Source organism: Pseudomonas sp. NFACC02 (assembly GCF_900110765.1).
Taxonomy (GTDB): Bacteria; Pseudomonadota; Gammaproteobacteria; order Pseudomonadales; family Pseudomonadaceae; genus Aquipseudomonas.
The window spans coordinates 169993-285335 of sequence record NZ_FOEO01000003.1; the positions used below are offsets into that span (position 1 = coordinate 169993).

Here is a 115343-nt window from a genome sequence, read left to right on the forward strand (position 1 = left end):
GTTGGTCCATCATCATGGACTAGCGCCGGGCCTACAGGTTCACCATGCCATGAGATGCGTTGAGATTGACCGCTTGTAAAAGGCAAGTGATAGCGGTCACTGGACCGCGAGATAGTTTGCATCCGTAGGAATGCCCCGACATCTGGCAAGCATTTATCCAGGCGTCAGAAGAGGAGCTCAGGCTGTGTGCAAGGTGCACGTTTTCAGCGCAATCCTTTGGCTTCGAACAGCCCGACGAGCCACTCAGCGAAAACCCTGACACGTGCACTGAGATGCCGATTGGGGGAGTAAACGATATAGATCGGATTTGGCTCCAGCGACCAGTCCTCCAGCAATTGAACCAGGGCGCCGGATTTGAAATGCGGTTCGGCCATGAACATCAGCGTCTGTAATACGCCCATACCGGCCAGCGCGGCGGCGATCAGGGCGTTGGAGTCGTTCACCGAGACGAAGTAGTTCGCGTCCACCGAGATGCGCTCCCCACCTCTGACAAATTCCACGGGTAAGCGCCGATGGGTTCCGGCAAAAAAGTAGCGAACCATCTGATGGTTCGTTTCCAGATCGGATGGATGAAGCGGCGTACCGTGGGCGGCAAGGTATGCAGGTGATGCGCAGGTGACGAATTCGAGGCTGCCCAGACGTCTTGCGATCAGCGAAGGATCACTCAAGGTGCCGCCGCGAATGACGCAATCGACCCGATCACCCAAAAGGTCGACAGGCCTGTCGCTCACCCCGATATCCAACTGCAGCTCAGGGTAGCGTTTCTGGAAGTCCGGCAGGGCGGGCAACACCAGCATCGTCGCCATGGTCGAACCCATGTCTACCCGCAAACGACCGTGGGGACGTGCCTGAGTGCTGACCAGATCCGACTCGGCTTCCAGCCACTGATCCACCACACGCACCATGCGCTCGTAATAGGCCGTTCCATCGTTGGTCAACGAAATGCGTCGCGTGGTTCGGTTCAGCAACTTCACCCGCAGATGACTCTCCAGCGACTGGATGTGTTTGGTGACGGTATTGCGTGGAAGGTTCAGCGTTTGCGCCGCTTTGACGAAGCTTCCGGCTTCCACCACCTGGATAAACGCTTTGACTGCCGTGAAATAGTCCACGTATGACTCGCCTCTCAAGATCAATCTTGCAGACATTAGCCCGTATTCAGGAACAGTGGTGTCCTGTTTAGCTAATTTATCCCGCGTTAGCTATCTCTTAAATTGATCTCACCGAAACGAAGCCACCCATTCCGGTTGGCAACCAGTCGAGATCAGACAGATGAATCAGCAACTGAAAGGTAAAGTAGCGTTGGTCACGGGCGGCTCTCGTGGCATTGGTGCCGCTATCGCCAAACGTCTCGCGGCAGACGGAGCCCACGTCGCATTCAGCTACGCAAAATCCCCTGAGCAGGCGCAAAACGTGGTCGCTGATATCGAGCGTCATGGCGTGCAGGCGCTGGCCATCCAGGCGGACCAGGGGGATACCGCTCAGGTGACGGCGCTGGTCAGACAGGTTCATCAACACTTTGGACGTCTGGACATCCTGATCAACAGTGCCGGTGTTTTCGTCACCGGTCCGGTTGGCGATCCCGACGCTGACATCGCTGCATTCGACCGTCAACAAGCGGTCAACGTCGGGGGCGTTGTGACCGCTGTGCGCACGGCGGTTGGCCTGATGAATGACGGTGGACGAATCATTTCTCTGGGCACGACCGGCGCTGACCATGTGCCATTCCCCGGAGCTGCCGATTATGTCGCGACCAAAGCCGCCGTGGCGGCTTACACCCGTGGCTGGGCCCGAGACCTGGGGCCTCGCAACATCACCGTAAACGTCATCCAGCCGGGTGCAATCAACACCGAGATGAACCCTGAAACCGCTGACCATGCTCCTTTTCTTGCGGGCCTGGCAGCACTCGGTCGTTACGGACAGCCAGAGGACATCGCCGCTGCCGTGTCTTTCCTGGCAGGCCCCGAGGCTTCGTATATCACCGGCGCCACACTGAACGTCGATGGCGGCCAGAGTGCCTGAGCGGCCTCACATTCAGCGATCCGGTCAGCACCGTCGCGCTCCGTTCGCGCGGCAGTGCTGACCTGCGGAATTTGGTTTTTCACCCCGTACATTTCAATCGGCGAGGCCGTCATGACTCAACGCATCCGGATTTACCAGCAAGGCGCACCCGCAGTGCTTCAACTTGAAACCTTTGAACTGGCGTCTCTCTCCCGAGAGCAGGTGTTGATCCGCCACGAAGCCATCGGCGTGAATTTCGTCGACACGATGTTCAGGGATGGCACGTTCAAAGTTCCACTGCCATTCAGCATGGGGGTGGAGGGGGCAGGCATCGTCGAGGCTGTCGGGCGCGGCGTGCAGCATGTGAAGGTGGGCGATCGTGTGGGTTATTTCTTCTCGTTCGGCGCCTACTCAGACCGTCGCGTGATCGACGCAGACACGCTGATCAGGCTCCCCGACGACATCTCCAGCGAGCAGGCTGCCGGGCTTTTGTCGAAGGGACTGACGGCTTGGGCGCTGGTCACGCGGGTTCATGAGGTTCAGGCCGGCCAGACCGTTGTTGTTCAAGGCGCATCCGGTGGCGTCGGCAGTCTGCTCGCACGTTGGGCGAAATCCCTTGGCGCCACCGTCATCGCCACGGTGGGCTCAGCCAGCAAGGCTCGCATTGTCGAGGGCTGGGGACTCGATCATGTCGTGCGTTCGGATGAGCCGGATTTGTCCGGGAGGATCAAAGCCGCAAACGGCGGGACGGGCGTTGACGTGGTGTACGAACTCGTCGGTCGGCAGACGCTGGATGCTTCAATCGGCGCGCTGCGTGACGGCGGCGATCTCATCCACGTCGGCAACGCTTCGGGAGGCGCCACTGCGGACACCGCGCTGCTGAGCGCGCGGGGCATTCGCTATGTCCAGCCCTCGACCCCGCAATACGTCAACGCGCAGAACCAGGACAGGGCAGCATCCGAGTTGTTCGAGCGCTTCCGGGAAGGCGCGCTGGGCCATCTGGAGCTCTCTCGCTATCGGCTGGAAGAGGCGGCTGTGGCGCATCAAGCCATCGCCGCGCGCAAGCATACCGGGTCTATTGTGCTGATTCCCCTGTCAACGCCACCCGAGGTGATGTCATGACTTATCCAACTGAAGCGTCGAAAGCGCTCGTCGAACCTGACTACCATGCCCTGCTGAACGCCAATCTGGAGCGGGTATTCAACGAGCGAGAGGACGGAAAGCGGCGTGCGGCGATCCATGAGCTCTTTTCTCCCGAGCCGACGATGTACGAACCGGCAGGCATCGTTACCGGTCAGGCCGCGATCTCGAACGTTGCAGGCGCATTGCTGGAACAATTCGGGGCTGATTTCTCTTTCGTGGCTGAAGGCACAGCGGTCGGGCATCATGGTATGGGCTACCTGAAATGGCGCGCTGGCCCGGCCAACGGGCCCGTCATCGTCAGCGGGGTCGATGTCGCGGAAGTCAGTGACGGCAAGATCAAACGTCTGTGGGTGTTGCTGGATGCACCGCAAGGCTAGACGACGTCGTGACCCGGATGCGTTTCCGGACGCCGGTGCGCTGGCCGCCGGGCATGACCGCTACGGTATCTCCACCGATGCGACGGGTGCCCGGATAAATGCGTGGCTGAGCTAGGTTGCCCGCCTCCATTGAGCATACAGTGCGAGTGGAGGGTTGAATCCGATAAGGCGGGGGCGTGAGGTTGAGTTCGGGGTCGTGTTCGAACGAGGTATGCCGTCTGGCTTTCCGCCAGAGTCATTCAAAAAGACTCCAGCAGAAGGCACCCCTCGATCTCTCCCGCATTGTGTCAAAGCGGGCGGTCCAGAAATAACAAGCGTGCCGCTAACGCTGCCATTACCGCAGCAAAACCATAAGTTCCCAGACGCCTGGATATCTTGCCGCTGCCCAGTTTCCCTTTTAACTGCCCGGCACACATCCCAAGTACGGTATGGAAGATGAGCGCGATCAGCGCAAGCAGCGATCCAAAGAACATTAATTGAAAGGTGACATCGCCAGCAGTTGTGACGAATTGAGGCAGGAATACCATAAAGAACAGTAACCCCTTAGGGTTCAACAGGCTGTTGAGGGTGCCTCGCGTAAAAATTTTCCACAACGAAACCAACTGAGGTTGAGCACCCTGAGGCACTGCTGGCGTTTTTAACGCTTGCCACGCGATCCATATGAGGTAAAACGCCCCGGCCAAGCGTAGTACTTCAAACGCAGGTGCCCAGCTCATTACCATTGCACCAATACCTGCGCTGACCACAGCCGTCATCAGCACGTCAGAGAAAAAAATCCCCAGAGCGGCAGCGAATCCCGCAAGCCGACCGTCGGCCAATGCATGACTCGCCACAAAAGCCATGTTCGGTCCCGGAACGATCAACAAAAGTACGGCGGCGGCAACGAACAGATAGACACTGGCTGCATCTGGCACGGTCATTACTCCCAAGGACTGAGCGACGACGGTAAGCCAACGATTGTTATTGAGGTAGTTACAGTCAGCGTTAATCTAATAGCAACAGTCGATTCCAGGAAACATTAACTGCTGCGGTCGCGGAAATGCCCAGGGTCCGTGGAAACGCCAACAGGATTCTTCGGGGTGTTCCCGAGTGAAAAGCAGCTTTGATCGTGCTTTTACCCCGTCGACAAGGCCCGGTCAGCAGGATCAAGATGTATGTCTGAAGGACGATTCCACACCCCTGCCAACGCAGGGGTCGAGGGCAGTTACAGATTCGCCACCGCATAACTGAGGGACGTCGCGCAACCTGTGATGCCCAGCCGCCAAGACGTCATTTCCAATAAAACATTACCGATTAGTCAGTTTCGGCTAATGCTGTACGAGCTCACTACCCCGTTTTTGAAGTAAAAGTTGCTGTACCCTAATCGCTTATTACTCTTGCCTGTTAAAGCGTTAGCCGCAGTTACAGAGTTTGGGTTTCCATCATTGGCTTTCGAGAATTCGCTGCCCACCTGGCTGGCAACACTGCTCGAACCCATTGCGCTCTGAACCCTGTCAAAACCTTTGACCAGCATTGAGTTAATGGGATCATACCCGCTATTTTGGTCACTTTCCCGATAGGTCCATGCTTCGCTACCGTCCGATGATACGGACTTGTATTTTGTGTCTCCGCACATTGAAATCACGTCGGCCGAAGAAGTCTTCCCAACGATGATGTGAGATTTGGCATATTGGGAGTCATAGCAATTACTGTTGGTGGAAGCGCCTCCAAATAACGAAGGTGACGTTCCGTTGCACCCTGCAAGAAAAATCGCAAAACCAATAACTACACTGATATTGTTGTGCTTCATTTAACCAGTCCTTTAATTTTTTCATAACAATGCAGCAGGCTGAGTGTTACACCTTTATGGCGGCCTCACTCAACAACTTTGGGGGCGGGTATTGAACGGTTTGCAGCACGTTGAGCCAGTCTAGCCCTCTCCGAGCAGTGAGTGATCACACTGTGCCGATTATAAAGCGGGTCGTGAGTGTCTAGAAAAATTCGCTTGCCCAGGCGTCTCAATGTTTTGCCTGTGCGTCTCAGTTCGAGTTGATCTGATCAAGTATTTTCTTGAGAGAGAACCCGGTGTGCATATCACCCGCTTTGATTTCACCCTGAGGTTGATCCACCGCGCGGTCGCGTGCTTCGCTGGGTGAATAACCGAATCTGGCCTTGAACACCCGGCTGAAATGCGCATCACTTTTGAACCCGAGCTGAAATGCCAGACTGGAAATACGCTGTCGGTTTCCTGTTTCGCTTTGAAGCTGTTCATTGGCCCTGATGAGCCGTCGAGACTGAATGTAACCCGCCACCCCTGATTCATGTGCAAAGAGCCGATACAGCCGGGCACGCGACAAGCCCAATTGATGAGCCAACGAGGCCGCAGAAAGATCAGGTGACGTCAATTGCTGTTCAATCAAATGTCGGGCGCGATTAAGCAAAGATTGATCGATGTGTGGCTCGGCGCTTTGAAGAGTTGACGCGCCGGGTGCCAACGCAGCGGCAACCATCGCTAGCGTCGCCTGATAGACATGAGGAACTTCATCAATACCCAGATTGGATATCTGGCGTTTCAATGCGCGCATATGGTCGGCCAGTAAGCCGCCCAGCGCACCTCTGACCACATGCCCATGCAAGTCTTTGTGACCTAGCCGAGCACTCAAAACATCGCGAGGAATCGTAAGAATTATCGTATCGCCTGCGACGATCACACTTTCAAGTTCACGTGCCAGGTCGAGCACGTAGATATCGGAACTCTCGGTCGCCAGATGTGCTCGGCCGGCGGTGCCATGGATGGAATGGGAAATGCCCAGGCAAATGTAGTAATGGTCCAGATGATCGCTGCGAATCATCTGTCGGGATCGTTTCACTTCATATTGCACGGGGGCGCCTTGGCCCTCCCATGTACCACAGCCCATCAACAGATCACCGATATAGCAGGTGGCTAAACGGTAGTTGAACGCCAGGGCGGCAGATTTGCTGATGTTTATGTCAAAGAGAGCGCTCACCTCATCCCGCCAGGCTTCAAAACGCGACCTTTGTGGAAACGCTTGAGTACTGAACGAAAAAATCGGGTTCCTCATGATTTAACGACCTCATGGAAAGCGGCACCCCAGTTTCGCGGACTTCTAAAAATAGTTCCACTGCGCGTGCTTCAGGAAGAACGACGGTGCCGTGCCGAGCGGCGGGCAACATGGGTGCCCCGGTCTGGACGTCTCAAGGTCAAGCAATGCCGGAATGAATCGGCAGGGCTGCCCGTGAGTCGCACCGGGCGATGACGCTTTCTGCGACAAGCCAAAAACCCCCGGCAGTCACCTGCCGGGGGAATCCAGTGAAGCACCGATCAGTGCAGTGCGCTGGAGCGACTTTTATCGATGTCTTCCGGTTTGACCTGTCCTTGGGACTGGCCGAACCGTCGCAGCACGAACGTGCTCACCGCAGCCAGTTCCTCGTTGGAGTAGCTGCCGGCAAAGTCGGGCATTCGCTGGTCCACCCGCATCGCCTTCGGTGTGTGGCCTTCCAGCAGGGTGGCGATGAGGTTTTTGCCCGTAGGATCGTTGACGGTCTTCAGGCCCGCCAAACCACCTGCCGGTGATTGCCGTCCGCTGCCATCGAGCTGGTGACAGGCGACGCAGCTGTCATTGAACAGCTTCAGACCGAGACCTTTTTGCAGCGCCGCATCGTTCATGACCATCGATGGCCGTGTGATCCCTTCCGCTTGGGCAGGCGTGCTCTTGAGGTAAACCGCGATGGCCTTGAGGTCTTCCGGGGTCAGATAACGCAGGCTGTGCTCCACCGCGTCGGCCATCGGTCCGCCAGCGCCACCGAAGCCCGGCGCGTAGCCGTTGGAGAGGTAGCTGACAAGGGCGTCTTCCGGCCATGCGCCAATGCCGTGCTGCACATCGGAACTGATGTTGTAGGCCTGCCAGTTCCCCAGCTCGGCGCCCGCCAGCGGCCGTCCCGAGCTCATCGCCTGAAAGAGGTTGCGGGGGGTGTGACACTCGCCGCAGTGGCCCGGCCCCTGAACCAGGTAGGCGCCCCGGTTCCATTCAGCGGTTTGCTTGCTGTCGGGCGTGAAGCGCTCATTGGAAGCAAAGACCGCGTTCCAGAACATCATTCCCCACCGCTGGTTGAACGGAAAGGACACGGTGTTCTCGGGCGGAACTTGCTTCACTGGCTCAAGGCTGAAGAGGTAGCCCTTGATCGCCAGAATGTCATCGCGCGACATCAGGGTGTAGGAGGTGTACGGGAATGCCGGGTAGTAGTGTTTGCCATCCTTGCCGACACCTTTTTGCAAAGCACTGACGAACTCGTCGTCGGTCCAGTTACCGATGCCGGTTTCTTTGTCCGGCGTGATGTTGGGTGAATAGATGCTGCCGAACGGCAACTTGAACTCAAGCCCCCCGGCAAAAGGTTTACCGCCGGGGGTGACATGGCAGGCCATGCAATCGGCCGCCCGTGTCAGGTATTCGCCCTTGCTCAGGGTTGCCGTTTCACTCGCATAAACGCTCAGGGTCAAGCAACCGGCCACAAGCCCGAGTGCATGATGGAAAAATTTCATGGTGCACTCCTTAAACAGTGAAATAGCCCGAGCGGCTCAATGGCAGGCGGCGTTCGCGTACGCCTGTCGCGGCGTAAAGCGCATTGACCAGCGCTGCCGCCGCCGGAACTGCTCCCGTTTCACCTACGCCACCGGGGCTCTCGACGCTGTCGATGATATGCACTTCGACCGGGGGCGCGTCGCTCATGCGGATTTGTCGGTACTGGTGGAAGTTGGTCTGCTGAACCTGGCCGTTCTCAATCAGAATTTCATTGAATAACGCAGCCGACAGGCCGAACAGGGTGCCGCCCTCCATCTGCGAAGCCACGGAGGTCGGGTTGTTGGCAAACCCGCAGTCGATCACCGTCACCAGGCGTTTGATGCGCAGGCCTTTCTCGCCGTGTTTCTCAAGCTCGACCACGGTGGCGACAGCGCTGCCAAACACTGAGGACACCGCCACGCCACGACCAGAGCCGGCAGGCAGGGACGTGTCCCAGCCGGAGATTTGCGCCGCTTTGCGCAACACGGCCTGGGCTCGGGGCTGCGATTGCATCAGGCCAAGTCGATAATCCACAGGGTCGGCTTTGGCATTGTGGGCCAATTCGTCGATAAAGCATTCCACCGCATACGTACTGCGAAGGGGGCCTACGCCGCGCCACCAGGAGACCGGGATGACCTCGGGGTCGTGCCGTATGTAGCGAACCTGCAGATCCTTCAGCGTGTAGATCGGGTCTTTGGCGACTTCGACAGCGTCAAAGTCGACGCCATCGGCGGGCAGAGCACCGAGGTAGGCCGCCACGACCGACGCGCCCGCGATGCGATGTTCCCATCCGACGGGGCGCAGGTCCTTGTCCAGGGCGGCATTCAGGCGATCGACATAGTGCGGGCGATAGCGGTCGTGGGTCATGTCCTCTTCGCGGCTCCAGACCAGTTTGATCGGGTAGCTGAGCTGGCGGGCGATATCCACCGCTTGAAAAATGAAGTCGGACTCCAGGCGCCGGCCAAAGCCCCCGCCGATCAACTGGTTGTGGATCACGACCTTTTCAACGGGCAGTCCGCAGACTTTCGCGGCGCCCATCTGGGCCAGGCCGGGTGCCTGGCAGCCGACCCACAGTTCGCATTCATCGGGTCTGACATGGGCGACGCAGGTCATCGGCTCAAGCGGGGAATGCGAGAGGAAGGGCTGCTCGTAGATCGCTTCAAAACGGCTGGGCGCATTTTTCAGCGCGCTGGCGATGTCGCCTGCCTGGTGCGCAAAAACACCGTCCCCCGCGCTGGCGTCGAACAGGGATTTATCCAGTTGCGCCGAATCGAGACCTGCGTGAGGGCCCATGTCCCATTCGATGTCCAGGGCGTTGAGCGCTTGCTGGCAGGCCCAGAAGTTCGTGGCGGTGACCGCGACGGCGTTGTTCAGGCGCACGATGTCTCGAACGCCGGCGACGGCCTTGGCGGCGGCTTTGTTTTTGAGACCGCGCAGCGTGCCGCCCGAGACAGGGCATGTCCGGGTGGAGGCGATCAGCATGCCGGGCACTTGCAGATCAATCGTGAATTTCGCGCTTCCGTTGACCTTGTGCGGCGTGTCCAGACGCTGCACGGGTTTGCCCAGCAGCGTAAAGGCACTGACGGGCTTGAGGGGAATGTCGGTCGGCAGCGGAAGGGACGCCGCGGCATCGACCAGCTCACCGTAGCCAGCGCTTTGATTATTCGGGCCCAAGACCCGGCCGTTTTCAGCACGGCACTGACTCGGGGCCACTTTCCAGCGCAACGCAGCGGCCTGAATCAGCACCATGCGCGCGCCAGCCCCGGCCTTGCGCAACGGCTCCCAGGTGTAACGCGTCGAGGTTGAACCCCCGGTGGCCTGGAACGTCAGGAGCGGGTCGGTATACAACGCCGCATTCGGCGGCGCTTCGGCGATGGTGACCTGGCTCAGAGGGACTTCGAGCTCTTCGGCCACCATCATGGCGATGCCGGTCTGAACCCCTTGCCCCATTTCAATCTTCGGCGAGATAACAGTGACCGCGCCGGAGTGGTCGATGCGAACGAACGCACCGTAGCCTTTTTCCGCGTTGTCGCCCAGGTTCGCGCCCTTGACGACGTCCGCCGCGAAGCTGCGCGATACCATCGGGGGCAAATAGGCGCTGATGATCAGACCGCTCAAGGCAGCACCGCCTTTGAGCAGGCCACGGCGTGAGAGCAGGGTAGGGGACGTTTGATGGTCGGACATGGTCATTCCCTCATGCCTGGCTGACGCTTTTAATGGCAGCGCGGATACGCGTATACGTCGCGCAACGGCACAGGTTGCCAGACATGGCATCGACGATTTGCTCATCGCTGGCCTTGGGATGTTCGGTCAACAGGGCCACGGCGGACATGATCTGTCCCGACTGGCAGTAACCGCATTGCACCACCTCGTGCTCCAGCCAGGCTTTCTGTACGGCCTGGCCGACCGGCTGTTCGCCTACGCCTTCGATGGTGGTGATCTGTCGACCGGCCACCGCGCTGACGGGCAAGACGCAGGACCGCGTCGCATGGCCGTCCAGATGCACGGTACACACGCCGCATTGGGCGATGCCACAGCCGTATTTGGTTCCGGTCAGTCCCATGACATCTCGCAAGACCCAGAGCAGTGGCATGTCATCGGGGACATCCAGCTGATGCTCTACGCCATTAATCATCAGTTTTTGCATTGCAACCTCTGAGGTTCATCACGGTGGACGCTCATGCCGGAATGCTGATTCCGGCATGGGCTCAAAGCTCGGTTTATTCGACGTCGCCCTGTGTCATCGACCAGGGCGCTCTTTTATGATGGTGCGTGTGGAAACCCGCGACCGAGAGCGTTCGATTGCGGCAACGCGGGCAATGTGAAGGCTACCCTTGCGCCCCCCTTGCCGTCATCCCTATTTGCAAGTTGAATCACCCCACCTGCGGCCTCGATGATCGACCGACAGATAGGCAGCCCCATGCCCATGCCTGTTGCCTTGGTGGTGAAAAAGCTGTCAAACAGTTTCCCCTCAAGCCCGGGTGCAATGCCGGGTCCGCTGTCCAGCACTTCAAGCCGGACTTCGCGGGCATCCAGAAGCGCGCTTCTGACCGTCAGCTCACGCGTCGATGAGTTTGCGCAGGCCATGGCTTGCGCGGCGTTCATCACCAGATTGACGATCACTTGCTGCATCAATACGCGGTCAGCGCGTACCGGCGGTAACGATGTCGCCAGATCCGTCGTCAGCCGCACCGAGTTCTTTCGCAGTTCATGGTCCGTGAACTTAAGCGAATCCTGAATCACTTCGTTCAAGGCCAGATCTCGCTCCTGAGCAGGCCGACGCAGCGCCATGCTGCGAATCCGCGTGATCACGTCGTCGGTGCGCTGAGCTTCGTCAACGATCTGCACCAACGCGTTCTCGACCTCTCGCAGATCAGGCTCCGGGCGTTGCAGCCAGCGTAATCCGGCCTGCGCATAGGTCGAAATCGAGGTCAGTGGCTGATTGATCTCGTGTGTGATGGACGCGCTCAATTCGCCGAGTATAGAAACGCGTGCCACATGCGCCAGTTCTGTCTGCATGATCTCAAGCGCGTGGCGCGCCTCCACCAGCTCGGACAGGTCAATGATGCCGATCAGAATCACGCCGCGAGCAATGTTTTCTTTGGAAAAACAGGCCGTGAACAGGCACTCGAACTCTTTTCCCTCGAGCGTCCTCATGCGCGTGACTTCTATGTTGTCGGGCTGTCCGGCCAGCGATTTCACGACGCAGCGAGCGTAGACCTGGATGCTCTCGTCGGGCCAGTAGCGATCAATGTTCCCCAACATCTCGGTGCGATCGCCGCGGCCAAACAGCCGGACGCTGTGATCGTTCAAGTCGACGACCTGGGTGCTTTGCATGAAGTCGCGAACGACTTCCGGGTGCGCAAGGAAGTGCGCTTCCAGATCGTGAACACCGGCGTCGAGTAATGCCCGGATCTTGGGGCCGACTGCTGTGAAATCGAGCTCCCAGAACGACGCGGCCATGGCCTGGAACAGATTGCGGTAACGGTATTCGCTGGCTTTCAGATGCCGTTCGGTCTCTTTTGCCGAGGAAATGTCATAGCCGGTTTCCAGAACACCGATGGGCTGACCCGACGCGTCCCTGCGCAGGGACCAGCGCGCATTCACTAGACGGCGGATGCCCGTTCCGGTCAGCCGGGAAAGTTCCCCTTCCCAATAGCCGTCAGCCAGCAGCCGGGCATGAACGGCGTCGTAATGTTCTTTTTCATGTCTGCATTGAAGCAGCGTGCGAGCGTGAGCGCCTAACGCTGTGCAGGAGGGCCATCCATATAGCTTGGCGGATGCGCAATTCCAGAAACGGATGTTTCCTTCCATGTCGCGCACGAAAACGGCGTCGTGAAAACGCTCGAAGACCTCGGCCTCGGCGGGTGTGATCGGTGGACTCATTCGGGCGCCCTCGATTGGCTGTCAGGTTGACGGAGGGCCACTTTCTGCAAAGTGGATACAAGGTTAACGCTCAATTACAGGAAACCGGCAATGGCGGTGAGGGTCTGGGGAGCGTTGAGTATTCTGCGGTGCCCGAACCCGTCGGTAATGACCAGCGTTGAGCTCGTCCATGCGCCATGCAGCGCTTGGGACTGTGAGAGGTTCACGATGCGGTCGCCCGCGTCATGAACGATCAGTCCCTGATGACCAAGGCCTGAGGTCAGGGCCTGTAGATCTGCAGAATCAAGCTGGATGCTTGTAAACCCTTCCACCCAGCGTTCGAACGCTTGGGCTTCGTTGGGACCAAGGCCGTGCGCATGGGCGCTGTCGATCACGACCTGCTTCACCGAGGACGGACCGGCAATGTGCACACTTTTTTCCACCGACAAACCATTCGCCAATGCCCATAGAGCAGCCGTAGACCCGCCTGAGTGGCTAATGAGCGCGTGGACGTCGCCCAGCGTCCGGGCAAGCGCCAGAACGGCCTGCCCCGCATGAATCATGCTCGATACCACGCCCCCGGAGTCACCGTGAGCGGGCGCATCGAACAAGACCACAGAGAACCCTTTCCCCACCAAGGGTTCTACAAAACCCATGAGATGAGAACCCCGGCTGCACCAGCCATGCACGAGCAGGACGCAGGGGCCCGTTCCAAAGGTCCAGTAGACGATGTCTTGCGCATCGACACTGAGCCGGGAACGTGCCGCGTTGGCGAGAAACGTCACTTCCTGTGCAGTGGCCGGGACGCGGTCCGGGATGGCGAATGCCCTGCATGCCGCTTCGAGGGCGGGATCCTTCAACACAGGGGGCTGGAACGTTCGCATGGGCTGAGTCCTTGAGGCGTGATACCGCTCAGGCGGTTACTCGGGCTTGGGAAAATCGACTGTGGTGTCGTTGACGCGATTGAACACGTTGGTGAAGGTGATCACGGCGATCGCCAGCCCAATATGAACGATGTCCTCCCCGCTGTAGCCAGCGTCCTGCAGCGTCTGCACCTGGGCGTCGGGTAGTGTGCCGGGGTTGAGCGCCAGATGGCGTACGAACGCCACGAGGGCATCCCGTTTGGCGTTCCCGGTCGCATGGCCCTCACGAATGTGGTGCATGGTCTCGACGTTGAGTCCCACCATTTTGCCGACCATGCTGTGGGCGGCCACGCAGTAGTCACAGCCCGCCAGTTCGCTGATCACCAGCTTGATGGTTTCCTGGTCGGGCTTGCTCAAAGGACCACCGGAGAGCACTTTATCGGCGGCGAGCATCGCCTGGAGCGCGGCAGGGGCCAGGGTCGCGAGGGTGGCGTAAGCGTTGGGGACCTTACCCAACGATTTTTGGATGCCTGCATAGATGTCTGCCGTTGCGCCAGTGGCTTGTCCTGCGGGAACCGAGATGAAACGTGCCATGGTGAATCTCCAGATTTGAAGGTCAGCGGGTTTCAAGGCCGAGTTGCCTTGCGGTGATCCGCGAGCGTCGGCGTCCGGGCGTTCGCCTGGACGCCGCCCTCAGCGATTTGAAGCGTTTAGATGCAACTACCGTTTTGTTCAGTCATGGCGGTTGCTCTTTGTTATTGAAGACTTTAAATACCGCACGATTGAAGCGCAGGGGCGATCTCCCTGTCGGCGTTATCGGTCCACTGTTATTACAGCGATCAACTTGGAGGCTTGACCAAGACTTTGGTGCGCAGTGTGTAAGTTATATAAGCGTTCGGTGCAGCCGGTTCTTTAGTCAGTGTCACGCACACGATGACGGCTGCACAGTTCGTACAGATATGGCGTTAAAGTAGTAAGTCGTAGCGTGGCTTAAGCATTGGGCTTGGCGTAGGATGCAACCGTGATCATCCCCCGATGACCTGCCACCCTGTTCGTTGCGCGCCCCCTCTTGATTTCTGAGCAACAGGGTCATCGTGCATCGCGTTGACTGGAATTGAAACGACATTTACGGTCATGTTTTCGGACATGACGCCGGACGGAGAGAAAATGCACAAGATCGGTTACTTCTTGACGGAAGGATTCCAGGTCATGGCACTGGGCACCCAGTCAGTGTTCGAGTTCGCCAACGTTGTCGCCAAGGAGCAGGTCTATCAGGTCACCAATTATTCGCTGACCGGCGGGGTCGTCACTTCATCGATCGGGGCCTCGATCAATACCGAGCGAGCCTCCTCCGAGTCGCAGGCCGATACGTGGATGGTGTCCGGCATTGTCGATCCTCTTGCCCGGGACAGCACCGTCGAAGAGCTGGATTTCGTGAAATCTGCCGCCCATCGCGCCCAGCGCGTCGGTGGAATGTGCACAGGGGCATTCATGCTTGCGGAGGCCGGATTGCTCGAAGGGCGGCGTGTCACGACGCATTGGGCCTACGCTGGCGTGCTCAAGGAGCGCTTTCCGAACACGCATGTCGAGGCCGACCGGATTTTCATCAATGACGGCAGCATCTGGACGTCAGCCGGGCTTTCAGCGGCCATGGATCTGGCGCTGGGGATGGTCGAGAAGGACCTTGGGCATGAGCTGGCGAATAAGGTCGCTCGCGTTCTGGTCATGTATCACCGCCGATCCGGAGGGCAGTCCCAGCACTCGGAAATGCTCAACATAGCGCCCAGGTCCGACCGGATTCAGACGGCGCTGGCCCATGCCCGGGCCAACCTGGGAGGTGATTTGAGCGCGGATGCCCTGGCCAGGATCGTTCACCTGAGTGAGCGACAATTCAGGCGGATTTTCCTGTCGGAAACCGGTATGTCCCCCGCCAAGGCAGTGGAACAGCTTCGGCTTGAGACCGCCAGAAACATGATTCAACGGGGGCATCACCCGCTGGAAATCGTTGCGAGAGAAACAGGGTTTCGCGACAGGCGCCATTTACGCGAGGTATTTATCCGCAAACTAGGCGTGTCCCCACAGTCGTTGCGACGCGATGCCCGAGAAGGCGACGCGGTTATATAAAACCGTTGAAGTATCGGGAGGAACGGGCGCCTGTTTTTAACGGGCAATACGGTCTTCTCGATACGCGACCTAACCTTTCGTATGAATTGACCCTGACGCCGTGCGGGGCCAGAGTGCGTGACACACGCTTGCAGTCCGCCGTATTAAACCGGCTTCTCTACGTTGTTTATACGATAAGTAAGTTATACGCGACTGACCGCTTAAACCGCGCTTGTGGCCGGCACATCATGATGTGTTGTCATGAACTTCCCACGTTAGGATTGATCTCCATGCAACTGACCAATAACACACTTTTTATTACCGGCGGCGCCTCGGGTATCGGGCGTGGTCTCGCAGAGGCTTTCCATAAACTGGGTAATAAAGTCATTATCGCAGGCCGCCGCAAGGCGTTACTCGACGAGGTCATCGCAGCCAATCCGGGGATGGAAGGCCTCGAACTCGACATCAATGACCGTGACAGCATCGATACAGTCGCCAAGACGCTGATCAGCCGTTACCCGACGCTGAATGTGTTGATCAACAACGCGGGGATCATGCCGTTCGATGACGCCGCCGGCCGCATCGACGACGCGACGATGGTCGGAACGATCACCACCAATTTGATGGGGCCGATCCGCCTGACCTCGGCGCTAATAGAGCACCTGAAATCTCAACCTCGTGCCGTGATCATCAATAACACCTCCGTTCTGGCTTTTGTGCCTCTGGCCGGCAATGCAGTCTATTCGGCGACCAAAGCGGCGCTGCACTCTTATTCGCTTTCTCAACGCTTCATGTTGCGTGACACCTCGGTAACGGTGCAGGAAATCGCGCCGCCATGGGTGAATACCGATCTCATTCACAAGAGCGATGATTCTCGTGCGATGCCGCTTGACGCGTTTATCGAGGAGACCATGCGGGGTCTGGCGACCGAGGTGCCGGAGGTGATCGTTGAGGCCATTCGCCCGTTGCGCGATAACCCGGGTTCGCAGGAGCACGCGTTGATCCATGGGTTCAACCAGTCGGTGGTGGATAACCCGATTCCGGTGGGTTAACCGCAACCCGTCATGAAGCTTGCGAGTAGGCGGCGCTGAACGCGTCCGGTTTGCCGGCGCGTTACCGCTGCCAGTCCAAGGAGGCAGAATGCACACGTCTTCGATGCCCCCTCCAACGGGCACGCCCATCGTCCTTGTGGTGGATGACGACCAAGTGGTGAGTGGCGCGGTCGAGAGTCTGCTCAAATCGGTGGGTTACCACGTAAGGGCGTTTTCCGGCCCGAACGAAATGCTCGCGGACCCTTTGGCCGGTGTGGCGGGCTGCCTCGTACTGGACGTCAGGCTGCAGGGTTACAGCGGATTTGATCTGCAGCAACGACTTCTGGAGTCCGGCAATCGTCTGCCCATCGTGTTCATGACGGGGCATGGGGATATCCCCATGTCAGTGCGTGCGATGAAAGCAGGAGCCGCGAACTTTCTGACCAAGCCGTTCCGGTCCCAGGACTTGATTGATGCCGTGACCGAAGCGGTGGCTGACCATCAGGCGTATCTCGAAAAACAGCGCGCGCTGGATGCTCTGCGCAAGCGATTCGAATGCTTGACCCCAAGGGAGCGGCAAGTCATGGCCGGTGTGGTCAGGGGCTTGATGAACAAGCAGATCGCGGGCGACCTGGCGGTCAGCGAGATCACGGTAAAGCTTCACCGCGCCAACATGATGCGAAAGATGCACGCCAATACGATCGCGGATGTCGTCAGGGCTGGTCATCTGCTGCAAATTTCCTGACGGATCGGTGCGCGGCTGTTGGCGGTTATGCACCCGCTTACGCACCCTCCATTTCATCCGATGCAGAGGTCATTCGAGTGGTCATGTTACCGGGAATCACCCTCACGCGATGCGAGCATTCCACGGGCTCTTGCACAGAGTCCGATGCGGGTGACGGGCCGTCTCTACGGCGCACACGGGAGCGTCTGGCGCCCTGGCGAGTCAAGCGAGCCAAGGCATTAATGATCGATCTCATGGCTCAAGGTTGTTCGATTGAACAGGTGGCGAGTGAATGTGCAATCTCCAGAAGCCATTTCTCTCGGGCGTTCAAGAACGCCACTGGGCTGGCTCCGCACGACTGGCTTCGGCAAGCAAAAATCCTGCGGGCCGAGGCGCTGCTGAAATCAGGGCGGATTCCTATCAGCCGGGTGGCCCAAGAGTGCGGGTTTTCCGACCAGTCTTACTTCACGCGTGTATTCAGACAGATCAAAGGCATGAGCCCCAGGCGCTGGCAATCAGAGAATGGCGCGCTCGCCTGCGCGCAGGCCAGCGGCGAAACGGTTGACGTGGTTTTGCGTGCCGTTCACTCCCCGGACAGGCCACAGGGCTGCTCGACACCGCGTTTCCATTAATCCCCCCTCGGGCCTGCCCGTCATCGCCAGTGCAGGCTGCCCGGTCATACATGGCGTATTTTTCAGCGGAAATGACAGTCGCCGTAGTGGACGTCAAGTACGGGCGAACGCTGCATTAAACCGTCTCGTGGGGCCAGGAAAATAACATGAACGATGCTCCCTGCATCTCTATTGTCGATGACGATAAACCGTGTCGAACGGCCCTTGGCAGTCTGGTGCGTTCTTTTGGCTATAGGCCCTGCCTGTTTGCCTGTGCCGAAGACTTTCTCGCCTCGCCAGACATCGACAACACCCTTTGCCTGATATCGGATGTGCAGATGCCCGGAATGGATGGGCTGGATCTGCAGCGAAAACTGGCTGAAGCCGGGCGTCATATTCCGATTATCTTCATCACGGCCTACCCAAAAGAAACGGTTCGCACGCGGGCCGTGACGGCCGGTGCTGCTGGTTTCCTGGCTAAACCCTATAACGCCCAGGCGATTATTGACTGCATTGAGCACATCGTTTCGAAAGGGTGATGTTGCTGCGTTGCGGTTGTCGACACAGCAGGTTGGGCCGTTCTTTTAAGCACCGTTCAAGCACCGTTTATTTCGCGCTCGGGTGAGCCTGTCAGCCGGAGGGTTTCTGCTGCACCAGTCCCGTGTCCTGCGCGATGCTCATAAAAAAGCCCTGGGACCCAAGGCCCCAGGGCTTGAAGACACGTTCCGGTTTTAAACCTTCAATTCGTCGATCACGCTTAGCACGGCCTTATGCGCCAGACCGACGATCTCATCGATTTCGCTCTGAGTGGTCACCAGTGGCGGCGCAAAACCCAGAATGTCGCCGTGAGGCATGGCGCGGGCGATCAGGTTCAGATCGCGAGCGGCCTTGGAGACACGGGCGCCGACCTTCAGGGCCGGATCGAAGCGGGTTTTGGTCGCTGGATCGGCGACGAATTCGATCGCCGCCATCAGGCCGACACCCCGGACCTCACCGACGATGGGCAGGCCGGCAAACGTCTCTTTCAGGCTCTGCTGGAAGTAGCTGCCAACCCGCTGCGCATTGCCCGGAATGTCTTCGCGCTCGACGATGTCCAGCACGGCATTCGCCGCCGCAACGCCTATCGGGTGGCCCGAATAGGTATAGCCATGGGAGAACGCGCCGACACGATCCGCGCCGTCTTCCAGCACCTTGTACACCTTTTCTCCAACGATGGCGGCGGACAGCGGCACGTACGCCGAGGTCAGCCCTTTAGCGACGGTAATGAGGTCCGGCTCGATGCCGTACTTGTCACAGCCGAACAGGGCGCCGGTGCGACCAAAGCCGGTGATGACTTCGTCCGCGATCAGCAGGATGTCGTACTTTTTCAGGATCGGTTGAATCGCTGCCCAGTACCCGGCTGGCGGTGGCGTGATACCCCCTGTGCCAAGAACAGGCTCAGCGATGAATGCGCCGATGGTGTCCGGGTCTTCGCGCAGGATCAGGGCTTCGAGTTCTTCGGCCCGACGGGCAGAGAACTGCTCTTCGCTTTCGCCCGGTTCCGCGCCCCAGTAATGGTGCGGCACGCCCGTCTGGAGAATGCCCGAAACCGGCAGGTCCATGTGGTCGTGATAGAAGCTCATACCGGTCATGGAGCCGGCGATCACCGAGCAACCGTGGTATCCGCGCTCGCGGCTGATGATTTTCTTCTTCTTTGGCAGGCCACGCAGGTTGTTGTAATACCAGACCAGCTTGGCCTGGGTTTCGTTGGCGTCCGAACCCGACATGCCATAGAACACCTTGCTCATCTTGCCCGGCGCCATGCGCACCAGACGATCTGACAACCGTGCGAGGTCTTCCGTGGTGTGCGCGGCGTAGGAGTGGTAGTACGCCAGTTTGTGCGCCTGGCGGGAAATCGCATCGGCGACTTCGGTGCGGCCGTAGCCGACGTTCATGCAGTACAGCCCGGCAAAGCCGTCGATGTACTCCCGGCCGGTGGCATCCGTGATGCGGATGCCTTTGCCGGTTTCGATGATGGTCGGGTCCCCGGCCTTGCCGCTGGCGAAATCCTTGAGCTGGGTGAACGGATGCAGTACGGACGCACGGTCGAGTGCGCTGATGTGGTCCTGAGTGTGTTTATCCATGATGAATGCTCCAGGCGGGGTTAGAGGCTGCCAACGCAGACGTATTTGAGTTCCATGTATTCCGCCAGGCCGTGGCGTGAACCTTCCCGTCCCAGGCCTGATTGTTTCCAGCCGCCAAACGGTATCGGCGGCCCTGTGAAGCGGGCGGTATTGACTGCGACCATGCCGAATTCCAGTCGGTCCGAAACGCGGGCTGCGCGGCGGGCGTCGTTGGTGTACACGTAGGCGGCCAGACCGTATTCGCTGTTGTTGGCGCGGCGCAGGACTTCCTCTTCGCTGTCGAAGGGCAGAAGGGCGGCGACCGGGCCGAAGGTTTCCTCGACCGCAATGTCCATGTCGTCTGTCACGTCCGCCAGAACGGTCGGGGTAACGAATGAACGGCCAAGGGCGCTATTCAAGCCGCCAGCGGTCAACCGTGCGCCAAGCGCCAGGGCGTTGCCAATCTGGTCACGGCATTTGTTGGCCACCGAGACGCGCGTCATTGGCCCGATGTCCACGCGATCTTCCAGGCCGTGTCCAACCTTCAGTTGGCGGGTCGCCGCGCTGAAGGCCGCCACGAAGGGCTCATACAGCGCACGTTGGATATAGATGCGATTGGCCGCCAGGCAATCCTGCCCGGAGGTGGCGAATTTCGCCCCCATGCAACCAACAATGGCTTCGTCCAGCGAAGCGTCGTCGAACACGATGAAGGGCGCATGCCCGCCCAATTCAAGCGAAACCTTTTTAAGCGTCTGTGCCGATTGTTGCAGCAGCAGTCGACCGATACCTGTGGACCCGGTGAAGCTGAATGCCCGCACTTCCGGGCGTTCCATCAGCCGTGCACTGAGCGTCGGCGCATCCCCGGTCACCACCTGGAAAACCCCTGGCGGCAGGCCCGCGTCCTCGGCCAGTCTGGCCAATGCCAGCGCTGAAAGAGGCGTTTCCGGTGCAGGCTTGATGATCATGCTGCACCCGGCGGCGAGGGCAGCGGCGGCCTTGCGGGTGATCATGGCGTGCGGGAAATTCCAGGGCGTGATCGCCGCGGTGACGCCGATCGGCTGCATCCGGGTACTGAGCTGGCTGCCCGGCAAATGACTGGGGATCGACTCGCCGTAGCTGCGCTCGCCCTCGGCGGCGAACCAGTCCAGAAAGCCTGCCCCGTATTCGATTTCCCCCAACGACTCGGCGAGCGGCTTGCCTTGCTCGACGGTCATCAGGATGGCCAGGTCATGGGCATGTTCCCGGCACAGGGCTGCCCAGCGTCGCAGCAGCGCACCTCGCTGCGCAGGGCGCAATTCCCGCCAGGTCAGGAACGCTTCGCTGGCGGCATCGATGGCGGTGTCCAGCCACTGGACAGTGCAATGGGCCACGTGAGCGATCACAGCGCCGGTGGCCGGGTCGGTCACCGGCAGACGTGACTCGCCCTCGACCCACGCTCCATTGATGTAGGCCCGTGTCTCCAACAGATCCGGGTGGCGCAGTTGCTCAAGGGCGAGGGGGGCAAGGTGGTTCATGGGCGGAGTCTCATCGTCGATGACGGGTTGATGACTCATTTTACGGAACGGCCAGGACGCAAGGCTGCGTAACGATGCTCACTGGCGCAGCATTGCTGCGAATATCCGAAATCAACGCAGTTTTACTGCGTATTCGCCACTGAAACCGCTTTCAACGGTGTGATTTGATCGGCAAGACTTATTTGATTTCGACGGCGCCCGGGATCGGGATGCTGAAACCCGCCTTTACCCGGTCCATGACCACCATGGTCTTGAAACCTTTGATGTTCGGGTTGTTGTAGAAGAACTGCCGCGTGAATTGCTCGTACTCTTCCATGTTGCGCGTGGTCACCACCAACACGAAGTCAGCATCACCGGTGACGTAATAGCCGCTCATGATTTCCGGGGTCGAACGGATCGAGTGTTTGAACGTGTCGATGATGTCGGCCCGCTCGCGCTCCAGCGACACCATCACCAGCATCATCACATCACGCCCGACGGCCTTGGGCGACACCACGGCAATGTCGGCCTCGATGATCCCTGAGCTGCGAAGCCGCTTGAGACGGCGCTGAATCCCGGTGCTCGACAGGCCGACCAGCTCGCCGAGCTCCTCGCTGGACACACGGTTGTTGCGTTGCAATTCGGCCAGCAGCCTTGCGTCGATTCTGTCCAGTTCCACGGTCACGGTCCTCTGAGGCGGCTTGGGTTCGCCGTAGGGTAGCCGATGGTCCTGAACGAGCAGAAGGGCATTGTGAATGACATCTGGTTATGCAAGACGATGGGCACGATGGGTCCAGGACTGGATTCGCGGTTAGCGCAGGATCACGGCCTTTATCGGTTGTGACGCAGTATCGAGAAGTTCAGGGCGGCGGCCACGCATAACCACACCAGGTAGGGGAACAGGATCAGTCCGGTAATGACGTCCAGTTGCATTGCCATGACAACCATTGCCGCGACCACGACCCAAAGCACGGCCAGTATCACCATGGCGGCGAAGATTCGGTTTGCGCCGAAAAATACCGGTGTCCACAAGGTGTTGAGCGCAATCTGAGCGGCCCAAAGGGCAAGCACGGTTTCACTGCCGGGAAGCTGAGTCAGCCGGTAACCCGCCCAGGCGAGCAACAGATAGATCGTCGTCCACGCAACGGGAAACAGCCAGTCGGGCGGCGTAAAGGCAGGTTTCTGAAGCGATGCATACCATGCGCCCGGTTTGAAGATGATGCCGGTGGTGGCAGCGGCGCAGCAGGCTATCAGGAAGATATAAAAGGTCATCTGTTGTCCTTGGCTGAAGCAATCTGGGGCAGAGGCCGACGGGCCATCTGAGGTTTGGACGCTAGTAGCGGCAAAAAGTCCGTCCCATCGTTCAAGCGTCGCGTGAATCTTGCGCGCGGTACCAGTCAGCATAGGGGGTGTTCGCGACCTTGTAGCGGTTGAAGTCCGGGGCGCCGTCCTCCCACCAGACCGGCCCACGCTCACCCAGGGCGACCTTCGCCGCCTGAACAGCGGCACGCGCGGCCTTCATCTCACTGGGATCATCCGAAGCGTTTGCGGCCTTCACCGCTCTGCGCGCGTCCATGAGCGCGTTCACCAGACGTTGCCGTTCGCTTGCCTCAATAGAGGGATTCGAGCATCGCCACAGCCGTCCCTTGACGACGAAGTATCGTCCATCCGGCGTATTGATATTCATGCGCGCTCCTTCATGGCCTGGAACCGTTTTGACCCCATCACCGGCCGATCAGCTCATCCGGATGAATGAACTGTGGCGTCATGCTGTGGCCTCACCCTGACAGATCACTCAGGAGATGGCCTTATGAACAACGATCAGTTCAATCAGTACGACGCTGAACAGTTTCACCAGCGAGTGGCAGAGGACCTGGGCATTACGCACGAGGAGTTGCGAACCTGGATGATCAACGATGTCGAGCGGGTCACCGAGGGCGGAAAAGAGGTAGGGCATCTGGTGGTGTTTCGGGAGTCCACTCCGGCTGATGTGCTCGACCGGGTGAACAACAAACAAAGTCAGTTCACGGCAATGACCCGGCTGATCGGCTGACAGAAAGCCATGCGGTGGCCTTGCGTCTAATGAGGCGTCACCGCACAGTGAGTCATCCGATTCCAGGGAGACGTCAGGGTGCTTTTTGTAGTGTTGCTGGGTGGTAAGCACCCCAAGGCGAAAATCGAAGTTCACGACATTGCGATCGTTGCAGGGGACAGCCTGGATGCCACGTATGCGCAGTTGCGTGACGGTTGGTTTGGTACCCAGTCCGGCTTGCACATCGATGCGTGGATGGCGGTGGAGGGCGTGGAGGGATGGAAGGTGGAGCTGAGCCCGCTCGCGCCTCGTCCCGGCTCACCGCGCTTGTATTTGATCAACCTGGGCGGCTATGACGCGCGCGGCTTTGGCGAGGCCCATCACTACCTGCTTGTGGTCGCTCGCAGCAAGCAAGAAGCGAAGGCCAGGGGTAAGCGGCACGGGCTGGCGCATTGGGGACAGCCTCATACGGATGCAGTCATGGACGTGGATGATTGTTTGCCGATCGACAGAGTGGAGGGCCGTTATGTTCACCTGATCGAAGGCGAGCACAATGGGGTTAATCAGCAAAACGCTTACATCGTTCTCCCCGCGATGTCCCGTTTGCCTATCTGACCGGACGAAGTTCGGGACGAGACTCGAGGCCTCCACCGGTGCACGCCGTTTAATCCACGCGTTTGAAACGTGTCAAAATTTCTCGTCACTCAAACGAATGGTCAGCTTAATCTTCTGTTTTAAAAAGGGAATTTTTTCTGTGTCGGACAATCTTTGGCTTATCGAAACAGATGCCAAGGAGAAAAAACATGGCCCAGGAAAAGCATTACCGCATCGATTACCTGCTGAACGGGAATTACAAAACCTTCTATATCCGCGCGGCCCGTATGGACAACGCCGAAGCCTGGCACTGGGCAACCGTCGATGCCGGTATCGGGCAGTTGCCCAAATACAGAACCGATCCCATTAATAAACTCAGCAAGCCTCAGGCCGAGAAGCACGGGATCACCGATGTCGAATGGCGCAGCGCGTGAGGCTCCTGACACCGTGCTCGCCAAGCCATCACGTTGCCGTGCGCAGTTCCTGTTCTGTCTCTGGCCGGCACGGTTATCTGCAACACCCGCTTGAGCAGATTCGTGCAGGACGCCCGATTCCATATTTTTCGTTCATATGTAAGCTATTGAATACATTAGATAAAACGTAAGTACGAAATTGGCATGTGCCCTGCAACGTTCATGGGGACTGAGGAGAATCGGCACCTAGACCGATTCGAATACCGTGATAAAGAGGACTAACCATGAACGCCATCGAACTGCTGAAAGCTGACCATGAACGCGTCAAGGCGATACTGACTCAACTGAGTGAATCCACCGAGCGTGGTGTGAAGAAAAGGACGGACCTGCTTCAAAAGCTGGAGATGGAAATCACCATTCACACCAAGCTAGAGGAAGAAATTCTCTACCCTGCGTTCAAGGAAGCTGGTGGCAAAGAACAGGACGTGATGTATTACGAGGCGAAGGAAGAGCATCGCACCGTAGATTCCCTGGTGTTGCCGGACCTGAAGGCCACTGATCCCGCAACACCCGAGTTCTCGGGTCGCGTCAAAGTCGTGAAGGAACTGCTTGAGCACCACATCGAGGAAGAAGAATCCGAGATGTTCCCACAAGCGAACAAATTGCTCGGCAAAGCCAAACTGGACGAACTGGGCGCGCAAATGGAAGCCATGAAAGCCAGCTACAAGAAGTCGATGGCACCGAATATCGCCGCGTAAGTTTGATCTGTCAGGCGTCAGGCCCGGCTCAATGCCGGGCTTTTTCATGAATGCTGTTTACCCGCCTGTGCCGTAGCCGTTTCCCACGCCCGTTGACCGGCCGCAGGCACTATTCATCCTGACGCCGAGTGTAGTGCAGCAGGCGATCGGTTTCGGTTTTGACCACCGAGTAGCACTCACAGCTCAACCGTTCCAGGCGCGGGCGGTCCAGGACGGTGATCTGGCCACGGCTGTATTCGATAACGCCCTGGCGCTGAAGCTTGCCTGCGGCTTCGGTCACGCCTTCCCGGCGTACGCCGAGCATGTTGGCGATCAGTTCCTGGGTCATGTTCAGGCGATTACCGTGCAGGCGATCCAGCGACAGCAGCAGCCAGCGGCACAGTTGCTGGTCGATGGTGTGATGACGGTTGCACAGGGCGGTCTGCGACATCTGTGTGATCAGCGCCTGGGTGTAGCGCAGCATCAGCAGGAGCAGATCGCCGTGGCGGTTGAATTCCTTTTTCAGTTTCTGCCCGGGAAGCCGGAAGGCGACGCCGGCGCTTTGCACCACGGCCCGACTGGATGTGCTTTCGCCGCCCATGAACAGCGCAATGCCGATCAATCCTTCGTTTCCCACCACGGCGATTTCGGCGGATGCGCCGTTTTCCGTGACATGCAGAAGGGACACGATGGCGTCTGTCGGGAAGTAGACATGGCGCAGGGTGTCCCCCGGTTCGTACAACACCTCACCCAGCGTCAGCATCACCTGCTCCAGATGGGGTGCCAGCCGTTTGAGGTCGTCGGCCGGGAGCGCCGCAAGCAAGTGATTGTGGCCGGGCTGGGGAAGCGCATGCATGTCGAAACACCGTAGGCAAGGAGGAGGCGTGCCGGGTCAGGGTACTCTCCTGCACGCCTTGACAGGTGATCGTTCGTTACTCAGCGAAGACGTGCCCGTATTCCTGTGCTTCCGGCCGGGGCAAGCGCGCCCGACAGTCCACCCTGATCTGGTGTGCGCCGCCGTCGTCATGGAGCGTCAGTGCGCTGCCGCTGACGGGCTCGCCGTTGATCGTCATGGATGTCGTCGCCGAACTGCCCTGGCGGATATCGAAGTGGTAGAAGGTCTGGCCGAAGCGATACTGCAGCGTAAAGCCTGACCAGTCGGGGTGCATCAGTGGTTCAATCGTCAGGGTCTGGCCGATGCGTCGAACCCCTAGCAGGGACTCGACAATCAGGCGGTACATCCAGCCAGCGGAGCCGGTGTACCAGGTCCAGCCACCGCGTCCGGCGTGGGGTGGCGTGCCGTACACGTCGGCGGCCATGACGTAGGGTTCGACTTTGTAGGTGTCGATTCGCAACTGGTTCGCAGGGTCGGCAGGGTTGATCAGACTCAGCACGTCCCAGGCCTGAACGACTTCTCCCAATCGGGCGAAGGCCATCGCGGCCCAGACGGCGGCATGTGTGTATTGACCGCCGTTCTCGCGTACGCCAGGCACATAGCCTTTGATGTATCCGGGATCCAGACTGCTTTTGTCAAACGGTGGATCGAGCAGCAGCACCGCACGAATGTCGCGTTTGATCAGGTGTTTGTCCAGTGACTGCATGGCCTGAAGCTGACGGGCGGGCGAGCCTGCCCCGGACAACACAGACCAGCTTTGTGCAATCGAGTCGATGCGGCATTCCTCGTTTGTGGACGAGCCGAGCAACTGGCCGTCATCGAACCAGGCACGCCGATACCAGGCGCCATCCCAGGCGTTCTGGTCCAGGGTGCGGCGCAACAGCTGCGCGTTGTCCCTGCAGCGACTGGAGAAGGCGAAATCACCATGCAGATGTGCCGTTTCGGCAAACTGCTCCAGCACCTGATAACCAAAGAAACCCAGCCATACGCTTTCCCCCTTGCCCAGATGACCGACGCGATTCATGCCGTCGTTCCAGTCACCGCAACCCATCAACGGCAAGCCGTGGTGGCCGCGACTCAGGCTGTGTTCGATCGCGCGCACGCAGTGCCGGTACAGCGACTCCTGCAGCGTGGAGATCCCGGGCTGGTCGTAATAGGACTCTTCGCCCACCGCCAATGGCCGTCCTTCCAGGTAGCCGGCCGGCTGGTTCAGAACGTCGACGTCCCCCGTCATGTCGACGTAACGACTGGTGGCGGCGACTAGCCACAGGAAATCGTCGGAGCAGGCGGTGCGTACGCCACGGTTCATCGGCGGATGCCACCAATGCTGCACGTCACCTTCGGCGTACTGATGACCGGCGCACAGCAACAGATGAGCACGAACCGCCGTCGGATCGGCATGAATCATCGCCATGCTGTCCTGGAGTTGATCACGAAATCCGACGGCGCCGCCCGACTGGTAATAGCCGCTGCGGGCCAGAAAACGACAGGCAATGACCTGATACATCAACCAGCCATTCACCATGACATTCACTGCAGGCGTCGGCGTGTCGATCTGGATCACGCCCAGCAACGATCGCCAGTGGTCCCGAACTTTCTGCAGCTCCGTCGCGGCCGCCTGACTGCCGCGGAACTGTTGAACCCGTTGAGTGGCGGCCTGTGTCGAGGTTTCCGCGCCCAGACGCAGGATGACTTCCTTGCCCTGACCGTCCGCCATGTTCACGTGCACCTGCAACGCTGCGCAGGGGTCCAGACCACCGCCCACACGGCCGGACAGGCCGGCATGGCGCATGGCGGCCGGTGAGGCCAGTGTGCCGCTACGCCCCAGGAATTCGGTGCGATCCCCGGTGATGCCGTGGTCGATCGTATCGGTGTCGAAGAACGCCACGCGGTCAGAGAACTCCACGGAATAGGCATTGCGCGCAAACAGCGCACCACTCACGGGGTCGGACTGGGTGACCACGTGCATCGCTGATTTGCTACGCAGATCCCCCAGCACCCATTCCGCGTAGCCGGTCACCGACAAGGAGCGGGCGCGCCCGGAGCGGTTGGTCAGTAGCAGTCGCGAAAACTTGATGGGCGCCTCCAGCGCCACATAGACCCATAGCTCACTGTGAATGCCGTCTTCCTCGTGCTCGAAGACGCTGTAGCCGAAACCGTGCCGGGTACGGTAAGGGCCGGAACCCGGACAAGGCTGGGGAGTGGCCGACCAGAAGTGACCGGTCTCTTCGTCACGCAGGTAAAGCGCTTCGCCGCTGCGGTCGGTAACCGGGTCGTTGTGCCAGGGCGTCAGGCGAAACTCATGCGCGTTTTCAGCCCAGGTATAGGCGCCGCCTGCTTCGGAAACCACGGTGCCGAGTTGCGCGTTGGCCAGCACGTTGACCCAGGGCGCGGGCGTCGGGTGAGTGGCAAGGCCTGAAATGATGTACTCGCTGCCGTCGGCGTTGAAGCCGCCATAGGCATTGCCCAGCAGCAGGGCGGGCTGAGTCGTCTTGGTCGTGCGCGACATTGGCACATATGGCCGGGTCGCGACGAATGGCGGGTGCACGGGCGAAACCCTGCGCCGATGAATCTGCTCGGCCAGCGTGTCGTACCCTTCGCTCAGCACCAGCCTGGCCACTGACAATACCAGCACCCGGTCCTCGGCCGATATCTGCTGGGCGGGTCGTACGAAGATGCCGCCTGGACGATCCAGCAACGTGGCTTCGCTGCCCGAGGTGATCAGCCCCATGATTGCGTCCTGCAACTGCTGGCGATAGCCCGCCTGATCCTCATTCCAGATCAGCAGGTCGACCACCAATCCTTTCTGTCGCCAGTAGGCATGGGCCTGAATCATCTGTTGCACCCATTGAATGTTGTCCAGGCTTGAGATCTGCAACAGCACGATCGGCAGGTCCCCGGAAATCGCCTGACCCCACAGGCCGGTCTGATTGCGTCGATTGGCTATCAGCACCTGGTTGTCAGCGCGCATCGAGGTGTTGGCATACAGCAACGAGGACGCCATCTGCTCGAACAGTCGAGCGTCGGGCAACGAGGCATTGAGCTGGCGCAGCAGCACCTGACTGTGGGTCCACGACAGGTCGAACACGCGGTCGGCGAGGTGACGGTCGCGGTATTTGTTGATCAACGACAGGCACGCTTCGCGGCTGTCAGCGACGCCTGTGACCAGATCGATGGTGGCCTGCTGCCCGGGCTGCAGCGTGATCCGGCAGCGAATCGCGACCACCGGGTCGAGTACCGGTCCGGCCGTGTCAGACAGTGTTTCGCACAGAACATCCAGCGCCTGGGGCGCGACCAGGCTGCGACCGCGCCCGATAAAGCGCATGCGATCGGTTTCATAGGAAATCGCATCGATGTCGGCACCGTGCGCGGCCAGCAAGTGGCACATCCAGGGCGTAGGTTCATCGCTGGCGCGCGGTCTGCGGCTGCACACAATGGCTTGCAACGGGCGCAGCAGTTCGGTCTGTACGAACAGCTTGCTAAACGCCGGATGCATCGCGTCGCTGCTTGCGGAGGTGAGTACGACTTCGGCGTACGTGGTGATCTCGATGGTTTTTGCCGACGACGCCCGATTGGTGAGATGAAGGCGCCGCAACTCGATGTCGTCCTCAGGCGAGACGACGATCTCAAGATGTGTATCGAAATCCAGATTACGGGCCCTGAATTCGGCTCGCGAATCGCTGAAGATGGCTTCGTGGCTTTCAGGCTGTTGCAAGGTGGGTTGGTGCGTCACCGACCAGACGGTCGAAGTTTCGACATCCCGCAGGTAACAGAACATGCCCCAGTTGTCCTGGGTCGTGTCCTCTTGCCAGCGTGTCACCGCCATGTCGTGGCGGCGACTGTAGCCGCCGCCACCGCTGGTGAGCATGACGTGATAGCGACCGTTGGACAGCAGCTGTACCGCAGGGCGTTTGCGGCCCGGATCGGCAAAGATCCGCAGTCCCGGGTCCTGAGCGTGGTCGCCGGGTATCGGCGACTGCGCGGCTTGAAGATAGGGTGCAGCGGCCCTGGGAACCCGCTCCTGCAACAACAGCAGTGCCGATTGCAGCGATGGATCGGCTTCGAAGCGTCGCTGCATGGGTTGGTCCAGCAACACACTGGTCAGGGCCAGCAGGCTCATGCCCTGATGATGCGCCATGAACGACTGGACCACGGCATACGGCTGGCCGCGTGGCAGACGCGCCTCGGTGTAATCCACCGCTTCGTACAGCCCGAAACGACCGGCCGAACCTTGCTGGGCAAGGCGTTGCAGGTTCTTGCAGGCCGCCTCCGGGTCGATCATCAGCGCCAGGGCGCTGGCGTAAGGCGCGATCACCACATCCTCGCTCAGCCCGCGTTTGAGCCCCAGGCCCTGAACCCCGAAGGCGCGGTATTGATAGTTGAAATGGGCATCCAGGGTGTAATACCCCGACTCGGAAACGCCCCACGGAATACCCAGCGCATGGCCATGTTCGATCTGCACCGCGACGGCGGCGCGGCACGTCTGATCCAGCAGGCTGCCGTCGTAGTTGGGCATCACCAGCATGGGCATCAGGTACTCGAACATCGAGCCGGACCAGGAGAGCAAGGTCGGCGTCCCGGCGTTTTCGCCGAGCAATCTCCCCAACGTGAACCAGGCCCTCTGCGGGATCTGCCCTTGGGCGATGACCACGAAGTTGGTCAGACGCACTTCAGAGGCCAACAGGTCGTAATAACCGGTGTCGAGCCGCCGTTCATCGACGTTGTAGCCGATGACAAACAGGTCACGTTGACTGTCGTACAACAGGGAGAAATCCATCCGGGCCATCGAGGCGGCGAGCTGACTCAGCCGCTCCACGGTCCCGAGGCACTCTTGGGCGGTCCGCTGAACCTGCATGACGTCGGCCTGGTGCGCCGTTTCCCAGTCATCGACGTTCAGGCACGCCAGCTCGCGCAAGGTCCGGGGAATGGGACGCGCGCCAACCCGAGGCGCCGGGAGCCGGAAGCGTTCCAGCTCCTGCGTCCAGTCGATGCATTGGCGGGTGAACGCTTGCAGCCAGTACGTGCCTTCTTCATCACTGCCCGGATCCGTGCGTGAAACCATGGCGCGCGCCGTGTGCAGCAGGTCGCTCAAGGCGTCGACCTCCGGCGCCAGCGAGGCCCGATCGAAGCCTTTTCTCAACTGTTCCAGCGGGTACTCGTCGCTCCCACTGGCGCGCTGGACTTCTATCAACGTGTCCAGCGTATCGCGCAAGCCCTCGATCACCTTGACGCCGAACATCGGCGCATCCGTCAGTTGCGCAAGCCCGGCTTGCAGCGTCAGCAACAGTCCGGCCAGGTTGCCGCTGTCGACGGTGGACACATACTGTGGCTTCAGGGGTTCGAGCGTGCGGGTGTCATACCAGTTGTAGAAATGCCGCTGATACGTTTCCAGTCCGCTCATGCTGTCCAGCGATGCGGCGAGGCGTGTCAACAGGCGCTCGGTGCTCAGGTAACCGAAGTCGTGAGCCGCCAGGTGCGCGAGCAATGACATGCCCATATTCGTTGGCGAAGTGCGGTGGGCGATGGCCGGTTTCGGGGCTTCCTGGATGTTGTCGGGTGGCAGCCAATGGTCGTCCGGCCCGACATACTGGTCAAAGAAGGCCCAGGTCTTGCGGGCCAGTATTCGCAGAAAGCGTAGCGCCTCGGTCGACGGCGTGAACACCGATTGACGCGGCGCTGAACTCAGGCGCCAGGCAATCCACGGCCCCATCAACCACGCCAGCAGCAGCGGGGCGGCCATCGCCAGGGTCAGCGGATCGGTGCTCAGCAAGGCGATGGCGATCACTGCCGTCGCTGGCGCGATCCACATCAACCGGTAGAACCCTGCCAGTCGGCTGGCGGCCAGGCGCTCGACCTCTCGGGACGGCTGCCACTGCAGCAGCAGGCGTCGGCTGAATCCCAGTCGCCACAGCGACCGCAGGATCGCATCCGTGCTGTAGAACATTTCGAAGGGCAGCCAGACCAGCGTCAGGCAGGCGCGGGCCAGGTCCTGACCCAGATCGCCGGCCAGTGCCTGGACGTGCTGCCGGTAGGGAACGGCGGTCGGCGGTGGCTGCATCAGTTCGGTGAGGGCGCGAAGCAGTGGCTGAACGACCAGCAATCCGACCACGGTCAGTGTCCAGCCCAACGGCTCGTTGCTGAACAGCCAGGCCCAACCCAACATCAGCATCGTGGCCAGCGGTTCGAGGCTGCGTCGCAGGTTGTCGAGAATTTTCCAGCGCGCCATGACGCCGAGCCGGTTACGTGTCCAGCCGCCGCTGGCATCCCGCGCCCAGGGCCATAACCAGGGCAACAGTTGCCAGTCGCCACGGATCCAGCGATGCCGGCGTTTGACGTCTGCGCCGTAGCGCGCGGGGTACTGCTCGTACAGTTGCACATCACTCAGTAGACCGGAGCGCGCATAGCAACCTTCGATCAGGTCATGGCTCAGGATCTGGTTGTCCGGCAGGCAGCCCTCCAGCGCCCGGGTGAACGCATCGACCTCGTAGATGCCCTTGCCGATGAATGAGCCTTGCTGAAACAGGTCCTGATAGACATCCGATACCGCTCGGGTGTAGGGATCGACACCAGCATCGCTGCCAAACAGTCGCGCATAGGCCGAGCGCGTGACGCTGGTCAGGCTGATGCCGACGCGCGGCTGCAGAATGGCGTGCCCGGCGAGGATGTGGACACCCGTGGCATCGAACACCGGCCGATTCAGCGGGTGCATCATCGCCGCCACGCAATGGCGAGCGGCATCCCGAGGCAGCAATGTGTCCGTGTCCAGGGTGATCACGTAGCGAACGTTCTGTAACGGCGTAATGTCTCCGACGATGGCGTTGAAGGACGCCTGTCCGCTGCCGCGTAACAGTGCATTGAGTTCGATCAACTTGCCGCGTTTGCGCTCGTATCCCATCCACACCCGCTCCCCCGGGTTCCAGCAACGCGGGCGATGCAGCAGGAAAAAGTGATCCTCCGCGCCTTCGGCACCTTGCGCGTACTTGCGGTTGAGCTGGGTGATTGCCTGGCTGGCGTGGGCAATCAGTTCTGCGTCCTGCGGCAGGGTCTGCTCTGCTGCGTCAAGGAAGTCGCTGAGCAAGGCGAAGTGCAGATTGGCATCGCGGTTGGCGAGAAACCGCACTTCGAGGCCTTCCACCAACTCGTCCACATCGGCCAGGTTTGCGATCAGCGTGGGGATGACCACCAGCGTGCGCGCGGTGTCGGGAATCCCGCGCTCGTAATCCATTTTCGGCAGAACGGAGGGCGACAGGCTGAAGGTCACCAGCCAGTTGATCAGGCTGATCGCCAGGCGGCTGGTCATGATCAGGCAGGGCACGGCCAGCACCAGCAAGGCGACGTCCGGCATGCGGTCCCGGTGCGCGGAGGCCAGTAAGGGCGAGGCGAAGATCATCGTCAGCAGTGACACGGGCGCCAGATAAAACACCAGCGGTGAGCGCTGTAATAACCGTTTCCAGCGCTCATGAACCGGCACACGGGCATTCAGGCTGCGCTCCAGAAGCGGCAGTCCGGCGCTGACCAGGTAATACCCGACATGACGCGCGAGCACGTCGCAAGACACAGAGGCGGCTTCGGTTGTGGCGAGGGTGATCGCCGCGCGCGCCACCTGAATTTCCGAGTGCTGCGGGCTCCGACGTGCCAGTCGCTCGATGACATGCCGATAACTGTCCCGTGTGCCGAAATCCATGGCCCGGTACACCGCAGCCGGGTCTTCGCTCAGTATCTGTTCGACGTGGCTCATCGATTCGACGAACTCGCGCCAGTCGGTCGCTGATAACAGGCGCAGGCTGCCGATGCTGTTGCTGATGGAGACCTGGTCCGCCGCCTGCTGTTGGGCATCGATCTGAACCTGACGCTCGATGCTGGAACCGGTCTCGCCCAGCACCTGTTCGATCCAGTTCAGCGGCAGGGCGAGGGACGCACTCTGCCCCTGCAGACGTCGCGTGAACTCGGCCACGAAGGCAGCGGACATGGGCGGGGTGGAACGAGCCATGTCGGCGACCGTGAGCACCAGGCTTTTGACGTCGCGCTCAGAGGTCTCGATCAGGCGCTCGGCCCAGTCATTGGCCAGACTCCGGTCGTCCGCATTGGCCATGACCCGTGAGGCGACCCGGCGCAGGTTTTCGATCAGGGCCAGACGCAACATGATAGGGATGGCCCAGAGTTCCCCAAGGGCCAGCGGCATGACGGTCTGATAGGAAAAGATGAAGCGGCTGAGGCTTTGCTCGTCGACACGTCCGTCGCCATGGGAAATGGTTTCCAGGGCGATGTCATAAACCCTCGGCAGGCCGGCGGAGGCGCCGTTCATCAACCGTGGCAGTTCCCGGCTATAGCCTTTAGGCAGGTGAGTTTTCGCGGTGCGGATGTGGTCTTCAATCAGGAAAAAGTTGTCCAGCAGCCATTCCGCCGCCGGGGTAACGCGTCGGCTGGACAGTTGTGCTTCGGCCAGCGCCGTACAGCTTCGCTTGAGCAGCGCTTCGTTGTCGTCCAGCCTGCCGAGCATCGCATCCCGCGCGGACATTGCGGTGAGTCGATGCTGCCCCGCCAGGGCAATCCCGTGGTCAGCCATCTGGTCGGCGCTGAACAGCTCCGAGCGCAGGATGGGCTCATATTCGAAGCGGGGGAGGGAAAATGAACCGGTTCGATAAAACCCGGACGAGCGAAGGAGCACTCTCCGTATGCGTGTCCATATGCTGTTCATAAGGTCCTGAGCCTGAAACGCACGGGCTTGGCTGCGTGCATTTTAAAAGGTGCACTGACGTCATGCGCCAGCACCGAGCAGCGCCTTATAGGACGAAGCTTTGCAGCGACGAGTGTGAAGTTTTCGAGGGTTGTCCGTCTGTGCGCTGGCACACATAACGGTGTCAGGCTAAAAGAGTCGGGGCTACCGTTGCGCCATTTACCACGACGCCTTGCAGGTTGCCGACTGTCCGTAATTCCCGGGACATCGGTGAAATCGCTCCCGCACTTATCGTTATAAGCCTAAGGTCATCAAAGAGGTCACTGGGTCAATAGGGAGTGTTAAACATGGCGTACGATACGAGCGTTGTGACGAGGTTCGATGATGAGACCAAAGCACTCAGTGGGGATTACTGGCTTGAACCCATGCGAGATGGATCGCCCATGTTAATCCGTGAGCTGGCTGCCCGAGACCGCGAACGTGATTTTGTTTTTTTTAAAGAGTTAGGGTCGGGCACGCCGCACTTTCGGTTTCTCGCCTCGTTCAGCGAATGTGAAGGCACACACGACCAGCTCATGGACGTGAGCTTGCCCAATCGTATGGCGTATATCGCGCTGGCATACGAAGGCACTGAGCTTAAAGAGATCGGCATGGCACGGTACGGCGCTTTCGAGGGGGATGCCCATTGTGAATTCGCGGTGGCGGTGTCCGAAAAGTGGCGACGCAAAGGGGTGGCGTCCGCCCTGATGCAGCATTTGATGGACACGGCAAAACGGCAGGGTTTTCAAAAAATTTCGTCGATGGACGCGTCCAACAACCGGCCCATGGACGGGTTGGCGATAAGCTTGGGGTTCGACTGTCGAAATAACGACGAGCATGGTTTAAAAATTTTTCATGAATACGAGCTGCGGTAACCCGCCTGTTAACCACGAACGTTAGAACACGCCATCGTAGAACCTGCGCTTTCTTTTTCAAACGCGAGTGGGTTCACGCTCGCGTGTTTTTTCATTCGTTTAACCATGCCCTGTTGCCCGTCAGCACCCTGTTGACTTCAGGCACTTACCCGGCGGCATCGCGGGGATGCTGGCCGTCAAATCAGCTGCCGTTTCGTCACTGTGCCTGTCGCCAGGTCCTGATTTGTTCAAGCGTGGCGGTCGCGCCGCCGCAGACCACCATCAGGACGTTGTCATACCCGTTCAACAGGGTCGGCGAATAGCCAAGTGACAAGGCGGCGCCACATGCAGGCTCGACGAGCAGCCGGTGGTCGGTCAGAAAGCGCTCGCAGGCATCCAGGGCGTCCTTGTCGCTGACCACCACGCTTTCGATCCGGTGGTTGTCGAGGTACGCCACGGACTGGCTGCACACGCGTTTGGCCCCCAGCGACGTGGCGATGGAGGTAATCGCCTCGATTTCCACTGGCGCCTGTGCCAACGTCGCGGCCCGGAAAGATGCAGCGCCTTCGGTTTCCACCGCGATTACCGGCACGTCACCCCAGCCGTTGCGTTGCAGGCCTTCGATCACCCCGCACAGCAATCCACCCCCGCCGACCGACAAGACGACGGCGCCGGGTTTTCCGGTTGTCCTGGCGACCTCGTCGATCATGCTGGCGTGGCCGGTCCACAGCAGCGAGTCGTCGAAAGGATGAATGAACGCATCGCCCGAGGCGATCAAGGTGTGGGCCAGTTCGTTGGCTTCTTGCCAGGAGCCACCGTGAACGATGACCTGCGCGCCTTCAAGTCTCAGCAGCTCCCTGGCCCTGTCGGTGGTGGTTTCCGGCACGACAACCGTCACCGCCGTGCCCAGAAGGCGCCCGGCGTAGGCGACGGCCAGCCCGGCATTGCCGCCGGAGGATGAGATAAATCGCCTGGCGCCCCGACCATGGTGAACCTCGCAGGCATGCCCCACGCCACGCAATTTGAAAGAGCCGCAGGGCTGAAGCGCATCGAGTTTCAGGTTGACCGTGCGCTGGGCAACGGCGCTCATCGGACGTGATTCAATCAGCGGTGTTTCAATGTGCAGGGGCATGACGGAGCGACTTCCAGGCAGGGGTGGTCGATGGATTTACAGACACCAGGTCTACGGTCGAACACCGTAAGCGAGGCGCTTGTTCAACGCAATCGATCACCCACTTCTTCACCGTTCGGGCGTGCTCAGTTGATGCGGGGATGCTGCTGCACCAGTTCTTTGCGTTTGGCTTCCAGCTCGGCAATCTGGGCGTCGATGTCCTCGATCTTCTGTTCGATGTTGTCGTGGAAGTCTTCCAGCAGCTCCTTGGCTTCTTCGATGTTGGACGCAGCAGGGGCGGCGCCGCGCAGTGGCTTGTTGGCGGTTTCTTTCATCGTGAGGCCCGTGATCAGACCAATCACCGCCACGAACATCAGGTAATACGCCGGCATGTACAGGTTGTGGGTGGTTTCCACCAGCCATGCAGCGAGGGTCGGGGTCAGTCCGGCGATCAACACAGAGACGTTGAAGGCGCTGGCCAGTGCGCTATAGCGTATGTGCGTCGGGAACATCGCGGGGAGCGTGGACGCCATGACACCGATAAAGAAGTTGAGGACCACGGCGAGGATCAGCAACCCGGCGAAGATCAGTCCGATCTTGCCACTGATGATCAGCATGAACGCCGGAATCGCCAGCAGGAACAGCGCAATGCTGCCGACGATGATGAACGGCCGACGGCCGATCTTGTCGCTGATGAAGCCGATCAGCGGCTGCACGAAGAGCATGCCGACCATGATCGCGATGATGATCAGCACGCCACGGTTTTCGCTGTAATGCAGGTTATGCGACAGGTAACTGGGCATGTAGGTGAGCAGCATGTAGTAGGTGACGTTGGTCGCCACCACGATGCCGATGCAGGTAATCAGGCTGCGCCAGTGCTTGGTCGCGACTTCCTTGAACGACACCTTCGGGCCGCCCGACAGGCCTTCGCGATCCCCTTGTTCGAGCTTTTCGACGTGCTGCTGGAACGCCGGTGTCTCCTCAAGGGCGTTACGCAAGTACAGCCCCAGCATGCCCAACGGCAGTGCGAGGAAGAACGGTAAGCGCCAGCCCCACTCCTGGAATTTTTCTTCGCCCATGACCGCCGAGATCATCACCACGATGCCTGCACCGAGTACGAAACCGGCAATCGAGCCGAAATCGAGCCAACTGCCGAGGAAGCCGCGTTTGCGGTCGGGGGCGTATTCGGCCACGAAGATCGAGGCGCCCGTGTATTCGCCACCAACCGAGAACCCCTGAGCCATCTTCGCCAGCAACAGCAGGATCGGCGCCCAGATACCAATCGACGCATAGGACGGGATCAGGCCGATGGCCGTCGTGCTCAGCGACATGATCACAATCGTTGCCGCGAGGACTTTCTGACGACCGTATTTGTCGCCCAGCGCGCCGAAAAACAAACCACCCAGAGGACGGATCAGGAAGGGCACCGAGAACGTCGCGAGTGCCGCGACCATCTGCACTCCAGGGTCGGCACCGGGAAAAAACACCTTGCCCAGGACGTAGGCGACGAAGCCATACACGCCGAAGTCGAACCACTCCATGGCGTTGCCCAACGCCGCTGCGGTGATCGCTTTACGCATTTTTGCGTCGTCAACGATGGTGATGTCGCTCAACCCGATCGGGCTGACTTTTTTCTTGCCTGATTTCATTTCAATCACTCTTTTGCGGAACGGTGTTGCTGCAAACGCTGGCGTCGACCTCGCCACTGAGCACAGCGATCAGCCGTGAGGTCGATGAAAGCGATTGGATGGCACGTTATTTCCGATCAGATACGAGCACACACGAAATAATTCAGCTCAGGCCGGTATTTTTCGTCCTGGGACGAGGCATACGATATGGCACCGGCGAGATGTCACGGGCCGTAGGGGCCGCGCGACGCGGTGCCGGACCAGCCTGACCGATGCGCCGGTGACGCCATCTGACGCTTCCTTCTCGTGCAATCCCTCCAGAACATGAAGTGGACCGATGTTTCTTGCTGGATTGCGTCTATTGTTTCTTCAGTCAATGGAACCCGCACACGGTGTGATCTCTAACCTGACATCGACGCACGCTTTTCAACCGCTTCCTGTTCCCCGTGCGAAGACAGCATTACGGATCAATGCATATTCCTGCCTGGCTCATCGCCCCAACGGGCGATGTCTGGCGATCATGGGCATACCGCTCACACGCGGGGTTTCATCAGGGGTTGAATATGATCAGCCGTCGTTTGTGCCGGTGCATGTCCATGACCGCCGTGCTGGTGGTGATGTCCGACGTTGCGCGCAGTGAGTCCGCTTGTGATCACCTCACCGCCACCGGCAATGCGGAATACCCTCCCTACCTGTGGCGAGATCCACACAACCCGCGACGACTGATCGGTGCCAATGCCGACCTGATCAAACACCTGGGCACCGCCCTGGGCTTGCAAATCGAGGTCATTTACGCAGGGCCCTGGTCAAGGGCTCAGGAGGAAGTGAGGGCGGGGCGCGTCGATATGCTGGCCGGGTATTTTCTGACCAGCGATCGTGAGCGGGCATTCAACTTTGTAAAGCCGCCGTTCCTGTTCACGCCGAGCATGGTCTGGGTGAGGAAAAACGAGGCGTTCCCGTATCACCAGTGGTCTGATCTGATCGGGCGCAATGGCGGCACGCTGGTCAACAACAGCTTCGGTCAGGCGTTCGACGATTATGCCAAGGCTCACCTTTCGCTTGAGGCGGTACCGACGGCCAGTCAGGCCTTTCAGAAACTCCTGCTCAAACGAAACGACTTCGTGATATTCGAGCAATACCCTGGCATGGCCCTGGCTGAAACGCTGGGGGTTGAGGCGGCCATAGAGGCCCTCGAGCCTCCGATCAGCAGCGAGGGGCTTTATCTGGCGCTGTCGCCCCGTACGGATTGCATCCCCCCGGCACTGCAAACCCGGATATCGGATGAGATGGAGAAGATCGTGTCGAGTCCTTTGCCTCAAGCCTTCGTGAAGTCGAACCTGGAGCTTTGGAACGCACAGCAACGGGACAGGGCGAATCCGTAATCCGAATCGATGGGGTAGAGCGTCGATCCGGGTAAACAGTGTCCCGGCTGGCGAAACAGGCGCCGTCCGATGACGAGGCGCCTCTGGGCAGGCCGGTCGATGAATCATCGGCCCACAATCAAGTCCTCAGGCTGCATCGTCAAAATGATCTTGCCGACGTTTTCCGAAGACTCCATCCGGCGATGGGCATCCGCGGCACGCGACAGGGGGAAGGTACTGTCGACGACGGGCTCCAGGCTTCCCGCGCCTTCGAACCGTTCGAGCCAGTGGTCGCGGAAACGTTTGATCATTGCGTGCTTCTGCGGTTGCGTGCGGGATTTCATGACGGTGCCGATGATTTGCAGGTGACGATACAGAATCTGCTCCAGCGTCACGTTCACGCTGCCCCCGCCGCCCAGGATGCCGACCTGGATCAGTCGCCCTCCCTTGGCGAGTGATGCGATGTTGCGTTCGAAGTAGGGTTTGCCCACGAAGTCGATGATCACATCCACCCCTTGGCCACCCGTTTTCCGGCCGATGACGTCGGCGAAATCCTGGGTCTTGTAGTCAATCGCGACATCGGCACCGAGGTGCTCGACGCGCGATAACTTGCTGCCATCGGTGGTTGCAAACACCGTGGCGCCCGTGGCGTATGCCAGTTGCACGGCGGCGGAGCCCACACCACCTGCGGCGGCATGAATCAGTACCGAATCACCTGACGTGAGCCGTGCCAGGTGCATCATCGCTTCATGTGCGGTGACGAAGACCTCAGGAATCGCCGCTGCGTGAACATAATCCAACTGAGCCGGAATCGGCATCGCCATGCGGTAGTCGATACGAGCCAGCTCGGCATATGCGCCGCCGCCCACGACACCCATGACCCGTGCGCCCACGTCGAAACCTTCAACGGCGCTGCCTTTTTCGATGACCTCGCCAGCGATTTCCAGGCCAATGATCGGGGAGTCGCCGAAGTCCGGACGCCCATAGCCGCCGGTACGGTGAGTCAGGTCGGCCCGATTGACGCCCGCCGCATACACGCGCACCAGCAGGTCGCTCGGGCGGACTTCCGGCGGCGGGGCGTCGCTGAGCTTAAGGACATCGGCGTCGCCAAATTCGGGGAAGAGGATGGCTTTCATGGTTGTTTCTCCGATTCATTGAGCGTGGCGTTGGCGATGGCCGACGCTGTGATGGCAGCGGGAAAGCCCGCGTAGAACGCCAGATGTGTGATGGCGGCCGACAGCTCTTCCCGGGTGACGCCGTTCGACACGGCTCGGCGCAGATGGGCTGGCAACTCTTCGGCGTGTCCGCCGGCGATCAGCGCCGCAACGGTGATCAGGCTGCGATCACGTTGCGAGAGCGCCGGGTCGCTCCAGATCGCCGGATAAAGCGTCGTGTCGACGAACTGCGAGAGCTTGGGGGTGAAGGCTCTGGCGGCTTCGCGAGGGCTACTGAAGTTGATGTTCGACATGATCGAGTCCTTACACCTGGCTGATGAATTTGTGGGTAAGGTAATGCTCGATGCCTTCGACCCCGCCTTCCGAGCCGTGGCCGCTTTCCTTCATGCCGCCAAAGGGCAGTTCAGTGGCCACGATGCGGTATTGGTTGATGCCGATCATGCCCGCCTCAAGGCCGTCGGCGACGTCGATGGCCGTGCGTGCGCTGGAGGTGAAGGCGTACGCGGACAACCCGTAGGGCAAACGGTTCGCCTCTTGCAGTCCATCGGTCAGTTCATCGAATGGCATCAGTATTGCGATGGGGCCAAAGGGCTCCTCATGCATGACGCGCGCGCTCATGGGGACATCGGCCAGTACGGTGGGTTCGAAGAAGAAGCCCTGGCCTGGCACGCGTTTGCCGCCCGCCAGCAGCGTGGCGCCTTTGGCCACGGCGTCTGCGACCAGTTCTTCCATCTTTGCCAGCTGCCGTGGGTTGGCGAGCGGTCCGACCTGGGTCTGCGGGTGCAGGCCGTTGCCGATTCGCAACGCCTGGGTGGCGGCGACGAAGCGCTCGGCGAACCGTTGATAGGCACCGCGCTGGACGAGAAAGCGCGTGGACGAGATGCAGACCTGACCGGTGCCGCGGAAGCGGTTAGCAACGCCTTCAACGGCGGCTTTTTCGACGTCAGCGTCCTCGAACACCAACACTGGCCCATGACCACCCAGCTCCAGCGTGATGGGTTTGACGCCTTCCGCAGCACGGGCAGACAGCAGTCGGCCGATCGGCACGGAGCCGGTGAACGTGACCTTGCGGATGACCGGTGAGGCGATCAGGTGGCTGGACACCTGGTCCGGCACGCCGAAGACGATCTGCAACACGCCTTTTGGCAGCCCGGCATCGTCTAGGGCACGGGCGAGTGCCAGCGCCGTTGACGGGCTCTCTTCACCTGGCTTGAGAATGACGCTGCAACCGGCGGCCAGGGCGGCGGACAATTTGCGGGCTGGGGTGATGGCCGGGAAGTTCCAGGGCGTGAAGGCAGCCACCGGCCCTATGGGTTGACGTTTTACAAGTTGCAGAACGCCCGGGCGATTGGCAGGCACGACCCGACCGTCAATGCGTCGCGCGCTTTCGGCGAACCATTCGAAATACTCGGCGGCGCGGGTGACCTCGTCCAGGCTTTCGCTGAGCGGCTTGCCTTCCTCGAGGGTCATCTGTGCCGCAATGTGCGTTGCTCGTTCCAGGATCAGGTCGGCTGCGCGTTTGAGGATCTTTGCGCGCTGATCCGGCACGGTGCGACGCCATACGTCAAAACTGGTCTGCGCAACGTTCAGTGCACGATCGAGGTCACTTGCGGTGGCCAGTGGCACGCGTCCCAGTTCAGCTTCCGTTGCGGGGTTAACAACGACAGCGGTGTCGCGGGCTTCGGCACCGATCCATTCACCGTCGATGAAAAGATAGAGCGAGTCGTAGGGCGTATTCATAGCGTGGGCCTTCATAGGGTTAACAGAAACCGGGTCAGTGGCCATTCAGTGCGGCGAGTGCCGCTGGCCTGTGCAACCGAGTCTATGGAGGACGCCCCGTTTGATTGAGCCCGCGGGGAGGAAATCATTGTTGTGTGCAAAGGAAATATCGGTGGCCATCGACCGATTGCACCCGTCGCGACACGCATTCATGATGGCCCGGCATTTCCACAACGTGAGCGCGAACGCAGACCGGGAAGGACAGTAGGGATGGACAAATTTTCAAACATGTCGGTGTACGTGAAAGTCGTGGAAATGGGCAGTTTCACGGCCGTTGCCAATCACCTCGATTCGACGGTGGGGAACGTGTCACGGGCGGTTTCCGCGCTCGAGACCCTGCTCGATGCTCGCTTGTTGCAGCGCTCGACGCGGCGGCTGTCGGTGACCGATGCGGGGCGTCGGTTTTATGAGCGCTGCACGAAAATCCTGGCTGACCTCGAGAACGCTGAAGCAGAAGCGGGCAACGCATTGCTCAAGCCCAGAGGCACGCTACGCGTTCATTGCGTCCCTGGTCTGGCGCGCCATCTGGTGACAGGCGTGGTGCTGGAATACCGCCGGGAATTTCCAGAGGTCACCGTGGACCTGTTGCTGTCCCAGCGGATGCCGAATCTGCTGGAGGACCAGCTGGATGTCTCGATCCTGATCGCCCGAACGCTGCCGGACTCCGCCTGCGTGAGCCGCAAGATCGGGGTCAGCCATTGCGTGCTGGTCGCGTCCCCGGAGTACCTGGCGAAACACCCGGCGCCCGTGGTGCCGGAAGATCTCAGCCAGCACGCGTGCCTGTTGCTGGGCACGGTGGATTACGCACGGGATGAGTGGCAACTCAGGAGCAATGCCGGCACCGCGACCTTTTTGCCGACGGGGCCAAGTTTCAGTGTGAACGATATGGACGCCATGGCGGTTGCGGTCCGCGCAGGTGCCGGCATTGGTCTGCTCGCGGGGTTCTCGGCGATAGACGACCTGCGCTCGGGAAGGCTGGTGCGTGTGCTGCCCGAGTACCACACTCATGAGCGCAACGTGTACGCGGTTTACACCTCCCGTCAGTACGTGGACGCAAAAATCACCTGTTTCATCGACGCGCTGAAAACACAGGTGGGTGGTGCGCTGGCGGCCACCGCGCAGGCGCTTATCGGTCAATGACGAGGGCAGGGCGCCAACCGTCCGGGCCGGATGCCAAAGGCATCGCAGTGGGCAAGGCGTTGGCTCCCGTGGCGTTCAAGATCGTGCCGCGCGGCCGGATCAGTCGCCGCCTCAGATTGAGCGTTGGTTGACGCGCGAGGACAACTGCTCGGCAGACTCTTTGCGTTCGGAGTACCTGTCCACCAGGAAGTCCTTGTGGTCGCGCAGCAGCAGGGTGAACTTCACCAGTTCCTCCATCACATCGACGAGGCGATCGTAGTAGGGCGAAGGTTTCATCCGGTTCGTGTCATCGAACTCCAGGTAGGCCTTGGGCACGGAAGACTGGTTCGGAATCGTGAACATGCGCATCCAGCGGCCAAGGACGCGCAACTGGTTCACCACGTTGAACGACTGCGAGCCGCCGCAGACCTGCATGACCGCCAGGGTTTTGCCCTGGGTCGGGCGAACGGCGCCCAGCGTCAGTGGAATCCAGTCTATTTGCGCTTTGAACACCGCCGACATCGCACCGTGCCGTTCGGGCGAACACCACACTTGACCCTCCGACCACTGCACCAGGTCTCGCAACGCCTGGACCTTCGGATGCTCGACCGGTGCATCATCGGGCAATGGCAGCCCGGTCGGATCGAAAATGCGCGTTTCGGCCCCGAAGTGTTCAAGCAGACGCGCTGACTCCTCCACCAGCAATCGGCTGAATGACCGATCACGGGTCGATCCATAGAGCAGGAGAATGTGTGGTTTATGAGTGCTCGTCTGGCGTGTGGGGGATTCACTGTCGAACAGGCTGAGATCGAGGTTGTGCAATTCTTCTGACATGACGGCGTCCTGATTAAAGCGTTCCGATTTTATCCAGTGCGTGCTTGAGTGCTTGCCGGTCGATCGAGGCGAAAGGCAGTGCAAAGAAGGCCAGGCAGCGTCGTTCGATCCGCGTCAAGGTCGCCATGAAGGCCTCGTTGATGGCGGCCTCGTCACCGGTCACCTCTGATGGGTCTTCAAGGCCCCAATGAGCCTTCAGCGCAGGGCCGAAGTAAACGGGGCAAGGTTCCCCGGCGGCGCTGTCGCAGACCGTGATGACGATGTCCGGCGGGCATTCGCTGAAGGCTTCAGAACCTTTGCTGCCGAGCCCCGTGGTTGAAATGCCGGCGTGCGCCAACGTGCTCAGGCTGCGGGGCAGCACCTGTCCCTTGGGAAAACTCCCGCAGCTCACGGCTTCGAACCCTGCGGGTGCCAAGTGGTTGAACAGCGCTTCGGACAGGATGCTGCGGCAGCTATTGGCCGTGCACATGAACAGAACTCGCATGTAAAGCTCCTGCCGCCGGGGGCGGGCGTCAAAGGCTCAGGCGTCACGCCGGAGCAGAAAAGGGAGGTCGGGAAACGTTTCCCTCAGCAGCAGACGGATTCGCGCACGGGGCGTCCGTCCATGTTCTGCAAACGGGCGGCGTTGATTCGGAGCCATTCGGTATTGGCCAGCACGATCACGTCGAGCATGTCATTCACCCATGTTGGAAGCTGCGGGTTGAGGCGGTAGTACACCCATTGGCCCTGACGACGGTCGAGCAGAAGCCCGTTGCTGCGCAGTTGCGCGAGGTGGCGACTGATCTTCGGCTGGCTCTCGTCCATGGCGCACATCAGCTCGCAGACGCACAGCTCACCCTGGCTCGCGATAAGGAGCGTGGCACGAGCGCGTGTTTCATCCGCCAGGCTTTTGAAGAGTTGCGAAGGGGTGATCATGGGGTGATAGCTCGTACATATGAAAATCCGAATATACGGATTTCCATATGTCTTAACCAGCCCTGAGCGTCAAAGGTCTTGATCCAGCGTTTAGATAACACCGAACGAACTAAAATTTGACTGTCTGGTCAGGATAATCAGCGACACCTGCTTCCTTCAGCCTCCCGACACGAGCATCCCCTATGCACACTTACTCGGTTAACTACCTGTTCAACGACGAACCCCGTACTCACACGTTCGAGCTCCAGCAATCTCGATTGCCCGTCCACGAAGCCGCGATGCATCTCCTGCAGCTGCATTTCGGCGATAACGAAAACAGCCTCATGATGCCCAACGCGGACGCCACCCCCGAAGAGATGCTGGAGCAGGCGCGGGTGGTCGGTATTACTGGTATAGACGTCGTCGGTTAGACCCTTTATCACGTGTTGTCATACAACGGTATTCATGGAGTTGAGCTCGGCGTTCGCTGCCTATGGCCGTGGCTGAGGCGTGCAAGGGGCGAAAGTCAGCCCTTTGCGCCTGGACGCCGACGTTCTTCCCGATTGACAGCCCAGTAACGGAATCGATATAAGAATCGTTGTACGACGACAGATGATCATTCCTGATCACGCCCAACTATAAAAAACAGTGTCGGCCTCCAACATGAAATCGACTTGCTTGCTCATCTCATTCACCGCAGCACCCAACGATCCGGTTCCGGCCGCCTGTCGCGCGTTGGCGCCCTCAAAGGTCTCGCCTACCACCTCGTAGCACCTCCCGCACGTCTTGATTCAGGTCCCAGAGCCTGAAATCCGCACGCGCGCGCTCCCGGTGTCGTCGAGCGATCATCACCCGAATCCAAACAATAAAGTGATGCCATGAACCTGAACGAGTCCACTCATCCGCAAAGCGTCAGTCAGTCTGCCGTGATCAGCAAGGCCGTCGGCAAATACCGCTGGACGATCTGTGCGCTGTTGTTTTTCGCCACCACGGTCAACTACCTGGATCGTCAGGTGCTCAGCCTGTTGGCGCCGGATCTTTCGACGCAATTTGGCTGGACTAACACCGACTACGCCAACATCGCCTCGGTGTTCCAGTTCGTCTACGCGATCGCCATGATCTTCGCCGGTCGTGTCGTCGACAAAATCGGCACCAAGACTGCCTACATCCTGGCGATCGGCATCTGGTCGACCGGTGCGGTGATGCATGCGTTCTCGGTGCCGCTGGGGGAGGGGATCGCCTCGGTGTGCGGGGCATTCGGCCTGGCGGTCATCCCGGTGTCCATCGCGGGGTTCATGCTGTCGCGTGCAGTGCTGGCCATTGGCGAGGCTGGTAACTTTCCGATCGCGATCAAGGCGACTGCCGAGTACTTTCCCAAGAAGGAGCGTTCATTTGCGACCGGTATCTTCAACTCCGGCGCCAACGTCGGCGCGATCACCGCGCCGATATGTGTACCGCTGATCGCCAGCGTCTGGGGTTGGGAATGGGCATTCATCGTGATTGGCCTGCTGGGGTTCGTCTGGCTGGCGGCGTGGATGGCGTTGTACGAAAAGCCGGAGCAGCAAAAGCGCCTGAGCGCTGCGGAGCTGGCGTACATCCGCAGTGATGAAACCGCCGACGTTGCTGCCAGGCCTGTGTCGAGTGCTGACGAGAAGAAAGTGTCGTGGTTCAAACTGCTGACCTATCGCCAGACGTGGGCATTCGCCTTCGGCAAGTTCATGACCGACGGCGTGTGGTGGTTTTTTCTGTTCTGGCTGCCGACCTACCTGTCGGCGCAGTACGGCATGAAAGGCCAGGCCATCGTGATCCCGCTGTTCGTGCTGTACAGCATGACCATGGTTGGCAGTATTGGCGGTGGCTGGTTCCCCAGCTACTTCATGGCCCGTGGCGACAAGCCGTACGACGGCCGCATGAAAGCCATGTTCGTGATTGCGCTGTTTCCGCTGCTGGTGTTGCTGGCGCAGCCGTTGGGGTACATCAGCTTCTGGATACCCGTGCTGTTGATCGGCATCGGCGCTTCGGCACACCAGGCCTGGTCGTGCAACATCTTCACGACGGTATCCGACATGTTCCCGCAGAAGACCATCGCTTCGGTGGTGGGGATCGGCGGCATGGCGGGTGGTTTCGGCGGCGTGGTCATGACCAAGATCGGCGGTTGGGTGTTCGACTACTACAAATCGATCAACGACATCCACACCGGCTACATGATCATGTTCGCCATCTGCGCGTTGGCCTACCTGGTGGCGTGGAGCGTGATGAAGGCCCTGGTGCCACGGCATAAAGAAATCACCGACCTGTAACAGCCTGCCTGTGTTCAGGCCGGGTGTGAGGTGTCATCCGCACGGGGCAATCAGCAGGTTGGGGCCTGCGGTTGTTTCTGCGTTGAGTCTTCGCTAGCGTTAGCGGCATCGCCCGATGCCGTTCAACATTTCAAGACAAAGGAAGACCCATGTCCACCCTCAGCTTTCGCCACCCCACGGGGGCAGACGCCCCACGCTGCTTCGAAATTGAATCCACGGCTTACGAGGGCGACGAAGCCGCCACGCTGGAAAAGATCGCCACGCGGATCGAGCAATATCCGCAAGGCTTTTTGATCCTGGAAGAGGCCGGGCACATCGTCGGCTTCATCAACAGCGGGTGTGCCCATGATGTCGTGATGTCGGATGAAGACTTCAAGGAGCTGGTAGGCCATTCGGCGGATGCGCCAAACGTGGTGATCATGTCCGTGGTGGTCGACCCCGCCTCGCAAGGCAAGGGCTACGCGACGCTGTTGATGCGCGAGTTCGTGCGGCGCATGAAGGCGGCGCACAAGCAAACCCTCCATCTGATGTGCAAGGAGCAACACGTACCGTTGTACACGCGCATGGGCTACCGCTACGTTCAGCCATCGCCCTCCGACCACGGCGGGATGGCATGGCATGAAATGGTCATGGAGCTTGAGGGTTAAGCCTGGCTGTTCATCAGTTCCCGCACGCGAGACGCGAGGGCATCCACCCCGAACGGCTTGGTCAACACCCACATGCCCTCACCGAGTGGACCGTTGCCGATGACCGCCGTTTCGGCATAGCCCGTGATGAACAGCGTCTTGAGCTGCGGTCGGGTTTCTCGTCCCGCGTCGGCCATCTGCCGTCCATTCATCCCGCCCGGCAAGCCGACGTCGGTGATCAACAGGTCGATGCGCGCGTCGGACTGAAGCATCTTGAGCCCTGCAGCGCTGTCCGGCGCTTCCATCACCGTGTAGCCGAGCTCCGTCAGAACATCGGTCAGCAACATGCGCACCGTGGGTTCGTCATCGACCACCAGAATGGTCTCGCTGGCGCAGGCGCACGCGCCTTGCAGATGGCCGGCGTCCACGTCGTCGATGATGGCCTCGCCCTCGTAGCGAGGCAGGTAAATGCGCATGGTGGTGCCTTCGCCGAGGGTCGAGTACGCCCGAACTTGCCCGCCGGACTGTTTCGCGAACCCGTAGATCATCGACAATCCCAGGCCGGTGCCCTGGCCTATGGGCTTGGTGGTGAAAAAGGGGTCGAATGCCTTGGCCACGATATCGGGTGACATGCCGGTGCCCGTATCGGTCACCGACAGGGCGACGTATTCGCCCGCGGGCAGGTCGAGTGCTGCGGCGATGTCGCCGTTGATGCATTGATTTTCCGTTTCTATCGTGATGTTTCCGCCGTCGGGCATGGCGTCCCGGGCATTGATGCACAGGTTCAACAGTGCGTTTTCCAACTGCCCGGCATCCACCAGCGTTGGCCACAGCGTGGGCGCGCCGATGGTGTGGACCTCAATACCGGGGCCGACGGTGCGTTGGACCATTTCGGTGATGCCGACCATCAGCGTGTTCACGTCGGTCGGCCTGGGGTCCAGCGTCTGGCGGCGAGAGAAGGCGAGCAGGCGGTGGGTGAGTGCAGCGGCACGTCGAGTGGCGGCTTGCGCGGCCTGCATGTATTTGTCGACTTCCCCGGCCCGCCCTTGGGCGATCCGTTGGTTGATCAGCTCCAGCGAGCCAGAAATGCCGGCCAACAGGTTATTGAAGTCGTGGGCGATGCCGCCGGTCAGTTGCCCGACCGCTTCCATTTTCTGCGACTGACGCAGTTTTTCTTCCGCCTGCATCAAGTCGGCGGTGCGCTCGATGACGCGCTGCTCCAGGGTTTCGTTGAGTGCCCGCAGCGCTGCGGTGGCACGGTCGCGCTCGCGTTCGACGGAGCGGCGTTCTTCCACGTCGATAAGCACACCGGGAAAGCGCAGCGGCGTGCCGTCGTCAGCCAGCTCCACCCGGCCGTTGGCTTCGAGCCAGTAATACCGACCGTCCGCACGCCGAACCCGGTACTGGTGAGCGTATGCACCGCCGCGACCGATCGCCTCGGTGATGGCGGACTTGAGAGCGTCTCTGTCTTCGGGGTGAACGGTGGCGATCACCTGCTCAAGGCTCAGCCCCTCGCGGCCCAATGCCGGGTCCAGGCCAAACGCCTGGGCGAAAGCTTTGTCCACGGTGAAACGGTCTGTAGGCAGATCCCAGTGCCAAGTGCCGATGATGGCGCCAGCCGCGAGGGCAAGCTGCACACGCTCGACGTTTTCCCGCGCAAGCGCTTCGCTGATCCGAAGCCGCTCTTGCGCGTCACGCCGCTCGGTGACGTCACTGAAAAAGATCGCGATCTGTCGGTCAGCCGGATCACCGACCTGAATGGCTTTCACGTCGAACCAGCGTTCGAAGTGACTGGCGTAGTTCTCGAAGTTGGCGGGTTCGCCGGTCTTGGCGACGTGGCCGTAAGTCTGGAACCAGAAGTCCTCCAGGTCGGGCGCGAATTCGGTGACCCATTTGCCCCGCAGGTTAACCCCGGCCTGTCGTTCAAAGGCCGGGTTGGCCTCGACGAAGCGGTAATCGATGGGGCGGTCGTCGGCGTCGTATTTGACCTGAACGATGGCGAACGCCGCTTCGATGGTTTCCAGGATGGTCCGGAACCGCTCTTCGCGTTGTGCCGTATTGTCGAGCGCCGCGCGCAGGCGAATGACTTCGGCCTCCAGCGCTTCTTGCGTCAGTTTTTCCAGAGCAGCCCCCGATCCACGCATCGCTCATTACTGTGCTTGTAATGAAATCAGAAAGCGTCAGAAGTTTCATTCACGCCATGAGACGCGCACGCGTACGAAGCACGCGTCGTGGATCCTCTCGACAGGCTGAACCCGGCACTGCCGTGATCAGGCCTGCGAGGCGGTCGTCGAGGCTTGATCGGTTTCAGCAGCCAGCTTCAAACGATCCGCCTTGCTGATGTACTTCTCTTTCTTTGGCGCGAGCTTGGCACTGGCCTTTTTGGCGTGGGCCTGCAAGAGCTGCTTTATCTTTTTGCGGCGGTTCATGGGCGCCCTCGATGTTCAGATGCTGAAAATCACGGCACCTTACGGAGTCGGATGATTGATGTCCACGGTCGGCTGGGCTGACCGATAATCCTGAATCGCTGTGCCAAACCCGGCCCGGACGGCTGGGTTTCCGATCTGCTCCACCATTCGGCGACCTGAAGCGATCCGTAGTGCATTCGTTGCCAGGCTATTACCGGCGTTGAAAGGCACGCAGAGCAGGCATTGGATCCAATGAATTCGCTTTATCGACTTCAGACGAAAGGTAGTCACAGACTATTGATAGAATGATGGCGCAATGACATATTTGCGCGGTCTTTCACTCTCTCCCCCGTGTGCAAAATGCGCTCCTTAAAGTCACTTGTTGCGGCCTCCGTGCTGCTCAGCGGGTGCAATGGAATGCCAGTCGCTTTTACCCAGGATCCAGTTTATGACCAAGCGTTCGTCGTCCATTCCGGCGGGCCGCTTCCCTATATGTTGATGGGCACGGCGGTGCAGTGGAATGAAGAGTACGCCGTCACCGTCAAGCACATTCCCTACGTGCCGGGTGCGGTCTACCAGGGGCAGGGGGACATCCAGTTTTTCCGGCACAAGGCCAATGGCGCTCCACTCTGGCGTGGATACACCCCTGGCGAGGCCGTCACTGCGGTGGGTTACAACTCGCTGTACATGTCGGTGAAGGGCAGTGGCCATGCCTTGCCCGCGATGGTCCGGATGGACACCAGGGAAGGCAATGTGCTCTATGGCACCCATGATGGCCCGGTCGCTAAAGGCATGTCGGGTGGGCCGGTGTTCGGCGCCGACGGCAAGGTAATCGGCATCACCGTGGCGTTCCTGTCCTCCGGCGATCTGGCTGCACTCAAGCGCCCGGACCTTGCCAGCCAGCCTCGGGTCAGCATTTTTCTGCCTTACGCCGAGATCAACCGCGAGTGGGGCCGTTACCTGGCACAGGCCAAGCCGGTGACAACGCCACCGACTCACCTTGCCAGTCGCTGATCAACGCTCGCGCAAGGCTTCGCGGGCCCGGTTCAACGGCTTGATCAGGTAATCCAGCACCGTCTTCTGGCCGGTGCGGATATCCACCGTCGCGATCATGCCGGGCACGATGGCGAAGGTCTTGCCGGCCTTGTTGCGCAGCACATCCGAGTCCGTCCGGATGTACACGCGGTAGTAGAAAATCTCGGGTTTGACCTCGTCCTGGATCGTGTCCGGGGAAATCGTCACCACCCTGCCGTCGAGACTGCCGTAGATCGAGTAGTCGTACGCGGTGATTTTCACCTTCGCTTCCTGGTCCGGGTGAATGAACGCAATGTCGCGCGGTGAAATCCGCGCTTCGATCAGCAGTTGTTCGTCCAGCGGCACGATCTGCATCAGTTTCCCGTTCGGTGGAACCACGCCACCGATGGTGGTGACTTCGATGTCCTTGACGATACCCCGCACCGGCGAATGCAGCGTCAGACGTGAGAGTGAGTCGCTGCGTCCGCGGATCACGGCCACCAGCATCTGCGCTTCGGCATTGGCTTTGGCCAGGTCTTCGCGCGCGCGCACCATGTAGTCGGAACGGGCTTCGGTGGCTTTGAGCTCGAGCTCGGAACGCTGGCGATTCAACCGCAGGACTTCCACCCGGCTCGACGCACCGATCTTCGCCAGATTCTCGGTGATCTCCAGTTCGCTGCGCACCAGTTTGAGTGAGCTCTGAATACCGTCCAGCGTGTCCTGCAGGCCCTTACGGCGGGTCGTGTACAGCTCGGTTTCGGCGCGGATGAGCTCGGGGTAACGGTTCAACGAAGCGTCGAATGAAAGGGGCTTTTCACTGACTTCCGCTTGCAGTCGATTGACGCTGGCCAGCGCCGCCCGGTACTTGGCTTCGCTTTCCCCGACGTTGGATTCGGTCTTCACCGCATCGAGCTGGGCCAGGACCTGGCCGCGCTCTACCAACGAGCCTTCGGTGACGTTCATCTCCTTGATGATGCCGCCTTCCATGGACTGAATCACTTGCTCTCGGGAACTGGGAACCACCTTGCCGGTGCCGGTGGAGACTTCCACCACTTCGAACCACGCCGCCCAGGCGAGGAAGCACGCGATCATCAAGGCGCAGCCCCAGATGACCCTGACGCCGCCGGCGATGCTGCGCTCGTCGCGGCCGTCCAGGTAGGTGATCGAGTCCGGCAAGCGCGGCGTGTGTTCGGCGGTCAACGCTTTCATGACGGTGCTCCTTGCGGCTGCCGCAATCGCGCGAGCGCTGCGTCGCGGTGGTCATCGATCACGATCCGGCCGCTGTCCAGCACGATGATGCGCTCTATCAACTGCAACACGCTGACCCGGTGAGTGGCCACGATCAGCGTCCGGCCCGTGCACCAGGTGGCGAGTTTTTCCAGCAGCAGGCGCTCGGTGATGTCATCCAGCGAAGCGGTCGGCTCGTCCAGCAGCAGCACCTGCGGCTGACGGATCAAGAGCCGCGAAAGCAGCAGGCTCTGACGTTGCCCGCCCGACAGGCCGAGGCCGCCCTCGAGGATCAGGTGGTCCATGCCCTTGGGCATCTGCCGCACGAAATCCAGCGCGCCGGTGACGGCGAGGGCCGCGATGATTTCCTGGTCGCTGGCCTGCCCGGCACCGAGGGTAATGTTGTCGCGCAGCGTGCCGTGAAACAGCCGCGCCTGCTGCGACATGAGGCCCACGTCACGACGCAGGTCAGCGGGATCGATGTGGGCGAGGGCGATGCCGTCCAGCGTGGTTTCGCCCGTACTCAGGTCCATGGCGCCGGCCAGTGCCTGAAGCAGGGTCGACTTGCCGGCACCGTTGCGCCCGAGAATGGCGATCCGTTCGCCGGGGCGTATCTTCAGGTCAATATGGCTCAACGCGGGGGAGGATTCTTCGCTGTAGCGAAAACCCGCTTGACGCAGCCGGTATTCGCCGCGAATCGCGGGCAGGTGCACGCGCTGGCTGCCTTCGGGATGATCCACCGGCATCTGCATGATCCGGTTCAGCCCCTGTAACGCGACTTTGGCCTGCTGCCAGCGGGTCAACACATGGGTCAGTTGCGCCATGGGGGCCATCATCCGCGACGACAGGATCGACGCCGCCACCAGGCTGCCGGTGGTGAGGTCGCCGGCAATCACCATCGGCGCGCCAAACACGATGACCACCGCGAAGACACCGCCCTGAACGTTCTGGGTCCAGGTCACCAGACTGTTGGTCAAGGTGCGCAGCCGCAGGCTGCTGTCGGCTGAGGCGGCGTTGTAGTGATTCCACTGCTGCTGAAAACGCTGCTCGGCTTGCAAGGCCTTGATGTCGTCCATGCCTTGAACGCTTTCCACCAGCATGGCGTTGCGCAGGGCAGCCTCGCGCATCGATTCATTGGCCAGTTTCGCCAACCGGTGCTGCGCCAGAATGCCCGGCACTACCATGGCGACCAACGCGAGCAGGGGAATGAGCACCAAAGGGCCGCCGATCAGGTAGAACACCAGCAAAAACAGGAAGAAGAACGGCATGTCCGCCAAGGCCGTGGCGGTGCTCGAGGTGATCAGGTCGCGAATCTGTTCCAGCTCGCGTAACTGCGAAATGAATGAGCCGGTGGATTTCGGGCGAGCCGAGTTGCGCAGGCGCAGGGCATGGCCGAAGACCAGGTCGGACACCCGCAAGTCCGCGCGTTTGCCGAGAATGTCGGTGATGCGCAGGCGCATGATGCGCATCACGAAATCGAACACCAGCGCGAGCATCACCCCGCCGAACAGCACGTACAGGGTCGGCAGCGATTCGGCGGGAATCACCCGGTCATAGACCTGCATCGAGAACAGCACACCGGCCATGCCCAGCAGGTTGGCCACCAGCGAGGCGAGCATGACCTGGCTGTAGGGGCGCAGGTCGCTGAGTACGATGCGCCTGAACCAGTGCTCGTCGTAGGGCTTGATGTAATCGTTGGTGCGCACATCGCTCAAGGGCTGGATCGGGCGCAAGATCACGGTGCGCACGGCCTGATCCGCGAGCGCAGCGGGTTCGACGCGGCTTTGCAGGCCTTGATCGCCGCTGTAGGCAATGCCCAGTTCGCCACCTTCACCGACGCTCTCGATGACGCCGACCTGACCGTCTTGTAATTGCACCAACAAGGGCGTGCGCCAACGGCTCAGGCTCTTGTGGTCGTAGTTGGCGAACTTGACGCTGAGCCCGGCCTGTCGCGCCATGTGCCGGACCACTTCCTCGACGCGGCCCTCACTGTGAATCGACGCCAGGCGCACGCTTTCCGGAGAGACGTCCAGCCGGTAATGCCGCGCGACGTTTAGCACCGCTTCCAGCCAGGGCGAGTAATCCTGATGCGCCGTGTCGGCCTGCACAGGTTGAGCGATGACGATGGGATCGGTCATGGCAGGATCTCCACATGCTGGATGGTGCTGTGATCGATACCGAATGCCCGGCGCAACGCGCCACTGTTGTAGAGACAATCGATTTGCAGGCGACGCAGGTCAGCCTGGGTGTTGGCCAGATCGAAGCGCGACTGGTGGATCTCCTGCTCGGCGTTGAGCAGATCCAGCAGCGGTCGCGTGCCCAATTCAAGGTATTGCCGGCCGTACAGCTCCCGGGCTTCTTTGATGGTGGTTTCGCGGAACGCCAACGAATTGAGACGCCGCGTCAGACCGGACGTCTGCGCCTGGGATTCACTCAAGCCCTGACGCGCCTGCAACCGAGCGGCGTCTTCGGCGGCGTCGGCCGCCGTCAGCGCATAACCGGCCGCGCGGCTGCGGGCGCTGATGGCGCCGCCCTGGTAAATCGGCACTTCGAGATTCAGGAAAATCCCGACCTGGGTGCGGTCGATGGCCGGGTTCTGATTGTTGTAGTTGTTGTCCAGGTACTGGTTGAACGAGGGCTCCAGTGACAGCGTCGGATACGCCTCGGCCCTGGCCTGAGCGAGTTCGGCCTGAGCCTGGGTGCGTTGGGCGACTGCCTGCAGTACGGCGGGCAGGGCGTCGGTCATCACGGGCGTGTTGCAGGCCTGGTTCAGCGCGTCCGGAAAGGCGTCCGTTACCGGCGGGGAGGTCTGTCGCCCCAGAAGATTGGCGAGCGTTGCCTGCCAGCGCGCGTATTGCGCCTTGAACTCCTGCAATGTCGCCATCCCGCCCTCCGCGCGAGACTGAGCCTGAACCACATCGGAGCGGGTGCTGGCGCCCATGTCGCTGCGCTGTTTGGCCAGATCGACAATGCCGCCAATCCCCTGAATCTGTTGGCGGGCGATGTCGATCAAACGCTGATAGCGCTGCACTTCAACGTACGCGAACGCGGTGTCGCGACTGACCTGGTCGATCGCCAGCAGAATACTCGCCTGGCTGCGCGCGGCCTTGGCCTGGGCGGCCTCCACGGCATTTGAAACCTTGCCGAAGTCGTACAGCATCTGCTTCAGGGAAATGCTCACCGACTGGCTGCTGGCATCGCTGCCGTAGCCGCTGTTGTACCCGCCCTTGATGCCGCCAGCGATTCGCGGGTAATAACCGGCCTCGGCGACGTTGATGCCCTCGGCCTGTTGATACAGCGTGCCGATGGCCTCGCTGATGCTGGGGTGCCAGTCCACCGCCAGCCTCACCGCCTGTTCAAGCCCCAGGGCCTGCGTGTCTTCTTTGCCCGGCACTGCGGCAACGGGCGACTGGCTGCTACGCGGTTTCGGTTGTTTGTCCCCCGGTTGATGTTGCATCCGGGAGGGGCTGATGCTGCGCAGCCCCGGATCAATGTCTTCGTCTGCCAGCGCTGGCAGATGGATCAGGTGTTGCAGGCCGAGGGTCAGCAGCACCATCGGCCATGGGTGACGGCGTACGCACTTCACATAACTTCCTTACTGACGGGGTCAGACTTCCCTGGATCAAACAACCTGAATGCCGTTCTGTACCCACAAATGGTGACTCGGGTCCTCCTGCGGTGTGTATTGGGTGTAATCGATTCCGTCCGCCTGGTGGGTGCCGTCGGCTGCCCAGGTGTCGGTCATGTGTACGGTGTCCTTGCTGTCGCCCTTGATCAGCAGCGTGCTGTTGTCGGATGAAGTGATCGCCACCAGATCGGCAAGGCTTACGGTCAGCGAGACCGCGCTGGTGTGATTCAGGTCCAGCACCTCGATGTTGTGGACCCGGCTCTGCAGATCGCCAAGGTTGATGACCGCGTCACCACCGGCCCACAGCAGCGTGTCCGTGCCCGTCCCGCCGTCCACCGAAGCGAACTGCTGATCGCTGATGATCAGGGTGTCGTTACCGGCACCGCCTTGCAGGGTCACGGCACCGCCGTGGGACCCGTCGAGGGTATCGTTGCCGTCGGTGCCCTGAATCAGCTCGGCGCCGGTCACGGCGGCCGTTGTCGCGACAGACGCGGCGCTGTGATCGTCGACGCTGGCCAGCGCGGCGAAGGACGTGCTGGTCACGGCGCCGGCCGCGTCCAGGTCCACTGTCAAGGTGGCGGTATCCGTGCTCCCGTTGGGATGGGCCAACTGATAGGTGAACACATCCTGATGACCGATGACCGCATTGGTCTGACCGGGGTTGAGGGTGTAGACGTAGCTGCCGTCGGCATGCACCAGTAACGAACCGTAGGTGCCGACGAGGGTCGTGCCGTTGTAGCCCGGCGTAACGAACGTTCCGGCTTGCTGCACGCTCAGCACGGTGTAGGCCGAGCCGAGTACGTCTGCACCGGCACCCGCCGTGTCAGTGAGCAGGTTGCCCGTGACCGGCGTGTAGCTGCCGACCACGAACTGGTTGGTGTAGGTGGCGGTATTGATGAGGCTGGTATTGACCGTGCTCAGCACCCCCAGCCCACCAACTGCCACCTTGACCTGGTAGCTGCCGGACGTCTGGTCATCGAACCGAATGCCGTAGTTGCCACTGCCCAGATTGACCAGCGAGCTGCCGCCGTAGCTTTTCACCAGCACGTATTGACCGGTGCTGGTGTTGAGCTTGTAGAGGCTGACGGTCATTGCGCCGAGCAGACTCAGCAGGTTGCTGGCGTTGACCACCACGGTGAGGTCACTGACCGTATTGGCCGCGACGCTGGTGGTGTAGGTGCCGCTGCCCCCGCCCAGCAAGACGCCGAAGCTGCCGAGCGCCGAGGTGGTGGTGACCTCCTGGTTGACCAGAGTGATTCCCGTATGGGCAATATCGTTGGTGGCATCCACCAGCAACGCCGGACTGCCGAGGTTGGTATTGCTCCAGATCTCCGTTGCTTGTGGACTGTCGATGCGAACGTACAGCGTGGCGGTGTCGCTCAGGCCGTTGGCGTGCACCAGTTGATAGCTGAAGACATCCACTTTGCCGACGCTGCCGAGGCTGCCATTGGGCTTGTAGCTGTAGTTGCCGCTGGCATCGATGGTCAGCGTGCCATACAGGCCTTGCACCGTCGTACCGCCGCCTGCCGCCACGTAGCTGCCGTTTTTCTGGATCTGCAGCAGGGCGCCTTGATCGGGGCCTGTCTGGTCGACTTGACCGTCGGTGCCGACGTCGCTGATGACGTTGCCGGTAATCGCAGCTCCTGCCGTTCCGGTGAACTGCGTCAGGCTGGTGATATCCAGTTGCAACTGGGTGTTGACGGTGGTCAGCACGCCAATGCCGGAGCTGGCCACGGTCAGGCGGTAGTCGCCGCCCAGCAGGTCGCCGATGTTGACCCGCACGCCCTGTCCGGCAATGGCGATCAGGTCAAGCAGGCCACCGCTGCCATTGACGTCCAGCGTGACCCAGGCGCCGCTGGCGCTCTTGACCTGCAGCGTGTAGGAGACGCCGTCGAGCAATGAAACCAGGCTGCCGGTGGTCAGGGTCAGCGTCGGGTCGATGCTGGTGCCGCTTGCGACGGTGAAGGTGAAGGTTTTCGAGAAACCCGACAGCAACGTGGAGAAAGAGTCGAAGAAGTTCTGCGTCACCTTGACCGGCGCAATGACCACCGTGGCGGTTGCCAGGTTGTCGCTGGCGACGACCGGGGCGTTGGCGTCGATATCGGGCGCGGTAACGACTGTCGCTACCGAGACGTTGCCATGGATGTCGGTGAGGCTGACGGACAGCTTCTCTCCGTTGATCTGCGCCGCATTGAGCCCGGCGCTGAATACACCGGTGCCGCCAACGACCGCCGTGCCGAGCACGACGCCGCTCGCGGATTTGATGGTCACTGTAGCGCCCGCTTCTCCGGTGCCGCTGACGGTCAGACCGTCACCACTGACCAGCAGCGTGGTCGGTGCGACCGGAGCCGTCAGGTCCGGTGCGGTCGCCGTGGCCGATACCGAAACGTTCCCGGCCGGGTCGGCCTGCGTCACGCTCAGGACCTGGTTGTCGATCTGTGCAGCGGCGAGCGCGACGGTGAAGCTGCCGTTGGCGGCCACGGTGCCTGTTCCCAGGACAACGCCCGCGGCATTGCGCACGGTCACGGTCGAGCCGGCCACACCGAGTCCGCTCAGCACGGTGCCGCTGCCATTGATGGCCACGCCGGTGGGCGCGCCGGGCGCGGTCGTGTCGGGCGCGGTCAGGCTGCCCGCCGCAGAGACATTGCCTGCACCGTCGACCAGACGAACCGTCAGCGGCTGGCCGTCGAGTTGCGCGGCCGAGGTGAGGTTGAAGTTGAAAGTGCCGCCACTGCCCACGGTGCCGGTCCCCAGCAAGGCACCGCCTGCGCCGTACACGTTGACCGTCGCGCCTGCTTCGCCGCTGCCACTCACCGTCAGACCGTTGGCCGCCAGGGCCAGCCCGGTGGGCGCCGTCGGTGCCTGTACATCGGCGGCCACCAGATTGGCGACAGGCGAGAGATTTCCGGCAGGGTCTGCCTGTTGCACCGTGAGCGCCTGCCCATTCAACTGGGCGCTGGACAGTTGCACGGTGAAGGTACCACCGGCACCCACCACGGCCGTTCCCAGCAACTGGCCCGCGGCGTTGGTCACGCTGACAGTCGCGCCGGGTTCACCGGTTCCGCTCAATTGGAGCCCGGCGGCATTGAGTGCGAGATTGCTCAAGGCTGCCGGCGGCGTGGTATCCGCTGCCGTCAATCCGGTCGACGCCGAGACGTTGCCGGCGGCGTCGGCCTGGCTCACGGTCAGGGGCTGGCCGTTGAGCTGTGCTGTGTTCAGCGTGACCGAGAACGTGCCGTTCGCCGCCACGGTTCCGGTGCCCAGCACCAGTCCTGCCGCACTGCGCACGGTCACCGTCGCTCCGGCCTCACCGAGGCCTGTCAACAGCAGTCCGGTGCCATCAAGACCCAGCGCCGATGGCGCATTGGGCGCGGTGATGTCCGGCGCAATGACGCTCAGTGCAGGCGATGGATTGCCTGCGGTGTCCGTCTGGAACGCGTTGAGTATCTGCCCATTAGCCTGCGCGCTGTTGAGTTGCGCGCTGAAGGTGCCGTTTGCGCCGACCACGGCGGTTCCCAAGGCCGTGCCGGTTGCAGAGGTGATGGTGACCGTCGCGCCGATTTCACCTCGGCCGGTGACCGTTGTGCCCGTGGCGTTGATGGCCAGATCGGTCAGCGGTACCGGCGCCGTGGTGTCGCCGGCAACGATTTCGCTTGGCACAGAGGCGCCACCGAGCGCGGTGCTCGCGGTGACGTCCAGCACCTCGCCGTTGGTTTGCGCCGGGCTGAGCGTCACTGTGAAGGTACCGTCGGTGCCGGCGGTGCCTGTGCCCAACTGCGCGCCGGTCGGGCCGTACACGGTGATCGTGGCACCGCTGGCGGCGGTCCCGGTCAACGTCACGCCGTCCGGTGTCAGCACCAGATTGTCCGGCGCATTCGGCGGTGGTGTGAGCGGCACGACGAGCGTGGAGGCGGTGGAGTCATTGCCCGCGCCATCCGTCTGAACCACCGACAGTGTCTGATTGGCCGTGACGCCGGTCAGGGTGATGACGAAGGTGCCGTTCGCGCCCACCGTCCCGTTTCCGATCTCTACACCGTTGACACTGACCGTCACGCTTGCGCCGACCTCGCCACGGCCGGCAAGCTGCGTGTAATCCGGGCTGATCGACAGATTGCTGACCGGATCTGGATCGGTAGTATCGGGGGCGACAAAGGGCAGCGTAGCCGAGGCGTTATTAAAGCCATCGGTTGCGGTCACCAACAGCGTTTCGCCGTTGGTTTGTGAGGCATTCAAATTGACGGTGTAGGTGCCGTCACCCAGCGCGGTGGCCGACCCCAGGAACGCGCCGTTTGCCGACGTCACGGTCACGGTGCTGCCTGCTTCGGCGGTGCCGGTCAGCACAGTGCCTCCTGTCAAGGCGATGACCGTTGGCAGCGCAGGGGCGGTGATATCCGGCGCGGTGACGGTAACCGGGGCCGAATCGTTGGTGCCGGCATCCACCTGGACCACCGACAGCACCTGACCATTGAGCTGCGCCGTCGACAGGTTAACGCTGAACGTGCCGTCAGCCGCAACGATGGCCGTGCCCAGAGGTGCGCCCTGGAAGGACACGTTCACCGTGGCGCCCGCTTCCCCGGTACCGCTGAGAATCAGGCCATTGAGGCTGACGGCGAGGTTGCTGACCGGCGCTGGATCGGTGACGTCCGGCACCTGATAGGTGGCATTCCCGGAGACGTTGGCGGCGTCATCGGTCTGCGTCAGGGTGAGGACCTGACCGTTGAGCTGCGCGGGATTGAGCGTGACGCTGAAGGTGCCGTCGGTGTCGACCGTTGCGGTGCCCAGCGCTGCACCGGTCGCGCTGGTGACCTGGACCGTTGCCCCGGCTTCCCCGGTGCCGGTCAGGGTCACGCCATCAGCGCTCAGCCCCGTCACAACAGGCTGGGCAGGCGCCGTGATGTCTGGCGCATCGACAGTCGCTGGCGCGGAGGGATTGCCGGCCGTGTCCCGTTGAATGACCGACAGCGTTTCGCCGTTGAGTTGAGGCACCGAGAGCGTGAGGGTAAAGGTGCCGCCCGCGCTGACCGTTGCCGTTCCGAGGACATTGCCTGCGTTGTCGCTGACCACGATTTGCGCGCCGGCTTCACCGGTACCGCTGACCACGCTGCCTGCTTCATCGATCGCCAGGTTGGCCACGGTGTTCGGCGCGGTGGTGTCCGGGGCGAACAGATTGCCCGCCGCCGACGCATTGCCTCTGGCATCGGTCAGCACGACGAAGACTTGCTCGCCGTTGGTTTGTCCCTGCGTCAGCGTGATCAGGAAATGGCCGCTGGCATCGACTGAACCGGTACCGATCTGCGTGCCATCGGCCAGCGTGACACGCACGGTCGCGTTGGCCTCGCCGTTGCCACTCAGCACACCGCCGTCTGCGTTGAACAGCAGCTGAGTCGGCACTGGAGGAGGCGTCAGGTCAGGCGCGGTTACGGACACCGAGGCACTGACGTTGCCCGGTGGGTCGGCCTGCTGCACGCTGAGAGTCTGGTTGTTGATCTGTGGCGTGCTCAACGTGACGCTGAACGAGCCGTCCCCCAATACCACACTGGTGCCCAGGACATTACCGGCAGGGTCTTTCACGGTGACCGTCGCGCCGGGCTCGCCGGTACCGGTCACGACTGCACCGGCGGCGTTGATATCGACATTGGCGAGCGGGTCAGGTGGCGTGAAGTCCGGCGTGATGAGCGTGGCACCGGGCGACACGTTGCCTGCGGTGTCGGTCTGCACCAGCGTCAGGACTTCGGCGTTGGTCAGCGGGTTGGTCAGGACCAGGGTGAACGTCCCGGTGCTGCCCACCACGACCGTGCCCAGTAGGGTGCCGTCCGTGTCGGTGACGGTCACCGTTGCACCGGCCTCGCCATGGCCGGTAAGGGTCGCGCCGTCGCTGGAGATGCCTAGCTGGGTAAGGGCCGCCGGAGCGGTGGTGTCGATGGCGATCAGGCTGGAGGTGGCCGAGGTATTCCCGGCGGTGTCAGTCAGGGTGACGGCGAGCGTCTGACCGTTGGCCTGAGGGGTGCTCAGGGTGATCTGGAAGCTGCCGTCGAGGCGTACGGTGCCGGATCCCAACAGTGCGCCGGAGGCACTGAACACGTTGACGGTTGTGCCGGCTTCCCCTGTCCCGGAGAGCACGCTGCCGTCGCTGCTTACGGCCAGCGCGGCCGGAGCATCGGGCGCCACGAGGTCCCGTGCCACCAGGTCCAGGCTGATGGATTCGTTCCCGGCTGCATCGGTCTGGCTCAGGTTCAGGGTTTGACCCGCAATTTGCGGTGGGGTGAGCGTCAGGCTAAAGGTGCCATTGGCGGCGACCAGGGCGTTACCCAGAATCACGCCACCTGCGCCCATCACCGTGACGGTCGCTCCCGCCTCGCCATGGCCGGTGAGGGCCGAGCCGTCGGCAGCGAGCACGAGGTTGCTCAGTGGCGCCGGGGCGGTGACGTCGGCGGCCGTGTAATCGGTGGGCAGGGAGTTGATGCCGTCGCTGGAGGTCGCGGTTGCCGACAGTTGCTCACCGTTCAATTGCGCGGTATTGAGCGTGGCGCTGAACGTACCGTCGCTGGCGACCAGTGCCGTCCCCAGCAATGTCCCGGATGGGCTGTGTATGCTCACCGTACTGCCGGCGGTAGCGGTACCGGTCAAGGTAAGACCGTCGGCACTCAGGGCAAGATTGGCCGGTGCCGGTTCCGCCAGATTGCCCGGCGCGGTGACGGTGGCCTGCGGCGATGCATTACCCGCCGCATCGGTCTGGATGACGTTGAGCACGGTGCCCGCTGCGGCGCCCGGGGTCAGCGTCAGGGTGAAATTGCCGTTGGCATTGACCGTTGCAGTGCCCAGCTGGACACCATTGGCGTCACGCACCACCACCGTCGCGCCCGCTTCGCCGTGACCGGCCAGGGATAGACCATCCGCCGTGACGGCCAGATCGCTCACGGCCAGCGGAGCGGTGGTGTCGGCCGCCGCATAGGCTGCCGGATTCGACACATTGCCTGCTGCATCGGTGGCCGTGACAGTCAACGCCTGACCATTGAGTTGCGGCGAGCCAAGCGTCACCTGGAACGTCCCGTTAGCGGCCGCGGTGGTGGTACCGATTATCCCGCCCGAGGCATCCCGTACGATCACGCTGCTGCCGGCTTCGGCGTTGCCGGTCAGTTGCAGACCCGCGCCATTCAGGCTCAAGGCCGTCGGCGCGTCAGGCGGTGTGAGGTCGACCGATACGACCTCCACCGCAGTGGAGACGTTGCCGGGTGGGTCTTCCTGAGTAACGGTGAGCACCTGCGCGTTGAGCTGTGGCGCGTTCAACGTGAGGTTGAATGAACCGTTCGCCGCCACCAGCCCGGTGCCGAGCAACGTGCCGTCGACGCTACGCACGGAAACCGTCGCCCCCGGCTCGCCATGACCTGTGACGGTGAGGCCGTCGGCATTGACCGCAACCTGAGTAAGCGCCGCAGGCGGGCTGATATCGGGCGCCTGCACGGTGACTGACGGGGACGCGTTGCCGTTGGCGTCGACCTGATTGACGTCCAGTGTCTGGCCGTTGTCTTGCGCTGGAGCGAGGGTGACACTGAATGACCCGTCAGCCGCCACGACACCCGAGCCCAGCAGAGTGCCATTGCTGTCGGTGACACGAACGGTCGCGCCCACTTCACCTGTACCGGTGAGCGTGTTGCCACTGGCGCTGATGGTGAGGTTCTGGACGAGGGCAGGTGGTGTGGCGTCCACCGTGTTCAGGCTGCTCTGCGGCGAGGTGTTGCCCGCCGCATCGGTGAGGATGATCTGCAAGGCTGCGCCGCTGGTTTGCGCGTTGGGCAGCGTCACCTGGAACTGGCCGCTCTGGTCGACGGTTCCGGTCGCCAGCACGTTGCCCGCCGCATCGCGAACGGTGACGGTGGCGCCCGCTTCGCCCTGACCGCTGATAACGGTCCCGACACTGTTGATGGACAAACCGGTCGCGGCGTTCGGTGCTTGCAGGTCCGGGGCGACCACGCTGCCGGGTTGAGAGACGTTACCGGCCGCATCGCTTTGAGTGGCGGTCAGCGGCTGCGAGTTGATCTGCGCAGGGTTGAGGGCAATGCTGAAGTTGCCATTGGCCGCGACAACCCCCGTGCCCAGAATGGCGCCACTGCTGTTGGTGATGGTCACTGTAGCACCGACTTCACCTTTGCCGGTGACCGCGCTGCCGTTGGAATTAATGGTCAGATCCGACGGCGCTTCCGGAGCCGTCGAGTCAGCGGCAATGATGGTACCCGGTACCGAGGTGTGCCCACTGGCGTCGCTGGCCGTGACGTGCAATGTCTGTGCATTCAGCTGGGCGAAGCGCATGAAAATGGTAAAGCGCCCCAGGCTGTTGACGGTGCCCGATCCCAGATTCGTCCCGTCGCCTGCGAGGACAGTGACCGTGCTGCCAGGGGTGCCGGCGCCGGTCAGGGTGAAGCCGTCGCTGCTGATGGCAAGGTCCGTTGGTGTAGCCACCTGGGTGCCGTCGGGACCGGGCAGGGTGACTGGCGTGGAGGGGTTGCCGCTGCTGTCCGTGCTGACGACCGTGTTGACGCTGCCATTCCCCGCAGGAGGGTTCAGACCGATGACGAAAACGCCGTCATTGCCAACGACGCCGGTCCCGATCACGACGTTGCCGGGGTCGGTAATGGTAATGGTCGTTCCGGGTTCGCCAGTGCCGGATGCTTGGGTGCCATCCGGGCTGACGGTCAGGTTGGCGACGGGCGGCGGGGGCGTGGTATCCGGTGCTTGCGTGGTGACCGGGAGCGAGTCATGGGTGCCGTCGGAAACGACGACCTGCACGGACTGACCGTTTGTGAGTGTGCCGGGCAGATTAAAGGTGAACTGGCCGTTTGTCCCGGCCGTGGTCGAGCCCAGCAGGTTGCCGTTGGCATCCAGCACATTGACGGTGGCGCCTGCTTCGGTGGTGCCGGTCAACACGCCGTTGGCGTCGACAGCCAGGTCAGTGGGTGCCGGCGGCGCGGTGATGTCAGGGGCGGTGACGCTGCTCGCGGCAGAAGGCAGCTGGCTGGCGTCGATTTGCGTCACATTCAGCGCTTCGCCGTTCTGCTGGGGGCTCGTAAGTGTGACGGTAAAGCTGCCATTGGCTGCAACCACCGCCGTACCGAGCAACGTGCCGTTCGCGTTGCGGACTTCGATGGTGTCGCCTGCAATGCCATTGCCGGACACATAATGTCCGTCCGCAGTAATGACCACGTTGCTTGGCGCATCGGCGGGCGTCGTGTCCGCTGCGGTGAACGGGGCGGACGTTGACAGGTTTCCATGAGTGTCGGCTTGGGTGACCTGTACCGTCTGGCCGTTGTTCTGAGCCGCAGACAGCGTCGCCTGGAAGGCACCGGTCGTGGCATCCGCCGTCGCAGTGCCCAACAGGTTGCCGCTCTGATCCCGTACGTATACGGTCGCGCCCGGTTCGGCCAGCCCGCTCAACACAACGCCTGTGCTGTTCAGGGTGAGGTTGTCAGGGGCACCGGGTGCCTGGATATCCGGGGCGTCGACAGGCACTGGTGTCGATGGCGTAACCGAGCCATCCGCCTGGCTTACGTTCAACACCTGGCCATTGATCTGCGGGCTGGAAAGGTTGATTTCGAACCGTCCGTTTGTGCCCACCAGTGCCGTGCCCAGCGGATTGCCCGAGGCATCAGTCACCGTGACGGTCGCACCTACCTGACCGTTGCCGGTGACCATCGCGCCGTTGGCAGAAATCACGACGTTGGTCACCGCATCAGGCACGCTCAGGTCCGGCGCATTGACCGGCACAGGCGTGGATGGATTGCCCGCAACGTCGGCCTGAGTCACCTGCAAGACCTGTCCGTCGGTTTGCGCTGTCGTGAGATTGAGTGAAAAGGTGCCGTCCTGCCCGACGCTTCCGGTGCCTATCACGGTGCCGAATGCATCACGCACGATCACCGAAGCGCCGGGTTCGCCCGTCCCCGTGAGCACCACGCCCGATGCGTCCAGCGCAACATTGGTCAGCGGTGTTGGCGCCTGGGTATCGGGCGCCGTAAAGGAAACAGGCGTGGCAGGGTTCCCGGCACTGTCACTGGCGTTGATCAGTAACGTCTGCCCATTGTTCTGCGCAACGCTGAGCGTCACGTTGAATGACCCGTCGGCGGCGACATTGGCGGTGCCAAGCACATTTCCATTGGCGTCGGTGACGGTGATGCGCGATCCCGCTTCGCCACGGCCGCTGAGCAACGTCCCGTCAGTGCTGAGTGAGAGCCCGTCGGGCTGCAGCGGTCCGTCCAGATCTCCGGCGACCACTGGGGCCAAAGGTGAAGGGTTGCCGGAGGCATCGGTGAGCACGACCTGCAACGCCTGTCCATTGGTCTGCGCAGCATTCAGCACGACCGAGAAAGCGCCGGTCGCAGAGACGGTGCCGGTGCCCAGAACAATGCCTTGAGCGTTGGTGATGGTGATCGCTGCCCCAGGCTCTCCGCGACCGGTGATCGACAGGCCATCCTGCGCCACGGCGAGATCCGATGCAGCCAGCGGTCCGGTAATATCCGGCGCTGTCAGCGGTACGCTCACCGAGTTTTCACCGAGGGCGTCGGTCGCGGTGACCGTGATCACTTCGCCATTGGCCTGGGCTGGCGTCAGCGTCAGGGTAAAGGTGCCGTCGTTTCCGACCACCGCGCTCCCTAGCAGATTGCCCTGGGCGTCGCGTACCTCGATCAGGTTTCCGGCCGTTCCGCTGCCGGTCAATTGCGTCCCGCTAGCGTCCAGCACCAGGTTTGCGGGCGTCGCCGGGCCGGCGTTATCGGGCGCGGTAACGTCGAGGGCCGACGACGGATTGCCCGCGGCATCGGTCTGGATAACCTGCAGTTGTTCGCCAGCGGTGGGGGCGCTGGTCAGCGTGATCAGAAACGTACCGTTCGCGCCGACAATACCCGTGCCGATCACGGTGCCCCCCGCATTGAGGACAGTGACGGTTGCCCCGATCTCGCCGGTGCCGGACAGCAGCGCACCGTCGGCGCTGATGACCACGTTGGTGACCTGATCAGGGGCGGTGGTGTCGGCCGCTGTCAGTGGCGCGGTGGAGGTGTTGCCAGCGGCATCGGTGGCGCTGACGTCCAGGCGTTCTCCATTGGTCTGGGCACTCGCCAGCGTCACACTGAACGTGCCATCCAGACCGGCGCGTGCCGAGCCGATCACGGCGCCTGAAGCATCGCGAACCAGAACGCGCGCGCCGGGTTCGGTGACACCGGTCAGCGTCAGACCGTCCGCCGACAGCCCCAGCGTGCCCGGCTGCGCCGGTGCTGTGATATCGGGCGCCTGCAGCGGCACGTTTGAAGAAACGTTGCCAGCCGCGTCGGTCAAGGTCACTTGCAGCAGCTGACCGTTGGCTGGCGCGGGATTGAGTCCAACGCTGAAGCTCCCGTCAGCGCCGACGATACCGGTCCCCAGCAAGGTGCCGTTGGCGTCGATGACGTTGACCGTGCTGCCGGGTTCGCCGCGTCCGCTGACCAGGGAACCGCTGCCACTTATCGCAACGGCTGTGGGTGCGTCCGGCGGGGTGACGTCGCCGTCGTCAGGGGGTGTGACACCCGTGTCGGGTGCCAGGGCCTGGGCGGGAAGCGAACTGTTACCTGCGGCGTCGACAGCATTGACGGTTAGCGATTGCCCATCGGTCTGTGGCGGATTCAAGGTGACGTTGAACGTGCCGTCCGGCGCCACCGTTGCGGTCCCAAGCAACGTGCCGTCTGCCGCCCTTACCTGAATCGTGGCGCCGGCTTCACCGGTACCGCTCAAGGCGCTGCCGTCGGCGCTGACGGCCAGATTGCTTGGCGCATTGGGCGCCGTGGTGTCCGCCGCCGTCAGCGAGCCTGGCGCCGAGACATTACCCGCGGCATCTGTGAGGGTGACGCTCAGCACCTGGCCATTGGTCTGAGGTGCATTGAGGATGGCCTGGAAGGTTCCGTCACTACCCACCACGGCCGTGCCCAGCACGTTACCCGCTGCATCGCGAATGACCACGTTGCTGCCGGCTTCACCGGTACCGCTCAGGGACTGGCCGTCTGCCGATAAGGTCAAATTGGCGGGGGCAGTGGGTGCGGTAGTGTCAGTCGCAATCAGCGAACCGGGTGCCGAGACATTGCCCGCCGCGTCCGTGAGCGTGACATCGAGCGCCTGGCCGTTGGTCTGAGGGGCGTTGAGAACGACCTGAAACCGTCCGTCATTTCCTACCGTCCCGGTGCCCAGCACATTGCCCGCCGCATCGAGCACAGTGACGCGAGAGCCGGCCTCACCGAGTCCGCTTAACGACAGGCCGTCAGCGGACAAACCGAGTCCAGTGGGCGCTTCGGGCGCTGTCGTGTCTGGGGATCCGGCGCCGCCTCCGCCACCGCCGCCTCCACCAGCGGCTCCGCCAGCCGCCGCGGCAGCGCCGCCCGCGCCGAGCAAACCCAATCCGGCAATCGCCCAAGTGGGCGTAGCGCTGCCCACGACACCGACACCGGCAACCAACTCGTCAATGGAAGAGACTTCCTCGAACGTAAAGCCCCTGAATACTTGCGCGTCGTACTGTGCCTGCCACAGAACGCCATCGTCGCCTTGAAACACCATGTCGCTCTGGACGCCGTCCGGTCCGGTATTGAAGAAGTTGGCGACCTTGATGTGTTCGCCATTCTTGAGATTGACCACCAGATCCTGTCCACTGCGGCTCGCCGAGGCAACCTGGCCAGGCGCAACAGGCATCTGAACGACGGAGGGGTTGTTGAGGGCCAGATCGCCCCAGGCATTGGCAGTGAGTTGGGAGGTTGTTTTGTCGGCGACGACGATGTTTTCCATTTCAGTGACCCTGGTTCCATACTTCGCTTCGGGACAACAACCGCGCGGCAGTTCCATGAATCCCGCCGCCGCTCTTCGGGCCTTGCCACCCTCGGAGTGAGCGTTGTTTTTTATTCGTCTGCGGTTATCCGTTTGATTAGAAAACTAGATTGGATCACTCGGTTTTCAATGGAAGTTAATTTGACAAAGTCGACTTTTCAAAATCAGCAGAGACAGCAACTGACTGATTTTTAAATATAAAAATACGCCAGTCGAGTGTGTGCCGGTCGTCGGAGCATAAGAGAGGGCAGTCGTAAAGGTGGCGCGGCCAGCATCAATACATCCGTCTGGATGGCCGCACTCACTGAGTGCTGTCGCGTCAGAACAGACGACGGAAACCAGGTAGCGTGACGCCCCGTTGGCGGCGTTGCACGTGTTGCCCGTTCGGGTGTGCTGCGGCCGTGGAGCGGGAAAAGCGCCGGAACGTCACGCCAGGCTGTCAGGGCTGCCAAACGTTCTGATGCACGTCCAGATCGCAACCAGCACCGGTAGGACCAGGCACGCTGGGCCGATGACCCGATACAACAGCGCGGCGCCGATGCAACCGACGGTGAAGCCCAGCAGATTCAGCCCGACAGGCTTGAGTCGCTGCTTGATCATGCCGCGCTCGGCCTCGTCGCTTGAACCGATCAGCGCAAATACGTCGATAGCCCCCTGGGTGACGTTACCGGTCATCAACGTAGTGGGCGGCGCGCCTTTAAGGTGCTGACGCGAGATGGCGTTCTGGATCGCCATCGCAGCCACGCCGGTCATGCCGGTGACCAACGCCGAGGCGCTGTCGCCATCATTGAACGGGCCCCACACGATCGCCAATGTGCCGAACAGGGCGAGCAACAGCGTGTGCAGGATCAGCAGCGGTCGCAGGGGCGTGAGTCCGCGGCGGTTGATCGAAACGGCCGCCAGGTGGCTCAAACCAACCACCACGGCAAACACCGGCAATGCCAGGAGTTTCGCCAGCGCGCCTGAGGTGCCATGGACGATGCTGACGCCGAGGGTCACGAAGTTGCCGGTCACGTGGGCGGTGAACAGGCCTTGCAGGGCGAGAAAGCCGATGGTGTCGACGAAGCCACCGTTGAAGCTGAGGGCCGGGGCCATGGAACGATGAATCGTGGGCATTTTTAACTCCATCGCATTCCGGTGCGCGGTTTGATCGATCAACGACCGGGCTCAGGTTGAGTACTGGAAACCGCTTGATCGGTAGACGGTTTTTGCGGCTCCCGCACGTAGATCGCCAGCAGCATGGCGCCCAGGCTCAACCCGGCCAGCGCCAGCGAGCCCACATCGATGGCCAGGTCAAGTCCCCAGGCCGTTGCGGCACGGCCCAACAGCATCGCCACCACGCCTTGCATCAGGTAGGCCACCAGAAACAGCGCCGACAGCGTTCCGGCCCGGTGGTGCATCGGGGCATGGGCGTTGATCAGGTTCAGGCCACCCATGAACAAAAGGCTGTAACCGGCGCCACTGGCGGCACTGGACAACAGGAACACCGGCAGCGCATGGGTCGCGGTCGCCAGCATCAGTAACAACAGGCTGGCAATGGAAAAGCTCGCGCCGGCAATGATCGACAGCCTGGAGCTGAACCGTTTGGCGACGATGCCGGTGAAACCCACCAGAATCGCGAACAGCGAAATCGCGCCGCCGTTGACCAAAGCATTGCTGGAGCCGATCAGGTCATGGGCGATCTGCGAGCCCAGCGACAACATGGTCGCGCCCACCGAGTAGGCGCTGAGTACCGCACTCACCGACACCAGAAACATGCGGCGCAACGGCTTATGAATCTGCGGCAATTTCAGTGACCAGCGCTTGCTGCTTTCAGCCTTGGTGTGACGCGGCAGGTGCCAGACGCCGACCAGAGTTGCGACCAGCACTGCCACCAGCACCCAGAAGCTCAAACGGGTGGGGAAGGGCGCGTATTGAATCAACCCGCCGCCCATGATCAATGCCGCGGCCAGACCAAACGCCTGCGCGGCGGTGGTAATCGCGCCGGCGAGTTTTGCCTTGCCCGGCGCGCTGAACTCCACCACGGCGGCCGCTGAAGGGCCTGCGGACAGCCCGACACCGACGCCCATGAACGCCCGACCCACCAACAACCAGGTGACGTCAGGCGCGACCGCGAACAGCAGTACGCCGGTCAACGATGCCGTCAGTCCCCATAGCATTGCGGCGCGGCGGCCGATGTAATCGGAGAGGTCGCCCAAGGCAATCAGCGTCGCCACCACGAACACCGGGAACACGGCAAAAATCAGCGTGGTCACGGTCGGAGTCAGTTGCCATTGGCGAGCATACAGCGGGTACATCATGGCCGGGGCAGCGCTGGTCCACAGCGTATGGACAACCACGGCGGCGGCCACCCAGAAACTGCTTTTGCGGCCCCACGTGCGGGAGGTATGGCTCATTTCAGTTGCCTCGAAGGTGTCAGTCATGACGTTAAGGTGGACAAGAGAAAAAGCCTTGTACCGATGTGCGTTTGATGGGTGAATCCAGTCAACCAGCGTCGCGATTGCCGAGGCACCGCATTCGCCACTGTCGTAACCTCCAGCAGCTCCCACAGGTCTGCGGTTTGAACACAGGTTTGTGAGTCCGACACGGTCCCTGTAGGAGCCGTCCGAGGTTACGAGGGCCGCGAAGGCGGCAGGTCAGTCAACATCACCCTCAATGGACCCACCGCTTTCGCCCACCAACCGGGTCAGGAAATCAATTCAAATGAGCCTTGAGCTCACCTGCTGCCTGACGCATCGCCGCCTTGACTTCAGGAATGGCGCTCAGCGGGTTGAGCAGGCCATAGTCGTGAACCATGCCGTTGTAGCGCACTGCCGTCACATCGACGCCAGCGGCATCCAGTTTGCGGGCATAGGCTTCACCTTCGTCACGCAACACGTCCAGACCGGCCGTCTGCACCAGCGCCGGTGGCAGGCCCTTGAGTTGCTCGGTGGTCGCACGCAGCGGCGAGGCATGAATGTCGGCGCGCTGTTGCGCATCCGTGGTGTAGCTGTCCCAGAACCAGGTCATCATGTTTTTGGTGAGGAAGTGACCTTCGGCATACGTCTGATAGGAACCTGTGTCGAAGTTCGCGTCGGTGACCGGCCACAGCAGCAACTGGAAACGCAGCTTCGGCGTGTTCTGCTCTTTGGCCATCAGCGCCACTACCGCGGCCATGTTGCCGCCGACACTGTTACCGGCCACTGCGAGCCTCGAGCCATCGACATTGATCTCCTTGCCGTGCTCAGCCACCCAGCGGGTCGCGGCGTAGGCTTGATTGATCGCGGTTGGATAATGCGCTTCCGGCGACGGCGTGTAATCGACGTAGACCGCGACTGCGCCTGAACCCACGACCAGATCACGAATCAGGCGGGCATGCGTCGGGTAGTCACCCAGTACCCAGCCACCGCCGTGGAAATACATGAACACCGGCAGTTCACCCTTGACGCCTGCTGGACGCACGATCGTCAGCTTGATGCTCTGGTTGTCGGCCTTGATGGTCTTCTCGCTGACTTGAATGCCGGACATGTCCACTTTCACCGAGTTCTGTGCACCGGTGAGCACCGCGCGGGCATCCTTGGGGCTCATCTGTTCCAGCGGTCGGCCACCACCCGCAGCGAGTGCGTTGAGGAAGGCTTGAGTCTGATGCTCGGGTACGGCGGTTTCAGCGGCAAACGCATTGCCGATGGACAGCGCGAGGAGGGTGGCGGTCAGGGTCTTTTTCAGGGGGTTCATGAGGGCTTAGTCCTTTAGTTCAAAGAGTCGGGAGTGAGTAGCCGCTGGTGCTCGTTGAGCGGCCTGCTTGCTGGCTTGGAGGTAAATGTACGGACTAAGTGGTTAGGGAACAATTAGGCTAAATGGAGACTCATTGTTTCCATTTTAGGGACGATACTGGCGAGCCACCGTCCACGTCAGCGAACACGTCCTGCGGCGTGGTTCAGCGAAAGGGCGATAGGAGGACGGCGATCAGGTCGCCCGTTGCGCGGGCTATCGAGAGGTCCGAGCCAGGGTCTGGCTGGGGTATTCCAGAAACAGCGCCCGGTAGGCTTCGGAAAACCGGCTCAGATGCCAGAACGAATAGCGCATCGCGACTTCTGCAACGCTGGTGTCTTCGGTCCTGGCCGACAAAAGATCCTGCCGGGCCAGATTCAGGCGTCGAGTCCGCAGCCAGGCGGTGGGCGCCATCCCGACGCATTCATTGAAGGCCTTGCGCAATTGCTGAAACGACGTGCCAGCCGTCTCGGCCAGTTGCACGACGCTGAAATTTTCCATGGGGTAAGCGCTGACCTGTTCGAAGACGCGCTGGACGATCTTGCGCTGATCCCGGACTCGCAGGTTTCTGCCTGATAAGGGCGAGCATTCGGACTGCTCCAGCACGTAAAGACAATCTTCGATCAACTGATCCCCCAAGTGGATCGACTCGGTGGTATCGACGTGGGTCATACGGGTCAGCATCGTGCTCAGCCAACCGCTGAACAGCGCGCCGTGAGGGGATTTGAGCGGTGTCAGCAAAAGGTCTTCGAAGGTGCGGTGCAGATGGCGGGTGCCCAGGCTGTCCTGTCTGATCACCACCGCAATTTCGCGGTAGTTCTCCGGTGTGATCCACAGGTTCTGCGTGCTGGCGTCCAGCAGATACAACGCGCGGTCGGCCATGTCGAAGCTGAACACCAAGGCATCGCTCGGTGCCTTGTAATACTGCTCGATGCGGGTGTTCATGTGCTCTTCGTAGACTTGCACGCCGCCCAGTTCCGCCTCGACCAGACGCCCCTTGAACTGTCCTGAAGACATCTGCGCGTAGTGCAGGCTCCAGCCCGCGTAGGACGTGCCTTGCTGATCGGCGGCGACGGTTTCGACTACCTTGACCGACATAAATGGCCTGCGCTTGAGCGCTGTTGTCATGAGGTGCGGGCACCATAGCAGCCCGGCTTGCCGCCTCGCAAGCCGGGCTGTCCGGGGCTTCTGGTCACCCGTGGGCTGAGCCTCGGGCTGCACCAAAAAGGGGCGAGAGGGTTGCGCGAAAGTGGATAGACGTCTGGCTCGACGCTCTTTCAGCATAAGGCCCAGCACAGCGCTCGGGCCGATGCCCATCGCGCCACGATTCGTCGTCACCCCCCAGAGGTCCCATGGACAGCAGCGTGAAAGACCCACTCGCCGAGTGGTTGAAGAGCTACGGCATCACCGAAGTCGAATGCGTGGTCAGCGACCTGACCGGCATCGCCCGCGGCAAGATTTTGCCCACCAACAAATTCCTCAACGAACACGGCATGCGCCTGCCCGAAAGCGTGCTGCTGCAAACCGTGACCGGCGACTACGTCGACGACGACATCTACTACAACCTGCTCGATCCGGCCGACATCGACATGACCTGCCGCCCCGACCCACAGGCGGTCTACGTGCTGCCCTGGGCGATCGAGCCGACGGCGATGGTCATTCACGACACCTTCGATCGCTATGGCAATCCCATCGAGTTGTCGCCGCGCAACGTGCTCAAGAAAGTCCTGGCGCTCTACGCGGCGCAGGGTTGGCGGCCAGTGGTGGCGCCGGAAATGGAGTTCTACCTGACCCAGCGGTGCGCGGATCCTGACTTGCCGTTGCAAGTGCCGACCGGGCGTTCCGGACGGCCCGAGAGTGGGCGTCAATCGTTCTCCATCGAGGCGGCCAACGAGTTCGATCCGCTGTTCGAAGACGTCTACGACTGGTGCGAAGCCCAGGGGCTGGATCTGGACACGCTGATCCACGAGGACGGTCCGGCGCAGATGGAAATCAACTTCCGTCATGGCGACGCGCTGGACCTGGCCGACCAGATCACCGTGTTCAAACGAACCATGCGCGAGGCAGCACTCAAGCATGACGTGGCGGCGACCTTCATGGCCAAACCCATCACCGACGAGCCTGGCAGCGCCATGCACCTGCATCAGAGCGTGGTCGACATCAACACCGGCCTTAGCGTGTTCAGTACACCGGAAGGCGAGGCCAGCAAGCTGTTCCTGCAACACATCGGCGGTTTGCAGCGCTACATCCCCGAAGTGCTGCCGCTGTTCGCGCCTAACGCCAATTCGTTCCGCCGTTTTCTGCCCGACACCTCGGCGCCGGTCAACGTGGAGTGGGGTGAGGAAAATCGTACCGTCGGCTTGCGGGTCCCGGCTTCCAGCGCGCAAGCACGGCGGGTCGAAAACCGTCTGCCCGGCGCTGACGCCAACCCGTACCTGGCCATCGCCGCGAGCCTGTTGTGCGGCTACATGGGCATGATCGAAGGCTGCGACCCGAGCGCACCGGTGCAGGGCCGTGGCTATGAACGACGTAATCTGCGCCTGCCCTTGACCATCGAAGATGCGCTGGAGCGCATGGAAGCCAGCGCTGCCGTGCGCAGGGTGCTGGGCGACACGTTCGTGCAGGGGTACGTCGCGGTCAAACGCGCGGAACATGAGAATTACAAGCGCGTGATCAGCTCATGGGAACGCCAGTTCCTGATGATGAGCGTCTAAGCGCAGCCGACTTTTCCACTGACGTTGGGGGCACCATGAAGATGATCGTTACCACGCTGTTTCTGCCAGCGATGCTGGCGGGCGCAGTCACTCAGGCTCACGCCGAAAGCAACACCGTAAAGATTTACAACTGGTCCGATTACATCGGCCCGACGACGCTGGAGGACTTTCAGAAAGCCACCGGCATTCAGCCGACCTACGACGTGTTCGACTCCAACGAGACGCTGGAAGGCAAAATGCTGACCGGCCATTCGGGCTACGACGTGGTCGTGCCGTCGAACCATTTCCTCGGTCGGCAGATCAAGGCCGGGGCGTTCCAGAAACTGGACAAGGCGCAACTGCCTAACTGGAAGAACCTCGACCCGAAACTGATGAAACAGCTGGAGGCCAACGATCCGGGCAACCAGTACGCCGTGCCCTACCTGTGGGGCACCAACGGCATCGGCTACAACGTGGACAAGGTCAAGGAAGTGCTCGGGGTCGACACCATTGACTCCTGGGCTGTGCTGTTCGAGCCGGAAAACATGAAAAAGCTGCAGAAGTGTGGCGTGTCCTACATGGACTCGCCGGATGAAGTCTTCCCGGCGGTGCTCAATTACATGGGCCTGTCACCCCGCAGTGAAAACGCCAAAGACTACGACGCAGCGACCGCAAAACTCAAAGCGGTCCGCCCGTACATCACCTATTTCCATTCGTCCAAGTGGGTATCGGACCTGGCCAACGGTGACATCTGCGTGGCCTTCGGGTACTCGGGCGACGTCCTGCAGGCCAAATCCCGTGCTGAAGAAGCGAAGAACGGCGTGAAGATCGCCTACTCCATTCCCAAGGAAGGGGCCAACGTCTGGTTCGACATGCTGGCGATCCCCAAAGACGCCGAGCACCCGAAACAAGCCCTGGCGTTCATCAACTACCTGCTCGATCCCGCCGTTATCGCCAAGGTCAGCGAGACAGTCGGGTACGCCAACCCGAACCCGGCGTCCAATGCGCTGATGGGCAAGGACATCACCGGGAACCCGTCGATTTACCCGACGCCTGATGTGATGAGCCGGTTCTACATCTCCTCGGAATTGAAGCCTGCGACCCTGCGCCTGATGACGCGCAAGTGGACCGACATCAAATCCAACCGCTAAGGAACGTTTTATGCCTGCTGCACTGCCTCACACGGGCTCGTACTACGCCGCGTCGATCGCGCCCGAATCTGTGCGCGCCTCGCTGGACACCGCCATCAGCGCCGACGTCTGCATCATCGGTGGCGGATACACGGGGGTGAATACCGCGCTCGAACTGGCTGAACGCGGAATGTCGGTGGTGTTGCTGGAGGCGCAGCGCATCGGCTGGGGCGCCAGCGGCCGTAACGGGGGGCAGTTGATTCGCGGCCTGGGGCATGACGTCAGCGGCGTCGAACGCTGGGTAGGCCAGGAGGGCGTGCGGTATTTGCAGCAGGCAGGTTCCGAATCGGTCGACATCGTGCGTCGTCGGGTGAACGACAACGAGCTGGCGTGCGACCTGCGTTGGGGCTATTGCGACCTGGCCAACACCCGAGCGCACTGGAAGGGTTTGCAGGAAGAACTGGCCGCGCTGACTGCCCAGGGCTATCCGCATCCGCTGCGGCTGGTGGAGAAAGACGCGCTGCATGACGTGGTGAATTCGTCCGCTTACGTGGGTGGGTTGGTCGACATGGGTTCGGGGCATCTGCACCCCCTCAAGCTGATCCTGGCCGAGGCGCGGCTGGCGGAAGCCAAGGGGGCGATCCTGTACGAGGCGAGCCCGGTGCGCCGGATCGTGCACGGTTCGAAGGTGCAGGTGTTGACCGATCATGGCCAGGTTTCGGCCACTCAGGTGGTGCTGGCGTGCGATGCGTTTCTTGAAAAGCTGGAGCCGGAATTGACGGGCAAACTCTTGCCGGCCGGCAGTTACATCATCGCCACCGAGCCGTTGGGCGAGGAGCGGGCGAGGGCGTTGATCCCGCAGAACATGGCGCTGTGTGATCAGCGGGTGGCGCTGGATTACTACCGGTTGTCTGCGGACAACCGGTTGCTGTTCGGTGGTGCCTGCCATTATTCGGGGCGTGATCCGGCGAACATCGGTGACTACATGCGGCCGAAGATGGAGCGGGTATTCCCGCAGTTGAAGGGTGTGGGGATCGACTTTCAGTGGGGCGGGATGATCGGCATCAGTGCCAACCGGTTTCCGCAGATCGGCTATTTACCGAAGGCGCCCAACGTGTTTTACGCGCAGGGTTATTCGGGACACGGTTTGAACGTCACGCATTTTGCGGCGCGGATTCTGGCTCAGGCCATTGCCGAGCGGGACAGTCGGGCGGTTGAGCTGTTCGCCAGGGTTCCACATCGCACCTTTCCAGGCGGAGCGCGGCTGCGTTCGCCGCTGCTGGCGTTGGGCATGATGTGGTATCGGTTCAAGGAGTTGATTTGAGGGGTGTAGGGTAGGCGCTGCTGCCTACATTTGATCGTTCCCACGCTCTGCGTGGAAATGCCTGCCCGGACGCTCCGCGTCCCCGTTGACGCAAAGCGTCAGTGACTGCGTTTCCACGCGGAGCGTGGGAACGATCATCGAAAGCCAGGAAGGCCAACGGTAACTGCAATATCACTGCTTCTGCCCAGAGGGCGCAGGAGAAAAAAACCCGCCAATCAAGGCGGGTCTCTCTGATCAAACAACCATCACAGTTCTTTTACGGTACGAACCTGATCCTTGTTGATACGGGTTTCTTTGCCGTCCAGCTGTTTGAACTCATAGAAACCGGATTCTTCGTCATATTTCGGCGAATCCGTCGCCTGGATCTCACGGCCGTCATTCAGGGTGATCACAGTGGGCGAAGAGCAACCGGCAAGGGAGGCCAGGCCGAGTGCGAGCAGGAAGGCTGCGGGAAGGGTCCGTTGTTTCATTACTGTGTCTCCGAGGGTAATTCTTTATGTAGTGAAGTTTCTGACGCAGGGGGTGTCAGCAAAGTTCCATGAAACCTTCCCTGCCTGCTCATTGCCTGACATCGATCAACGCATCCGGGGTGTTCAGATTCGCCAGTCGAGTATCGTGGGTCGAACATTGCAGCGCCTCGGCTCCCAGATCGATCAGTGTCCGTCTGGGGCTGCGTTGTCCGTGCTGCCAATGTTCCTCGAATACCGGCGCGTGAACCGTGGGAATGCAGCACAGCAAAGGCTCCCACTGTTCACCCTGACGCACCATCACCGGTTTGCCGGGATGCGCCAGCGCCATGCGCCGCAGCCCCTCCAGCAATTCGACATCCAGCAATGGAGCGTCGCACGGCATGACCAGCAGGAACGGATGCCGCGCCACCCTCAGGCCCGCTCGAATCCCCGCGTACGGGCCCGGAAAATCGCTTTCGTCGTCCTGCACCAACTGATCGGCAAAGTGCCCGTACTGTTCGCGGTTGCGGTTGCAGGAAACGATCAGGTCGTCGGTCAAGGGGCGGGTCAGGCGGTGCAGGTGCTGGATCAGCGGCTCGCCGTGCCATTCGATCAGGCCTTTGTCGCGCCCGCCCATGCGTTGCCCCCGGCCCCCGGCCAATATCAATATCGAGCAAGGCGGCAGGGCATCGGAAGCAGTCATGGCAAACTCGGTCAGCGGAGAAAAAAGAAGTGCTGTGATATAACACCGGACCGTTTCCCCTACAACTGGACCTCGCCGATGAAAGCCAAGGCTGACACCCCTTTTGTGCCGTTGAACATTGCCGTTTTGACGGTCAGCGATACCCGTACTTTCGAAAATGACACCTCCGGACAGATGTTCGTCGATCGCCTGACTGCAGCCGGTCACGGGCTGATCGAACGTGTGCTGTTGAAGGACGACCTGTACAAGATCCGCGCTCAGGTCGCGACCTGGATCGCGGATGATTCGGTACAGGTCGTGTTGATCACCGGCGGTACCGGTTTCACCGGTCGCGACAGCACGCCTGAAGCCGTGGCATGTCTGCTGGACAAACAAGTCGACGGCTTTGGCGAACTGTTCCGGCAAATATCGGTGCCGGACATCGGCAGTTCCACCATTCAGTCCCGGGCGCTGGCGGGCCTGGCCAACGGCACGCTGGTCTGCTGCCTGCCAGGCTCGACCAATGCAGTGCGCACCGGCTGGGACGGCATCCTGGCCGATCAGTTGAACAACAGTTTTCGCCCGTGCAACTTCGTGCCGCATCTGAAAAAAGCCGAACCCTGTGCAACCCGTGGGTGAGAACCAATGAGCAAGCCTGAAATGCGTGGCCTGATTCCGGTGGAGGAGGCCATGGAACGCTTGATGAGTCTGGCCGAGGCCTCATCGATCACCGAGCGTGAAACGGTGGCATTGGCCGATGCACAGGGCCGGGTATTGGCCGGTGACCTGATCTCCACCCTGGACCTGCCGCCGTGGCCCAACAGCGCCATGGATGGCTACGCGCTGCGCATGGCCGACTGGACCGGCGAACCATTGCCGGTCAGCCAGCGGATTTTTGCCGGCCACGCGCCGCAACCCTTGCAGCCCGGCACCTGCGCGCGGATTTTTACCGGCGCTCCGGTGCCCGACGGCGCCGACTGCGTGGAGATGCAAGAGAACGCAGAGGTTGAGGCCGATGGGCGCGTGCGTTTTCTCGAGCCGTTGAGCGCCCTGCAGAACATCCGTCCCAAAGGCCAGGAAACGACCGTCGGCGACAAGGTGCTCGACGCGGGCACGGTAATGACTTCCATTGAGCTGGGACTGGCGGCCACGTTGGGCCTGGGTCAACTCGACGTCGTCCGTCGCGCCCGTGTCGCTGTGCTGTCGACGGGCGATGAGTTGATCGAGCCGGGCCAGCCGCTGGGGCCGGGGCAGATCTACAACAGCAACCGCGTGTTGCTGTGCAGTTGGCTCAAGCGTCTGGGCTGTGAGGTCGTGGACGCCGGTATTTTGCCCGACAACCTTGAGAAGACCCGCGTCGCGCTGGGCGCGCTGAATGACGTGGACCTGATCCTCTCGACGGGCGGTGTGTCGGTGGGCGAGGCGGACTTCCTCGGCCATGCGTTGCGCGAAGAAGGAGAGATTTCGCTGTGGAAACTGGCGATCAAACCGGGAAAACCGCTCACCTTCGGTCATTTTCGTGGCGTGCCGGTCATCGGTTTGCCCGGTAACCCAGCCTCCACGCTGGTGACGTTTGCGCTACTGGCCAGGCCTTATCTGCTTCGTCGGCTTGGCGTACAGAACGTCAAGCCGCTGCAGTTCAAGGTGCCCGCCGGGTTTGTCTGGAAAAAGGCCGGCAGCCGTCGCGAATACCTGCGCGGACGCGTGGAGCAGGGGCGTCTGATCGCTTACCGCAACCAAAGCTCGGGTGTGCTGCGCAGTGCAGCGTGGGCCGATGGCTTGATTGAAGTGATAGAAGGCACCACGGTGGCGGAAGGCGACTTGCTCAACTTCATTCCGTTGAGCGAGGTCCTGGGCTGACAAGCGTCCGGGTCCGATTCTGGGGTACAGCGGGCGCAGGTAGCCCAAGCGTCGACTCGATTTCAAAACGGCAACTTCAAAACGGCAACTTCAGAACAACAAAGGGCACGACATGCAAAAGCCTTTGCAAGGGATCCGGGTCATCGAGCTTGGGCAACTGATCGCCGGACCCTTCGCCGCCAAGATGCTGGGTGAGTTCGGCGCCGACGTGATCAAGATTGAACCGCCAGGCACCGGTGATCCGCTGCGCAAATGGCGCCTGCTGCACGATGGGACGTCGGTGTGGTGGGCGGTGTCCTCACGCAACAAGCGCTCGGTGACCCTTGATCTGCGGGAACCGGAAGCTCAAGACGTCGCGCGCAAGCTGATCGCTGAAGCCGATGTACTGGTGGAAAACTTCCGCCCCGGCACACTGGAAAGCTGGGGGCTGGGCTGGGAAGTGCTGCATGCGCTCAATCCCAGGCTGGTGATGCTGCGGGTGTCGGGCTACGGCCAGACCGGCCCGTACCGTGACCGGCCGGGTTTTGGCGTGGTTGGTGAGGCCATGGGCGGTTTGCGTCATCTGTCAGGCGAACCTGGCCGTACGCCGGTGCGGGTGGGGGTCTCCATCGGCGATTCGCTGTCGGCGTTGCATGGCGTTATCGGTGTGCTTCTTGCGCTGCGTCATCGTGACCAGAACGGCGGCGAGGGCCAGGAGATCGACGTGGCGCTGTACGAGTCGGTCTTCAACATGATGGAAAGCCTGATCCCGGAGTTTTCGGTGTTCGGCGCCGTGCGCCAACCGGCCGGCAGCAGCCTGCCCGGCATCGCACCGTCCAATGCCTACCGTTGCCGCGACGGGCGCTATGCGCTGATTGCGGGCAACGGCGACAGCATTTATCAGCGTCTGATGGCTTTGATCGAACGGCCGGATCTGGCTGCCGATCCGGCGCTCGCCCACAACGACGGTCGGGTGCAACAGGTCGAGCTGATCGATGCGGCGATTTCCGCCTGGGCAGCGAGCCTTGACCTCGACGAGGTGCTGGCAAAACTGACCGCCGAGCGAATTCCGGCGGGCAAGATCTATGACGCTGCCGACATCGCCGGTGACCCGCACTACAAGGCGCGGGACATGCTGCTGCCCGGTCAGCTGGATGACGGCACGCCGGTCACGTTGCCGGGCATTGTCCCCAAACTGGGCAGCACACCGGGCGGTGTCAGTCGTTCTGCGCCGTCGCTGGGGCAGCACACCGACGAGGTGCTGGAACAACTCGGCATCGACGCCGGACAACGGGCTCAATGGCGCGCTCGTGGATTGATTTGAAGCTTACCTGTCTGGAGGCAACACCATGATCGATCATCTCGACCATCTGGTGCTGACGGCGGTCGACGCCGAGGCTACCGTGGACTTCTACACCCGTGTAATGGGCATGCAACTTGAAACGTTTGGCGAAGGTCGCATGGCGTTCAGGTACGGCAACCAGAAAATCAACCTGCACCTGCGCGGACACGAGTTCGAGCCGAAGGCGCACGTGCCGGTGCCAGGCGCGCTAGACCTGTGTTTCATTGCGTCGATCCCGCTGGAGCAGGTGATTGTCCGGCTGAATGAGGCGCAGTGGCCGATCCTCGAAGGGCCGATCCTGCGCACCGGTGCCACAGGGCCGATCCGGTCGGTCTACGTAAGGGACCCGGACCTCAATCTGATTGAGATTTCAGAACAGGTTTAAGAGGACGCTGGCAGGGCTGAAGTCCCTGGTGTGTCGCCTTTGATGGGGTATCCGGAAAAGTCACGGATCCGCTGGCTTGGGGCCAATCGGAAGGTTCGATGTCCTGCCCCTACACGCATGCGTCAGCGTTCTCCTGCCGGTGAACCCGAGAATAGATGCCTTCCAGTTGCGCGGCGGACACTGACCAGTCATGGTGCTGGCGCGCGTAAGCACGACCGGCTTCGCCTATTTTCGCAAGACGGGCCGGCTGTTCGATGACCTCAACGAGCAGCAGCGCCAGACCGTGTGCGTCCTCGCACCCCAGGTAATGCGTGCCGTTGATCACGTTCAGCCCCGAACAGCCTTGCTCGGTGGTGACCACCGCAAGGCCGGCGGCCATGGCTTCGAGCACCTTGAGTTTTGAGCCGCCACCCTCACGCTGCGGGACGAAGAAAACAGCGGCTTCTTTCTGAACCGTGCGCAGGTCCGGCACGAACCCCAGCCAGTCGATGCGCGGATCGGCCCAGCGCTCCTTCCACTCTTCAGGCAGCGCATGGCCTCCGATGGACAGGCGCACCATCGGGTCGAGGTTCCACACCTTGGGCATGATGTGTCCAAGCGCCCATTCCATGGCGTCCAGATTCGGCCTGTATTCGTAGTTGCCAATGAACAGCAGGCGCCGGCTGTAGCGGTCCGGACTGACCCTGGCGTAGTAATCGCAGTCGACGCCGTTGACAACCACTGCCGTGGCCCTGGCGGTCAACCGGGCCAGGCCCTTGGCGTCTTCTTCGGTGACCGCAATCAGTTCGCGGGGCTGGCGGAACACGCGCGCTTCCCATTGCCGGTAACGCCATTGGTCAAAGCGGGTGAACGGGCGAGCCCACTCCGGGAAATGGTGATAGCTGGCGGCGCCAAGGCCGGACTCGACATGGTGTTCGGTCATGATGAAATGTTTTCCAGCGCGCCGCAGCGGCTCCTCGAACGGCTGAAAACTGTAGCTGTGTTCAATCTGTATCACGTCCCATGGCTCTTGCAGCAAGGCATTGAACTGCTGTTGCAATTGCGCCGAAAAACCGTGCGCGCTGGCCCGCATCGGCGGTCTGGCGAACGCCACGGCGAGCAGCGTGCGAACGCTGCTTAACGGTCTCCGGGGAATGACGATCAGACGCTCCAGCCACGGTTCGAGCGCGGCGCGGGTCGTGTCATCGAGTTCGGTCTTGGACTGCACCAGTAACGTGATGCGATGACCGCGCGCGGCAAGGTTGCGCAGAAGATGAAACTGCCGGGTCTTGCCGCCGCTGGTGGTCGGCCAGGGCAGATAGGGCAATGTCCAGAGAATGCGCATGGTCAGGGCGTCCAGACGAGCACTTGCAACGTGGGGCTGAGCGGTACATCGACGCCCTTCGCGCTGGCCAGCTCGCGATGGTCGCCGGTCAGCGGGTCGTAGAGTGTCGCAGTCTTGATACCAGGGAAGTTCAGGTGCGCGCTGCTGGCGCTCCAGGCCATCAACAGATGTGAGCCGTCCGGGCGATTCCAGGCAATGGCATACAGGTCTTCGGGTAGCGCAATGGCAGGCGGAGGATCGGCAGGCATCAACGTCGGGCCGGTGACGTCGAAGAAGTGCTTCAACGCGGTGTACACAGGTTTCGGTTTGCCATTGAGGTCGACCAGCCCGTAACTTCGGTCGCGGGTGCTGGCGCGTTGATCGAGGTCGCTGAGGTTGAATACGAAGATGCGCTGGTAGTCCATCGTGCTCATCATTGCCAACCGCCGCAGCGTGTAGTCCGCCTGGCCGTCGAGTCCGATGATGTGCTGCATCTCGACCGGGCCGCTGTAGCTCGACCAGCCCCATTCGGTAGCCCAGACGTCTTTGACACCGGCGTCGTGCAGGGTCTTGTTCAACGCATTGCCACGCATCAGGAAATCCCGGTCGCCGATCGAATCGCCTTCCGGGTACTCGGAATACGGGTGATAGGCGGCCGTGATGTTCTGCCCAGCCAGCCCCTGGTCGACCATGGACTGCAGCATGTAACCGGTAGACCCGCGTATTTGCCCGTAGTAGGCAACGCCGGCGGTGATGATCGGTTTGCCGGGCAGTGCGGTGCGAATGGCGCTGGCGGTCTCTGTCAGCAGGTTGTAATAGGCGACGGGATCCGCCTGCGGCAACCAGACGATGTTGGGCTCGTTCCAGACCTGCCAGTGGCTGACCTGCGGGTAATGCTGAGCGAGGGCCGTCATGCGCTCGGCAAAAATGCTGTTGTCACGGGGTGGGTACTGGTCCGCATTGCTGGCGCCCTGCGGTGCGCTGCTGTCAAAGGTCGCCGAACCCACCAGGTAGGCCACCGTGTTGTAACCGTGTGGAGCGGCTGCCGCCATCGCCGCATCCAGGGCTGCCAGGTCGTACTCTCCGGGCACCGGCTCCAGAACCGGCCAGCGCAACGTCCAGCGAATCCACTTCAGCCCCAACCCATCGAGCTGCGTCATCTGCTTCTCGTAGATGTCCGGGGTGAACTGGTGGAATTGCACGTTAACGCCCAGAAAGTCCTTCCAGGTCACCGGTCGTTGTGCGCGCAACACCGTTTCGGCATCTACGGCCGGACTGTTCAACGTCAATGCGCAGGCGCTGACCAATGCCATCATCAGTTTCATTGGTCCAGAACTTCTGTCATCCATGAGTACGGCTCCCTGGCGGGTAAAACAAATCATGTCGGCGATACTGCCAAGTCCAATGCCTGTGGTGCCCCAGGCTCAGCGTTGCGGAGATGACGCTGGGGCACTCACGGGCACCTCGCTGCGCTTGAGCGGCATCAGCCGCGACGCGCGCGGCCGGTTCAAAGGCTGATCAGGCCTTCGGCGCCTCCGGCACGCGGCCGTAAACATCGGTAAAACGCACGATGTCGTCTTCACCCAGGTACTCGCCACTCTGAACCTCGATCATCACCAGATCGATCACGCCGGGATTCACCAGGCGGTGGGTATGGCCGGGCTTGATGAACGTCGATTCGTTGGTGTCGAGCATGAACTCGCGCTCGCCATTGGTCACCCGGGCCATGCCGCTGACGACAATCCAGTGTTCGCTGCGATGGTGGTGCATCTGCAGCGACAACGACGCTTGCGGCTTGACCACGATGCGTTTGATCTTGAAGCGTTTGCCTTCCTCCAGGACCGTGTAGGTGCCCCACGGTCGGGTTACGGTGTTGTGCAGCAGGTAGGCGGGGTGGCCTTGACGCTTGAGTTCCTGAGCAATGACTTTGACTTCCTGGGTGCGCTCGGCGTCGGCGATCAGCAGCGCGTCCGGGGTGTCGATGATGATCAGGTTATCCAGACCGACAGCACCGACCAGCCGCTGCTTTGAGTCGATGTAGCAGTTGGTGACGTCGTGCAGCACGACCTGACCGTTGCATTGGTTGCCGTTAGCGTCCGCCGGAGCCAGTTCACGAATGGCTGACCAGGAACCGATGTCGCTCCAGCCAAGCTCGCAGGGCACGACCGCCACTTTTGCGGAGCGCTCCATCAGCGCATAGTCGATCGAGATATCAGGCACCAGGGCGAAGGTGGTGGCGTCCAGCTCCATCTGACGTTCATTGCTGCCTGCTTTGCTGTTGCACAGTGAAAGGCAGTGACGCACAGCCGCCAGGACTTCCGGTGCATGGGTTTCCAGTTCGCGCAACAGCACATCGGCGCGCATGCAGAACATCCCGGCGTTCCACAGGTGCAGGCCACCGAGCAGGTATTCCTTGGCGGTGTTCGTGTCGGGTTTCTCGACGAAGCGTGCAACCTGATACGCCTTGTCGTTCAAGGCTTGACCTTTTTCGATGTAACCAAAGCCGGTTTCCGCGCGTGTCGGAATCAGGCCGAAGGTCACCAGCCAGCCTTCATCGGCGAGCTTGCGTGCATCGTTGACCGCGGTGGCGAACGCTTCAACGTCGAGGATCAATTGATCGGCCGGAAGGATCAGCAACTGCGCGTCGTCTCCGTGCAGCGCCTGAACATGAAGCGCGGCAGCAGCAATGGCGGGCGCGGTATTGCGCCCGGACGGCTCCAGCAGGAAGTCGAGATGGATCTTGCGCTTGTTCAGCAATCGATAGTCATCGACGGTCCGGAAATAGACCTCCCGGTTGGTCACCGTCAACAGGCTTTCGACGCCCTCCAGACTGCTCGCCCGGTTGAAGGTCTTTTGCAGCAGGCTTTCGCCGTCAGGGAGTCGCATGAATGGTTTTGGCATCGCCTCACGTGAGACAGGCCACAGTCGCGTGCCGGCTCCGCCGGCGATGATGCAGGGAATAAGGGTGCCCATCAGTAAGCCTCGCGGGAGAAGAGCACTGCGGGAACAGTGCGCAGAAGGATGTCAAGATCGAACCAGGCGGACGGGTTTTCGATGGACTCAGGATCGAGTTCGACGTGCATAAGCAAAGGGCTGTCGACCGGTTGCATAATCGTCCTCACCTCTTCGATCCATGAATCCATGACTGACCTGTTCCTCTGGTCTTTGGGTGAAAGTCAATTTAATGGCTTTTTATGAATCTATTTCAGAATAAGCCAATAATTTGTCGATTAAGCACCCTCTGGGTCGGCTTTTCAATCCCGAGATCGCGAAAAAACCTGTTTCTTCTCAAACGGTCAACTGCCGCTCCCAAATGCGGGGCGAAAAGACCCTCAAACGAGTGCCCTCGAGAGTAAAGCCCATGAAACAGCCACTGTCATGCCTGCGGCAGCGACCACCTGTCAGGGCATCACCCGAGTGAGAAGTCTGGGGAAGTGGTGGTTGGGATTCCCATGGTCACCGGCGGATCCAGGTGCCGTGATGCAAAAAAAAATCGGCCAGCGGGCTTTTTTTCCCGGGTCTGCGGTCAACACTTCACGCAATGAATCGCACAGCACGAGGGAAAGGTATGACGGAGCGCAGGGCACTATTGATTCTTCATGGCAAGCAGGCGCTCAACGACGAGGTTCGCGATGCCGTTAACCGCAAACGCAAGCATGGCTGGGAACTGGACGTTCGATTGACCTGGGAAGGAGGCGATGCACAACGTCTGGTCGCAGAGGGATTGTCGGCAGGGCACACGCAGATCATTGCGGGGGGCGGCGACGGGACGTTGCGCGATATCGCCGAGGCGCTGGCGTTGGCCGACAGCGACGCGAGCCTGACGATCCTGCCGTTGGGCACTGCCAATGATTTCGCCCGTTCTGCCGGCGTCCCGCTGGAAATCGAACGCGCCCTCGATCTGCTGGATGTACCGGCGCGCGTTGTCGACATGGGCGCTGTCGACGGCCAGTTGTTCCTCAATATGGCCACGGGCGGGTTTGGCAGTCAGGTCACCGCCAATACTTCTGAAGACCTGAAAAAGGTGCTGGGCGGCGCGGCGTATCTGTTTACAGGGCTGACGCGTTTCAGTGAGTTGAAATCGGCTTACGGCGAATTGAGCGGTCCGGATTTCCATTGGCGCGGCGACCTGCTCGCGCTGGGAATTGGCAATGGACGGCAGGCAGGGGGCGGGCATCCGCTATGCCCGAACGCGCTGGCGGACGACGGTCTGCTCGACATCAGCATTCTGCCGGCACCGCAGGAAGTGGTCGGTACGCTCAAGCGCTTGCTGGAGGGTGGGTTGGGGATCGACAACCTGTTCGTGCGCGCGCGCTTGCCGTGGGTCGAGTTGAAGTCAGCCGAAGGCCTGGACATCAACCTGGACGGTGAACCTCTGCGCGGCGAAAACCTGCGCTTCGAAGCGCGTCCCGGGGCGCTGCGCATTCACCTGCCCGCGCATTCACCCTTGTTGGGGCAGTCGAACCGGATTACGTAACTCCTGCTGCACGTTGTTGAAACGTTTGCGCGCGCAGCCGACGTCAATCGTCCAGACTGATGATCTGCTCCCTCACGCAGAACAGCACCAGGCCCGCCACGTCGTAGATCTGCAACCGTTTCATGATCTGCGATCGGTGGGTCTCGACGGTCTTGACGCTGAGGTTCAGGCCGGCCGCGATTTCCCGGGTTGATTTGCCGCGAACGATCAGGCGAAGGATTTCCAGCTGGCGTGCCGTGAGGTTGTGGTTTTCGACTGGCTCCGCCCTGTTCGACTGGGTGCTGACCAATGCCTGGTTGATCACCGTGTGTGCGATGGCGGGGCTGAGGTAGCGTTCATCGTTACGCAACGCCTCCAGGGCTTGCTCGATCTCGATGCCGGTGGCGTCCTTGAGCAAGTAGCCATGGGCGCCACCTTCCAGTGCTCGCATGATCATCTGCGGCTCCGTGTGCATCGACAAGATCAACACCTTGCTGTGAGGCAGCGCTTTGTGCAGCCGCTCCAGCGCGTCCAGTCCGTTGCTGTCTTTCATTGAAATGTCGAGCAGGATAATGTCCGGCTTCAGTTCCAGTGTGATCTCCAGCAGGTGCTCGCCATCGGACGCTTCGCCGATGACCTGATAGCCAGGGATGTCGGAAACCAATGCGCGAACACCCGCGCGAATCAGTGCGTGGTCGTCTACCAGAAGTAATGTGCAGGTCATGAGTGCTTGCTTATATCGGCGCGCTCCCGGGCGCGGGGCGCCCAGGGAAACAGGGCTTGAATGTGAGTGCCTCGGCCGGGCTCGCTTTCCACCGTCAGGTGCCCGCCGAGCAGGGTGGCCCGCTCGACCATCCCCGCCATGCCGCGCTGTCCTTGTTGACCCGGATTGGCGGCGGGCGAAAATCCGAGCCCGTCGTCTGAAATGCTCAGCGCCAGGCCTTCGGGACGGCGCTGGATGCGCACCACCAGGTTTTTCGCTTGGGCGTGGCGCAGCATATTGGTGACCGCTTCCTGGGTGATGCGAAATGCCGCGACGGCCATCTCCTCGGGAATACCCGACAGACGCTGGTGGCATTCCAGGCTCCAGAGCACCGGCGTGTCCGCCAACGTGCGCACGAGGTGCGCGCGCAGACTCGCTTCGAGTCCCAGGCTTGCCAACTGTCGAGGATTCAGGATGGCCGACACGTCTCGCACCTTGGCCAGCGTTTCGTCGAGGATGTTGTTGAGCATCATGCAGTGGGGATGCAGTTCCTCGGGCGCCCGGCGTTGCAACCAGTCACTCTGCAGCTTGGCGGCGGTCAGCATCTGGCCGATATCGTCATGCAGTTCGCGGCTGAGGCGATGGCGCTCCGTTTCCTGGACCTGCAGCATGTGATCGGCCAGTTCCTGAGGCTGGAACTGAATGGTCTTGCTGGGGCGACTCACGCCGTAACAAATGCCCAGCAAGGCGAAGGTGTTAACGAGCGCCAGCGCCGACGAAAGGCCGTCGTCCAGGAAAAAAGCGGCGACATTGCACGCGGTTATCGCGAGACAGACTATCGCGACTCGCCGAAGCAGGGTGTTCGAGCTCATAGGCCATAACGTAAAGATCTTGTTGCTGCCATGCATAGCGGATGAAGCCATCGGATAATTGTTGCGGATACCTGACGGTACTTGTCAGGTCACTTAACGTGGTCAACAGTGCAGCGCGCGTCTGCTCACCTTTTATACGTGCGTTCAAAAAACAGGAGTCGACTTTAAACAGGAATAAGGTATTCGCAAACTTCCCGCGTTCATTTGCGGCCGCCGATCTTACCTTAAATGCCGGTCTTATTAAGCGTCGGGTGCGAATAACGCACGCGAAAGGGTTGTCCTGTCAGTCAGGATTCATGATTGGAACGATAGTGCAGATAAATGCTCGGCGGAATATAAGCGGCGACCCGTAATACAGAACTTCGACGTGTCGCTCGCCACGTTTCAATGCTGCGTAAAGACGCAGGCTTGCCGCGCTTGATTGAGTCAATGACGAGGCGACACAGGACGCTCGCAGGTATGTCGCCGCCCTGGCAAACATGAGTGGCAGGGCGCAGGGGTGGAGAGACTCACAGTGCGTTCGAGCGTTCAGCGCGTTCGCCAAAGGCGGTTTCCGAACGAGCCACGGTCAGAGGGGCGGGCCACTCGACAGCGACGCCGGCGCTTTCAACCTGGCCGATGCCGCAACAGCAGCCGAACTGCTCCAGCAGGTGCCGCTGCTCGCTGTCGTCCAGCGGTAACTGGCCGGTGAGTGGATCGACCAGTTCAACCTGCCATGACAGCAACGACAGGCATTGGCGCAAGGAAACCAGTGCTTTGGGTTGCAGACGTCCAGCAGCACCGGCGAAGTACAGCAAGTAGCGCAGTTGCCTGGCAAAGCTGGCGATCGGCTGGACCTGTGCGGCGTCTGATTTGCCCGCGATCTGTTGCAGCGTGCCCAGCAGGCACTCGATCGCATCCTTGTCGTCACCGATCAGTTCCAGGTGACTCAGGCATTCGTCTGCGCGGCCCATCAGTTGCTGGGCGTCGCTGAGAAAATCACTGTGCAGTTGATGCCACTCATTGCCGTTCAGCATGTGAAATCTCCACTCTTCATGGACAGCGAATCAAGGTCGCAGGGGGCGAGTGGCCCAAAGTTAATGTTGAAGGCAATTGAAAGTCTGTAGGGCGTTTCTGATTGTTGTGATTTGAGTGCAGTCAGCGAGGTGCATTCGTGTGCGATACCCCATGCCGCAGTCCAGACCATCCCGTCCGTTATCACTGTTTTGACGAGGGGATCGGGGGATTCCACGAACGCGACCACGTACCTGACTCCATTCATTCAATGAGAATGGCGTCACAATAATGGCTATTAGAAACCGCGAATATCAGGTTTGCCCTGATTGTCGTTAGGGAATACCCCTAGGGGGCCGCATTGAGGGCGTCTGCAGGTCAGGCGAGAGTCTTTGACGGTCTGGGTATTTTGAGCGCGTCAGATGCAGACCAGTAAAGCATGATGTTAATGTGATATCAATTATGCCGTCGGGCATTTTTCTCGATTAAGGTCTGCACCGGCTCTGCCGATAAAGGGAAGGCGGACTTACTAGAACCTGCTCCAGGAGCAACCAATGGCTGGCATTCTCGACACAGTAGATCAACGAACACAGCTGGTGGGTGAGAACCGCCTGGAAATTCTCATGTTCCGCCTGGCAGGTCGACAATTGTTCGCCATTAACGTGTTCAAGGTGCAGGAAGTGCTGCAACTGCCCAAATTGACACTGATGCCGCAACGCCACCCGTTCGTCTGTGGCGTGGTGAATCTGCGTGGTCAGACCCTTCCTGTGATTGATCTGTCTCAGGCCATCGGCATGCGTCCGCTGATCCCGGGCTCATCGAGCACGATCATCGTTACCGAGTACAACCGCTCGGTCCAGGCGTTCCTGGTGGGCGGCGTCGACCGCATCGTCAATATGAACTGGGAAGCCATCCTGCCTCCGCCCAGCAGTGCAGGCCGCCAGCATTACCTGACCGCTATCAGCAAGGTCGACGACCAACTGGTCGAAATCATCGACGTCGAAAAGGTGCTGGCGGAAATCGTTCCTTACAGTGCGAAGGTGTCCCGCGACAAGCTGGACGACCCTGTCCTGGAGCGTGCGCGCGGTCGTGAAGTGCTGCTGGTCGATGATTCGAACGTAGCGCTTTCGCAGTTGCGCGACACCTTGTCTCAACTCGGCATAAAAATGCATGTGGCCAGCGACGGACTCAAGGCCTTGAATATGCTCAAAGGCTGGGCGGATGCGGGTGAGGTCGTGACTGACAAGTTGCTCATGGTGTTCACTGATGCGGAAATGCCTGAAATGGATGGCTACCGGCTGACCACCGAAATCCGCCAGGATCCGCGTCTGCGCGGTCTGTACGTGGTTCTGCATACGTCATTGTCCGGCAGCTTCAACGAATCCATGGTGAAGAAGGTCGGTTGCGACAATTTCCTCTCCAAGTTCCAGCCGGACAAACTCGTGGACGTGGTGCGCGAGCGTCTGATGCTCGACCTCTGATCCGCCTGGACGCGTTTCAAGCCCCTTGCTGTATGAAGGGGCTTTTTTGTATCTGTATCGATCCTTGAGGCATTCCCTCGTATACAGTGATGGCTTTGCGCTCATTACTTCAAGGACGCGTTCATGTTGCATATCAGTGCGCTGTATCGGTATCCCCTGAAATCCTGCAAGGCCGAGCCGCTGCAGCAGGCCAGCTTCGACGCATTGGGATTGACGGGTGATCGACGCTGGATGCTGGTCGAGGAGAGCAACGGTCGGTTTTTTACCCAGCGCGCCTTACCGCAGATGTCCCAGCTATCCGTCCTGTGGAATGCTCACGGTGGCGTGACGCTGTCGGCGCCGGGTATCGCGGCGCTGGACGTTGCGTTGCCGGAGGATGTGGAGGCCAATCTGCGCGGCGTGACCGTCTGGCGTGACACCTTGCGCGTGCCCGATGCCGGCGACGAAGCAGCGCGTTGGGTCAGTGAGTTCATCGGCAAGCCTGCCCGGATGGTGCATATCCCGCAGGAGCGCGCGCGCTGGCTGCCGTCCGGCTATGGCACCGTCGAGGACAAGGTCGGGTTCGCTGACGGCTTTCCCCTGTTGTTGATCGGTCAGGCGTCGCTGGACGATCTGTCGGCAAAAATCGGTCGGCCTCAGGAGATGCTCCGGTTTCGTCCGAATCTGGTGGTGGAGGGGGCTGAGGCGTTTGCGGAAGATGGCTGGAAGCGTATTCGCATCGGTGAGGTGGAATTTCGGCTGCTCAAGGGATGTTCGCGTTGCATTCTGACAACGATTGACCCGGCCACGGGCGAACGCAGTGAAGACCGTGAACCGCTGAGCACCTTGAAGACCTATCGTGAGAAAGAGGGGCAGGTGTGGTTTGGGCAGAACATGGTGAATGACGGGCCGGGCGTTGTGGAAGTGGGGATGGAGGTTGAAGTGCTGGAGTGAGTATTTGAGCCGTCTCTGGGTAGATACGAAACCAGCCCCAGCCAGCCTATAAAAAAGGGCCGATCACGCTGGCATGATCGGCCCTTCTGCTCAAGCCTTCACGGCTCAAAAATCATCAAAAAACCGCTCATGCCAATCCACCAGCGGCTGCGGCGCATTCAGCTTCTGGCCGTAGATCACCGCATACGACAGCACGTTCTGCACGTACTGGCGAGTCTCGTCGAACGGAATGCTCTCGACCCACACGTCGAACGACAAATGATTCGCGCCTTTTAGCCACTGCCGGACACGCCCAGGACCTGCGTTGTACGCCGCCGAAGCAAGCACCCGGTTGCCGTTGAACTGCGCATGCACCTGACTCAGATAAGCCGCACCCAGTTGAATGTTCTTGTCCGGATCCAGCACCTGAGCCGGGGAGGCCAGGGGGATGCTGAACTTGCGTGCTGTCTCCTTGGCAGTCGCCGGCATCAGCTGCATCAGACCGCTGGCACCGACGCCTGACCGCGCGTCGTCCATGAACGCACTTTCCTGGCGCGTAATGGCGAATACCCAACTGGAGTGCAGGCCGCGGAGCTGCGCTTCACGCACCAGGGTGTCCCGATGCGCCATGGGAAACCGGATGTCGAGGTCGTCCCAGTATTGCGCCTGGCTGATGGTTCGGATGGCCGGGAAGTACCAGTGCATGTCATATGCCAGTTTGGCCTGAGCGACCATCTCGTCCCGGGTGAAGCGCCGGGTCACGTGGTACCACTCGCGACGGCCATTCACCACCTCTCCACGTTCATAGAACTCCATGGCCCGACGCACGCCCGGCGTGTTGCGGACTTTGTTCATCGTGGCCTGGCTCAGCATGAGCGGCTTGTTGTTCAACATGTACGGGGTGTGAGTGCGATCGGCGGCAAGGAAGCCGTAGAAATCACGCTCCTTGGAGACGGCTCGGTAAAGCGCGGGTAACTGCGGGTTGTTGGGTTGCGACAACTCCAGCGCGCGCGCCTGCCAGTAGCGCCAGCGGTTCGTCGTGGCCAGATCCTGAGGCAGTCGCCGGGTCAGTTCGTACGCGTCGTTCCAGCGACCCAGACGCAGCAACAGGCGCAGACGCCATTCCGTAACGGTGTTGTCACGCAGGTCAGGGTCGTATTTGGTCATCACCTCCAGGGCGCGACCATCGTAACTGCGCGCCAGCGTCAGGCCGATTTCCTTGGCGATCTGCACTTGCTCTTCATGCGAGAAATGCAGCTTCGGAGCGTAGCTGTCCAGAAGCTCCATCGCGCGTTGCGGATCCTGCTTGGCCAGGCGTCTCAGGCCCAGGCCGACCACGTCGGACATGGCTTCGTCCGCAGGCATGAACTGGCTTTGATTGTTGACCATCTCCGGCTTCTGGGCCACCGCGATCAGCAAGCGGCCTTGGGGTGCCAGCGTGGTCATGCTGTTCACCAACTGGTTGGCCAGCGCGTAATTGCGCGCTTGTGCCGCGAGCTTCGCGCGTTGCCAGCGCTTCTGCTCGGTCAGTTGGCCTTCGACCGCCCATTGCGTGAAGAGTGTGTCACACGCCGCTGGCAGGGTCTTGCCCGTCATCCAGATCTTTTCGGCGTTGGCGTAGCCTTCCGAACGCAAGTTGTGGCTGAGCTGGTAGGACCCGTAAAGGCAGTCGAGCTCGACGAAGTTGAGTTTGGGATCGTAATACTTGACGAACGGTTGCCAGTCGCCTCGTGAGGCCAGCAGACGCAACCACCGCAACTTCATGAAGTTGGCCTGCGGAAGGTCGCCATGATCGGCGAGAAATTTTTCGACTTCGTCGTTGCTTGCGGTGTTGAGGCGAGCCGTCAGCTCGTCGTACGCCAGGTAGGGTTCGAGAGGGTAGTCCGCCAGCGCTGCGCCGTACATGCGATACGGGCCGGCATCGCCTTTGGCCAGCGCGCGTTTGGCTTGATCGTAATATTGACGTTGGGTGGTGATATCGACCGCTTGGACAGACTGGGCGGCGGTGGCCGACAGAAGCAGGCAGGACAAAAGGCTGAACAAACGACTGCGCATGAGACTTCCGTGCAGATGAACCGTGAAAAGTGCCGCTAGCTTAGCCTTTTGCCAGCGCGGGTTGAAGCGCGAAGGTGTGGGCGAGGGGGGCATGGAAACAAATACTTGCAGTTCAAGCAGGTGGCTGGCTTGGGATTCTCAACCCACCGTCGAATCCCGCCCAATCCATGCGCTATCTCAGGTAGAATGCGCGCCCGGTTTTTGGAGAAGCTCATGACCCTGCTCAAATTCACCGATGTGTCCCTTGCGTTCGGCGCCATGCCCTTGTTGGACAAGGTGTCCTGGCAGATCGCCCGTGGAGAGCGGGTCTGCATCATCGGTCGTAATGGCACCGGTAAATCCAGCATGCTGAAGCTGGTCAAGGGCGTTCAATTGCCCGATGACGGCAGCGTATGGCGCGCACCTGGTCTGAAAATCGGCGAGTTACCCCAGGAATTGCCGGTGGCCGACGGCCGCACCGTGTTCGACGTTGTGGCCGAAGGCCTTGACGGGGTGGGGGCCTTGCTCGCTGAGTACCATCATCTCAGCCAGAACATCGTTACTGCCGAAGACCTCGACAAGCTGATGCACGTGCAGTCGGACCTCGAAGCCCGTGACGGCTGGCGCCTGCAGCAACTGGTCGACAGTACCCTCAGCCGCCTGCAACTGCCTGCCGACAAAACCCTTGCTGAACTGTCCGGTGGCTGGCGTCGTCGCGTCCTGCTCGCGCAGGCACTGGTGTCCGAACCTGATTTGCTCCTGCTCGACGAACCGACCAACCATCTGGACATCGGCGCCATTGCCTGGCTGGAAGAAGCGCTCAAGGAATTCCAGGGCGCCGTGTTGTTCATCACGCACGACCGGTCTTTCCTGCAGAACCTCGCGACCCGCATTCTCGAGCTGGATCGTGGCGGTCTGATCGACTGGAACGGCGATTACGCCAGCTTCCTGGTCCACAAGGAGGCGATGCTCGCAGCGGAAGAAACGGCGAACGCGCTGTTCGACAAGCGTCTGGCCCAGGAAGAAGTGTGGATTCGCCAGGGCATCAAGGCCCGTCGTACCCGTAACGAAGGCCGTGTCCGTGCCCTCAAGGCGTTGCGTGTAGAGCGCAGCGAGCGCCGTGAGCGCACGGGCAAGGCCAATATCCAGCTGGACACTGCCGACAAGTCGGGCAAACAGGTCATGGTCCTGGAAAACGTCAGTTTCGCGCACCCGGGCGGTCCGATGCTGATCAAGGATTTCTCGATGGTGCTGCAGCGCGAAGACCGCATTGGTCTGCTGGGCGCCAACGGTACCGGCAAGACCACGTTGCTCAAGTTGATGCTGGACAGCCTCCAGCCCACCAGCGGCACGGTGGAAGTCGGGACACGCCTGGACGTCGCCTATTTCGATCAGTTGCGTCATCAGCTCGATCTGGAAAAGACCGTGATCGACAACGTCGCGGAAGGTCGCGATTTCATCGACATCGACGGTCAGAGCCGCCACGTGCTGAGCTATCTCGGCGATTTCCTGTTCAGCCCGCAACGCGCGCGTACGCCGGTCAAGGCGCTCTCGGGTGGTGAGCGTGCGCGTTTGCTGCTGGCCAAGCTGTTCAGCAAGCCGGCCAACCTGCTGGTCCTCGACGAGCCGACCAACGACCTGGACGTTGAAACGCTGGAGCTGCTCGAAGAGGTGCTGTTGACCTTCAAGGGCACCGTGCTGATGGTCAGTCACGACCGGGCATTCCTCGACAACGTCGTCACCAGCACCCTTGTATTCGAAGGCGAGGGCAAGGTGCGGGAGTTCGTCGGGGGTTATCAGGACTGGCTGCGTCAGGGCGGCTCCCCGCGTCTGCTGGGCGTGACCGAGAGCAAGTCCGGCAAGGCCGACCTGAATTCGGCGATTGTCGAACCGGTGGCCGCTCCGGCCCCCGTGCAGGAGGCTGCGCCCGTCACGAAGAAAAAACTGAGCTACAAGCTGCAGCGCGAGCTTGAGGCTCTTCCAGGCGAGATCGATGCCAAGGAGCAGCAGATCGCGGCGGTTGAGGCGCAAATCGCTGACCCCGCTTTCTATCAGCGTCCTGCCGCGGAGACGACCAAGGTGCTTGCGTCCCTTGAACAGATGAACAGCGAACTGGAAGCGCTGGTTGAGCGCTGGGCTGAGCTGGACGAGTAACCCGCTGACACCTGGCAACAAAAAAGCCCGAGCCCCTTCAAGGGTTCGGGCTTTTGGTTGAAGCCGCCCGTTACTCGGCGCGTTTGACCAGGCGCACCGCCAGTACGTCGCAAGGTGCGCCGTGCAGCACGTCGTTGGCGGTAGAGCCGAGCAACAGCGAAAGGCCGTGACGGCCGTGGCTGCCCACCACGATCAAGTCGACGTTGTGCTCCTTGGCCAGGTTGTGGATTTCCTGACGAGGCTGGCCATAGGTCAGGTGGCTGTCGCCGGTGTGTACGTCGGGGTATTTCAGTTTCAGGGCTGCAAGCTTTTCCTTCGCCTGGTCAAACTGCTGTTGCTGCAGTTGCGAAAGGTCCATCGGTACATCGCCACCAAAGGCCATGGCCATCGGCTCCACGATGTGCACCAGCGACAACTTTGCTTCGCTGCCGATGGCCAGGCCGATCGCCTTCTTGATAACAGGGTCGCACTCTTCAGTGAGGTCCACGGCTACCAGAATATGTTTATAGGACATGGGATGTTCCTTCTGAGGTTTGCGATGGTTTTGATTATGGCTTTTTTCACGCGCCTCATGGCAAGCCTTTACGTGTTGTCCGCTGCTCCCCGCAGCAGGGGCATACACATATGACGGTGTGGATAGTGCTGTCAATCGTTGCGGTGGTTTTGAGTCCATTGGTATGGCTGCGGCCGTCCCGCTCCCAGAGCGGCCGGATGGCCATGCGCATTGAGGCACGGCGCATGGGGCTGGCGATGCAATTGATCCCTCAAGACTGGCCGCACTGGCTGCCCGTCGAGCCGCCGAGCCCATGCGCGCAATACCATCGGCCTCGACGTGCGCGCGAACCGGATACGTGGAGTTACTGGCAGACCACGCCCGGAAACTGGGTGAATCAGTGGCGTGAGCCCTGTGAAGATGCACGCGTGCTGCCGCATTTGCTGACGCTACCGCCCGATGCCTACAAAGTCGAGGCGGGCAAGCAGCTGATTGCACTGTATTGGGGGGAGCGGGGCGAAACGGAAGTGTTGCACAGTATTACCGCTGTGCTGAAGGCGCTGGCATGACCTCAAACCGGGCCATTTGGTCAAATCGCAGGCATTAAAAAGCCCGATAACAACATCGGGCTGGGGGTTGGCCAGGCAGGCCGATAATTCGTGGCGCTTTGCGGTGCAATGCCGCAATCGACGTCCAGATTCGTGACACGCCGCTTCCGAAAAACGACCCGTCTTGATGCGCAGTGCGCTGAATGTAGACCTTAATGGTGCATTTGTCTGCTGTGGATCCGATTATTTTTCAATAAAAGCACGCCAGTCGTCGCTTCTCATGTTTATTACCCCTGCTGATCGCTCAACACGATCATTGCGCTGAATGTCGGTTGATCAGAGGTGTCTTTTGCCTGTGTTTTGCCGGTTTTGTCCGCTGTCGCGTGAATTGACAATTGCTGGAATATGGCAGAAGGTAGGCGCACCCAAATCAAACGGGCGTATGAATTGAGCGTTTGCCGTAGGAATGCTCTTACAGACGCCTGAATCGCGTCGACGGGGTGCTGGCGTTTGGCGTGTACGTCGACAGAAACGTCGTGTTTTTCGCCGGATTCTCAGCGTCTGACGCGTATTGTTCAGCTTCCATATCGTGGAGATCAGTTGATGATTTACGAAGGTAAAGCCATCACGGTTAAGGCTCTTGAAAGTGGCATCGTCGAACTGAAATTCGACCTCAAGGGTGAGTCCGTCAACAAGTTCAATCGTCTCACCCTCAACGACCTGCGTCAGGCTGTCGATGCCATCAAGGCCGATGGCTCAGTCAAAGGCGTCATCGTCACCAGCGGCAAGGACGTTTTCATCGTCGGTGCCGACATCACCGAATTCGTCGATAACTTCAAGCTGCCTGACGCCGAACTGGTTGCCGGAAACCTTGAAGCGAACAAGATCTTCAGCGACTTCGAAGACCTGAACGTGCCAACCCTCGCAGCCATCAATGGTATCGCGCTGGGTGGCGGCCTGGAGATGTGCCTGGCTGCCGACTTCCGGGTCATGTCTGCAACCGCCAAAATCGGGCTGCCAGAGGTCAAGCTGGGGATCTATCCGGGTTTCGGCGGCACCGTTCGCCTGCCGCGCCTGATTGGCGTCGATAACGCTGTCGAGTGGATTGCTTCCGGCAAGGACAATCGTGCGGAAGATGCCCTGAAAGTGGGCGCGGTCGATGCTGTTGTTGCGCCAGAGAAGCTTCAGGAAGCGGCGCTGGACCTGATCAAGCGCGCGATTTCGGGCGAGTTCGACTTCAAGGCCAAGCGCCAGCCGAAGCTGGACAAGCTCAAACTGAACGCCATCGAGCAGATGATGGCCTTCGAAACCGCCAAAGGTTTCGTTGCCGGTCAGGCCGGCCCGAACTACCCGGCCCCGGTCGAAGCAATCAAGACCATCCAGAAAGCCGCCAACTTCGGTCGTGACAAGGCGCTGGAAGTCGAGGCTGCCGGTTTCGTGAAAATGGCCAAGACATCGGCTGCCGAAAGTCTGATCGGTCTGTTCCTCAACGATCAGGAACTGAAGAAGAAAGCCAAAATCTACGACGAAGTGGCCAGGGACGTGAAGCAGGCGGCCGTGTTGGGCGCTGGCATCATGGGCGGCGGCATCGCTTACCAGTCGGCGGTCAAAGGCACGCCGATCCTGATGAAGGACATTCGTGAAGAGGCCATCGAACTGGGCCTGAACGAAGCGTCGAAGCTGCTGGGCAAGCGTGTCGAAAAGGGCCGTCTGACCCCCGCGAAGATGGCGGAAGCGCTGAATGCGATTCGTCCGACGCTCTCCTACGGCGATTTCGGCCACGTCGATCTGGTCGTCGAAGCGGTGGTCGAGAACCCTAAGGTCAAGCAGGCGGTGTTGTCCGAAGTGGAAGGTCAGGTCGCCGAGGGCACCATTCTGGCGTCCAACACGTCGACGATCTCCATCAGCCTGTTGGCAAAAGCGCTCAAGCGTCCGGAAAACTTTGTCGGCATGCACTTCTTCAACCCGGTGCACATGATGCCGCTGGTTGAAGTCATCCGTGGCGAGAAGTCCAGCGAAGTGGCGGTGGCGACCACCGTGGCTTACGCCAAGAAAATGGGCAAGAACCCGATCGTGGTCAACGACTGCCCGGGCTTCCTGGTCAACCGTATTCTGTTCCCGTACTTCGGCGGTTTCGCCAAGCTGGTCAGCGCTGGCGTGGATTTCGTGCGCATCGACAAGGTAATGGAGAAGTTCGGTTGGCCGATGGGCCCTGCGTACCTGATGGACGTCGTCGGCATCGACACCGGTCATCATGGCCGTGATGTGATGGCCGAAGGTTTCCCGGATCGCATGAAGGATGACCGTCGTTCAGCAGTTGATGCGCTGTACGAGGCCAATCGCCTCGGTCAGAAGAACGGCAAAGGCTTTTACGTTTACGAGACCGACAAGAAAGGCAAGCCGAAGAAGGTCGTCGACGCTTCTGTTCTGGAAGTGCTCAAGCCGGTCATTTACGAGCAGCGCGAGGTCACTGACGAAGACATCATCAACTGGATGATGATCCCGCTGTGCCTGGAAACCGTGCGTTGCCTGGAAGACGGCATCGTTGACACGGCGGCCGAGGCCGACATGGGCCTGATCTACGGTATCGGTTTCCCTCCGTTCCGTGGCGGTGCGCTGCGTTACATCGATTCGATCGGTGTCGCTGAATTCGTTGCCCTGGCTGACCAATACGCTGATTTGGGCGCTCTGTACCACCCCACTGCGAAGCTGCGCGAAATGGCCAGGACCGGCCAGCGCTTCTTCGGTTAAGTGCCCAACGAACAGGTGAAAATATGAGCTTGAATCCGAGAGACGTCGTGATTGTCGACTTCGGTCGCACCCCGATGGGCCGCTCCAAGGGTGGCATGCACCGCAATACCCGCGCTGAAGACATGTCGGCGCACTTGATCAGCAAACTGCTGGAGCGCAACAGCAAAGTCGATCCGGCGGAAGTCGAGGACGTGATCTGGGGTTGCGTCAACCAGACCCTGGAGCAGGGCTGGAACATTGCGCGCATGGCATCGCTGATGACCCAGATCCCGCACACCTCCGCTGCGCAGACGGTCAGCCGCCTGTGTGGTTCGTCCATGAGCGCGCTGCACACGGCGGCCCAGGCGATCATGAGCAACAACGGTGACGTCTTCGTCATCGGGGGTGTCGAACACATGGGCCACGTCGGCATGATGCATGGCGTCGATCCCAACCCGCACATGTCGCTGTATGCCGCGAAAGCCTCGGGCATGATGGGGCTGACGGCCGAAATGCTCGGCAAGATGCACGGCATCACCCGTGAAGCGCAGGACGCGTTCGGCGTGCGTTCGCACCGTCTGGCGCACCAGGCCACGGTTGAAGGCAACTTCAAGGATGAAATCATCCCGATGCAAGGGTATGACGAGAACGGCTTCCTGAAGATGTATGACTTCGACGAGACCATCCGTCCCGAAACCACCCTGGAAAGTCTGGCGGCCCTCAAGCCTGCCTTCAACCCGAAAGGTGGTACCGTGACGGCAGGTACGTCTTCGCAGATCACGGACGGTGCCTCGTGCATGATCGTCATGTCCGGTCAGCGTGCGATGGATCTGGGCATTCAGCCGATGGCGGTGATCCGCTCCATGGCGGTCGCCGGTGTCGACCCCGCGATCATGGGTTACGGACCGGTTCCAGCGACTCAGAAAGCCCTCAAGCGCGCGGGCCTTGCTATCGGTGATATCGACTACTTCGAACTCAACGAAGCGTTCGCTGCCCAGGCATTGCCGGTACTGAAAGATCTGAAAGTGCTCGACAAGATGGACCAGAAGGTTAACCTGCACGGCGGCGCTATCGCGTTGGGTCACCCATTCGGTTGTTCGGGAGCGCGTATTTCCGGCACCTTGCTCAATGTCATGAAGCAGAAAGGCGGCACTTTGGGTGTTGCTACCATGTGTATTGGCCTGGGCCAAGGCATCTCGACCGTGTTCGAACGCGTTTAACCGGTCTGAGTGTGCAAGCCGGGGCCTGGTGCCCCGGCTTTTGTTTTTCTTGAGAAATGTTTTTAGAAAGTTTTTTTCGCGTCAATCCGTGAGGTCCGCACCATGCAGTTACAGCCAGGTCTCTATCGCCACTATAAAGGCCCCGAATACCGTGTTTTCGGTGTCGCGAAGCATTCCGAGACGGAAGAGGAAGTGGTGTTCTATCAGGCGCTGTACGGTGAATACGGCTTGTGGGTTCGACCCTTGAGCATGTTTCTGGAGTCGGTCGAGGTTGACGGCGAGCACGTGCCGCGCTTTGCTTTGGTCCAGGCCGAACCTGACCGTTTTTCAAGGTCGTAAGGCGAGACCTTGCAGTAGCCTCTGCTTGACCTCACCTTGTAGCCACTATATATAGCGGGGCCTCGACGGCTCCAACGTCTTTTTTCTCGCATTAGGAATTTTCCGATCCATGGGCAAATCGCTGGTCATTGTGGAATCCCCGGCTAAGGCCAAGACCATCAACAAGTATCTGGGCAGCCAGTACGTGGTGAAGTCGAGTATCGGCCATATCCGAGACCTGCCCACCAGCGGTTCGGCGAGCGCCGCCAAAGAGCCTGCTGCCAAGCGTGGCAAGACCGCGTCTGAAGCGCCTGCGCTGTCGCCCAAAGAAAAGGCCAAGCGCCAGCTCGTGGCGCGCATGGGCGTCGATCCGGAACATGGCTGGAAAGCCAAGTACGAAATCCTTCCCGGCAAGGAGAAGGTGATCGATGAGCTACGCCGGTTGGCCAAGGATGCCGACACCATCTACCTCGCGACGGACTTGGACCGCGAAGGGGAAGCCATCGCCTGGCACCTGCGCGAAGCCATCGGTGGTGACGACGATCGTTACAAGCGCGTGGTGTTCAACGAGATCACCAAGAAAGCCATCCAGGAAGCCTTTTCCAAGCCGGGCGAGCTGGACATCGATCGCGTCAATGCCCAGCAGGCGCGCCGCTTCCTCGACCGCGTCGTGGGTTACATGGTTTCGCCACTGTTGTGGCAGAAGATCGCCCGTGGCCTGTCGGCAGGTCGCGTACAGTCCGTTGCCGTGAAGCTGGTGGTCGAACGTGAGCGCGAGATTCGAGCGTTCATCCCGGAAGAGTACTGGGAGGTCCACGCTGATCTGGGCACCGCCAAGGGCGCCAACGTACGTTTCGAAGTGGCCCGCGAGAATGGCGAAGCCTTCAAACCGCTGAACGAAGCGCAGGCCATGGCGGCGCTGGAAAAGCTCAAGGCTTCCTCCTACAGCATCGCCAAGCGTGAAGACAAACCGACCAGCAGCAAACCGTCGGCACCGTTCATCACCTCCACGCTGCAGCAGGCCGCGAGCAATCGTCTGGGCTACGGCGTGAAGAAAACCATGATGATGGCCCAGCGTCTGTACGAAGCGGGCTACATCACTTACATGCGTACCGACTCGACGAACCTGTCGGCTGACGCTGTGGCCATGGCGCGCACGTACATCGAAAACGAGTTCGGCAAGAAGTACCTGCCTGACTCGCCGAATGTTTACAGCAGCAAGGAAGGCGCTCAGGAGGCTCACGAAGCGATTCGTCCTTCCGACGTCAACACCCATCCGAGCAAGCTGTCGGGCATGGAGCGTGACGCTGAGCGCCTGTATGAGCTGATCTGGCGTCAATTCGTGGCCTGTCAGATGCCACCGGCGCAGTACTTGTCGACCACGGTCAGTGTGGCTGCTGGTGATTTCGAGCTGCGCGCCAAAGGCCGTATCCTCAAGTTCGACGGCTACACCCGTGTGTTGCCTCAGATGAGCAAGCCAGGCGACGACGACGTGCTGCCGGACATGGCCCAGGGCGATACCCTGAAGCTGATCAAGCTCGACCCGAGCCAGCATTTCACCAAGCCACCCGCGCGGTACTCAGAAGCGAGCCTGGTCAAGGAGATGGAAAAACGCGGTATCGGTCGCCCGTCGACCTATGCGGCGATCATCTCGACCATTCAGGATCGCGGTTATGTAGCGCTGCACAACCGCCGTTTCTATTCGGAAAAGATGGGTGACATCGTCACTGAACGTCTGTCCGAGAGTTTCTCTAACCTGATGGACTACGGCTTTACCGCCGGCATGGAAGAGAACCTCGACGATGTGGCGCAGGGCGAGCGCGACTGGAAAAACGTGCTCGACGAGTTCTACGGCGATTTCAAGAAAAAACTGGAAGTGGCTGAAGCCGCGGACAGCGGCATGCGGGCCAACCAGCCGGTCATGACCGACATCCCGTGCAAGGTATGCGGTCGTCCGATGCAGATCCGCACTGCATCGACCGGTGTGTTCCTCGGTTGCTCGGGCTACAGCCTGCCGCCGAAAGAGCGTTGCAAGGCCACCGTCAACCTGACCCCGGGCGATGAAATTGCCGAAGACGACGAGGGCGAGTCGGAATCTCGCGTTCTGCGCGGCAAGCACCGTTGCCCGGTGTGCAGCACGGCCATGGACGCTTACCTGCTGGATGAGAAGCACAAGCTGCACATCTGCGGTAACAACCCGGATTGCACCGGCTATGAGATCGAAGAAGGCACCTACCGCATCAAGGGCTACGAAGGCCCGAGCGTCGAATGCGACAAGTGTGGTGGCGAGATGCAGCTCAAGACAGGCCGTTTCGGCAAGTTCTTCGGCTGCACCAACTGCAAGAACACGCGAAAGCTGCTGAAGAGCGGCGAAGCGGCACCGCCCAAAATGGACCCGGTCAAAATGCCGGAGCTCAAGTGCGAAAAGGTCGACGACACCTACATCCTGCGTGATGGCGCTTCGGGTCTGTTTCTGGCCGCCAGCCAGTTCCCGAAAAACCGTGAGACACGCGCGCCATTGGTGCTGGAAATCCTGCCGCACAAGGACGAGATCGATCCGAAGTATCACTTCCTGTGTGAAGCGCCGCCGAAAGACCCTGACGGCCGTCCGGCGGTGATTCGGTACAGCCGCAAGTCCAAGGAGCAATATGTGCAGACCGAAGTGGATGGCAAGCCGACAGGCTGGCGCGCGTTCTACGACGGCGGCACCTGGAAGGTCGAAGACAAGCGTTGATCGTGCGAGCCTGATTCTAATCAGACTGGCGACCCTCGGCGCTTTGCGTTAAAAGATCCCTCGGCGTGCACAGTGCGTCGGGGGATTTTTTTGACCCTGGCTGGCTCGTTCAAATTCATTGATGTGGAGGCCATCGTCATGGCTCATGAACTCTATACCCGCACCAATCAGAAGATCTTTTTTGCCGGGCTGGCACTGGAGTCTATGACCAGGGCCAGGGAAAGCCGTGCCATGAACGCTCAGGGGCTGGAGCAGGCCGAGCGCGAGTCGGCCGTGTTTCATCTGTACGGCGCATTGCTGGGACTGTGCCATGAAATTGCGGGCTTCTATCGCTTGCCGCAGGCCAGTTCTCCGCGCGCCGAGGACCTGCTGACCCCCCAGGTGCTGGAGGCCATCGCCATTCCTGAAATGGCCGAACTGGTCGAGCTGGCACAACAGCGTGAAACCTGGCTGGCGCAATTGCTGGCGGCCTACAACGCGCTGTTTCAGCCCCCTCGCGCCCCGAAAAAGCCGAAGGGGGATGTCACTCAGCCATTGATCATCGCTGTCGGCGGCGACGAAGAAGAGGAACTGGCGTTGACCCGAGAGGAGATGGAAAGCTGGCGTCAGCAGCTCAAGGGGCTCGCCATTCGCTTCCGGGAGGGGTTGAGCGAGTGCTGACACAGAATGATCGGTGGGCTAGGGCATGAGTCATCAGGCTGTTACAATGCCCGCCTTTCGTGGAGAACTGTCCTGATGCCAACCTCTTTTCTGGAAATTGTTGAACTGCCTGATGGCCGCATCGAACTGCGTCGCGCCGAGGATGAAGGGTCGCTCGTGACTTTGAATTTCTCCGAGGACGCCAAGGCGTTTCTGCAAGGTCAACACGTGGAAGTCGCCAAGGCGATGCTCAGCGTGGGCGTGCAGATGGCCGGTCGCCTGGCCGAAGGCGAGTTGAGCAAAGAAGAAGAGGGGCCTCGGGTCCTGCACTGATCCTGCGCCGTTCCTGTTCAGGATCGGCCTCCTTGCAGCGATGTCTGCTGGCTTCTTGCGATGAAAGAAGCCTCTACTATTCCTGATCCGTCACGTCTGTCTGCAAGGCGTCTCAGCCAAGGCGGATGTTCAGGCTCTGTGCGCTTCCGCTTCGAGCTGCGCTGATCAGTTGCTGGCGTGCGTGACCGGAAATGGGATTGATCCAGCTCACCACGGTGTGGCTGCGGCCCAGGCGCAAGGCTTCGCGAGTCAGTTCCAGCGCGCTTTGCGTGCCGCGTGGCTGCATCATGATAATGCGTTCCCGGTTCAGTCCTGCGTCGCGCAGCCAGGCGTGAGTCACGCTGGCGGGAGGCGCGATCAGGGTGAGCCAACGATCGTTTGTGTCCTGGCTCAGGTCACGCAGGATAGGCGCGAGCAGGTTCAGGCAGTTTCCGGCAGCGCCGCGCAATGACAGTTCACTGAAAACTTCTGGCTCATTGCTCCAGGGCGATTCGACGATATCGTCCAATACCGGTATCTGAAGCAGTGGAGCGTCGAGCATCGGCAGGTTGGGTGCCATGAATGCTTCGAACAGCGGCAGTTGTGCATGTTGCTGCGGTGTCTGTGGGAACTGCATAAACGTTCTCCTTAACGGCGAATGACGCCAACGCTCAGTCCTTCGATGACCAGATCCTGATCTTTCAGATTGACTTCAATGGGGGCGAAATCAGGATTCTCGGCGATCAGCCAGACCTTGCTGCCTTCACGCTTGAAGCGTTTGACGGTGACTTCATCACCGATCCGTGCCACGACGATCTGGCCGTTACGGGCCTCGCGGGTGGTGTGCACCGCCAGCAGGTCGCCATCGAGGATACCGACGTCTTTCATACTCATGCCGTGAACGCGTAGCAGGTAATCGGCGCTGGGATGGAAAAACGCAGGATTGATCGCCAGTGATTCTTCAATGTGTTGCTGGGCCAGAATCGGTGCGCCCGCTGCGACACGCCCGATGATGGGCAGGCCGCTTTCTTCGGTCTTGGCTTCAAAGCCAGGGATGCGGATGCCTCGAGAGGCGCCCGGCGTCATTTCGATAGCGCCCTTGCGTGCCAGTGCCTTGAGATGTTCCTCGGCAGCGTTCGGTGATTTGAATCCCAGTTCCTGAGCGATTTCCGCGCGGGTAGGCGGGTAGCCGTTGTCTTCGAGACAGCGTTTGATGAAGTCCAGAATCTCGGCTTGGCGTGACGTCAGTTTGATCATGTGCATCGCTCTGGCTTTTTATACAGTGACTGGGATTATATACAGTGATCGCGTCTTGGCAATCCTCCTTTTTAAAGGTCTTGCCGGGCCGGCGATTCCGGGAAGGCTGAAGTCCTCGGGAGAGAGTGACTCAACCCCCCGGTTTATATGATTAAATGCGTGACTGAGTGGACATAAAACGAACAGCCAGGGTTGACAGGGCGTCGGCTGAAACGTATGTTTCAAACAAGTGTTTGTCAGGCGATTAACCATGGCTCAGTCGGAAACAGTTGAACGAATTCTCGATGCTGCGGAGCAGCTGTTCGCGGAAAAGGGTTTTGCCGAAACGTCGCTGCGGCTGATCACGAGCAAGGCGTCGGTGAACCTCGCAGCGGTCAACTATCATTTCGGTTCGAAAAAGGCGCTGATTCAAGCCGTTTTCTCGCGGTTTCTCGGGCCTTTTTGTGCCAGCCTCGATAAAGAGCTCGAGCGGCGCCAGGCCCGGCCGGAACACAAGCCAACGCTTGAGGAACTGCTGGAAATGCTCGTGGAGCAGGCTCTGGTCGTGCAGCCTCGAAGCGGCAATGATTTGTCTATTTTCATGCGCTTGTTGGGGCTGGCGTTCAGTCAGAGCCAAGGCCACCTGCGGCGTTATCTGGAAGACATGTACGGTAAGGTTTTCCGCCGGTACATGCTGCTGGTTAACGAAGCCGCGCCGCGCATCCCGCCGATCGAACTGTTCTGGCGCGTCCATTTCATGCTGGGGGCGGCGGCGTTCAGCATGTCCGGCATCAAGGCCCTGCGCGCCATTGCGGAGACCGACTTCGGCGTCAACACCTCCATCGAGCAGGTGATGCGGCTGATGGTGCCATTTCTTGCTGCCGGCATGCGCGCCGAAACCGGCGTCACCGACGCCGCGATGATCAGCGCTCAGCTCAAGCCGCGCAACAAAAGCACCGCGCCCGCACCGGCAAAAGTCTGATCACACACTTCCCGCCGTGTTGAAGGGTGCGAGCATTTGCATCGCACCCGTTGATCCCTCACCATGCCGCACTGAGCAACGGTTGTTGAAGGATCTTCATATGAGTTCTGGCCTGCAAGGCTCCCTGATGGTGGATATCGCCGGTACCTGGCTGACGTCCGAAGACCGTCAGTTTCTGCGTCAGCCCGAAGTGGGCGGCCTGATTATCTTCGCGCGAAACATCGAGAGCCCGCGGCAAGTCCGCGAGCTGAGTGCGTCCATTCGTGCCATTCGTCCAGACCTGCTGCTCGCCGTGGACCAGGAGGGCGGTCGCGTTCAGCGCCTGCGTCAGGGTTTCGTCCGCTTGCCCGCGATGCGTGCGATCGCGGACCACCCGAACGCCGAATGTCTGGCCGAACATTGTGGCTGGTTGATGGCGACCGAGGTGCTGGCAGTGGGGCTTGACCTGAGCTTCGCGCCGGTTCTTGATCTGGACTATCAACGCAGCGCCGTGGTGGGTAGCCGTTCATTCGAAGGCGACCCGGAGCGTGCGGCGCGGTTGGCAGGCGCCTTCATTCGCGGCATGAACGATGCCGGTATGGCCGCCACCGGCAAGCATTTTCCGGGTCATGGCTGGGCCGAGGCCGACTCCCATGTGGCGATCCCCCATGACGAACGCAACCTGGAAACCATTCGCGCCAACGATCTGGTGCCCTTCGCGCGGTTGAGCAAGCAACTGGCGGCCGTGATGCCGGCGCATGTCATTTACCCGCAAGTCGATTCTCAGCCAGCGGGATTTTCTCGTCGGTGGCTGCAGGACATTCTGCGCGGGGAAATGGGCTTCGACGGTGTGATTTTCAGTGACGACCTGTCCATGGCCGGTGCTCACGTGGTTGGCGATGCCGCCAGCCGCATCGAAGCCGCTTTGACGGCAGGCTGTGACATGGGGCTGGTGTGTAACGACCGCGCGGCCGCTGAGCTCGCGTTGAGCGCCGCGCAACGGATGAAGCTCAGCGTGCCCCCGCGTCTGGCCCGGATGCGCGGACAAGGTCTGGTCACTACTGAATACCGCCAGCACCCACGCTGGCTCGCGGCGCTAGGCGCTTTGCGCGCGGCTCAACTGATCGATTAAGGACTGGCCATGACTGTTTACGCGATTATCGGCGGCACGGGTCTGACGCAGCTTGAAGGCTTGACCATTCATCAGTCGCTGCCAATGAATACGCCGTATGGCGCGCCGTCAGGTGAGATTCAGATGGGCGAGTATGCCGGTCGTGAGGTGATGTTTCTTGCACGTCACGGACAACCGCATCGTTTTCCGCCACACAAAGTCAATTACCGCGCCAACCTATGGGCATTGAAGCAGGCTGGCGCGCAAGCCATCCTGGCGGTCAACGCTGTCGGTGGTATCCACCCTGACATGGGGACCGGACACTTCTGCGTTCCTCATGACCTGGTGGACTACACCAGCGGGCGTGAGCACACCTTTTTTGCGGACGACCTGGAGCAGGTGACGCACATTGACTTCAGTTATCCCTACAGCGAGCCGTTGCGTGCGCGCCTGATTGCGGCCTTGGCGGCAGAAGGGTGCGCGTTCAGCGATTTCGGCGTGTACGCCTGTACCCAAGGCCCACGTCTGGAGACGGTGGCGGAGATCGTGCGCCTGGAACGCGATGGTTGCGACATTGTCGGCATGACCGGCATGCCCGAAGCGGCGTTGGCCCGTGAACTGGAGCTGGACTACGCCTGTCTGGCGCTGGTGGTGAACCCGGCCGCAGGTAAATCTTCAGCCGTGATCACCATGGCTGAAATCGAGCAGGCGCTGCACAACGGCATTGGTAAGGTCAGGGCCGCTCTGGCCCGGGTCCTCAGCGCTGCTTGACCGCGCTGCCATAGACAGGCACCGGCAATCGGTGCCTGTTCATCGGCGGGCCTTCTGTGTCCGGCAAGGACCGTCGCTCCTGAGCAGCAGGCCAAGGTCCGCTGCCTGAGGGCTTGACTCAGATTCGACGCCAGTGACCCGGCACCCACAGCCACTGGTTACCGCTCCAGCGATAGTGTCCGCCAATCCACTGCGCACCGGGTGCGGGCATGACCGGAACGACTTCGACTGGCGGTGGTGGTCGGCGAGGGTGGACGGGTTCGATAACGCACCCTGACAACGAGATCGCCACGAGGGTGGTGATCAGTGCAGCTTTGGTCATGCGCAGCATAAGTGATCCTTGTTTCAGCCTGCCTCGGCGAGATTGGCGAGGCGTACAAGGGTTTAACGCGGCAGCGCGAAAAATCCGTCGCTGCGTTTCAGTCGCTCATGACTTTTTGGACTGTGATGTGGCGACGGGCCGCCAACGCCTGGGCCAGCGTCTGTCTTTCGTCCGCAGGCAGCGTGGCGGCGAAATCCGCCAGCGTGGCATCGACGCGTGTCCGCAACGTGATGTCGGCGGTGCGCGCACGGTCCAGATCGGCGTCCAGCGCATCGCGATCCAGCGTGGGCGCCTGCAGGCGGTGGATGACGTCCAGATGCGCCTGGCGACTGGCAACGACCAGTCGCTGGTTTTCCGTGCGGATTTCTCGCAGCATGTGGCGCAGCTGCTGACGGCGTGCGTCGGGTAGCCTGGCGAGCGCCTGACGTAACCCATGCTGCACCCCGGCACCCGTTGGTCGCGGATGAGTGGACCACGTGTAGAGCCCGCCGATGATGCCGCCAATCAGAAAGACATTGATCAGCAGCGACACCACCAGCAGTGTTTTCAAACGTTTCGGCGATTGCATCATTGCTCGTTTTCCCCGACATCGAGGCTAAGCATCAGGTCGGCATCGCCATGGTCGAAAACGCTCGGGAGTACATCGGGTGTGCCCGTCAATGGCAGGCTGAGGGAGACCACCAGCATGCCGGCCGCGATGCCGGCCAGGCCCACGCCGACAAAGCCCATACGCGGCAGCCAGTTTGAATAGCGCGCCCAGAACGAACGACGCTCCACTGCAAACGCCGAGGCGACGATCTTTTGCATCAGCAGTACATCCGGTTGTGCCGCCTGATGGGTATCCAGTCGCTTATCGAGCCAGGCCGCCTGGTCCAGCGCGACGCGCACGCGAGAGTCGCCTGTCGCAATCAGTCTGCGTGCGTCCTCGCGTACGGCTTCGGGCCAGTGGTTGAGGTTGGCGCCATAGGCGTCGGCCAACTGGGCAAAACGTTCGGGCGTCATCGATTTCCTCTCCCTGGTGTGACCGTATCGGCTGAGCGGGTACGGTCGGACTCGGCTAAGTAACTGCGCAAATTTCGCCTCGCTCGCGAGAGCAGACTTTCCAGTGCTTCGACGCTGATTTCCATCAGCGCCGCCGCTTCGATGTTCGAGAATTCCTGGTAGTACTGCAGCACGATGGCCTCACGCTGACGTTCGGGTAATGCAGCCAACGCCGCAGCCAACTGTGCATTTTGCGCCCGATGCAGCAACTGGTCTTCGGGTGACGGTGAACCGTCGACCGCTTCGATCGGCTGCTCGTCCTCCAGGGCGATGGCGTCCAGCGGTCGCTCTCGTCGACGTCGCAAACGGTCGTAACACAGGTTCAGCGCGACGCGATGCAGCCAGGTGTCGAATCGGGCCTGGCCACTTCGCCAACTGGCCGCATTTTTCCAGATCCTCAGGAAGCTTTCCTGAGCGACGTCACGTGCTTCTTCGGCATCGCCCAGCAGTCGGCCAGCCAGCGCGAGCACGCGCGGCAACTTGCGCGACACCATCTCTTTTACCGCCTCCGGTTCGTTGTTGCCGACGCGGGCCAACAACTCAATGTCCGGATCAGTGTCGTTCAATATGGCGTGTCTCGGTCCGGTGACTGGGCAGCCTGACCCGATGAAGGGGCTGGCGGAAGGGTGGTCTGAAATATTCTGTAACTACAGACCGCAATTCCGCCATTGGTTCAGCGGATCCAGCGACCTTCTATCCAGTACCAGTTGGGGCCTCGCGCTTCCCAGTGTCCGGGCTCCCAACGCGCATTTCGCCACACTGGTTGCCAGTGACCTGGAACCCAGGCATAACCCCGGCCTTGCCAGCGCCAGTGCCCCCGGTCCCATGCATAACCGGGACGCGGCCCCGGAATGGGCTCCATGCGCACGGGAGGAGGTGCTTGCTGAATGATGACTTCGGTTCTCGCGTAGACCGTTGTGCTGGCCAGCGCGGCGAACGCGAGCGGAATGATCAGGACATGGCGTAATTTCGCCAGAGATCGTGGGACTCTCATGACAACTCCTTCATGCCTGCACGCGAAAGTGAGTGCAGCTGACGGGTTTAACGCTGCGTTGGCGAATATCCGTCGCGCGAGGAGGGGGATTTTTATGCCTGGCGATTCTTTCAGGTTTTTTCAAGGCGGCGCTACGCCGGGTAGTCCTTGAAAGTCAACGAAATATCGTTCAAAAAGTTGTCCACGAAAAGCGTGAATATCTCTGTGGATAACTGGCTGCACGCCATAAAATTCAAGGGCTGAATCGTAATGATCGTTTAATGATCAGTTCTATCAATGGCACCGATGCAGTGCGCCAATTGTCAGAAAATGGGTCGGTAAAAGGGGGCTGAGGTGGATAAAAGAGGTGGGTACAGTGACGCTTGATCACGTCGTGGGTAGGTTCGCCTCACAGGTCCGCAACACGTTCCAGTTTCCAGAGGCCTGTAATGGCGGGGCAGAACGGTAAGCTCTGCCCCGTGCTGAGCCGCTGTCAGGATTCGGCCCACTCAACATCCGTCAGCCCGAGTTGCTCGGCCTTGGGTTTGCTCACTTTCGGCACTTTGTCCGACCGGTATTTCGGTATCTGCCCGAACCCTGCGTCTACGGAGGCCCAATGCCAGGCGGATGCGTTATCCATGGCTTCGGCGCTGATGTAGAAGCTTTTGTACTTGCCATGCAGCAGATAATCGATTCTGAAGTGCTTGTACTGTGCCACGCTTGCAAACCTCCCTATCAGTCGCTCACAGTTCAGTGAGTCCCTGCTGTTCGGAAAATTCACTCGAAATAATGCCTCGGGTGCCAAACGGTTGCGCAGCGTACAGACGCGGGGAGGCGCGGCCAGGCATGTGGGCGAATGGACGGGTCGCAGTGTTGAGCGCTGAGCCTGCATGCGGACGGAGGTTGCCGACGGCCAAAGCGCGGACCAGGCATTCGCCACGCACTGCGTGGCGAATGCCGAGCGCGTCCTACTTGTTGACGAACTTGAACACGGTGGTCTGGGTATAGGCCTTGCCAGGATCAAGACGCGTCGAAGGGAATCCCTTCTGGTTCGGTGAGTCCGGATAGTGTTGGGTTTCCAGGGTGAAGGCCCCCCAGTGCGGGTAGATCTTCCCGCCTTTGCCTTTCACGGTGCCGTCCAGGAAGTTGCCGGTATAGAACTGTACGCCGGGCTCGCTGGTGAACAGCTGCAGGTGACGCCCGGATTTCGGATCGACCACTTCAGCCGCCAATGCCGACACCTTGCCGTGGGTGTCCAGCACCCAGTTATGGTCATACCCGCCTTGAGTCGGTTCGGCGAATTTCAACTGTTCGTTATCTTCACGGATGCGCTTGCCGATGGCGGTGGGCTTGAGGAAATCCAGCGGCGTACCGGCCACGGGCGGCAATTCGCCTGTAGGGATCAGTTTGGCGTTCACCGGGGTGTAATGCGACGCCTTGATCATCGCTACCTGGTCGAGGATGTCGCCATTGCCGGCACCCGCCAGGTTGAAGTAGCTGTGGTTGGTCAGGTTCAGGACCGTCGGCTTGTCGGTGGTGGCGTGGTACTGAATGCGCAGCTCGTTCTTCTCGTTGAGGCTGTAGGTCACTTCGGTTTTCAGCGTGCCGGGGAAGCCCATTTCACCGTCGGCCGACACGTAGGTCAGCTTGACGCCGACCCAACCCTTGTCCTTGATTTGTTCAGCCTTCCAGATCTGCTTGTCGAAGCCCTTCGGGCCGCCGTGCAAGGCATTGGTCTTGTCGTTCTGCGGGACCTGATAGGGCGTGCCATCGAGCGTGAATTTGCCCTCTGCCAGGCGGTTGCCGAAGCGGCCGATGGTGGCGCCGAAGAAGGAGGTGCCTTTGAGGTAGCTGTCCAGGTCATCGAAACCCAATACGACGTCCTCGGTC

At 60.8% G+C, this 115343-nt stretch carries 95 protein-coding genes and 1 pseudogene (1 of these 96 running past the window's edge); 41 read left to right on the top strand and 55 right to left on the bottom strand.

Going from position 1 to position 115343, the window contains the following annotated elements; all coding sequences use genetic code 11:
- Window positions 1-203: 203 nt before the first annotated feature.
- Window positions 204-1109 carry a LysR family transcriptional regulator gene (locus BMY73_RS04520; RefSeq protein WP_092405321.1) on the bottom strand — a complete coding sequence of 302 codons (906 nt, stop codon included), beginning with the start codon at window positions 1107-1109 and terminating at the stop codon, window positions 204-206.
- A 160-nt stretch (window positions 1110-1269) separates the two neighbouring features.
- Here BMY73_RS04520 and BMY73_RS04525 point away from each other — a divergent pair, with 160 nt between their 5' ends.
- From BMY73_RS04525 to BMY73_RS28490, 4 genes and pseudogenes are all read left to right on the top strand, one after another.
- Window positions 1270-2019 carry an SDR family NAD(P)-dependent oxidoreductase gene (locus BMY73_RS04525; RefSeq protein WP_062382219.1) on the top strand — a complete coding sequence of 250 codons (750 nt, stop codon included), beginning with the start codon at window positions 1270-1272 and terminating at the stop codon, window positions 2017-2019.
- 111 nt (window positions 2020-2130) lie between these two features.
- Complete coding sequence (locus tag BMY73_RS04530) at window positions 2131-3120, top strand: quinone oxidoreductase family protein (protein ID WP_092405491.1); 990 nt, start codon at window positions 2131-2133, stop codon at window positions 3118-3120.
- A complete protein-coding gene (locus tag BMY73_RS04535; RefSeq protein WP_092405323.1) occupies window positions 3117-3518 on the top strand; it encodes a nuclear transport factor 2 family protein in 402 nt (133 codons plus the stop codon). The genes BMY73_RS04530 and BMY73_RS04535 overlap by 4 nt, the downstream gene beginning before the upstream one ends.
- A gap of 13 nt (window positions 3519-3531) precedes the next feature.
- Window positions 3532-3633 (top strand): annotated as a pseudogene (locus BMY73_RS28490) (transketolase); the annotation flags it as partial.
- Window positions 3634-3805: 172 nt separating this feature from the next.
- Here the strand turns inward: BMY73_RS28490 and BMY73_RS04545 are convergent.
- From BMY73_RS04545 to BMY73_RS04580, 9 genes are all read right to left on the bottom strand, one after another.
- Complete coding sequence (locus BMY73_RS04545; RefSeq protein ID WP_062382359.1) at window positions 3806-4432, bottom strand: LysE family translocator; 627 nt, start codon at window positions 4430-4432, stop codon at window positions 3806-3808.
- A 383-nt stretch (window positions 4433-4815) separates the two neighbouring features.
- The gene (locus BMY73_RS27825; protein WP_062382222.1) at window positions 4816-5307 is read right to left on the bottom strand and encodes a hypothetical protein; all 492 of its coding nucleotides are present in this window, start codon (window positions 5305-5307) and stop codon (window positions 4816-4818) included.
- Between the two features lie 229 nt (window positions 5308-5536).
- Complete coding sequence (locus BMY73_RS04550; RefSeq protein WP_092405325.1) at window positions 5537-6580, bottom strand: helix-turn-helix domain-containing protein; 1044 nt, start codon at window positions 6578-6580, stop codon at window positions 5537-5539.
- Between the two features lie 260 nt (window positions 6581-6840).
- Window positions 6841-8058, bottom strand: coding sequence for a cytochrome c (locus BMY73_RS04555; protein ID WP_092405327.1), 1218 nt, complete (start codon window positions 8056-8058; stop codon window positions 6841-6843).
- A 10-nt stretch (window positions 8059-8068) separates the two neighbouring features.
- Window positions 8069-10261 carry a xanthine dehydrogenase family protein molybdopterin-binding subunit gene (locus tag BMY73_RS04560; RefSeq protein ID WP_092405493.1) on the bottom strand — a complete coding sequence of 731 codons (2193 nt, stop codon included), beginning with the start codon at window positions 10259-10261 and terminating at the stop codon, window positions 8069-8071.
- 10 nt (window positions 10262-10271) lie between these two features.
- Window positions 10272-10724, bottom strand: a complete 453-nt coding sequence (locus tag BMY73_RS04565; RefSeq protein WP_062382224.1) for a (2Fe-2S)-binding protein — start codon at window positions 10722-10724, stop codon at window positions 10272-10274.
- A 113-nt stretch (window positions 10725-10837) separates the two neighbouring features.
- Window positions 10838-12463: a PAS domain-containing sensor histidine kinase gene (locus BMY73_RS04570; protein ID WP_092405329.1), complete on the bottom strand. Its 1626-nt coding sequence runs from the start codon at window positions 12461-12463 to the stop codon at window positions 10838-10840.
- Between the two features lie 74 nt (window positions 12464-12537).
- The gene (locus BMY73_RS04575) at window positions 12538-13326 is read right to left on the bottom strand and encodes an alpha/beta fold hydrolase (protein WP_092405331.1); all 789 of its coding nucleotides are present in this window, start codon (window positions 13324-13326) and stop codon (window positions 12538-12540) included.
- Window positions 13327-13362: 36 nt separating this feature from the next.
- Entirely contained in the window at window positions 13363-13899 is a 537-nt protein-coding gene (locus BMY73_RS04580; RefSeq protein ID WP_092405333.1) for a carboxymuconolactone decarboxylase family protein, read from the bottom strand.
- A gap of 573 nt (window positions 13900-14472) precedes the next feature.
- On the opposite strand from BMY73_RS04580, the gene BMY73_RS04585 reads away from it, so the two are divergent.
- The 5 genes from BMY73_RS04585 (at window position 14473) to BMY73_RS04605 (ending at window position 18313) form a co-directional block, all read left to right on the top strand.
- Complete coding sequence (locus tag BMY73_RS04585; RefSeq protein ID WP_092405495.1) at window positions 14473-15429, top strand: GlxA family transcriptional regulator; 957 nt, start codon at window positions 14473-14475, stop codon at window positions 15427-15429.
- Window positions 15430-15698: 269 nt separating this feature from the next.
- On the top strand, window positions 15699-16460 hold the full coding sequence (locus BMY73_RS04590) for an SDR family oxidoreductase (RefSeq protein WP_092405335.1): 762 nt from the start codon (window positions 15699-15701) through the stop codon (window positions 16458-16460).
- 88 nt (window positions 16461-16548) lie between these two features.
- Window positions 16549-17184 carry a response regulator transcription factor gene (locus BMY73_RS04595; RefSeq protein ID WP_175500128.1) on the top strand — a complete coding sequence of 212 codons (636 nt, stop codon included), beginning with the start codon at window positions 16549-16551 and terminating at the stop codon, window positions 17182-17184.
- A gap of 221 nt (window positions 17185-17405) precedes the next feature.
- Window positions 17406-17795 carry a helix-turn-helix transcriptional regulator gene (locus BMY73_RS04600; protein ID WP_175500129.1) on the top strand — a complete coding sequence of 130 codons (390 nt, stop codon included), beginning with the start codon at window positions 17406-17408 and terminating at the stop codon, window positions 17793-17795.
- Window positions 17796-17941: 146 nt separating this feature from the next.
- Window positions 17942-18313, top strand: a complete 372-nt coding sequence (locus BMY73_RS04605) for a response regulator transcription factor (RefSeq protein WP_092405339.1) — start codon at window positions 17942-17944, stop codon at window positions 18311-18313.
- Window positions 18314-18505: 192 nt separating this feature from the next.
- Here the strand turns inward: BMY73_RS04605 and BMY73_RS04610 are convergent, their stop codons facing one another.
- From BMY73_RS04610 to BMY73_RS04630, 5 genes are all read right to left on the bottom strand, one after another.
- Window positions 18506-19897 (bottom strand): aspartate aminotransferase family protein, encoded by a 1392-nt coding sequence (locus BMY73_RS04610; protein ID WP_062382230.1) that lies wholly within the window; start codon window positions 19895-19897, stop codon window positions 18506-18508.
- A gap of 20 nt (window positions 19898-19917) precedes the next feature.
- Window positions 19918-21390 (bottom strand): NAD-dependent succinate-semialdehyde dehydrogenase, encoded by a 1473-nt coding sequence (locus BMY73_RS04615; protein WP_092405341.1) that lies wholly within the window; start codon window positions 21388-21390, stop codon window positions 19918-19920.
- 178 nt (window positions 21391-21568) lie between these two features.
- Window positions 21569-22048: an Lrp/AsnC family transcriptional regulator gene (locus BMY73_RS04620; protein WP_062382232.1), complete on the bottom strand. Its 480-nt coding sequence runs from the start codon at window positions 22046-22048 to the stop codon at window positions 21569-21571.
- 152 nt (window positions 22049-22200) lie between these two features.
- On the bottom strand, window positions 22201-22641 hold the full coding sequence (locus BMY73_RS04625) for a tryptophan-rich sensory protein TspO (protein ID WP_062382233.1): 441 nt from the start codon (window positions 22639-22641) through the stop codon (window positions 22201-22203).
- A 91-nt stretch (window positions 22642-22732) separates the two neighbouring features.
- Window positions 22733-23056 carry a hypothetical protein gene (locus tag BMY73_RS04630; protein WP_092405343.1) on the bottom strand — a complete coding sequence of 108 codons (324 nt, stop codon included), beginning with the start codon at window positions 23054-23056 and terminating at the stop codon, window positions 22733-22735.
- A 123-nt stretch (window positions 23057-23179) separates the two neighbouring features.
- Between BMY73_RS04630 and BMY73_RS04635 the strand changes: the two genes are divergently transcribed.
- The 4 genes from BMY73_RS04635 (at window position 23180) to BMY73_RS04650 (ending at window position 25166) form a co-directional block, all read left to right on the top strand.
- Entirely contained in the window at window positions 23180-23422 is a 243-nt protein-coding gene (locus tag BMY73_RS04635; RefSeq protein ID WP_092405345.1) for a hypothetical protein, read from the top strand.
- Between the two features lie 78 nt (window positions 23423-23500).
- Window positions 23501-24016, top strand: coding sequence for a DUF1543 domain-containing protein (locus tag BMY73_RS04640; RefSeq protein ID WP_092405347.1), 516 nt, complete (start codon window positions 23501-23503; stop codon window positions 24014-24016).
- A 188-nt stretch (window positions 24017-24204) separates the two neighbouring features.
- A complete protein-coding gene (locus BMY73_RS04645) occupies window positions 24205-24429 on the top strand; it encodes a DUF6555 family protein (RefSeq protein ID WP_062382237.1) in 225 nt (74 codons plus the stop codon).
- A gap of 263 nt (window positions 24430-24692) precedes the next feature.
- Window positions 24693-25166, top strand: a complete 474-nt coding sequence (locus BMY73_RS04650) for a hemerythrin domain-containing protein (RefSeq protein ID WP_092405349.1) — start codon at window positions 24693-24695, stop codon at window positions 25164-25166.
- Window positions 25167-25275: 109 nt separating this feature from the next.
- On the opposite strand, the gene BMY73_RS04655 is transcribed toward BMY73_RS04650, so the two are convergent.
- Window positions 25276-26001 (bottom strand): Crp/Fnr family transcriptional regulator, encoded by a 726-nt coding sequence (locus BMY73_RS04655; protein WP_062382239.1) that lies wholly within the window; start codon window positions 25999-26001, stop codon window positions 25276-25278.
- A 76-nt stretch (window positions 26002-26077) separates the two neighbouring features.
- A complete protein-coding gene (locus tag BMY73_RS04660; protein ID WP_092405351.1) occupies window positions 26078-34738 on the bottom strand; it encodes a glycoside hydrolase family 94 protein in 8661 nt (2886 codons plus the stop codon).
- 326 nt (window positions 34739-35064) lie between these two features.
- Here BMY73_RS04660 and BMY73_RS04665 point away from each other — a divergent pair, with 326 nt between their 5' ends.
- Complete coding sequence (locus BMY73_RS04665) at window positions 35065-35631, top strand: GNAT family N-acetyltransferase (RefSeq protein WP_092405353.1); 567 nt, start codon at window positions 35065-35067, stop codon at window positions 35629-35631.
- 196 nt (window positions 35632-35827) lie between these two features.
- Here the strand turns inward: BMY73_RS04665 and BMY73_RS04670 are convergent, their stop codons facing one another.
- Window positions 35828-36742: a pyridoxal-phosphate dependent enzyme gene (locus tag BMY73_RS04670; protein ID WP_092405355.1), complete on the bottom strand. Its 915-nt coding sequence runs from the start codon at window positions 36740-36742 to the stop codon at window positions 35828-35830.
- Window positions 36743-36867: 125 nt separating this feature from the next.
- On the bottom strand, window positions 36868-38370 hold the full coding sequence (gene proP, locus BMY73_RS04675; protein WP_092405357.1) for a glycine betaine/L-proline transporter ProP: 1503 nt from the start codon (window positions 38368-38370) through the stop codon (window positions 36868-36870).
- 542 nt (window positions 38371-38912) lie between these two features.
- Between proP and BMY73_RS04680 the strand changes: the two genes are divergently transcribed.
- Complete coding sequence (locus tag BMY73_RS04680) at window positions 38913-39731, top strand: substrate-binding periplasmic protein (RefSeq protein ID WP_092405359.1); 819 nt, start codon at window positions 38913-38915, stop codon at window positions 39729-39731.
- Between the two features lie 104 nt (window positions 39732-39835).
- Here BMY73_RS04680 and BMY73_RS04685 read toward each other — a convergent pair whose 3' ends face one another.
- Genes BMY73_RS04685 through BMY73_RS04695 form a run of 3 tightly spaced genes read right to left on the bottom strand, consistent with a single transcriptional unit; the run spans window position 39836 to window position 42625 of the window.
- Window positions 39836-40846, bottom strand: coding sequence for an NAD(P)H-quinone oxidoreductase (locus BMY73_RS04685; protein ID WP_092405361.1), 1011 nt, complete (start codon window positions 40844-40846; stop codon window positions 39836-39838).
- Window positions 40843-41178, bottom strand: a complete 336-nt coding sequence (locus BMY73_RS04690; RefSeq protein ID WP_062382246.1) for a carboxymuconolactone decarboxylase family protein — start codon at window positions 41176-41178, stop codon at window positions 40843-40845. Before BMY73_RS04690 ends, BMY73_RS04685 begins: the two co-directional genes overlap by 4 nt.
- 10 nt (window positions 41179-41188) lie before the next feature.
- On the bottom strand, window positions 41189-42625 hold the full coding sequence (locus tag BMY73_RS04695; protein WP_092405363.1) for an NAD-dependent succinate-semialdehyde dehydrogenase: 1437 nt from the start codon (window positions 42623-42625) through the stop codon (window positions 41189-41191).
- A 249-nt stretch (window positions 42626-42874) separates the two neighbouring features.
- Between BMY73_RS04695 and BMY73_RS04700 the strand changes: the two genes are divergently transcribed.
- Window positions 42875-43804 carry a LysR family transcriptional regulator gene (locus BMY73_RS04700; RefSeq protein ID WP_092405365.1) on the top strand — a complete coding sequence of 310 codons (930 nt, stop codon included), beginning with the start codon at window positions 42875-42877 and terminating at the stop codon, window positions 43802-43804.
- Between the two features lie 111 nt (window positions 43805-43915).
- Here the strand turns inward: BMY73_RS04700 and arsH are convergent, their stop codons facing one another.
- From arsH to BMY73_RS04715, 3 genes are all read right to left on the bottom strand, one after another.
- Window positions 43916-44617: an arsenical resistance protein ArsH gene (gene arsH, locus BMY73_RS04705; RefSeq protein ID WP_092405367.1), complete on the bottom strand. Its 702-nt coding sequence runs from the start codon at window positions 44615-44617 to the stop codon at window positions 43916-43918.
- A 13-nt stretch (window positions 44618-44630) separates the two neighbouring features.
- Window positions 44631-45101 (bottom strand): arsenate reductase ArsC, encoded by a 471-nt coding sequence (locus BMY73_RS04710; RefSeq protein WP_092405369.1) that lies wholly within the window; start codon window positions 45099-45101, stop codon window positions 44631-44633.
- Between the two features lie 83 nt (window positions 45102-45184).
- On the bottom strand, window positions 45185-45532 hold the full coding sequence (locus BMY73_RS04715; protein ID WP_092405371.1) for a metalloregulator ArsR/SmtB family transcription factor: 348 nt from the start codon (window positions 45530-45532) through the stop codon (window positions 45185-45187).
- A gap of 182 nt (window positions 45533-45714) precedes the next feature.
- Between BMY73_RS04715 and BMY73_RS04720 the strand changes: the two genes are divergently transcribed.
- From BMY73_RS04720 to BMY73_RS04730, 3 genes are all read left to right on the top strand, one after another.
- Window positions 45715-45942 carry a hypothetical protein gene (locus BMY73_RS04720; protein ID WP_092405373.1) on the top strand — a complete coding sequence of 76 codons (228 nt, stop codon included), beginning with the start codon at window positions 45715-45717 and terminating at the stop codon, window positions 45940-45942.
- Window positions 45943-46389: 447 nt separating this feature from the next.
- Window positions 46390-47811, top strand: a complete 1422-nt coding sequence (locus BMY73_RS04725; protein ID WP_092405375.1) for an MFS transporter — start codon at window positions 46390-46392, stop codon at window positions 47809-47811.
- Between the two features lie 149 nt (window positions 47812-47960).
- Entirely contained in the window at window positions 47961-48458 is a 498-nt protein-coding gene (locus tag BMY73_RS04730) for a GNAT family N-acetyltransferase (protein ID WP_092405377.1), read from the top strand.
- Here the strand turns inward: BMY73_RS04730 and BMY73_RS04735 are convergent.
- Both BMY73_RS04735 and BMY73_RS04740 read right to left on the bottom strand, forming a co-directional pair.
- Window positions 48455-50581 carry a hybrid sensor histidine kinase/response regulator gene (locus BMY73_RS04735; protein WP_092405379.1) on the bottom strand — a complete coding sequence of 709 codons (2127 nt, stop codon included), beginning with the start codon at window positions 50579-50581 and terminating at the stop codon, window positions 48455-48457. The genes BMY73_RS04730 and BMY73_RS04735 overlap by 4 nt on opposite strands.
- Window positions 50582-50707: 126 nt before the next feature.
- Window positions 50708-50866, bottom strand: coding sequence for a DUF2986 domain-containing protein (locus BMY73_RS04740; protein ID WP_082060829.1), 159 nt, complete (start codon window positions 50864-50866; stop codon window positions 50708-50710).
- A gap of 396 nt (window positions 50867-51262) precedes the next feature.
- On the opposite strand from BMY73_RS04740, the gene BMY73_RS04745 reads away from it, so the two are divergent.
- Entirely contained in the window at window positions 51263-51859 is a 597-nt protein-coding gene (locus BMY73_RS04745) for a trypsin-like peptidase domain-containing protein (RefSeq protein WP_082060830.1), read from the top strand.
- Here BMY73_RS04745 and BMY73_RS04750 read toward each other — a convergent pair whose 3' ends face one another.
- From BMY73_RS04750 to BMY73_RS04795, 8 genes are all read right to left on the bottom strand, one after another.
- On the bottom strand, window positions 51860-53068 hold the full coding sequence (locus tag BMY73_RS04750; protein ID WP_092405381.1) for a beta-barrel domain-containing protein: 1209 nt from the start codon (window positions 53066-53068) through the stop codon (window positions 51860-51862).
- A complete protein-coding gene (locus BMY73_RS04755; protein WP_092405383.1) occupies window positions 53065-55224 on the bottom strand; it encodes a type I secretion system permease/ATPase in 2160 nt (719 codons plus the stop codon). Before BMY73_RS04755 ends, BMY73_RS04750 begins: the two co-directional genes overlap by 4 nt.
- Window positions 55221-56642: a TolC family outer membrane protein gene (locus BMY73_RS04760; protein ID WP_092405497.1), complete on the bottom strand. Its 1422-nt coding sequence runs from the start codon at window positions 56640-56642 to the stop codon at window positions 55221-55223. The genes BMY73_RS04755 and BMY73_RS04760 overlap by 4 nt, the downstream gene beginning before the upstream one ends.
- A 66-nt stretch (window positions 56643-56708) precedes the next feature.
- On the bottom strand, window positions 56709-69503 hold the full coding sequence (locus tag BMY73_RS04765) for a BapA/Bap/LapF family large adhesin (RefSeq protein WP_139214101.1): 12795 nt from the start codon (window positions 69501-69503) through the stop codon (window positions 56709-56711).
- A 465-nt stretch (window positions 69504-69968) separates the two neighbouring features.
- Window positions 69969-70658 carry a YoaK family protein gene (locus tag BMY73_RS04780; RefSeq protein WP_175500130.1) on the bottom strand — a complete coding sequence of 230 codons (690 nt, stop codon included), beginning with the start codon at window positions 70656-70658 and terminating at the stop codon, window positions 69969-69971.
- Window positions 70659-70696: 38 nt separating this feature from the next.
- Window positions 70697-71938, bottom strand: coding sequence for an MFS transporter (locus BMY73_RS04785; RefSeq protein ID WP_175500131.1), 1242 nt, complete (start codon window positions 71936-71938; stop codon window positions 70697-70699).
- Between the two features lie 298 nt (window positions 71939-72236).
- Window positions 72237-73256: an alpha/beta hydrolase gene (locus BMY73_RS04790; protein WP_092405393.1), complete on the bottom strand. Its 1020-nt coding sequence runs from the start codon at window positions 73254-73256 to the stop codon at window positions 72237-72239.
- Window positions 73257-73508: 252 nt separating this feature from the next.
- Window positions 73509-74390 (bottom strand): helix-turn-helix domain-containing protein, encoded by an 882-nt coding sequence (locus tag BMY73_RS04795; protein ID WP_062382262.1) that lies wholly within the window; start codon window positions 74388-74390, stop codon window positions 73509-73511.
- 266 nt (window positions 74391-74656) lie between these two features.
- Between BMY73_RS04795 and BMY73_RS04800 the strand changes: the two genes are divergently transcribed.
- The 3 genes from BMY73_RS04800 to BMY73_RS04810 are packed head-to-tail and all read left to right on the top strand — an operon-like array spanning window position 74657 to window position 78439.
- The gene (locus BMY73_RS04800) at window positions 74657-76006 is read left to right on the top strand and encodes a glutamine synthetase family protein (RefSeq protein WP_370588142.1); all 1350 of its coding nucleotides are present in this window, start codon (window positions 74657-74659) and stop codon (window positions 76004-76006) included.
- A gap of 35 nt (window positions 76007-76041) precedes the next feature.
- The gene (locus BMY73_RS04805) at window positions 76042-77136 is read left to right on the top strand and encodes a polyamine ABC transporter substrate-binding protein (protein WP_092405395.1); all 1095 of its coding nucleotides are present in this window, start codon (window positions 76042-76044) and stop codon (window positions 77134-77136) included.
- A 10-nt stretch (window positions 77137-77146) separates the two neighbouring features.
- Window positions 77147-78439 carry an NAD(P)/FAD-dependent oxidoreductase gene (locus tag BMY73_RS04810; RefSeq protein ID WP_092405397.1) on the top strand — a complete coding sequence of 431 codons (1293 nt, stop codon included), beginning with the start codon at window positions 77147-77149 and terminating at the stop codon, window positions 78437-78439.
- Window positions 78440-78684: 245 nt separating this feature from the next.
- Here the strand turns inward: BMY73_RS04810 and BMY73_RS04820 are convergent, their stop codons facing one another.
- A complete protein-coding gene (locus BMY73_RS04820) occupies window positions 78685-78909 on the bottom strand; it encodes a YgdI/YgdR family lipoprotein (protein WP_062382266.1) in 225 nt (74 codons plus the stop codon).
- 88 nt (window positions 78910-78997) lie between these two features.
- Window positions 78998-79591, bottom strand: coding sequence for a molybdenum cofactor guanylyltransferase MobA (gene mobA, locus BMY73_RS04825; RefSeq protein WP_092405399.1), 594 nt, complete (start codon window positions 79589-79591; stop codon window positions 78998-79000).
- Between the two features lie 78 nt (window positions 79592-79669).
- Here mobA and moaB point away from each other — a divergent pair, with 78 nt between their 5' ends.
- The 4 genes from moaB (at window position 79670) to BMY73_RS04845 (ending at window position 83136) form a co-directional block, all read left to right on the top strand.
- Complete coding sequence (moaB, locus tag BMY73_RS04830) at window positions 79670-80209, top strand: molybdenum cofactor biosynthesis protein B (protein ID WP_062382268.1); 540 nt, start codon at window positions 79670-79672, stop codon at window positions 80207-80209.
- A 6-nt stretch (window positions 80210-80215) separates the two neighbouring features.
- Complete coding sequence (gene glp, locus BMY73_RS04835) at window positions 80216-81430, top strand: molybdopterin molybdotransferase MoeA (protein ID WP_092405401.1); 1215 nt, start codon at window positions 80216-80218, stop codon at window positions 81428-81430.
- A gap of 112 nt (window positions 81431-81542) precedes the next feature.
- Window positions 81543-82733 (top strand): CaiB/BaiF CoA transferase family protein, encoded by a 1191-nt coding sequence (locus BMY73_RS04840; RefSeq protein WP_092405403.1) that lies wholly within the window; start codon window positions 81543-81545, stop codon window positions 82731-82733.
- A 25-nt stretch (window positions 82734-82758) separates the two neighbouring features.
- Window positions 82759-83136, top strand: coding sequence for a VOC family protein (locus BMY73_RS04845; protein ID WP_062382271.1), 378 nt, complete (start codon window positions 82759-82761; stop codon window positions 83134-83136).
- Window positions 83137-83245: 109 nt separating this feature from the next.
- On the opposite strand, the gene BMY73_RS04850 is transcribed toward BMY73_RS04845, so the two are convergent.
- The 4 genes from BMY73_RS04850 to BMY73_RS28410 form a co-directional block, all read right to left on the bottom strand.
- Complete coding sequence (locus BMY73_RS04850; protein WP_062382272.1) at window positions 83246-84460, bottom strand: glycosyltransferase family 4 protein; 1215 nt, start codon at window positions 84458-84460, stop codon at window positions 83246-83248.
- Between the two features lie 2 nt (window positions 84461-84462).
- Window positions 84463-85788, bottom strand: a complete 1326-nt coding sequence (locus BMY73_RS04855) for a cellulase family glycosylhydrolase (RefSeq protein ID WP_139214103.1) — start codon at window positions 85786-85788, stop codon at window positions 84463-84465.
- A gap of 169 nt (window positions 85789-85957) precedes the next feature.
- On the bottom strand, window positions 85958-87412 hold the full coding sequence (locus BMY73_RS04860; RefSeq protein WP_092405405.1) for a mannose-1-phosphate guanylyltransferase/mannose-6-phosphate isomerase: 1455 nt from the start codon (window positions 87410-87412) through the stop codon (window positions 85958-85960).
- Window positions 87412-87582 carry a hypothetical protein gene (locus BMY73_RS28410; protein ID WP_218190145.1) on the bottom strand — a complete coding sequence of 57 codons (171 nt, stop codon included), beginning with the start codon at window positions 87580-87582 and terminating at the stop codon, window positions 87412-87414. The genes BMY73_RS04860 and BMY73_RS28410 overlap by 1 nt, the downstream gene beginning before the upstream one ends.
- A gap of 425 nt (window positions 87583-88007) precedes the next feature.
- Here BMY73_RS28410 and yegS point away from each other — a divergent pair, with 425 nt between their 5' ends.
- Window positions 88008-88916 (top strand): lipid kinase YegS, encoded by a 909-nt coding sequence (yegS, locus tag BMY73_RS04865; RefSeq protein WP_092405407.1) that lies wholly within the window; start codon window positions 88008-88010, stop codon window positions 88914-88916.
- Between the two features lie 43 nt (window positions 88917-88959).
- Here yegS and BMY73_RS04870 read toward each other — a convergent pair whose 3' ends face one another.
- The 3 genes from BMY73_RS04870 to BMY73_RS04880 form a co-directional block, all read right to left on the bottom strand.
- Entirely contained in the window at window positions 88960-89619 is a 660-nt protein-coding gene (locus tag BMY73_RS04870) for a response regulator (RefSeq protein WP_092405409.1), read from the bottom strand.
- A complete protein-coding gene (locus BMY73_RS04875; protein WP_092405411.1) occupies window positions 89616-90506 on the bottom strand; it encodes a sensor histidine kinase in 891 nt (296 codons plus the stop codon). Before BMY73_RS04875 ends, BMY73_RS04870 begins: the two co-directional genes overlap by 4 nt.
- Window positions 90507-90979: 473 nt before the next feature.
- Entirely contained in the window at window positions 90980-91486 is a 507-nt protein-coding gene (locus BMY73_RS04880) for a hypothetical protein (RefSeq protein WP_175500132.1), read from the bottom strand.
- A 531-nt stretch (window positions 91487-92017) separates the two neighbouring features.
- Between BMY73_RS04880 and BMY73_RS04885 the strand changes: the two genes are divergently transcribed.
- A complete protein-coding gene (locus BMY73_RS04885; protein WP_062382279.1) occupies window positions 92018-92944 on the top strand; it encodes a chemotaxis protein CheV in 927 nt (308 codons plus the stop codon).
- A gap of 123 nt (window positions 92945-93067) precedes the next feature.
- On the top strand, window positions 93068-93877 hold the full coding sequence (locus tag BMY73_RS04890; protein WP_062382280.1) for an MOSC domain-containing protein: 810 nt from the start codon (window positions 93068-93070) through the stop codon (window positions 93875-93877).
- 105 nt (window positions 93878-93982) lie between these two features.
- Here BMY73_RS04890 and BMY73_RS04895 read toward each other — a convergent pair whose 3' ends face one another.
- Window positions 93983-95911 carry a transglycosylase SLT domain-containing protein gene (locus tag BMY73_RS04895; RefSeq protein ID WP_092405413.1) on the bottom strand — a complete coding sequence of 643 codons (1929 nt, stop codon included), beginning with the start codon at window positions 95909-95911 and terminating at the stop codon, window positions 93983-93985.
- Between the two features lie 213 nt (window positions 95912-96124).
- On the opposite strand from BMY73_RS04895, the gene BMY73_RS04900 reads away from it, so the two are divergent.
- Window positions 96125-98044, top strand: coding sequence for an ATP-binding cassette domain-containing protein (locus BMY73_RS04900; RefSeq protein ID WP_092405415.1), 1920 nt, complete (start codon window positions 96125-96127; stop codon window positions 98042-98044).
- Between the two features lie 70 nt (window positions 98045-98114).
- Here BMY73_RS04900 and BMY73_RS04905 read toward each other — a convergent pair whose 3' ends face one another.
- Window positions 98115-98558 (bottom strand): universal stress protein, encoded by a 444-nt coding sequence (locus tag BMY73_RS04905; protein ID WP_062382283.1) that lies wholly within the window; start codon window positions 98556-98558, stop codon window positions 98115-98117.
- A gap of 110 nt (window positions 98559-98668) precedes the next feature.
- Here BMY73_RS04905 and BMY73_RS04910 point away from each other — a divergent pair, with 110 nt between their 5' ends.
- The 7 genes from BMY73_RS04910 (at window position 98669) to BMY73_RS04940 (ending at window position 107059) form a co-directional block, all read left to right on the top strand.
- Window positions 98669-99106, top strand: coding sequence for a hypothetical protein (locus BMY73_RS04910; RefSeq protein WP_092405417.1), 438 nt, complete (start codon window positions 98669-98671; stop codon window positions 99104-99106).
- A gap of 582 nt (window positions 99107-99688) precedes the next feature.
- Entirely contained in the window at window positions 99689-101836 is a 2148-nt protein-coding gene (gene fadB, locus BMY73_RS04915; protein WP_062382285.1) for a fatty acid oxidation complex subunit alpha FadB, read from the top strand.
- Between the two features lie 23 nt (window positions 101837-101859).
- Window positions 101860-103035 carry an acetyl-CoA C-acyltransferase FadA gene (fadA, locus tag BMY73_RS04920; RefSeq protein ID WP_092405419.1) on the top strand — a complete coding sequence of 392 codons (1176 nt, stop codon included), beginning with the start codon at window positions 101860-101862 and terminating at the stop codon, window positions 103033-103035.
- A gap of 102 nt (window positions 103036-103137) precedes the next feature.
- Window positions 103138-103374: a DUF1653 domain-containing protein gene (locus BMY73_RS04925; RefSeq protein ID WP_092405421.1), complete on the top strand. Its 237-nt coding sequence runs from the start codon at window positions 103138-103140 to the stop codon at window positions 103372-103374.
- A 109-nt stretch (window positions 103375-103483) separates the two neighbouring features.
- Window positions 103484-106087, top strand: coding sequence for a type I DNA topoisomerase (gene topA / locus BMY73_RS04930; RefSeq protein ID WP_062382288.1), 2604 nt, complete (start codon window positions 103484-103486; stop codon window positions 106085-106087).
- A 138-nt stretch (window positions 106088-106225) separates the two neighbouring features.
- The gene (locus BMY73_RS04935) at window positions 106226-106747 is read left to right on the top strand and encodes a DUF6586 family protein (RefSeq protein ID WP_092405505.1); all 522 of its coding nucleotides are present in this window, start codon (window positions 106226-106228) and stop codon (window positions 106745-106747) included.
- 75 nt (window positions 106748-106822) lie between these two features.
- Window positions 106823-107059 carry a hypothetical protein gene (locus tag BMY73_RS04940; RefSeq protein ID WP_062382289.1) on the top strand — a complete coding sequence of 79 codons (237 nt, stop codon included), beginning with the start codon at window positions 106823-106825 and terminating at the stop codon, window positions 107057-107059.
- A gap of 112 nt (window positions 107060-107171) precedes the next feature.
- Here BMY73_RS04940 and sulA read toward each other — a convergent pair whose 3' ends face one another.
- Window positions 107172-107675 (bottom strand): SOS-induced cell division inhibitor SulA, encoded by a 504-nt coding sequence (gene sulA / locus BMY73_RS04945; RefSeq protein WP_062382290.1) that lies wholly within the window; start codon window positions 107673-107675, stop codon window positions 107172-107174.
- Window positions 107676-107686: 11 nt separating this feature from the next.
- On the bottom strand, window positions 107687-108295 hold the full coding sequence (lexA, locus tag BMY73_RS04950) for a transcriptional repressor LexA (RefSeq protein WP_062382291.1): 609 nt from the start codon (window positions 108293-108295) through the stop codon (window positions 107687-107689).
- A gap of 250 nt (window positions 108296-108545) precedes the next feature.
- Between lexA and BMY73_RS04955 the strand changes: the two genes are divergently transcribed.
- The 3 genes from BMY73_RS04955 to BMY73_RS04965 all read left to right on the top strand — a co-directional run bounded on the left by BMY73_RS04955 (window position 108546) and on the right by BMY73_RS04965 (window position 111117).
- Window positions 108546-109256 (top strand): TetR/AcrR family transcriptional regulator, encoded by a 711-nt coding sequence (locus BMY73_RS04955; RefSeq protein ID WP_062382292.1) that lies wholly within the window; start codon window positions 108546-108548, stop codon window positions 109254-109256.
- 112 nt (window positions 109257-109368) lie between these two features.
- Window positions 109369-110367: a beta-N-acetylhexosaminidase gene (gene nagZ, locus BMY73_RS04960; protein ID WP_175500135.1), complete on the top strand. Its 999-nt coding sequence runs from the start codon at window positions 109369-109371 to the stop codon at window positions 110365-110367.
- A gap of 9 nt (window positions 110368-110376) precedes the next feature.
- Window positions 110377-111117 (top strand): S-methyl-5'-thioinosine phosphorylase, encoded by a 741-nt coding sequence (locus BMY73_RS04965; protein ID WP_092405425.1) that lies wholly within the window; start codon window positions 110377-110379, stop codon window positions 111115-111117.
- 118 nt (window positions 111118-111235) lie between these two features.
- On the opposite strand, the gene BMY73_RS04970 is transcribed toward BMY73_RS04965, so the two are convergent.
- The 7 genes from BMY73_RS04970 to BMY73_RS05000 form a co-directional block, all read right to left on the bottom strand.
- Window positions 111236-111448 carry a YXWGXW repeat-containing protein gene (locus tag BMY73_RS04970; protein ID WP_092405427.1) on the bottom strand — a complete coding sequence of 71 codons (213 nt, stop codon included), beginning with the start codon at window positions 111446-111448 and terminating at the stop codon, window positions 111236-111238.
- An 88-nt stretch (window positions 111449-111536) separates the two neighbouring features.
- Window positions 111537-112010 carry a periplasmic heavy metal sensor gene (locus BMY73_RS04975; protein ID WP_175500133.1) on the bottom strand — a complete coding sequence of 158 codons (474 nt, stop codon included), beginning with the start codon at window positions 112008-112010 and terminating at the stop codon, window positions 111537-111539.
- Window positions 112007-112441, bottom strand: coding sequence for a hypothetical protein (locus BMY73_RS04980; protein WP_092405431.1), 435 nt, complete (start codon window positions 112439-112441; stop codon window positions 112007-112009). The genes BMY73_RS04975 and BMY73_RS04980 overlap by 4 nt, the downstream gene beginning before the upstream one ends.
- On the bottom strand, window positions 112438-113046 hold the full coding sequence (locus BMY73_RS04985) for an RNA polymerase sigma factor (RefSeq protein ID WP_092405433.1): 609 nt from the start codon (window positions 113044-113046) through the stop codon (window positions 112438-112440). Before BMY73_RS04985 ends, BMY73_RS04980 begins: the two co-directional genes overlap by 4 nt.
- A 107-nt stretch (window positions 113047-113153) precedes the next feature.
- Window positions 113154-113474 carry a YXWGXW repeat-containing protein gene (locus BMY73_RS04990; RefSeq protein ID WP_092405435.1) on the bottom strand — a complete coding sequence of 107 codons (321 nt, stop codon included), beginning with the start codon at window positions 113472-113474 and terminating at the stop codon, window positions 113154-113156.
- 472 nt (window positions 113475-113946) lie between these two features.
- Window positions 113947-114171: a DUF6555 family protein gene (locus BMY73_RS04995; RefSeq protein ID WP_062382299.1), complete on the bottom strand. Its 225-nt coding sequence runs from the start codon at window positions 114169-114171 to the stop codon at window positions 113947-113949.
- A 250-nt stretch (window positions 114172-114421) separates the two neighbouring features.
- Window positions 114422-115343, bottom strand: the 3' portion of a protein-coding gene (locus BMY73_RS05000; RefSeq protein WP_092405437.1) for an aldose epimerase family protein. It continues 221 nt past the right edge of the window; the window shows 922 of its 1143 coding nt (coding positions 222-1143); the start codon falls outside the window, past its right edge; its stop codon occupies window positions 114422-114424.

Bases quoted from the DNA above. Each gene is read 5' to 3' on its own strand.
- BMY73_RS04605 (WP_092405339.1), top strand. From the start codon at position 17,942: ATGAACGATGCTCCCTGCATCTCTATTGTCGATGACGATAAACCGTGT.
- BMY73_RS04710 (WP_092405369.1), bottom strand. From the start codon at position 45,101: ATGCGAGTTCTGTTCATGTGCACGGCCAATAGCTGCCGCAGCATCCTG.
- BMY73_RS04965 (WP_092405425.1), top strand. From the start codon at position 110,377: ATGACTGTTTACGCGATTATCGGCGGCACGGGTCTGACGCAGCTTGAA.
- BMY73_RS04765 (WP_139214101.1), bottom strand. From the start codon at position 69,503: ATGGAAAACATCGTCGTCGCCGACAAAACAACCTCCCAACTCACTGCC.
- topA (WP_062382288.1), top strand. From the start codon at position 103,484: ATGGGCAAATCGCTGGTCATTGTGGAATCCCCGGCTAAGGCCAAGACC.
- BMY73_RS04680 (WP_092405359.1), top strand. From the start codon at position 38,913: ATGATCAGCCGTCGTTTGTGCCGGTGCATGTCCATGACCGCCGTGCTG.
- BMY73_RS04630 (WP_092405343.1), bottom strand. From the start codon at position 23,056: ATGAATATCAATACGCCGGATGGACGATACTTCGTCGTCAAGGGACGG.
- BMY73_RS04695 (WP_092405363.1), bottom strand. From the start codon at position 42,625: ATGAATACGCCCTACGACTCGCTCTATCTTTTCATCGACGGTGAATGG.
- BMY73_RS04555 (WP_092405327.1), bottom strand. From the start codon at position 8,058: ATGAAATTTTTCCATCATGCACTCGGGCTTGTGGCCGGTTGCTTGACC.
- BMY73_RS04850 (WP_062382272.1), bottom strand. From the start codon at position 84,460: ATGCGCATTCTCTGGACATTGCCCTATCTGCCCTGGCCGACCACCAGC.
- mobA (WP_092405399.1), bottom strand. From the start codon at position 79,591: ATGACTGCTTCCGATGCCCTGCCGCCTTGCTCGATATTGATATTGGCC.
- proP (WP_092405357.1), bottom strand. From the start codon at position 38,370: ATGAAATCAGGCAAGAAAAAAGTCAGCCCGATCGGGTTGAGCGACATC.
- BMY73_RS04890 (WP_062382280.1), top strand. From the start codon at position 93,068: ATGTTGCATATCAGTGCGCTGTATCGGTATCCCCTGAAATCCTGCAAG.
- BMY73_RS04570 (WP_092405329.1), bottom strand. From the start codon at position 12,463: ATGAGTCCACCGATCACACCCGCCGAGGCCGAGGTCTTCGAGCGTTTT.
- BMY73_RS04525 (WP_062382219.1), top strand. From the start codon at position 1,270: ATGAATCAGCAACTGAAAGGTAAAGTAGCGTTGGTCACGGGCGGCTCT.
- BMY73_RS04670 (WP_092405355.1), bottom strand. From the start codon at position 36,742: ATGCCCCTGCACATTGAAACACCGCTGATTGAATCACGTCCGATGAGC.
- BMY73_RS04785 (WP_175500131.1), bottom strand. From the start codon at position 71,938: ATGAGCCATACCTCCCGCACGTGGGGCCGCAAAAGCAGTTTCTGGGTG.
- BMY73_RS04895 (WP_092405413.1), bottom strand. From the start codon at position 95,911: ATGCGCAGTCGTTTGTTCAGCCTTTTGTCCTGCCTGCTTCTGTCGGCC.
- BMY73_RS04590 (WP_092405335.1), top strand. From the start codon at position 15,699: ATGCAACTGACCAATAACACACTTTTTATTACCGGCGGCGCCTCGGGT.
- BMY73_RS04580 (WP_092405333.1), bottom strand. From the start codon at position 13,899: ATGGCACGTTTCATCTCGGTTCCCGCAGGACAAGCCACTGGCGCAACG.
- glp (WP_092405401.1), top strand. From the start codon at position 80,216: ATGAGCAAGCCTGAAATGCGTGGCCTGATTCCGGTGGAGGAGGCCATG.
- BMY73_RS04645 (WP_062382237.1), top strand. From the start codon at position 24,205: ATGGCCCAGGAAAAGCATTACCGCATCGATTACCTGCTGAACGGGAAT.
- sulA (WP_062382290.1), bottom strand. From the start codon at position 107,675: ATGCAGTTCCCACAGACACCGCAGCAACATGCACAACTGCCGCTGTTC.
- BMY73_RS04720 (WP_092405373.1), top strand. From the start codon at position 45,715: ATGCACACTTACTCGGTTAACTACCTGTTCAACGACGAACCCCGTACT.
- BMY73_RS04530 (WP_092405491.1), top strand. From the start codon at position 2,131: ATGACTCAACGCATCCGGATTTACCAGCAAGGCGCACCCGCAGTGCTT.
- BMY73_RS04940 (WP_062382289.1), top strand. From the start codon at position 106,823: ATGCCAACCTCTTTTCTGGAAATTGTTGAACTGCCTGATGGCCGCATC.
- BMY73_RS04550 (WP_092405325.1), bottom strand. From the start codon at position 6,580: ATGAGGAACCCGATTTTTTCGTTCAGTACTCAAGCGTTTCCACAAAGG.
- BMY73_RS27825 (WP_062382222.1), bottom strand. From the start codon at position 5,307: ATGAAGCACAACAATATCAGTGTAGTTATTGGTTTTGCGATTTTTCTT.
- BMY73_RS04780 (WP_175500130.1), bottom strand. From the start codon at position 70,658: ATGCCCACGATTCATCGTTCCATGGCCCCGGCCCTCAGCTTCAACGGT.
- BMY73_RS04905 (WP_062382283.1), bottom strand. From the start codon at position 98,558: ATGTCCTATAAACATATTCTGGTAGCCGTGGACCTCACTGAAGAGTGC.
- BMY73_RS04560 (WP_092405493.1), bottom strand. From the start codon at position 10,261: ATGTCCGACCATCAAACGTCCCCTACCCTGCTCTCACGCCGTGGCCTG.
- BMY73_RS04755 (WP_092405383.1), bottom strand. From the start codon at position 55,224: ATGACCGATCCCATCGTCATCGCTCAACCTGTGCAGGCCGACACGGCG.
- BMY73_RS04725 (WP_092405375.1), top strand. From the start codon at position 46,390: ATGAACCTGAACGAGTCCACTCATCCGCAAAGCGTCAGTCAGTCTGCC.
- fadA (WP_092405419.1), top strand. From the start codon at position 101,860: ATGAGCTTGAATCCGAGAGACGTCGTGATTGTCGACTTCGGTCGCACC.
- BMY73_RS04655 (WP_062382239.1), bottom strand. From the start codon at position 26,001: ATGCATGCGCTTCCCCAGCCCGGCCACAATCACTTGCTTGCGGCGCTC.
- BMY73_RS04595 (WP_175500128.1), top strand. From the start codon at position 16,549: ATGCACACGTCTTCGATGCCCCCTCCAACGGGCACGCCCATCGTCCTT.
- BMY73_RS04900 (WP_092405415.1), top strand. From the start codon at position 96,125: ATGACCCTGCTCAAATTCACCGATGTGTCCCTTGCGTTCGGCGCCATG.
- BMY73_RS04990 (WP_092405435.1), bottom strand. From the start codon at position 113,474: ATGAGAGTCCCACGATCTCTGGCGAAATTACGCCATGTCCTGATCATT.
- BMY73_RS28410 (WP_218190145.1), bottom strand. From the start codon at position 87,582: ATGGATTCATGGATCGAAGAGGTGAGGACGATTATGCAACCGGTCGAC.
- BMY73_RS04875 (WP_092405411.1), bottom strand. From the start codon at position 90,506: ATGCATGGCAGCAACAAGATCTTTACGTTATGGCCTATGAGCTCGAAC.
- lexA (WP_062382291.1), bottom strand. From the start codon at position 108,295: ATGATCAAACTGACGTCACGCCAAGCCGAGATTCTGGACTTCATCAAA.
- BMY73_RS04910 (WP_092405417.1), top strand. From the start codon at position 98,669: ATGACGGTGTGGATAGTGCTGTCAATCGTTGCGGTGGTTTTGAGTCCA.
- BMY73_RS04935 (WP_092405505.1), top strand. From the start codon at position 106,226: ATGGCTCATGAACTCTATACCCGCACCAATCAGAAGATCTTTTTTGCC.
- BMY73_RS04610 (WP_062382230.1), bottom strand. From the start codon at position 19,897: ATGGATAAACACACTCAGGACCACATCAGCGCACTCGACCGTGCGTCC.
- BMY73_RS04665 (WP_092405353.1), top strand. From the start codon at position 35,065: ATGGCGTACGATACGAGCGTTGTGACGAGGTTCGATGATGAGACCAAA.
- BMY73_RS04575 (WP_092405331.1), bottom strand. From the start codon at position 13,326: ATGCGAACGTTCCAGCCCCCTGTGTTGAAGGATCCCGCCCTCGAAGCG.
- yegS (WP_092405407.1), top strand. From the start codon at position 88,008: ATGACGGAGCGCAGGGCACTATTGATTCTTCATGGCAAGCAGGCGCTC.
- BMY73_RS04615 (WP_092405341.1), bottom strand. From the start codon at position 21,390: ATGAACCACCTTGCCCCCCTCGCCCTTGAGCAACTGCGCCACCCGGAT.
- BMY73_RS04745 (WP_082060830.1), top strand. From the start codon at position 51,263: ATGCCAGTCGCTTTTACCCAGGATCCAGTTTATGACCAAGCGTTCGTC.
- BMY73_RS04715 (WP_092405371.1), bottom strand. From the start codon at position 45,532: ATGATCACCCCTTCGCAACTCTTCAAAAGCCTGGCGGATGAAACACGC.
- BMY73_RS04955 (WP_062382292.1), top strand. From the start codon at position 108,546: ATGGCTCAGTCGGAAACAGTTGAACGAATTCTCGATGCTGCGGAGCAG.
- BMY73_RS04820 (WP_062382266.1), bottom strand. From the start codon at position 78,909: ATGAAACAACGGACCCTTCCCGCAGCCTTCCTGCTCGCACTCGGCCTG.
- BMY73_RS04805 (WP_092405395.1), top strand. From the start codon at position 76,042: ATGAAGATGATCGTTACCACGCTGTTTCTGCCAGCGATGCTGGCGGGC.
- BMY73_RS04810 (WP_092405397.1), top strand. From the start codon at position 77,147: ATGCCTGCTGCACTGCCTCACACGGGCTCGTACTACGCCGCGTCGATC.
- arsH (WP_092405367.1), bottom strand. From the start codon at position 44,617: ATGTCAGAAGAATTGCACAACCTCGATCTCAGCCTGTTCGACAGTGAA.
- BMY73_RS04790 (WP_092405393.1), bottom strand. From the start codon at position 73,256: ATGAACCCCCTGAAAAAGACCCTGACCGCCACCCTCCTCGCGCTGTCC.
- BMY73_RS04585 (WP_092405495.1), top strand. From the start codon at position 14,473: ATGCACAAGATCGGTTACTTCTTGACGGAAGGATTCCAGGTCATGGCA.
- BMY73_RS04660 (WP_092405351.1), bottom strand. From the start codon at position 34,738: ATGAACAGCATATGGACACGCATACGGAGAGTGCTCCTTCGCTCGTCC.
- BMY73_RS04735 (WP_092405379.1), bottom strand. From the start codon at position 50,581: ATGCGTGGATCGGGGGCTGCTCTGGAAAAACTGACGCAAGAAGCGCTG.
- BMY73_RS04635 (WP_092405345.1), top strand. From the start codon at position 23,180: ATGAACAACGATCAGTTCAATCAGTACGACGCTGAACAGTTTCACCAG.
- BMY73_RS04880 (WP_175500132.1), bottom strand. From the start codon at position 91,486: ATGCTGAACGGCAATGAGTGGCATCAACTGCACAGTGATTTTCTCAGC.
- BMY73_RS04730 (WP_092405377.1), top strand. From the start codon at position 47,961: ATGTCCACCCTCAGCTTTCGCCACCCCACGGGGGCAGACGCCCCACGC.
- BMY73_RS04840 (WP_092405403.1), top strand. From the start codon at position 81,543: ATGCAAAAGCCTTTGCAAGGGATCCGGGTCATCGAGCTTGGGCAACTG.
- BMY73_RS04565 (WP_062382224.1), bottom strand. From the start codon at position 10,724: ATGCAAAAACTGATGATTAATGGCGTAGAGCATCAGCTGGATGTCCCC.
- BMY73_RS04870 (WP_092405409.1), bottom strand. From the start codon at position 89,619: ATGACCTGCACATTACTTCTGGTAGACGACCACGCACTGATTCGCGCG.
- BMY73_RS04860 (WP_092405405.1), bottom strand. From the start codon at position 87,412: ATGGGCACCCTTATTCCCTGCATCATCGCCGGCGGAGCCGGCACGCGA.
- BMY73_RS04535 (WP_092405323.1), top strand. From the start codon at position 3,117: ATGACTTATCCAACTGAAGCGTCGAAAGCGCTCGTCGAACCTGACTAC.
- moaB (WP_062382268.1), top strand. From the start codon at position 79,670: ATGAAAGCCAAGGCTGACACCCCTTTTGTGCCGTTGAACATTGCCGTT.
- BMY73_RS04690 (WP_062382246.1), bottom strand. From the start codon at position 41,178: ATGTCGAACATCAACTTCAGTAGCCCTCGCGAAGCCGCCAGAGCCTTC.
- BMY73_RS04980 (WP_092405431.1), bottom strand. From the start codon at position 112,441: ATGACGCCCGAACGTTTTGCCCAGTTGGCCGACGCCTATGGCGCCAAC.
- BMY73_RS04925 (WP_092405421.1), top strand. From the start codon at position 103,138: ATGCAGTTACAGCCAGGTCTCTATCGCCACTATAAAGGCCCCGAATAC.
- BMY73_RS04700 (WP_092405365.1), top strand. From the start codon at position 42,875: ATGGACAAATTTTCAAACATGTCGGTGTACGTGAAAGTCGTGGAAATG.
- BMY73_RS04855 (WP_139214103.1), bottom strand. From the start codon at position 85,788: ATGGATGACAGAAGTTCTGGACCAATGAAACTGATGATGGCATTGGTC.
- BMY73_RS04625 (WP_062382233.1), bottom strand. From the start codon at position 22,641: ATGACCTTTTATATCTTCCTGATAGCCTGCTGCGCCGCTGCCACCACC.
- BMY73_RS04795 (WP_062382262.1), bottom strand. From the start codon at position 74,390: ATGTCGGTCAAGGTAGTCGAAACCGTCGCCGCCGATCAGCAAGGCACG.
- BMY73_RS04760 (WP_092405497.1), bottom strand. From the start codon at position 56,642: ATGGTGCTGCTGACCCTCGGCCTGCAACACCTGATCCATCTGCCAGCG.
- BMY73_RS04845 (WP_062382271.1), top strand. From the start codon at position 82,759: ATGATCGATCATCTCGACCATCTGGTGCTGACGGCGGTCGACGCCGAG.
- BMY73_RS04740 (WP_082060829.1), bottom strand. From the start codon at position 50,866: ATGAACCGCCGCAAAAAGATAAAGCAGCTCTTGCAGGCCCACGCCAAA.
- BMY73_RS04685 (WP_092405361.1), bottom strand. From the start codon at position 40,846: ATGAAAGCCATCCTCTTCCCCGAATTTGGCGACGCCGATGTCCTTAAG.
- BMY73_RS04885 (WP_062382279.1), top strand. From the start codon at position 92,018: ATGGCTGGCATTCTCGACACAGTAGATCAACGAACACAGCTGGTGGGT.
- fadB (WP_062382285.1), top strand. From the start codon at position 99,689: ATGATTTACGAAGGTAAAGCCATCACGGTTAAGGCTCTTGAAAGTGGC.
- BMY73_RS04600 (WP_175500129.1), top strand. From the start codon at position 17,406: ATGATCGATCTCATGGCTCAAGGTTGTTCGATTGAACAGGTGGCGAGT.
- BMY73_RS04975 (WP_175500133.1), bottom strand. From the start codon at position 112,010: ATGATGCAATCGCCGAAACGTTTGAAAACACTGCTGGTGGTGTCGCTG.
- BMY73_RS04970 (WP_092405427.1), bottom strand. From the start codon at position 111,448: ATGCTGCGCATGACCAAAGCTGCACTGATCACCACCCTCGTGGCGATC.
- BMY73_RS04650 (WP_092405349.1), top strand. From the start codon at position 24,693: ATGAACGCCATCGAACTGCTGAAAGCTGACCATGAACGCGTCAAGGCG.
- BMY73_RS04750 (WP_092405381.1), bottom strand. From the start codon at position 53,068: ATGAAAGCGTTGACCGCCGAACACACGCCGCGCTTGCCGGACTCGATC.